Annotated in this window: 105 protein-coding genes, 6 pseudogenes and 2 riboswitches (1 of these 113 only partly in view); of the genes and pseudogenes, 94 read left to right on the plus strand and 17 right to left on the minus strand. The window is 44.2% G+C overall.

Annotated elements, in window-relative coordinates; translation table 11 throughout:
• On the minus strand, positions 1–800 hold the 5' portion of the coding sequence (locus tag LPY66_RS08055; RefSeq protein WP_337987563.1) for a helix-turn-helix transcriptional regulator. 88 nt of this gene lie to the left of the window's left edge; 800 of the gene's 888 nt are visible here — the first part of the coding sequence; its start codon is at positions 798–800; its stop codon lies off the left edge, out of view.
• Positions 801–1,171: 371 nt separating this feature from the next.
• Here LPY66_RS08055 and LPY66_RS08060 point away from each other — a divergent pair, with 371 nt between their 5' ends.
• The 8 genes from LPY66_RS08060 (at position 1,172) to LPY66_RS08095 (ending at position 9,909) form a co-directional block, all read left to right on the plus strand.
• Positions 1,172–2,365 (plus strand): 2-hydroxyacyl-CoA dehydratase subunit D, encoded by a 1,194-nt coding sequence (locus tag LPY66_RS08060; protein ID WP_337987564.1) that lies wholly within the window; start codon positions 1,172–1,174, stop codon positions 2,363–2,365.
• Positions 2,366–2,435: 70 nt separating this feature from the next.
• On the plus strand, positions 2,436–3,854 hold the full coding sequence (locus tag LPY66_RS08065; protein ID WP_337987565.1) for a 2-hydroxyacyl-CoA dehydratase family protein: 1,419 nt from the start codon (positions 2,436–2,438) through the stop codon (positions 3,852–3,854).
• Positions 3,855–3,894: 40 nt separating this feature from the next.
• The gene (locus tag LPY66_RS08070) at positions 3,895–4,665 is read left to right on the plus strand and encodes an acyl-CoA dehydratase activase (protein WP_337987566.1); all 771 of its coding nucleotides are present in this window, start codon (positions 3,895–3,897) and stop codon (positions 4,663–4,665) included.
• Complete coding sequence (locus tag LPY66_RS08075) at positions 4,662–5,459, plus strand: acyl-CoA dehydratase activase (protein WP_337987567.1); 798 nt, start codon at positions 4,662–4,664, stop codon at positions 5,457–5,459. Before LPY66_RS08070 ends, LPY66_RS08075 begins: the two co-directional genes overlap by 4 nt.
• Positions 5,460–5,497: 38 nt before the next feature.
• Positions 5,498–6,256, plus strand: coding sequence for a nucleotide-binding protein (locus tag LPY66_RS08080; protein ID WP_337987568.1), 759 nt, complete (start codon positions 5,498–5,500; stop codon positions 6,254–6,256).
• Positions 6,257–6,451: 195 nt separating this feature from the next.
• A complete protein-coding gene (locus LPY66_RS08085) occupies positions 6,452–7,597 on the plus strand; it encodes a 2-hydroxyacyl-CoA dehydratase subunit D (protein WP_337987569.1) in 1,146 nt (381 codons plus the stop codon).
• Positions 7,598–7,599: 2 nt separating this feature from the next.
• A complete protein-coding gene (locus LPY66_RS08090; RefSeq protein WP_337987570.1) occupies positions 7,600–9,003 on the plus strand; it encodes a 2-hydroxyacyl-CoA dehydratase family protein in 1,404 nt (467 codons plus the stop codon).
• Positions 9,004–9,096: 93 nt separating this feature from the next.
• Positions 9,097–9,909, plus strand: a complete 813-nt coding sequence (locus LPY66_RS08095) for an acyl-CoA dehydratase activase (RefSeq protein ID WP_337987571.1) — start codon at positions 9,097–9,099, stop codon at positions 9,907–9,909.
• Between the two features lie 120 nt (positions 9,910–10,029).
• Here LPY66_RS08095 and LPY66_RS08100 read toward each other — a convergent pair whose 3' ends face one another.
• Positions 10,030–10,941 (minus strand): helix-turn-helix domain-containing protein, encoded by a 912-nt coding sequence (locus tag LPY66_RS08100; protein WP_337987572.1) that lies wholly within the window; start codon positions 10,939–10,941, stop codon positions 10,030–10,032.
• Between the two features lie 292 nt (positions 10,942–11,233).
• Between LPY66_RS08100 and LPY66_RS08105 the strand changes: the two genes are divergently transcribed.
• From LPY66_RS08105 to LPY66_RS08165, 13 genes are all read left to right on the plus strand, one after another.
• Positions 11,234–12,409, plus strand: coding sequence for a 2-hydroxyacyl-CoA dehydratase subunit D (locus tag LPY66_RS08105; protein WP_337987573.1), 1,176 nt, complete (start codon positions 11,234–11,236; stop codon positions 12,407–12,409).
• Between the two features lie 67 nt (positions 12,410–12,476).
• On the plus strand, positions 12,477–13,922 hold the full coding sequence (locus tag LPY66_RS08110) for a 2-hydroxyacyl-CoA dehydratase family protein (protein ID WP_337987574.1): 1,446 nt from the start codon (positions 12,477–12,479) through the stop codon (positions 13,920–13,922).
• A gap of 138 nt (positions 13,923–14,060) precedes the next feature.
• Positions 14,061–14,894, plus strand: coding sequence for an acyl-CoA dehydratase activase (locus tag LPY66_RS08115; protein WP_337987575.1), 834 nt, complete (start codon positions 14,061–14,063; stop codon positions 14,892–14,894).
• 12 nt (positions 14,895–14,906) lie between these two features.
• Complete coding sequence (locus LPY66_RS08120; RefSeq protein ID WP_337987576.1) at positions 14,907–15,986, plus strand: (Fe-S)-binding protein; 1,080 nt, start codon at positions 14,907–14,909, stop codon at positions 15,984–15,986.
• A gap of 21 nt (positions 15,987–16,007) precedes the next feature.
• A complete protein-coding gene (locus LPY66_RS08125; protein WP_337987577.1) occupies positions 16,008–16,271 on the plus strand; it encodes a hypothetical protein in 264 nt (87 codons plus the stop codon).
• A gap of 1 nt (position 16,272) precedes the next feature.
• Entirely contained in the window at positions 16,273–16,461 is a 189-nt protein-coding gene (locus LPY66_RS08130) for a DUF7479 domain-containing protein (RefSeq protein WP_337987578.1), read from the plus strand.
• Positions 16,462–16,595: 134 nt separating this feature from the next.
• The gene (gene trsS, locus LPY66_RS08135; RefSeq protein ID WP_337987579.1) at positions 16,596–17,939 is read left to right on the plus strand and encodes a radical SAM (seleno)protein TrsS; all 1,344 of its coding nucleotides are present in this window, start codon (positions 16,596–16,598) and stop codon (positions 17,937–17,939) included.
• A 125-nt stretch (positions 17,940–18,064) separates the two neighbouring features.
• Positions 18,065–19,408 (plus strand): DVU_1553 family AMP-dependent CoA ligase, encoded by a 1,344-nt coding sequence (locus LPY66_RS08140; protein WP_337987580.1) that lies wholly within the window; start codon positions 18,065–18,067, stop codon positions 19,406–19,408.
• A complete protein-coding gene (locus tag LPY66_RS08145) occupies positions 19,401–19,853 on the plus strand; it encodes a hypothetical protein (protein WP_337987581.1) in 453 nt (150 codons plus the stop codon). Before LPY66_RS08140 ends, LPY66_RS08145 begins: the two co-directional genes overlap by 8 nt.
• Positions 19,850–20,587, plus strand: a complete 738-nt coding sequence (gene arsM, locus LPY66_RS08150) for an arsenite methyltransferase (protein WP_337987582.1) — start codon at positions 19,850–19,852, stop codon at positions 20,585–20,587. The genes LPY66_RS08145 and arsM overlap by 4 nt, the downstream gene beginning before the upstream one ends.
• Positions 20,575–20,997: a hypothetical protein gene (locus tag LPY66_RS08155; protein ID WP_337987583.1), complete on the plus strand. Its 423-nt coding sequence runs from the start codon at positions 20,575–20,577 to the stop codon at positions 20,995–20,997. Before arsM ends, LPY66_RS08155 begins: the two co-directional genes overlap by 13 nt.
• 65 nt (positions 20,998–21,062) lie before the next feature.
• Entirely contained in the window at positions 21,063–23,060 is a 1,998-nt protein-coding gene (locus tag LPY66_RS08160; protein WP_337987584.1) for a B12-binding domain-containing radical SAM protein, read from the plus strand.
• Between the two features lie 362 nt (positions 23,061–23,422).
• On the plus strand, positions 23,423–23,725 hold the full coding sequence (locus tag LPY66_RS08165) for a hypothetical protein (RefSeq protein WP_337987585.1): 303 nt from the start codon (positions 23,423–23,425) through the stop codon (positions 23,723–23,725).
• A 95-nt stretch (positions 23,726–23,820) separates the two neighbouring features.
• Here the strand turns inward: LPY66_RS08165 and LPY66_RS08170 are convergent, their stop codons facing one another.
• Positions 23,821–24,687: a helix-turn-helix transcriptional regulator gene (locus tag LPY66_RS08170; RefSeq protein ID WP_337987586.1), complete on the minus strand. Its 867-nt coding sequence runs from the start codon at positions 24,685–24,687 to the stop codon at positions 23,821–23,823.
• A 436-nt stretch (positions 24,688–25,123) separates the two neighbouring features.
• Here LPY66_RS08170 and LPY66_RS08175 point away from each other — a divergent pair, with 436 nt between their 5' ends.
• The 20 genes from LPY66_RS08175 to LPY66_RS08270 all read left to right on the plus strand — a co-directional run bounded on the left by LPY66_RS08175 (position 25,124) and on the right by LPY66_RS08270 (position 47,825).
• Positions 25,124–26,722 carry a class I adenylate-forming enzyme family protein gene (locus LPY66_RS08175; RefSeq protein WP_337987587.1) on the plus strand — a complete coding sequence of 533 codons (1,599 nt, stop codon included), beginning with the start codon at positions 25,124–25,126 and terminating at the stop codon, positions 26,720–26,722.
• Between the two features lie 252 nt (positions 26,723–26,974).
• Entirely contained in the window at positions 26,975–28,864 is a 1,890-nt protein-coding gene (locus LPY66_RS08180; protein ID WP_337987588.1) for an NADH-quinone oxidoreductase subunit 5 family protein, read from the plus strand.
• Positions 28,861–29,745 (plus strand): respiratory chain complex I subunit 1 family protein, encoded by an 885-nt coding sequence (locus tag LPY66_RS08185; RefSeq protein ID WP_337987589.1) that lies wholly within the window; start codon positions 28,861–28,863, stop codon positions 29,743–29,745. The genes LPY66_RS08180 and LPY66_RS08185 overlap by 4 nt, the downstream gene beginning before the upstream one ends.
• A gap of 56 nt (positions 29,746–29,801) precedes the next feature.
• Positions 29,802–30,239, plus strand: coding sequence for an NADH-quinone oxidoreductase subunit B family protein (locus LPY66_RS08190; RefSeq protein WP_337987590.1), 438 nt, complete (start codon positions 29,802–29,804; stop codon positions 30,237–30,239).
• Positions 30,240–30,602, plus strand: coding sequence for an NADH-quinone oxidoreductase subunit C (locus LPY66_RS08195; RefSeq protein ID WP_337987591.1), 363 nt, complete (start codon positions 30,240–30,242; stop codon positions 30,600–30,602).
• A gap of 15 nt (positions 30,603–30,617) precedes the next feature.
• Entirely contained in the window at positions 30,618–31,697 is a 1,080-nt protein-coding gene (locus LPY66_RS08200; protein WP_337987592.1) for a hydrogenase large subunit, read from the plus strand.
• Between the two features lie 37 nt (positions 31,698–31,734).
• Positions 31,735–32,070 carry a 4Fe-4S binding protein gene (locus LPY66_RS08205; RefSeq protein ID WP_337987593.1) on the plus strand — a complete coding sequence of 112 codons (336 nt, stop codon included), beginning with the start codon at positions 31,735–31,737 and terminating at the stop codon, positions 32,068–32,070.
• 267 nt (positions 32,071–32,337) lie between these two features.
• Positions 32,338–32,694: an ArsR/SmtB family transcription factor gene (locus LPY66_RS08210; protein ID WP_337987594.1), complete on the plus strand. Its 357-nt coding sequence runs from the start codon at positions 32,338–32,340 to the stop codon at positions 32,692–32,694.
• 151 nt (positions 32,695–32,845) lie between these two features.
• The gene (locus LPY66_RS08215) at positions 32,846–34,039 is read left to right on the plus strand and encodes an NAD(P)-binding protein (RefSeq protein ID WP_337987595.1); all 1,194 of its coding nucleotides are present in this window, start codon (positions 32,846–32,848) and stop codon (positions 34,037–34,039) included.
• 182 nt (positions 34,040–34,221) lie between these two features.
• A complete protein-coding gene (locus LPY66_RS08220) occupies positions 34,222–34,971 on the plus strand; it encodes a hypothetical protein (RefSeq protein ID WP_337987596.1) in 750 nt (249 codons plus the stop codon).
• A 50-nt stretch (positions 34,972–35,021) separates the two neighbouring features.
• Entirely contained in the window at positions 35,022–35,924 is a 903-nt protein-coding gene (locus LPY66_RS08225) for a 4Fe-4S binding protein (RefSeq protein ID WP_337987597.1), read from the plus strand.
• Between the two features lie 23 nt (positions 35,925–35,947).
• On the plus strand, positions 35,948–36,124 hold the full coding sequence (locus LPY66_RS08230; RefSeq protein ID WP_337987598.1) for a hypothetical protein: 177 nt from the start codon (positions 35,948–35,950) through the stop codon (positions 36,122–36,124).
• 10 nt (positions 36,125–36,134) lie between these two features.
• Complete coding sequence (locus tag LPY66_RS08235; protein WP_337987599.1) at positions 36,135–36,494, plus strand: hydrogenase maturation nickel metallochaperone HypA/HybF; 360 nt, start codon at positions 36,135–36,137, stop codon at positions 36,492–36,494.
• A gap of 227 nt (positions 36,495–36,721) precedes the next feature.
• On the plus strand, positions 36,722–39,418 hold the full coding sequence (locus tag LPY66_RS08240; protein ID WP_337987600.1) for a LuxR C-terminal-related transcriptional regulator: 2,697 nt from the start codon (positions 36,722–36,724) through the stop codon (positions 39,416–39,418).
• Between the two features lie 317 nt (positions 39,419–39,735).
• Positions 39,736–40,650 (plus strand): hypothetical protein, encoded by a 915-nt coding sequence (locus LPY66_RS08245; RefSeq protein WP_337987601.1) that lies wholly within the window; start codon positions 39,736–39,738, stop codon positions 40,648–40,650.
• Positions 40,651–40,729: 79 nt separating this feature from the next.
• Complete coding sequence (locus LPY66_RS08250) at positions 40,730–42,325, plus strand: phytoene desaturase family protein (protein ID WP_337987602.1); 1,596 nt, start codon at positions 40,730–40,732, stop codon at positions 42,323–42,325.
• Positions 42,326–42,423: 98 nt separating this feature from the next.
• Positions 42,424–43,008, plus strand: a complete 585-nt coding sequence (locus LPY66_RS08255; protein WP_337987603.1) for a hypothetical protein — start codon at positions 42,424–42,426, stop codon at positions 43,006–43,008.
• Between the two features lie 21 nt (positions 43,009–43,029).
• Positions 43,030–45,723: an ATP-dependent Clp protease ATP-binding subunit gene (locus tag LPY66_RS08260; RefSeq protein WP_337987604.1), complete on the plus strand. Its 2,694-nt coding sequence runs from the start codon at positions 43,030–43,032 to the stop codon at positions 45,721–45,723.
• Between the two features lie 342 nt (positions 45,724–46,065).
• The gene (locus tag LPY66_RS08265) at positions 46,066–46,557 is read left to right on the plus strand and encodes a CoA-binding protein (RefSeq protein WP_337987605.1); all 492 of its coding nucleotides are present in this window, start codon (positions 46,066–46,068) and stop codon (positions 46,555–46,557) included.
• Positions 46,558–46,655: 98 nt separating this feature from the next.
• Entirely contained in the window at positions 46,656–47,825 is a 1,170-nt protein-coding gene (locus LPY66_RS08270) for a D-alanyl-D-alanine carboxypeptidase family protein (protein WP_337987606.1), read from the plus strand.
• Here the strand turns inward: LPY66_RS08270 and sigF are convergent.
• Genes sigF through LPY66_RS08285 form a run of 3 tightly spaced genes read right to left on the minus strand, consistent with a single transcriptional unit; the run spans position 47,822 to position 49,405 of the window.
• The gene (gene sigF / locus LPY66_RS08275) at positions 47,822–48,607 is read right to left on the minus strand and encodes an RNA polymerase sporulation sigma factor SigF (RefSeq protein WP_337988047.1); all 786 of its coding nucleotides are present in this window, start codon (positions 48,605–48,607) and stop codon (positions 47,822–47,824) included. The genes LPY66_RS08270 and sigF overlap by 4 nt on opposite strands.
• A 14-nt stretch (positions 48,608–48,621) precedes the next feature.
• Positions 48,622–49,059 (minus strand): anti-sigma F factor, encoded by a 438-nt coding sequence (gene spoIIAB, locus LPY66_RS08280; RefSeq protein WP_337987607.1) that lies wholly within the window; start codon positions 49,057–49,059, stop codon positions 48,622–48,624.
• Positions 49,060–49,087: 28 nt separating this feature from the next.
• Positions 49,088–49,405 (minus strand): STAS domain-containing protein, encoded by a 318-nt coding sequence (locus tag LPY66_RS08285; protein WP_337987608.1) that lies wholly within the window; start codon positions 49,403–49,405, stop codon positions 49,088–49,090.
• A gap of 330 nt (positions 49,406–49,735) precedes the next feature.
• Between LPY66_RS08285 and spoVAC the strand changes: the two genes are divergently transcribed.
• The 4 genes from spoVAC to LPY66_RS08305 are packed head-to-tail and all read left to right on the plus strand — an operon-like array spanning position 49,736 to position 53,151.
• Positions 49,736–50,206, plus strand: a complete 471-nt coding sequence (spoVAC, locus tag LPY66_RS08290) for a stage V sporulation protein AC (protein WP_337987609.1) — start codon at positions 49,736–49,738, stop codon at positions 50,204–50,206.
• Between the two features lie 51 nt (positions 50,207–50,257).
• Positions 50,258–51,265, plus strand: a complete 1,008-nt coding sequence (gene spoVAD, locus LPY66_RS08295) for a stage V sporulation protein AD (protein WP_337987610.1) — start codon at positions 50,258–50,260, stop codon at positions 51,263–51,265.
• Between the two features lie 21 nt (positions 51,266–51,286).
• Positions 51,287–51,649, plus strand: a complete 363-nt coding sequence (spoVAE, locus tag LPY66_RS08300) for a stage V sporulation protein AE (RefSeq protein WP_337987611.1) — start codon at positions 51,287–51,289, stop codon at positions 51,647–51,649.
• Positions 51,650–51,654: 5 nt separating this feature from the next.
• On the plus strand, positions 51,655–53,151 hold the full coding sequence (locus tag LPY66_RS08305) for a spore germination protein (protein WP_337987612.1): 1,497 nt from the start codon (positions 51,655–51,657) through the stop codon (positions 53,149–53,151).
• Positions 53,152–53,155: 4 nt separating this feature from the next.
• On the opposite strand, the gene LPY66_RS08310 is transcribed toward LPY66_RS08305, so the two are convergent.
• Positions 53,156–53,620, minus strand: coding sequence for a hypothetical protein (locus LPY66_RS08310; RefSeq protein ID WP_337987613.1), 465 nt, complete (start codon positions 53,618–53,620; stop codon positions 53,156–53,158).
• A 115-nt stretch (positions 53,621–53,735) separates the two neighbouring features.
• Between LPY66_RS08310 and LPY66_RS08315 the strand changes: the two genes are divergently transcribed.
• The 8 genes and pseudogenes from LPY66_RS08315 (at position 53,736) to lysA (ending at position 62,445) form a co-directional block, all read left to right on the plus strand.
• Positions 53,736–54,029 (plus strand): hypothetical protein, encoded by a 294-nt coding sequence (locus tag LPY66_RS08315; RefSeq protein WP_337987614.1) that lies wholly within the window; start codon positions 53,736–53,738, stop codon positions 54,027–54,029.
• A 75-nt stretch (positions 54,030–54,104) separates the two neighbouring features.
• Positions 54,105–54,452: a hypothetical protein gene (locus LPY66_RS08320; RefSeq protein ID WP_337987615.1), complete on the plus strand. Its 348-nt coding sequence runs from the start codon at positions 54,105–54,107 to the stop codon at positions 54,450–54,452.
• 274 nt (positions 54,453–54,726) lie between these two features.
• On the plus strand, positions 54,727–57,288 hold the full coding sequence (locus LPY66_RS08325; protein ID WP_337987616.1) for a CBS domain-containing protein: 2,562 nt from the start codon (positions 54,727–54,729) through the stop codon (positions 57,286–57,288).
• A 126-nt stretch (positions 57,289–57,414) separates the two neighbouring features.
• Entirely contained in the window at positions 57,415–58,389 is a 975-nt protein-coding gene (gene trpS, locus LPY66_RS08330) for a tryptophan--tRNA ligase (RefSeq protein ID WP_337987617.1), read from the plus strand.
• Complete coding sequence (locus LPY66_RS08335; RefSeq protein ID WP_337987618.1) at positions 58,389–59,162, plus strand: segregation and condensation protein A; 774 nt, start codon at positions 58,389–58,391, stop codon at positions 59,160–59,162. Before trpS ends, LPY66_RS08335 begins: the two co-directional genes overlap by 1 nt.
• Positions 59,159–59,686 (plus strand): annotated as a pseudogene (scpB, locus tag LPY66_RS08340) (SMC-Scp complex subunit ScpB); the annotation flags it as partial. The gene LPY66_RS08335 and the pseudogene scpB, both read left to right, overlap by 4 nt.
• A 219-nt stretch (positions 59,687–59,905) precedes the next feature.
• Positions 59,906–60,475: a flavodoxin family protein gene (locus LPY66_RS08345; protein WP_337987619.1), complete on the plus strand. Its 570-nt coding sequence runs from the start codon at positions 59,906–59,908 to the stop codon at positions 60,473–60,475.
• 401 nt (positions 60,476–60,876) lie between these two features.
• A riboswitch (Lysine riboswitch) is annotated at positions 60,877–61,048 on the plus strand.
• 143 nt (positions 61,049–61,191) lie between these two features.
• The gene (gene lysA / locus LPY66_RS08350; protein ID WP_337987620.1) at positions 61,192–62,445 is read left to right on the plus strand and encodes a diaminopimelate decarboxylase; all 1,254 of its coding nucleotides are present in this window, start codon (positions 61,192–61,194) and stop codon (positions 62,443–62,445) included.
• 94 nt (positions 62,446–62,539) lie between these two features.
• On the opposite strand, the pseudogene LPY66_RS08355 reads toward lysA, so the two are convergent.
• The 4 genes and pseudogenes from LPY66_RS08355 to LPY66_RS08370 form a co-directional block, all read right to left on the minus strand.
• A pseudogene (locus LPY66_RS08355) lies at positions 62,540–62,650 on the minus strand (hypothetical protein); the annotation flags it as partial.
• 58 nt (positions 62,651–62,708) lie between these two features.
• Positions 62,709–63,647, minus strand: coding sequence for a YihY/virulence factor BrkB family protein (locus LPY66_RS08360; protein ID WP_337987621.1), 939 nt, complete (start codon positions 63,645–63,647; stop codon positions 62,709–62,711).
• 25 nt (positions 63,648–63,672) lie between these two features.
• The gene (locus LPY66_RS08365) at positions 63,673–64,053 is read right to left on the minus strand and encodes a DUF4363 family protein (RefSeq protein ID WP_337987622.1); all 381 of its coding nucleotides are present in this window, start codon (positions 64,051–64,053) and stop codon (positions 63,673–63,675) included.
• A gap of 67 nt (positions 64,054–64,120) precedes the next feature.
• Positions 64,121–64,798: a DUF421 domain-containing protein gene (locus LPY66_RS08370; protein ID WP_337988048.1), complete on the minus strand. Its 678-nt coding sequence runs from the start codon at positions 64,796–64,798 to the stop codon at positions 64,121–64,123.
• 209 nt (positions 64,799–65,007) lie between these two features.
• On the opposite strand from LPY66_RS08370, the gene LPY66_RS08375 reads away from it, so the two are divergent.
• The 5 genes and pseudogenes from LPY66_RS08375 (at position 65,008) to ltrA (ending at position 68,762) form a co-directional block, all read left to right on the plus strand.
• The gene (locus tag LPY66_RS08375) at positions 65,008–66,114 is read left to right on the plus strand and encodes a ParM/StbA family protein (protein WP_337987623.1); all 1,107 of its coding nucleotides are present in this window, start codon (positions 65,008–65,010) and stop codon (positions 66,112–66,114) included.
• The gene (locus LPY66_RS08380; protein ID WP_337987624.1) at positions 66,114–66,650 is read left to right on the plus strand and encodes a hypothetical protein; all 537 of its coding nucleotides are present in this window, start codon (positions 66,114–66,116) and stop codon (positions 66,648–66,650) included. Before LPY66_RS08375 ends, LPY66_RS08380 begins: the two co-directional genes overlap by 1 nt.
• 220 nt (positions 66,651–66,870) lie before the next feature.
• Positions 66,871–66,966, plus strand: a pseudogene (locus LPY66_RS08385) (transposase); the annotation flags it as partial.
• 167 nt (positions 66,967–67,133) lie between these two features.
• A complete protein-coding gene (locus LPY66_RS08390) occupies positions 67,134–67,364 on the plus strand; it encodes a hypothetical protein (protein ID WP_337987625.1) in 231 nt (76 codons plus the stop codon).
• 96 nt (positions 67,365–67,460) lie between these two features.
• Positions 67,461–68,762 (plus strand): group II intron reverse transcriptase/maturase, encoded by a 1,302-nt coding sequence (gene ltrA / locus LPY66_RS08395; protein ID WP_337988049.1) that lies wholly within the window; start codon positions 67,461–67,463, stop codon positions 68,760–68,762.
• A 144-nt stretch (positions 68,763–68,906) separates the two neighbouring features.
• On the opposite strand, the gene LPY66_RS08400 is transcribed toward ltrA, so the two are convergent.
• On the minus strand, positions 68,907–70,283 hold the full coding sequence (locus tag LPY66_RS08400; RefSeq protein WP_337987626.1) for an IS4 family transposase: 1,377 nt from the start codon (positions 70,281–70,283) through the stop codon (positions 68,907–68,909).
• Positions 70,284–70,424: 141 nt separating this feature from the next.
• Here LPY66_RS08400 and tnpA point away from each other — a divergent pair.
• Positions 70,425–70,766: pseudogene (gene tnpA / locus LPY66_RS08405) on the plus strand (IS200/IS605 family transposase); the annotation flags it as partial.
• Between the two features lie 125 nt (positions 70,767–70,891).
• Here tnpA and LPY66_RS08410 read toward each other — a convergent pair.
• Positions 70,892–71,023 (minus strand): annotated as a pseudogene (locus LPY66_RS08410) (DUF3102 domain-containing protein); the annotation flags it as partial.
• Between the two features lie 377 nt (positions 71,024–71,400).
• On the opposite strand from LPY66_RS08410, the gene LPY66_RS08415 reads away from it, so the two are divergent.
• The 31 genes and pseudogenes from LPY66_RS08415 to LPY66_RS20990 all read left to right on the plus strand — a co-directional run.
• Positions 71,401–72,078, plus strand: coding sequence for a response regulator transcription factor (locus tag LPY66_RS08415; RefSeq protein ID WP_337987627.1), 678 nt, complete (start codon positions 71,401–71,403; stop codon positions 72,076–72,078).
• Positions 72,071–73,114, plus strand: coding sequence for a HAMP domain-containing sensor histidine kinase (locus LPY66_RS08420; protein ID WP_337987628.1), 1,044 nt, complete (start codon positions 72,071–72,073; stop codon positions 73,112–73,114). Before LPY66_RS08415 ends, LPY66_RS08420 begins: the two co-directional genes overlap by 8 nt.
• A 261-nt stretch (positions 73,115–73,375) precedes the next feature.
• Positions 73,376–74,851, plus strand: coding sequence for a B12-binding domain-containing radical SAM protein (locus LPY66_RS08425; RefSeq protein ID WP_337987629.1), 1,476 nt, complete (start codon positions 73,376–73,378; stop codon positions 74,849–74,851).
• Between the two features lie 68 nt (positions 74,852–74,919).
• Positions 74,920–75,750 (plus strand): DegV family protein, encoded by an 831-nt coding sequence (locus LPY66_RS08430; protein WP_337987630.1) that lies wholly within the window; start codon positions 74,920–74,922, stop codon positions 75,748–75,750.
• A 14-nt stretch (positions 75,751–75,764) separates the two neighbouring features.
• The gene (locus LPY66_RS08435) at positions 75,765–76,586 is read left to right on the plus strand and encodes a glycosyltransferase family 8 protein (RefSeq protein ID WP_337987631.1); all 822 of its coding nucleotides are present in this window, start codon (positions 75,765–75,767) and stop codon (positions 76,584–76,586) included.
• A gap of 271 nt (positions 76,587–76,857) precedes the next feature.
• Positions 76,858–77,901 (plus strand): hypothetical protein, encoded by a 1,044-nt coding sequence (locus LPY66_RS08440; RefSeq protein WP_337987632.1) that lies wholly within the window; start codon positions 76,858–76,860, stop codon positions 77,899–77,901.
• A gap of 10 nt (positions 77,902–77,911) precedes the next feature.
• A complete protein-coding gene (locus LPY66_RS08445) occupies positions 77,912–78,598 on the plus strand; it encodes a DUF6320 domain-containing protein (RefSeq protein WP_337987633.1) in 687 nt (228 codons plus the stop codon).
• 232 nt (positions 78,599–78,830) lie between these two features.
• Positions 78,831–80,759 (plus strand): sigma-54 interaction domain-containing protein, encoded by a 1,929-nt coding sequence (locus LPY66_RS08450; RefSeq protein WP_337987634.1) that lies wholly within the window; start codon positions 78,831–78,833, stop codon positions 80,757–80,759.
• 433 nt (positions 80,760–81,192) lie between these two features.
• Positions 81,193–81,408: a hypothetical protein gene (locus tag LPY66_RS08455; RefSeq protein ID WP_337987635.1), complete on the plus strand. Its 216-nt coding sequence runs from the start codon at positions 81,193–81,195 to the stop codon at positions 81,406–81,408.
• A 651-nt stretch (positions 81,409–82,059) separates the two neighbouring features.
• A complete protein-coding gene (locus tag LPY66_RS08460) occupies positions 82,060–84,657 on the plus strand; it encodes a molybdopterin-dependent oxidoreductase (RefSeq protein ID WP_337987636.1) in 2,598 nt (865 codons plus the stop codon).
• A 12-nt stretch (positions 84,658–84,669) separates the two neighbouring features.
• Positions 84,670–85,257: a 4Fe-4S dicluster domain-containing protein gene (locus LPY66_RS08465; RefSeq protein ID WP_337987637.1), complete on the plus strand. Its 588-nt coding sequence runs from the start codon at positions 84,670–84,672 to the stop codon at positions 85,255–85,257.
• A 34-nt stretch (positions 85,258–85,291) separates the two neighbouring features.
• A complete protein-coding gene (locus LPY66_RS08470; protein WP_337987638.1) occupies positions 85,292–86,305 on the plus strand; it encodes a zinc-dependent alcohol dehydrogenase in 1,014 nt (337 codons plus the stop codon).
• A 190-nt stretch (positions 86,306–86,495) separates the two neighbouring features.
• Positions 86,496–86,780 carry a hypothetical protein gene (locus LPY66_RS08475; RefSeq protein WP_337987639.1) on the plus strand — a complete coding sequence of 95 codons (285 nt, stop codon included), beginning with the start codon at positions 86,496–86,498 and terminating at the stop codon, positions 86,778–86,780.
• Positions 86,781–86,805: 25 nt separating this feature from the next.
• Positions 86,806–87,081 carry a phage holin family protein gene (locus LPY66_RS08480; protein WP_337987640.1) on the plus strand — a complete coding sequence of 92 codons (276 nt, stop codon included), beginning with the start codon at positions 86,806–86,808 and terminating at the stop codon, positions 87,079–87,081.
• Positions 87,082–87,180: 99 nt separating this feature from the next.
• On the plus strand, positions 87,181–88,053 hold the full coding sequence (gene nrfD, locus LPY66_RS08485; protein ID WP_337987641.1) for an NrfD/PsrC family molybdoenzyme membrane anchor subunit: 873 nt from the start codon (positions 87,181–87,183) through the stop codon (positions 88,051–88,053).
• A gap of 355 nt (positions 88,054–88,408) precedes the next feature.
• The gene (locus tag LPY66_RS08490; RefSeq protein ID WP_337987642.1) at positions 88,409–88,588 is read left to right on the plus strand and encodes a hypothetical protein; all 180 of its coding nucleotides are present in this window, start codon (positions 88,409–88,411) and stop codon (positions 88,586–88,588) included.
• A 63-nt stretch (positions 88,589–88,651) separates the two neighbouring features.
• Positions 88,652–89,221: a 4Fe-4S dicluster domain-containing protein gene (locus LPY66_RS08495; RefSeq protein ID WP_337987643.1), complete on the plus strand. Its 570-nt coding sequence runs from the start codon at positions 88,652–88,654 to the stop codon at positions 89,219–89,221.
• Positions 89,218–90,099, plus strand: coding sequence for a CoB--CoM heterodisulfide reductase iron-sulfur subunit B family protein (locus LPY66_RS08500; RefSeq protein ID WP_337987644.1), 882 nt, complete (start codon positions 89,218–89,220; stop codon positions 90,097–90,099). Before LPY66_RS08495 ends, LPY66_RS08500 begins: the two co-directional genes overlap by 4 nt.
• On the plus strand, positions 90,096–92,078 hold the full coding sequence (locus tag LPY66_RS08505; protein ID WP_337987645.1) for a CoB--CoM heterodisulfide reductase iron-sulfur subunit A family protein: 1,983 nt from the start codon (positions 90,096–90,098) through the stop codon (positions 92,076–92,078). The genes LPY66_RS08500 and LPY66_RS08505 overlap by 4 nt, the downstream gene beginning before the upstream one ends.
• Positions 92,075–92,515: a hydrogenase iron-sulfur subunit gene (locus LPY66_RS08510; RefSeq protein ID WP_337987646.1), complete on the plus strand. Its 441-nt coding sequence runs from the start codon at positions 92,075–92,077 to the stop codon at positions 92,513–92,515. Before LPY66_RS08505 ends, LPY66_RS08510 begins: the two co-directional genes overlap by 4 nt.
• Positions 92,503–93,390 (plus strand): 4Fe-4S dicluster domain-containing protein, encoded by an 888-nt coding sequence (locus tag LPY66_RS08515; protein ID WP_337987647.1) that lies wholly within the window; start codon positions 92,503–92,505, stop codon positions 93,388–93,390. Before LPY66_RS08510 ends, LPY66_RS08515 begins: the two co-directional genes overlap by 13 nt.
• 11 nt (positions 93,391–93,401) lie before the next feature.
• Positions 93,402–94,394, plus strand: coding sequence for a 4Fe-4S dicluster domain-containing protein (locus LPY66_RS08520; protein WP_337987648.1), 993 nt, complete (start codon positions 93,402–93,404; stop codon positions 94,392–94,394).
• Positions 94,395–95,336 (plus strand): FAD/NAD(P)-binding protein, encoded by a 942-nt coding sequence (locus LPY66_RS08525; protein WP_337987649.1) that lies wholly within the window; start codon positions 94,395–94,397, stop codon positions 95,334–95,336.
• 161 nt (positions 95,337–95,497) lie between these two features.
• Positions 95,498–96,361 carry a formate dehydrogenase accessory sulfurtransferase FdhD gene (gene fdhD / locus LPY66_RS08530; protein WP_337987650.1) on the plus strand — a complete coding sequence of 288 codons (864 nt, stop codon included), beginning with the start codon at positions 95,498–95,500 and terminating at the stop codon, positions 96,359–96,361.
• A 56-nt stretch (positions 96,362–96,417) separates the two neighbouring features.
• Positions 96,418–97,569 (plus strand): aminotransferase class V-fold PLP-dependent enzyme, encoded by a 1,152-nt coding sequence (locus tag LPY66_RS08535; protein WP_337987651.1) that lies wholly within the window; start codon positions 96,418–96,420, stop codon positions 97,567–97,569.
• A 24-nt stretch (positions 97,570–97,593) separates the two neighbouring features.
• The gene (locus LPY66_RS08540; RefSeq protein ID WP_337987652.1) at positions 97,594–97,809 is read left to right on the plus strand and encodes a hypothetical protein; all 216 of its coding nucleotides are present in this window, start codon (positions 97,594–97,596) and stop codon (positions 97,807–97,809) included.
• A gap of 312 nt (positions 97,810–98,121) precedes the next feature.
• On the plus strand, positions 98,122–98,793 hold the full coding sequence (locus tag LPY66_RS08545) for a redox-sensing transcriptional repressor Rex (protein WP_337988050.1): 672 nt from the start codon (positions 98,122–98,124) through the stop codon (positions 98,791–98,793).
• 36 nt (positions 98,794–98,829) lie between these two features.
• A complete protein-coding gene (locus LPY66_RS08550; protein WP_337987653.1) occupies positions 98,830–99,918 on the plus strand; it encodes a sigma-54 interaction domain-containing protein in 1,089 nt (362 codons plus the stop codon).
• A 170-nt stretch (positions 99,919–100,088) separates the two neighbouring features.
• A complete protein-coding gene (locus LPY66_RS08555) occupies positions 100,089–100,619 on the plus strand; it encodes a hypothetical protein (RefSeq protein ID WP_337987654.1) in 531 nt (176 codons plus the stop codon).
• Between the two features lie 388 nt (positions 100,620–101,007).
• A complete protein-coding gene (locus LPY66_RS08560) occupies positions 101,008–102,468 on the plus strand; it encodes a methyl-accepting chemotaxis protein (RefSeq protein WP_337987655.1) in 1,461 nt (486 codons plus the stop codon).
• A gap of 77 nt (positions 102,469–102,545) precedes the next feature.
• Positions 102,546–102,710 (plus strand): annotated as a pseudogene (locus tag LPY66_RS20990) (methylenetetrahydrofolate reductase); the annotation flags it as partial.
• A 22-nt stretch (positions 102,711–102,732) separates the two neighbouring features.
• Here the strand turns inward: LPY66_RS20990 and LPY66_RS08565 are convergent.
• From LPY66_RS08565 to asnB, 4 genes are all read right to left on the minus strand, one after another.
• Complete coding sequence (locus LPY66_RS08565) at positions 102,733–104,760, minus strand: sigma-54 interaction domain-containing protein (protein WP_337987656.1); 2,028 nt, start codon at positions 104,758–104,760, stop codon at positions 102,733–102,735.
• A gap of 169 nt (positions 104,761–104,929) precedes the next feature.
• Positions 104,930–105,730, minus strand: coding sequence for a 4Fe-4S dicluster domain-containing protein (locus LPY66_RS08570; RefSeq protein ID WP_337987657.1), 801 nt, complete (start codon positions 105,728–105,730; stop codon positions 104,930–104,932).
• A 12-nt stretch (positions 105,731–105,742) separates the two neighbouring features.
• On the minus strand, positions 105,743–108,319 hold the full coding sequence (locus LPY66_RS08575) for a molybdopterin-dependent oxidoreductase (protein WP_337987658.1): 2,577 nt from the start codon (positions 108,317–108,319) through the stop codon (positions 105,743–105,745).
• A 284-nt stretch (positions 108,320–108,603) separates the two neighbouring features.
• Positions 108,604–110,439, minus strand: a complete 1,836-nt coding sequence (gene asnB, locus LPY66_RS08580; protein ID WP_337987659.1) for an asparagine synthase (glutamine-hydrolyzing) — start codon at positions 110,437–110,439, stop codon at positions 108,604–108,606.
• Positions 110,440–110,661: 222 nt separating this feature from the next.
• Positions 110,662–110,841, plus strand: a riboswitch (cobalamin riboswitch).
• 201 nt (positions 110,842–111,042) lie between these two features.
• On the opposite strand from asnB, the gene LPY66_RS08585 reads away from it, so the two are divergent.
• The 4 genes from LPY66_RS08585 to LPY66_RS08600 all read left to right on the plus strand — a co-directional run bounded on the left by LPY66_RS08585 (position 111,043) and on the right by LPY66_RS08600 (position 115,319).
• Positions 111,043–112,578 carry an ABC transporter ATP-binding protein gene (locus LPY66_RS08585; RefSeq protein WP_337987660.1) on the plus strand — a complete coding sequence of 512 codons (1,536 nt, stop codon included), beginning with the start codon at positions 111,043–111,045 and terminating at the stop codon, positions 112,576–112,578.
• A complete protein-coding gene (locus LPY66_RS08590) occupies positions 112,575–113,297 on the plus strand; it encodes an energy-coupling factor transporter transmembrane component T family protein (protein WP_337987661.1) in 723 nt (240 codons plus the stop codon). The genes LPY66_RS08585 and LPY66_RS08590 overlap by 4 nt, the downstream gene beginning before the upstream one ends.
• Before the next feature lie 74 nt (positions 113,298–113,371).
• The gene (locus LPY66_RS08595; RefSeq protein ID WP_337987662.1) at positions 113,372–113,908 is read left to right on the plus strand and encodes a hypothetical protein; all 537 of its coding nucleotides are present in this window, start codon (positions 113,372–113,374) and stop codon (positions 113,906–113,908) included.
• A gap of 43 nt (positions 113,909–113,951) precedes the next feature.
• Complete coding sequence (locus LPY66_RS08600) at positions 113,952–115,319, plus strand: UbiD family decarboxylase (protein ID WP_337987663.1); 1,368 nt, start codon at positions 113,952–113,954, stop codon at positions 115,317–115,319.
• Positions 115,320–115,343: the final 24 nt, after the last annotated feature.

Consider the following 115,343-nt stretch of genomic DNA (forward strand, 5'->3'; position numbering starts at 1 on the left):
ATCGTTCTGGTCGATAAACAAAGAATATCGGCAATTTCCTTGGTGGTTTTTCCTAAGCGAATAAATTGAGCAATTTGGATTTCCCTTTGGGTCAAACCGTTGCTTTCAATATTAAGCATTTGAGTGTAAGGCTGGGTCATGGATTTAAGATTCTGTTCCAAAATGTCCAGCGTAGCGGCTTGCCTTTCATCCAGCCTGGTCGTCTTTAGAATATCCAGCATAGGATAAATCATTTCCTCTAAATTACGATAATAATCTTTTTCAAGAGTACACTTTTTCTCATTGATCTGTTTCAGAAGAACATCGAGGGTGGTTTTCATATTATTGTATTCCTGAGCCAGTTCTGCGAGCGTTCGCTCTTGCCGGTTATACAAATCATAAAACGTTTTCTGACTGGTTATATCTGTACCCACTACGAAGGTCATACTTTCCTGTCTGGAAATCTTAAGCTTGACGAAGATAGAATCTTTATTCACCGGTGCTTTAACATTATAGTCTTCGGACATATAGATGTCTTTCTCATGAGGAGAATTAATATAGTAATCGTAAGCCCCAGGTTCTTTTAACTCCGGAACAAAGAAGAAGATATCCAGACCCAACAGCTGGGTTTTGGGCAGACTTTCATCTTTGAGTGTTTTAGAACAGGCGTTACTGAGGTTGATCAGCCGCATACTGTCATTAAAAATAAGAATGTAATCATTGGATAAATCAATACTTCGAATACAAGGATTCTGGCAATGCAGCATATCGCAAATGTTTGCATCAGTCGGACAGAATAAGCGCAGCCGAGAGTTGTCCATGGTTTGTTTACCACCTTTCAAGATCAACAAAACTTATACTGAATAGCCTTCGATGCAGTCCCTATGGAATACCTATGAATTGAGAAGATTAGTAAAAAGCAGAGTAGTGAGAATATTTTGTTAATCTAAACTTACTACTGGAAGAATCTGCAGTCAATATGGGTTGATTGCTAGATAATATCCTAGTAATAACTGGTATCAAATGTCTGTAATTAACAAATTAACCTGATATACCAGTCTACTGCTGGGTTTATTTTATAGATTAAACCAGTATTGTTTACCCATGTTACTTAAACTATTCTCTAAAATAGGAAATCAAATATCATTTCCTAAAAAAACGTAATGCGTTTATTGGAAAGGAAGGAGAAAAAATGTCCGTACAAGATGTTTTGACGGTTGAAAAATCCGGTCCACTGGAGGAACTGTTGAACCTGCCGCTCCGCGGGGATAACCCTTACATTAGCCAATGGAAAAAGGACGGGGGGTTAGTTTATGGGTTTCTATGCGCCTATGTTCCGGAGGAAATTCTCTATGCCCACGGCGGAAACTGGAATATATTACCTGTTCGTGTTGGTGCTAAGGGTTGTACGACTACCGAAGACGCCGATATTTACATGGGCAAATTTCTATGCAGTTTTCCCCGCTGTTTGCTGCAGGTAGGCTTGGAAGGGCAATATGATTTTCTGGATGGACTTGTTTTTACCAGCTGCTGCGAGCATGCCAGAAGGGTTTATGAGCCCTGGCGGGACCATGTCAAAGCAGGGCACCTGTCCATGATTTCAGTTCCTCATGATCCCACGGGGCCCAACCGTTATCAGTGGTATTTTGACGAAGTTGTCAATGTCACCAGTGATATCGACCGGGTGTACGGGAATAAGACGACAGCGGAATCCCTGCGTCATGCAATTACTGTATACAATGAATACAGAACTCTGATGCAGGAACTATACAGCCTGCGTGCCTTAGAATATCCTTTGCTTACCGGTTCGGAAGCGATGAAGATTTCTATGGCCGGAGCTAATATGCCAAAAGAAATATTCAACGAGAAACTGAAAGCCGCTATTGCCGAAATCAAAAAACGTCCCGGAATTAAAGATTATAAAGCCAGGATCATGCTGGGGGGAAGCTTTATCGATGACACCTATCTGATTGACATTATTGAGAGCACTGGCGCTATTGTTGTTGCCGATACGCTCTGCACCGGACGCAAATATGTGGAAGGCCTTGTGGAAATGCCCGAGAACGATAATGACTTGGATGCTCTTACCCATGCTGTGGTCAAAAGGCATTTAAATAAAATAGCCTGCCCGCGGATGATCGAAGGTTATCCGGAGCGGATAAGTTTCGCCAAGCGTATGGTTCAGGAAGCCAAAGTTGACGGTGTCATTTACGAGAAAATGTCTTTCTGCGACAATCACGGGGTTGAAAACGTTATGGAAGCCAGAGATATGGAAAAAGACGGGATACCGGTCATGCAAATGGAGAGAGAGTATCTTTCAGCAGATACTGGGCGGTACAAGACACGTGTCCAAGCCTTCGTGGAGAAAATCACTAAAGGGAAATAATCAGAAAAATAATCAGAATTTTTTTTGGTTTTATAAATTGTTTGAAAAATAATAAGGGGTGATTTGACAAATGAGACAAAAAGCATTTGAAAAGTATAACTATCTCCACCGGTTGGATTGCGTCACGGACTTTGTTAATTTGGCCTGTAATGTTGTTAAGGCTGATACTTTAGATGGACTGATGGAGGGCGCTTTGCCCTTGTTGGCTACGGCTCCGCCATATCTGTTTGAGGAAGTGCCGAAGATTCATGAACCGGTTGTTGCTGCTGCGATTAAGCCGAAGAACCGTGCAGGTGTGGGTGCGCATTTTGCAGCTGTGAAAAAATATTTATCGGACCTGGCAGATGACCTTGATTCAGGCAAACCTGTTGTTTCCCATTTTCCTTCCATGGGGCCGGAGCCCTTTCTTGCCATGGGTGTTGTTCCACTTTGCGCGGAAGCGTTGACCTTGTACCTTACGGGTTCCTATGAGAACGGTGTCGAGGAAGAAATTGACGAGGCGGAAGCGGAAGGTATTCCCAACCATTCCTGCTCTTTCCAAAAGGCGCCGTTCAAGGCGATGGACAAAGGGCTCCTTCCCTTGCCGGATGCTTTTTTAGTAACCACAGCACCGTGCAATTCCAGCAATATGCTCTATCAAAATATGATGGATAAACACAACAAACCGGTATTCGTAGTGGATTCACCGTATTATTGGAATAAACGCTCATTCAAATATTTTGCCGAAGAGTATAAGCAAGCTATTTTGGGTGTGGCCAAGCATTTAGGCACGGAGATTGATGTCGCTACCCTACGCAAGCACGTCGAGTGGAGCAATGAGCAGTACGAGTGGTGGTTCAAACTGCAAAAACTCAGGAGAATCAAGCCCAATCCCGATCCCGGGATGCACCGCGCGTTTGACTTGGCAGCTTGGCTGTTGTCCGGTTCCAATGAACTGTGGATTAACTATTTTAAGGTGTTATATGAAGAGGCGAAGGAAAGGGCGGACAACGGATTAGGCGTAGTACCGGAGGGCATGGAAGAAATCCGGACCCTGCATACGTACGGTTGGACGGCCCACACCATTTATCTGCCGGATTGGATGGAAGATAACTTAGGCAGTTCTATGGCGGAATGCGGTCTTTCCATTTACCCAGGTGATCTGATTGGATTTGTGGATACCACAAACCTTGATACCATGCTGGAAGGTCTCGCTTGGCGGTCCTTTAACGGGGTCATGCACCGGACGGTGATGACGTTTGCCGACCTGCATATCAATGATATGGTCAGCGTGGCTAAAGAATATCAGGTTGACGCGGCGGTCTTTGCCGGGAACAACACTTGCAAATGGGGCTGGACCTATCCAAAAATGCTGTCAGACGCCTTACAAGAAAATATGGGTATTCCTTGTTTATCATTTGAAACCGATATTATGGATAAACGTTTTACACCAAGGGAAGTTACTTTTTCTATGCTTACTGAGTTCTTTAATAATCTAAGAGCAAGGTAAAAATGTAGAAGAAGGTCAAGGATGAAAGGAAGAAAAAGAAATGATTCTAGGCATAGACATCGGGACAGGTCTTACAAAAGGTGCGCTTGTCCAAGACGGAAAATTTATTTGGGGTACAAAAGTCCCAACTGAAGCTAACCCGACGAGTGCAGTTCAAAAAATCATGGATGTAGTAAAGAATGAAAAAGGGCTGGAAGAAAGTGATCTGGATGGCATCATTCTGACCGGCTGGGGACAGGTCAAAGTTCCCAACCGGCAAGGAACTGAATTGATGAGTTCTATTGCCCGCGCAGCCTTGTGGGATTGCCCTTCCGCTAAGGCGGTATTGTGCATGGGCGCTCAGGAGAGCCTGGTGATAAAGCTCAATGATGCCGGGAAGGTTGCCGGATATGCCCGCAACGACAAATGTGCTTCCGGGGCCGGCAGGTTTCTGGAAATTATTTGTGAAGCATTGGAATGTACAGTTGATGATTTAGCAGCTCTGGCTGCAAAAGCAGACAAAGAAATACGGATCAGCAACCAATGCGCTGTCTTTACCGAGAGCGAAGTCGTTAGTTTGGTGAATGACGGAGAGTCGATCGAAAATATTGTCGCGGCTATTCTTACAGCTTTGACCGTCAATATTGCCAGCCTGTGCAAAAGGACGATCAAGAAGGAAAAACTGGTTCTTGGCGGCGGATTGGCCAAAAATGAAAAAATATGCCGCCTGCTGCAGGAAGCTCTGGGAGTAGAAATACACGTATTCCAGCCTGAGGCGGATTATATCGCAGCGGTAGGCGCGGCCTTGAGTGCGGACGGAGGGAGAAAATGATTTTTGCAGGTGTTGATGTAGGATCTTTAAGTGCTGAAGCAGTTTTAATGGAAAACGACAAGCTCCTGGCTTCGTATATCATCACAGTCAAACCAAATCCGGTTACCTCGGCGACATTGGTTATGGAAGAAGTTCTAAAACTAACGGGTTTAAAACAAAGTGATATCGCTTATTGTGTCAGTACGGGTTATGGACGGGAAAGGATACCCTTTTCCCAACATGATGTTTCAGAAATATCCTGCCATGGCAAAGGTGCGTTCTGGGCCAATAATAATGTCAGAACCATCATTGATGTCGGAGGCCAGGATTCCAAATTGATACGAATTGATGAAAACGGCGACCTGGACGACTTCATGATGAATGATAAGTGTGCTGCCGGGACGGGGCGCTTCTTGGAGGGGATCGCCAAAACTTTTGGCATTCATGTCTCTGAACTGGGGCCGCTGGCGTTGAACGGAAAAAACTCGGTACCAATCAGCAGTATCTGTACGGTCTATACTCAGTTTGATGTCATGGGGCTTCTGGCCGATGGGCGTTCACGGGAAGATATTGCTTTAGGGGTAGCCGATTCCTTGGCCATAAGGCTCAACAGGATGGTAACTCAAATCAAGATTAAAGATGAATTATGCTGCACTGGTGGCGTAGCCAAAAATGCTGCAGTCGTTAAGTCTATTGAAAAAGTAACAGGTAAAAAGGTCACTTCCTTAGGAGATACCGATCCGCAGATTATTGGGGCGCTGGGAGCGGCGATTTATGCCAAAGAGCGTTATTTGAAAGAAAACGCAGCAAAGTAAGCACCAGCGGATGAGAAAAGGCTGCAAGGGGGGACGTCATGAATAAAGGAAAAATAATTGTCATCGGGGGAAAAGGCGGGGTCGGCAAGACAGCCCTATCTGCTATCCTGGTAAAACTTCTGCTCCAACGGAACGAAAAACTTCTCCTGATTGATGCTGACCCTGTGATCAGTGTAACCTATGCTGTTGGCGTACAGCCGCAGCGTACCATCGGGGAATTCAGAGAAAGGATCATCGAGAACATCGAGGTGGCCCGAGAAGTAAGGAAACAGGCTACAAAAGATACAATCCGTGAATTGACCATCCAAACCGGAAATAATTTTGATATTCTTGTGATGGGTCGGTCTGAAGGAAAAGGCTGTTTTTGCGGAATCAATGATCTGCTGCGATATGGCATAGAATCGCTCTGCAGCGAATATGATACAATTTTGATTGATTGTGAAGCCGGAATTGAGCAGGTTAACCGAAGGGCGGTACACCGAATCGATCACCTGATTCTGATCACGGACACTTCCCGGAGAGGAATGGAAACGGTATCCCAAGTGAAGGAAGTTGCCGGCAAATACTTTGAGGATAATCCTTTTGAGGTCTCCTTGCTTGTGAATCGGGTTCGGAGTGAAGAAGATGAGGCTGATGCCCGTGCGTTGGCTGAAAAATTTGGTTTTGCTGTAGCCGGGTTTATTCCTGAGGATCCCCAGGTACTCAAGAATAATGCCAGGGGTAATCCCTTGCTTCATTTGCCGGATAATGCCCCGAGTGTGTCTGCAATACGCCGATTTCTCGACCAAATACTCTGAGTTTGGGTACTAGCAGAATACGGGTATTGCTTATTCAATCAACAAGTATTGTCACACCATTGCTTTGAAATTAACATTTATAACAAAAGGAGTCTGTATTGCGGGAAGGAGGCTTACTTTTGGAACCAACAGAATGATTGTTATAATGATGATTTTTCATGATTATAGTTTTCTGAAAAGATAAGGAGGAAAAGAATGGATGCATTTACCAGATTAGAAAAGCATGCAAAAGAGAGACCTGCCGAGTTACTGAAAATGAAAAAGGCCGGACAGAAGTTCGTCGGTTATGTGCCGGAGGGATTTCTTCCTGAAGAGCTTGTGTACGCCAGCGGAGCGATCCCGATCGGGTTAGCTAAGGGCGGAGACGCCGAGACGTTAATGGAAAGCCTGAAATATGTTCCCCGATTTATCTGTACCTGGTGTCGCTCGCAGATCGGTTACAAAATGAGCGGAGACCTTTTATACCAGGTTCCTCATCTGATGGTAGTTCCGGCCACGGACTGCAATGCCAGATCAATAGGGGATCTTTGGAATTATTGGACAGATACGCCGGCCTTCCTCTATGGAGTTCCCCATAACAAACAGCCGGAAGCCGTTGATTATTTTTCTCTTGGCCTGAATAAGCTCAAAACCAAGCTGGAAGAACTGACAGGCAATAAGATCACCGACGAAAAAATATCCGATGCAGTTGTGAAACAGAATCAAATTCGTACGCTTCTGAAAGACATTAGCGATTTGCGTAAAAAACCGGGAAAACCGGTTATCAGCAGCTTCGATTATGTAAGATTGCATCACTATTCGTTTTGCGCGGATCAGGATTTTCTGATTGACTGCCTCACGGAGATTTACAATGACTTGAAGAACAAAGAGTCCGAGCAAGTCGACTGTATCCGGCTGTTTTTCACCGGAGGCACTTTAGCGCACGGTGATTACCGCGTATATGAACTGCTAGACCAGATCGGCGGCGAGATTGTATACGAAGATTTCGCCGGCTGTCTGCGCCCCTATGAAAATAACGTCAAGCTGGACGGAACAGACCCGTTGGCGGCCCTGACGGATGCATATTTCACCCAAAGAATGGACCCTGCCTGGAACAGACCTTCCAATCACAGAGTATATCCAATGATCGATAATATTAAGGCTTTCGGAGCCCAAGCTGTTATCTGGTACCAGCTCCTGTACCGCGAAGCGTACGACATGCAGGCTTTTTTCTTCGACAAAATTATTGAAAAAGAAACCGGTGTGCCGATGCTGAAGATTGAGTCCGATTATGACGCATCGGAAAAAGGTAACGTAAAAACCAGGCTCGAGAGCCTTATTGAAATGGTACAAGGAGGTTAATGATGTATACAAACTTATTTAAATTGTGCGGCTGGTCGGACGAAGAAATTAACGCCAATCGCTCACGGATTGAATTCATGCTGGAGAAAATCAACTGCACAGATGAAAAAAGCCTGAAGCATGCAGAAGAACACGTTTCCTCCTGTTTCGATTTGAGCATCTCTGCTCCGATACTAAGAATCTATCTTCATGAATTTTTGGATATTGTTAATGTTCGCAATGAATATGATACCTATGTTACAATCAATTTTCCGATTACACCGACACTGTTTCTCGGTATGCTTTACGCTCAAATGAGAACCGGAAAAAGCGTGTATGTCAAAAGTACGACCCAGACGTCCATCGTCTGTCTTGGGATGATCTTTGACAAGTATACCCGTGTTCTGGAGGAAGGCGAGCGGATGGGGCAGGGGGCCGGCAAGGCGCATTGCGGCCAGTACCAGGCTGAAGCGGGGCTTTTGTCGCTCGGTATTCTGCCTAAGCCTGATTTGGTGGTAGGTTCCGGGTGGTTCTGTGATCAGGCTGCGGAGGCTGATCACCAGATGTCGCAGATCTTTGGCTTTGAGTCTGTTTATTTTGACGGCTGCATGGATTGGCCGTGGGATGTCGAACTGCCGCGAGAGAATTTCGAATATTCAGCCAAGACCGTGGAAAGGGCGATGAAACGGGTTTATGAGGTGACCGGGCTGGAGATTACGCCTGAAGATAATCAACAAGCTTGGGCAGCGTTTTATCAACTCTCCTTTGCCTTTTTGAATCTTTGCGGTACAGTGGGACATTCCGACCCGCAAGTCATCTCCCATGCCGACCTCACCCCTCCTTATCTTTTCGCCCTAGTTTGTCCGCATCCTAAGAGAGTTGGAGAAACTCTGCAGGCGATTGGCGCGATGACCGAGGAGGTCAATAGAAGAATTGAACAAGGGATCGGTATACTTCCGAAAGGAGCCCCCAAGGTGTATGTGGGGATGAAGACCGGCTGCGACGTCAGGATGATTAAAGTTATTGAAGAAGTTGGTCTCTCGATTACCAATATATTCCTCGACGGTATGACACGGGCTGAAAAATTGCCGTTGATGTTCCCGGAAAACGACCCGTTTATGCAGGCGACGGAGTATATGCTCAAGCGGCCGGGACTGAATACTCCCTGCTACCAGCAGCAGTACCATGAAGATATGCTGGAGGAATTTGGTTGCGACGGATCGGTACTTTCCTATCTGTACAATTGCCGTCCGTGGACCTCTCCGGCTCTGATGAACCGGGATAACCTGGAAAAGAAAACCGGTCTGCCGATTCTGCTGCTGGAAACGGACTATTATGATAGCAGGCTTTATAGCCCGCAGCAGATCAAGACCCGTCTTGAAGCATATGCGGAAATGCTTAAATTAAACAAAGAACTGAAGGCATAGCCCTAGAGCGAATATTGATTCGGGTGAGGGGGAAACCTCTCACCTGAAATATACATCATGAATCGCAAAACGGATAGACAAGGGGAGTTTATTATGCTCGTAGCAGGAGTCGACGTCGGTGCGGCAACCGCCAAGACAGCCATTGTCAAAGACGGTCATTTTATCGCCTTTGCGGTTATGCCCACAGGAGATATCGTTACCAAAGCCGCCGAGGATGTTACAATTAAGGCCTTGAAAAAAGCGGGATACAGCATGAAGGATCTTGATTACGTGGTCTCAACAGGCTATGCCCGCCACCATGTCAAATTTACGGATAAAGCCGTAACCGAAATCATTTGTCACGCCCGCGGCGCCAACTATATGATGCCGCAGGTGCGAACTATCATTGATATTGGCGGTCAGGATAGCAAGGTTATTCATGTCAATGAAGTTGGGAGAGTTGTCGACTTCGTCATGAACGACAAGTGTGCGGCCGGTACCGGACGCTTTCTGGAAGTTATGGCCCAGGTTCTGAACACGACGATTGATCAAATGGGTCCTTTATCTTTGAAAGCTAAGAATGTGCCCGATATTACCAGTACCTGTACCATATTTGCTGAAACAGAATTGATTTCGCTGCGTGCAGAAATGACGCCAAGGGAGGACATGATTGCCGGATTGCACCGTGCGGTTGCTCGCCGGGTTGTGCTCATGGGCCAAGTGGTCGGATACCGCGAGCAGGTCGCCTTCACCGGCGGAGTGGCTATGAATCAGGGCATCAAATTTTTTCTGGAGGAAACTCTCAAAATGCCGATTGTTGTTCCGGAACAACCGCAGATTATGGGCGCCTTGGGCGCAGCATTGCTGGCCACCGAAACCCGAGTCGGAAAAGTGTACGAGAGGTCGCGGGCGGCTTTAAACGGGTAAAAAATGCGATAAGCGAAAAACAATGCGTGATTCTAAAATTGACGCAATGTTTAGTGCCAGGATACAAAAAAACAGTCTATTTGACTGTTTTTCTGTATCGCTTTTTTTTTTCGAAGATATCTACGTTAACCGAAAAGTACTCTTGTAATTATTGTTAATGCCTAACTGCACCAAGTGCTTTTGCAGGTCATTCTTCAGATTTTTGATATCGAGTTTCTTGCGTATATTTGCTCTATGGAAATCAACCGTTCTAGGTGACAGTATGAGTAAAGCAGCTATCTCCTTGGTTGTCTTACCCTGACGGACGAGGTTGGCTATCTGCAATTCTTTTTTGGTCAAATTACTTTCGGTGTTGATCATTTTGACGAAGGGATCCATCATGGTGCTGAGGTTTTCGGAAATGACGTCAAGAATGCCCAGCTGATGGCTGTTCAGGTTGGTGTTTCGGAGGGCGTCTAATAGAGGAAAAAGCATCTGCTCAATATTGCAATAGAAAACATTTTGTAGGGAAGAGTTTTGCGCTGCCGTCAGACTCATCATTGTATTGATCGTCACTTTTAATTCTGAACAGCATTTTTCCAGATGACGGATGTACTCCGCCTGTGAACTCAGTCTATGATCATTCTTGACTTGTTCGGTAATATCGGTGTGAACGATGTAGACAAGCTCGTTATTGCTGAATACACACATTCTGTCATAAACAGGCTTTATCTCCTCTGTGATGGTTTCATAACAGTCGATGTTAAAAGAGCCGCCGTAACGTGCTACCTTCCTAAACCGGTCGATCTCCCCCAACTCTTCAAAATTGGGAGCATAGAATAAGATACTTTTTCCAAATAAAGACTTATGAATATGCTCCGGATCATAAAAAAACCGAAGAAAATCAGGTGTGTAATTCACGGTATTCAAGTCTTTGTCTAAAATCAGGACTCGGTTGTCCTGAATATCACAGGAATCGGGCTGAATGCCACTTTCAACAAGAAAATCGTTCTTGTCTAAGGTGCAGAAACCACCATTCAACGGGCTGCTCATTCTTACAATCTCCCCTTAAAACGTGGTATATGTTTGAAAATAGTCATTATTTATCGTTAATTGTAAATTCTGAAAACACCTAATTCAATACTGGTTTTATCCTAGTCTTGAATGAAAATATTGAATAGATTACGGCTATCTAAATAATAAGCAAGATACCTGGTTTATACCTGATTTAACGGGTATTTAACTAGCATTGTCGCTGAGTGATATCCGGACTTAAAATAGTTCATGTCAGAGGTATTTTATTATATTAACCTCATGAAAAAGTAAAGGAAACGGAGGTTTTACTATGGAAGCAATGATTAGGCTGAACAAACATTTGCGTGAAAGGCCCAGCGAGTTGATGAACTTGAAAAAATCGGGGACGAAGATTGTGGGCTACGCTGCCGGAGGGTTTGCTCCCTTGGAAATGATCTATGCCGCCGGCGCTGTGCCTGTTTGTCTGGGAATGGGCGGTGACCCGGAAGTGGTTACGGAATCCATGACGTATACGCCAATCTTTCTGTGTACCTACTGCCGGAGCCAGATTGCTTACTACAAGCTTGGCGAGGCTCCCTACTATCAAATCACGGACCTGTTTGTGATTCCGATCGTTGACGCCAATAATAAGCTGATTGCGGATTCTTTCTGCTACTTCACCGATGTCAACGTATTTCGATTCGGTGTTCCCCACGATAAGCGCCCAATAGATGTGGACTATTATAAGTATGGCCTAACGAACCTTAAGAAGAAACTTGAAGAGTTAACGGGCAACACGATTACAGATGAAAAGCTGAAAAAAGAGATCGAGATAGAAAATAAGCGCCGCAGTCTGCTTAAGGCCATCAGCGACCTGCGAATCGGCGCTGACCCGGTCATCAGCAGCAAAGATTACGTCGCTTTGCACCATGCGGCGTTCTATGCGGACAGAGAGATTTATCTGGAAGTACTTCAGGAAATCTATGATGAGCTTAAGGCGAAACGTGTAACGATGACTGAGAAGAAGTACTCAGGCCCCCGCATTATGTTTATCGGAAACACACTGGCTCACGGGGATGTCAGAATCCACGAAATTGTGGATACCACCAATGCTGAGATCGTGTATGAAGAATTCGCCGAAGGTATTGTTCCGTATTTGAATAACGTTGACACCTCTATAGATCCCCTGGACGGACTTGCTGACTGTTATTTTACGAAACGAATCAGAAATCCTTGGGACAGGCCTTGGGGCGACAGATTCGATTGCCTGCTGGCAAAGGCAAAGGAATTTGATTGCCAAGTCGTCATCTGGTATCAGACTCTTTATCGCGACGGTTCGGATCTCCAGTCCTGGACATATGGTAAGAAATTTAAGGAAGCCGGTCTCAATTTTGTTAAAATTGAGACGAACTATAACGCCGCTGAGAAGGGCCCCATGAGGACTCGAATCGAAACTGCCATCGAAATGCTGGGGCAGAGCGAACTTGAGGCCGCAGCGACTCTCTAAACAGTATAATAACTTGGCAAATACCCGTATTCGCCCCGGATCGAATTATGAAAGGAGACCAGTGGAAATGAATTATAATGAATTGTTTAACATGTGCGGTCTTGATGATGAATGGCAGGCACAGAACAAGGAGAGAATTGAGAAGTTCCTTTACCAAATGTATATCCGCTCTGATCAGGATATCGCCGATTCAGTTGCTTGGACCAAAAAGCAGTATGATACATCCCTCCCCAGTACCCGCCAGTTCCTGGCCGTATTAATGAAAGAGGCAATGGACTATGCGCTGGCCAGAGACGAACGGGAGATCATTATCAACTATACCCGTCCGACCATGGCCTCGCTATCCCAGGGCTTCCATGTTTGGGAGAATAGAATTAACGCTGAGCTGGGCTACAATAAGTTTTACGCCCGCGGCACTTCCATTGTTTATTTAATGATCGTTTTAGGGACCATCTTTAACAAAGCTAACTGGTGTATCGAACTGTCGGAAGATCTGGGGCAAACTGCAGGCAAAGGACATTGCTCCGAATACCAGATATGGGAAGGTGCCCTTTTCAAGGGTATGATCCCGGCACCGGATGTTGAAGTGTCCTGCGGTCTTTTCTGTGACCAGGCGCCTGAAGTTGAAGCAAAGATGGCTGTGGACTACAACTTTGATGTTGTCTTTACGGATCTGCCGGAGGACCATCCTTGGGATACCTGGCCTCATATGGATATAAACGCCATTAAATATTTATCCAAAAATACTGAAGCGGTCTACGACTATCTGCGGGAGAAGTACGGCTTCACTATGTCGGAAGACGATAAGAGCCAAGGCGTCCTGGAAGCCAACCAGTTTATCACGGCACATATGGCGATTGTCAATCTGGTTGCCACCACGGACGGTTTGCCGGTCAGCCATGCCGATATGTTTTTATCCTTCATCAGCGCAGCCATCGGTTCCGTTTATAAGGATGAGGTTCTCGCAGCTATGAAACAGATGCAGAAGGATATTCGTAAGCGGATCAGAGAGGAAAGCTTTATCGTTCCGCCCGGAGCACCGCGCGCGTATGGGACTTTCGTTGCCGTAGCGGATATGCGCTTCTATCATCAGGTTGAGGAAGCAGGAATTCACCTGACGCACGTCTGGTTTGAACCTATACCACCTGAAGTATTCAGCACTCCCCCTGCCTCCGATATTCCGCGTGAACAGGGTTATGAGATGATTTTCCGTTTCCAAGGCCTGGGCGACCTCTGCGGCTCCTCAATAAAGCAAGCGCGATTCGCTGTCGAAAATTTCAACCTGGACGGATTGATGATTTTTGAGACGATGTTCTGCCGCCCTCTGTGTCTGCCGTCAGTCCAGATTAAGGACTATGTCCAGAAACACTGCAACAATATTCCCGTTATGCGTCTTGAACTGGATGCTTACGACAGCCGCAACTATACGCCGGAACAATACCGTACGCGTCTGGAATCCTTTGCTGAGGTTATGAGAATGCGGAAGGCCATGAAAGAAATATCCGCCATATAATCGGACTGTCTGCTTGAGTGACTGATAAATAGGCTGCCTGCCTGATGCTAGGCCTGCAGCTGCAATGAAAAATCCATGTCATGGGACAGTTCCGGCTGTGCCGGGTCTGTCCCAGACAAAACAGAGGTGAATTATATAATGTTAGTAGCAGGTGTTGATGTTGGCGCCGCGACTGCGAAAACTGCCATTGTCTTGGATGGCAAGCTTATTTCGTGGGCAGTTCAGCCTACCGGCGACTATGTTGAAAAAGCAGCAATGGAAGTAACTCAAACTGCGCTGGCGAAAGCCGGGTACACGATGAACGATATTGACCAATGCTGCTCCACCGGATATGGCCGCCGTGCGGTGTATTTTTCCCAGAAAGCGATTTCAGAGATTATCTGTCACGCGAAAGGCGTCAACTACTCTTATCCCAACGTTCGCACCATTATTGATATCGGCGGCCAGGACTCCAAGGTTATCTCTGTTAACAGTAACGGTACTGTTGCCGACTTTGTAATGAACGATAAATGTGCTGCCGGTACCGGCCGTTTCCTTGAAGTTATGGCCGACGTTATGCGCCTCTGCATTGACCAAATGGGGCCTGAGGCTAAAAAAAGCAATAAACCGGCTCTGATCAACAGTACCTGCACCATCTTTGCCGAATCCGAAATGGTCTCTCTGCGGGCTCAGAAGACTCCCCGTGAGGATATTATCGCCGGCCTGCATCGTGCCGTCTCCCGCCGCGTAGGCATTCTCGGCAGACAGGTTGGATATAAGGAAGACATCGCGTTTACTGGCGGTGTGGCGCTCAATACCGGGATTATCCATTTTCTTGAAGAGTTTTTGAAAACAAAGCTGGTCATTCCGAACCCGCCGCAAATCATGGGAGCCATCGGGGCGGCGCTGCTGGCCAACTCTAATGTGGGTACCTCAAATTTTGATCATGAAGAAAAGCCGGTGGAAGACCTTAATGCCAGTGCCTATGTTTAGAGGAGGTAAACGATGTCAAATTTGAAAGTTACTCAAAATATCGCGGATATGTGCCTAGAGTGCGGCTTGTGCATGGATGCCTGTGCATTTTTGCCCAAGGTGTGCGATAATCCGAAAGTACTGGCTGAAGAGATGCTGGCCGGTCGTTATGTTGCCAAGACTGAAGTACCCTATTTGTGCAATATGTGCAGTAAATGCGCTACGGTCTGTCCTGAAAGCTTAGATATCGGCAACATGATCCAGGAGATCCGTATTCAGTTCTTTGCGGAAGATCTGCCGTTGCCCGGTAATATTAAGTATGTAAAAAACCAGCAGAAATTTGTTTCTTCGGAACAATTCTTTCTGGCTAAGCCGGCACCTTCCGGCAATACGAAAAGGATGTTTTTCCCCGGCTGCCATTTAGCCGGTTACTCCGCGGAATTGGTGGACGCAGCCTGGAGATGGCTGAATCAGCACGATCAGGATTGCGGCTTGTTGCTGACCTGCTGCGGCGCACCAAGCTATGATACGGGTGATAAAGAAACGTATGAAAAGATAGTTGCGCAAGTTAAAGACGCCATGGCTTCTTTCCGCGCCGAAAAATTAATTACAGCTTGTTCTAACTGCACAGTTCACTTCCGCGATTTTACCGATGTGTCAACCGTTAGTATTTACGAGGTAATGGACGAGAATTGGGATAACCCTGCCAGAGATGCCGGAAATTGGGTCATGCACGATCCCTGCAAATCGCGGACTTTTCCAGAAATGCAGCAGGCTGTCCGTTCGTTACTGGCCAAAGCCGGGTGTCAAGTCCAAGAACCAGCGGACAGCGGTGCGGATGCCAAATGCTGCGGTATGGGCGGACTGGTTGCCTACACCGATGCGGACTGGGCGTGTAAATTAGCCAAGGAGCGGGCTGACGAACTGGGAGGCGACCTGGTTACTTACTGCGCCAGCTGCCGGCAGGCCATGCGCCCCTATGATCGCTACGGTTTGCACGTACTGGATCTGCTGTTTACTGCGGATTTGGACGATGCAAAAAAAGCTGAAGCGCATGGGGCTGCCGATGCGAAGAAGAGTCAATTAAAGACACGTGAATTACTATCTAACTAATTGTTTTTAGGAGGAATATGGATGAGCTACGATAATATTGTGCTTTATATCGGAGATGACGTTAAGTCGGTAATGGAACAGAACGGCGTCCGCGAAGATGAAGTGAAAATGGTAGTGGGTGCTGCCGAGGAGAGCGGCCTTAAACTTAAGGAAGAGGAAGGAAACCGTTTTCTGGCCAAGCTCAAAATTGCCGATGTCTATTATTACGCCGAATATGAGCCGGAAGGCGACGGCTTTAGAATTATTGATGCCTACTGGCATAAAACATTTGTAACGGGGTGGTAACATGAAGAAATATATATGCAATAAATGCGGGGCTACACTTGAGATTCTTGATTTAGACACAAAGTATCTGGAATTTGACGGTATGCAGGAAGGTTATGCCTGCGATACCTGCAATGAATGGTGGTTTAGTTCTAAGATTTCTAAAGTCATCGTCAAGGGTGAAGGCGACTGCGAGGCTAAGATGGAATAATAGCAGTCCATAAAGAGAACATAATGGCCGGCAAGAGGGACCCCCTCTTACCGGCCATATTACCCATTCTATGCTGGGCACCGATCTCACCAAGATGCATTCATTAGACACGCCGAAACATAAAGGAGAAGCTTATGACGAATCAGATACTTGCCGGCAGACGCAGCCTTTGTCCCATCTGTTTAACACAACTGGATGCAGCGGTCGTGCAACGTGGGGAAGATGTTTTTCTTGAAAAAACCTGTCCGGAACATGGTTTCTTTTCAACGATTATCTGGCGCGGAGATACCCCGTCCTGGACGAACTGGAATTCACCAGACGAGCCGCACAGCCCACCCAAGCATCACACCCAAAAAGAGAAGGGATGCCCGCTGGACTGCGGTCTCTGTCCTGATCATACCGCACATACCTGCACGATACTCTTCGAGGTTACGGAACGCTGTAATCTCGGCTGTCCGGTTTGTTTTGCCCATTCAGGGGAATTATCCGTCCCGGATATCGCGTTGGGTCAAGTAAAAAAGGTTTTTCAAGGGATTATTGCAGCCGGAGGACCTTATCCGCTGCAGCTGTCAGGCGGCGAGCCCACAGTCCGAGATGATCTTCCGAAGATTGTAGCACTGGCCAAAGAGCTGGGTTTCCCGCATGTTCAGATCAATACCAACGGTCTGAGAATCGCTGAAAATATTAGCTATCTTCATTCCTTGAAGGAGGCTGGCACCGATCTCATCTATTTACAGATGGACGGCACGGATGATGGTGTTTACCGGCAGATACGCGGACGAGCATTAGCCGATGTTAAGCGGAAGGCGTTGGAAAACTGCACTGCTGTCCGTATCGGTGTTCAGCTGGTTCCCACAATGATCCGCGGCGTCAATGACCATCAACTGGGAGCAATTGTCGAGCTGGCCAAAGAGTTTATGCCCACGGTCAAGGGAATCCATTTTCAGCCGGTAAGTTATTTCGGCCGTTTTTTACCCATGCCTTCCAATGAGACTCGTATGACTATACCGGATGTTCTGCATGGTCTGGAGGTCCAGACCGGCGGTGAACTTAAGGCCGAACACTATCTGCCTCGGCGTAAGCATGATGCGCATTGCGGATTTTCTGCTTTCTATATCTTGGGGGAAGACGGTGTTCTTCGTTCCGCCACCCATTTCTACCCTGCCAAGCCGGCATCCAAACGATCGGAGATGACCCCGGCTGAGCATGTAAGGAAATTCATCACCAGCCACAGCCGTTTTATCGAAGACGATCCCAGTGAATGTGAATGTATGCGGACAGCACGGTTGAATAAGGCTTTGGCCCGTGCTCAGAAGTATAGTTTGTCCATTTCCGGCATGCCCTTTATGGATGCCTGGACTATCGACTTGGAACGCCTAAAAAACTGCTGTGTCCATGTCGCGCGTCCTGACGGACGGATCATACCTTTCTGCGCCAATTATCTTACGAATAGGGAGGGTGTAAAACTCTATGATTAATGACGAAATAAGAATCGACGTAGCTATGCAGTTAAACTGTCTCAATTGCACGGTGTAGCCTGATCGCAGATCCTTCCTTATCCTATACTGAAGCTGCAGAATATCAACAACAGGAGGCTGCTATCATGAATAGTATAGAGGCTGAAGTCCTTCGGAACATCGGCAATATGACTTTGGAAGACTATCAACTGAAGTGTTTGCGCGAGATGATCCATTATGCCAAAGAAAACTCCCTATTTTACCGTACGTTGCTTGCGGACGCACCAGAACTAAATACGCTGGCTGATTTGCAGAAAATACCGTTTACTACCCATACCGATTTACGCAGCGTTCCTTATAAGATGCTTTGTGTTTCCCTCTCCGGTGTAGCCCGGGTATTTGCCCACTTTACCACCGGAACCTTAGGGGAACCTAAGAAAATATTCTTTTCCGAAAACGACGTTGAATGCATCGTACGCTCGATGGCTGCCATCACCGCGAACGTGATTGAAGGCGCGGGTATGGCTATTCCCGGTGCTAAGGTGGCTATTTACCTGCCCAACGTCGGACAGCCGCTGTCCATGGCGGAAATGATCGCTCGGGGTACTACCCTGATTGGCGGCGTACCTTTTATCGGTTCCTGCAAAGATAGAACCGAAAACCAGATTAATGAAATCGTGGAAAACCGTCCTCAGGTATTAATGGGTTCCGCTTTCCGCATTTGGCGCATTACACAGGTGGGAAGGGAAAGCTGTGATCTGCGCCAGGCTGGTGTGAAAGCGGTATTTATCACTTCCGAGTATCTTTCTTCGACCATGCGGACCCGATTGGAGAAGGCCTGGGGAGCCGAGGTGTTCCATCATTATGGTATGACGGAGCCGGGCTTTGCCATTGCCATCGAATGCGGCTGCCATACCGGTTTTCACTATAACGAAAGCGACTTGTATTTCGAGGTTGTTGATCCGGAAACCGGTACGCCGCTGGGTGACGGCGAAGAAGGGGAACTGGTCTTTACCTCTCTTCGCCGGGAGGCTATGCCGCTGATCCGATACCGAACCGGTGATATCGCCTCAATCACTCGGAAACCCTGCTCTTGCGGAACGACACTTTCACGGATAGGGACGTTGACCAAGAAGATAGGACTGACCTATCGTCTGGAATCCGGCGAGGAAATCTATTCCTCATTGTTTGACGAAGCTCTTTATGAATTGGATGAATTGATCGATTACCGGCTTTGGCTAAACAGTGAGAACGGCCGGGACCATCTGCACTGCGTTACCGAGATGCTCGGCAGCGACCCTTCGTATAGCGACCGGGTGCGTCGGCAGCTGCTAACCGTTCCAGCCGTCGCCAATGCAATACAAGCGCGCTTGATGTCCGAGCCCTCGGTAGAAATCGCTCCGCGGGAGACACTGCGGCGGGGCGGACGCGGCATGAAAAGGAAGATTGTCGATACACGATTTGAAGAAGGGGCGGAAGCAAATGGTTGAAATCTTAATCATCGGAGTAAATCCTCCCTGCCCACGCTGCGACTTGATAAGCCAACGCGTGGAGGAAATTTTATCCGAAAACAACTTTGATGAAATCGAGGTCACCCATCTGTCCTACGACCAGGCGGAAGCAATCGCTTTTGCGGCGAAGAAAGGACTTAAGGTGGGAACTGCCAAACACGTCGCAACCGAAGCCGGTCTGACTATTGATAGCGTAGCAGTAAATAGTTGCTGCAATGCGAAAAAAAGGGAAGAGGGTGAAAACACCCGGCCTGCGGAACTATGGACGCCGGAACTGGATCAACTATTAGCTGTTTACGAATATGAGGCTGAAAATGTTGGGTACCTGATGACTCCCGTATTAGCCGTTAACGGACAAGTCAAGCATCATGGCAGCGTACCCTGCAAATGCAAGATTGAAGGGTGGATCAAAGAAGCGCAATGAACGAACAAGAGATACATCAATTAGTAAGCGAACGCTACGGAGCCCACGCTAAAGGTGATGCCCCGGCTAAAACCGGGAACCTGCTGGACATGGAGGGGCGTACCCAAGCGAAAGCCATTGGCTATACGGAGGAGGACCTGGCCGGAGTTCCGGAAGGCGCGGATCTGTGTCTGGGGTGCGGCGCCCCCTTGTTTTTTTTGTCACTGAAAGAGGGAGATACCGTGCTTGATTTGGGCAGTGGCGGCGGCATTGATTGTTTTGTCGCAGCCAGGAGGGTTGGGAAAAGCGGCAAGGTTATTGGGATTGACCTGACGCCAGAGATGGTGAAGAAAGCCCGTAAGAACGCAGGAGAAGGCGGTTATACCAATGTGGAGTTTATCCTGGGCGAGGTGGAAAATCTGCCTTTAGCGGATAAAAGCGTCGACGCCATTATATCCAATTGCGTCCTCAATCTGGTTCCGGATAAAGCAAAAGCATACGCCGAAGCGGTCCGGGTACTTCGTTTGGGCGGAAGCATCTGTCTGTCCGACATCGTAACAGTGGGCAGAACCTCCCGCAAGCTGCGTTCTTTGCCCAAAGCATATGCCGCCTGCTTGTCCGGAGCCATTCCCAAACAGGAATATCTCTCTTTGATGGAGCAGGCTGGTTTTACGGATATTACGGTGGCGCAGGAGAAGAAATGGCCTTTCTTCAATAATTTCGCCTCGATTCAGGTGACAGCATGCTTAAAATAGACATGATCGTACCCGAGCCGCTCTGCCCGTCCTCTGACCTGCTCAAGCGCAGGATAAACGATATTATCGCCCTTAATTTTGCCGCTGAGGAAATTGACTTCGCCATCACTGTCTGTGACAATGTCAGCGTCTGTACTCCGGAAAAGGTAGCGGAACTGGCAGGGCATGAATCTGAGCTTGAAGTCGTAAGCAGAATACTGCAGCGCAGACGCGATACCTTAGAAGAGGTTTTCCATGCGGCTGAACTTTGGAGTCAGGAACTTGAAACAGCAAGGGAACCTTTACGCGAGGCCGCGGAAGGGCTGTCTTTGCTGATGACGCCGGTACTTAAAATGCGTGAGGAACTAAAGTGTCACGGCAAGTGTCCTAAACCCTGTGAATTAAACAATTGGATTAAGGCCAGTTTATAAAAACATGGCTCGGATAACAAAGAAAAAATGAAAAAAGGAACTTGGCCAATGAAAAAAGTACTGAAATGAAGAGAATACTGATCTGCAATATGAATCCGGCCAGCGAAGGTTTTTTTGTACCGCTGATCCACGGCATGTTGAAAAGCTTCTGTGACCAATATGAAGAGCTGCGTCAGAATCTTGTCTGGATGGATCCGGTAATGCTTCCCCTTGCACTCTCTGATCTTGACGCCCAATATGATCTTCGCTCCGTTGATGTGCTTGGTCTGAGTTGCTATCAATGGAATTATGCCTACCAGTATGAGCTGGCTGCCAGGGTTAAAACAGTTAATCCTTCCTGTACGGTAGTCGCCGGCGGGCCGCAGGTGGAATGGCGCGACCCCGACTATTTTACAAGGCACCCGTTTATTGATTTTGCCGTACCTGCCGAAGGAGAAGCGCCTTTTCGGGATATCCTTTGTGCTCTACTGCAGGACTTCAAGGAGCTGGACGGTATTCAAGGCACCTTGGTCAATCCGGCGCTGGGCCGGTATCCCTATCGGGTGGCGGTGTCTCTGAATCTGGAAACAAAACCCAGTCCGTGGCTGTCCATGAAAGACTTCTGGCGCCGTTATTTCAAAAAAAATGCCTACTATCATCTTGCGGCGGCGATTGAAACGTCCCGGGGCTGCCCGTATACCTGCGCCTACTGTGACTGGGGCAGCAAGACCAACCTGTGGATGCGCAAGGTCCCGGATGAGGTCGCCAAGGCGGAAATAGCCTTCATTTTGGGTGAGTTGAAACCGTGGTTTATGTTTTGGACTGATTCCAATCTGGGAATTTTTAAGCGTGATAAGCAACTGGCCAATTTATTTGCCGAGACAAAAAAAACCAGCGGTTTTCCAAAGTGGCTTTATTACAACAACAATAAGAACAGCTGGCAGATAAATCGGGATATTGCTGTGGCCTTTCGTCAGGCAGGTCTCCTGACAAAATATGTTCTCTCCCTGCAGCATCTGGACAAGGAAGTGCTGGCGGCAATCGGACGCAAGAATCTGCCTGATGATCAGCTGAAAGAGCTCGTCAAGGAACTCTACCGCATCGATTATCCGATTTTTACCCAGCTCATCACCGGCTGTCCCGGGGATACCTTTGCGAAATGGCTGGAGTGTTTTGCCAAGCTGATGGAGATGGGAGTTCACGCCGAGTATCGGGCATATCCCTTCAGCCTGCTGCCCAATTCCCGGGCAGGAAGTCCGGAATACCTGGAGGAATGGGGGATTAGGTGGATTGAACGCCCGGATTTTGTCGCCTATTATTTCTTAAAGGACAGTTCGCTTAATTGGGCGCTTTCCTCTAGCCGCTATGTGGTGGAGACTTCTTCCTATAACCGGGAGGAATATAAAAAAATGTGGCTGTTGTGCTGGATGATTCAAGCACTGCATGATCATGGGATTACCCGGCTCATCGCCATTGCGCTGCATCATGGGGGGCGGATGAGTTACCGGGATTTCTACCGGCTGCTCTACGGCTGGTTTTATGAAACAGAAACCATGCGCTTCTTCTCCCAACGTGTTATTGACCATATCGAGACCTGGCTGACAGCCCCGAAGGCCTCTTTACTTAAGTACAATGAAGCGTTGGACGGCATGACTGAGCCCGAGGAGGACTTGGTGCTTCACATCCTGGAGCACGTAGATTTGTTTTTTCTTGAATTGGGGAAGGTGCTGCAAGATATCTGTCCGCCCGATTTGTTGGCTTATCAGCGGGATATCCTCTTCAAACAGGATTTTTCTCCGGATACGGACTGTGAACTGGAGCTGCCCCGCCGCTGGACGGAGTATTTTGAGCGCTTTGAGAAAGACTCTTTTACTGCTCTGGGCTGGCCTGAAGAAGACGATCTAAGGATTCGCTGCCAGATAGATCTCTCTGTTTTGTCTTTCCCGGTCCCGGTTTGGTACAAGTCAACGGACGGCAAGCGCCGTGTTAAAGCATATTATGACCAGATCGTTCAGCATAACGTACCGGGACGCCGGAGAACGATCTTTAAGATAACAAGGCTTGTTCTCAGAGAACAAGGCTAAGTCAGATGTAGTCTGGTCAGGGTCAGCAATATGCCTTTGTCTGATTCCTGTTCTTGTAACAATCCATTAATCGGTTATTCCGACCATATCTTGCAGGTCTTCATTAGTTAAAATATGCCCAGACAGATAATCACCTATGCCAATAATTCTTGTGTTGATGCGCTGTCTTTCAATTAATCTATCGCTCCTCACATTATTCTTAGAAAAAAACATAAACAATATAGGCTGTTCGTTAGGCCTTTATTGAGCATGATATAAATACCTATTACTGCCTGGTATTTAACAGGCATTGCATAATGTTGTTCAATAATTTATTTTTTAAACAGGTTTAAGTGTTCATTAAATAAAGGGAGGTAAAAATAATGGGAGTAGACGGGTCTTACTATGCTGATATCAAAACTCCGATTGGAGTGAAGTCAGGTACGCTGACTCTGATTACAAACGGAGAAAAACTGGACGGTAATATGACCGATACAGACGGACATGTGGCTAATTTCCATGAAGGTGCTTGGGTCAAAGGAAACGAATTCAGCTGCGAGTTTAAAATGAAAGTACCTTTCAGCAGTGTTTTGGTTGTACTTAATTGCAGGATTGAAGGCGACAAATGTCTTGGCACAGCGAAGACGCCCTTTGGTCTCCTGGATGTTGATGGGACAAGAGTATAAGAATAAAATAAAGACAAGTAACAATAAAGGCCTGCAAAAAAAGCAGGCCTTTGTTGTTACTTGTTTTTTCTTCACGCGCCATATTATTTTCTTACTTATTTTGTTAAGAGTGAGGACCTTAAATTATTAGAGGTATTTTTAATATTGAGCTTCTTTCGGATATTCGATCGATGGAAATCGATGGTTTTACAGGATAAACAGAGAATATCGGAAATCTCCTTGGTTGTTTTTCCCATTCGTATAAATTCGGCAATTTGAATTTCTCTATGAGTCAGATTACAGTTATCGGTTTCTAGCCACGTACAAATAGGTTTCATAATTGATTTTAGATTCGATTCCAAAACATTCATTGTCTTGAGCTGACGTTCAGTGAGGTGACTGCATTTTAGTAAATCTAATAAGGGGAAGACCATTTCTTCCATGTTGAGGTAATAAAATTTTTGGACCTCCTCCGATTTTTCATTTATTTTGTTTAAAAGCACGTCCAGTGTTACTTTTAGATTATTATAATCTTCAGTCAGCTGATTCAATTTTTTCTCTTGATTATCATAAATTTCCTTGATTTCCACAAGATTAGTGATATCCGTTCCCACAAGAACCGTATGAGTTTCAAAGCGTTTAATTCTTAAGTTGACAAAAATGGAATCCTTATTGACGGGAGACTTAACTAAATATTCATCACATCTGAAAATTTCAACGGGTGCAGAAAAATTTATCATGCGGTCATATGTCATTGGTTCTTTTAATTCCGGGATATAAAAAAAAATGTCTTTTCCAAGCAGCTTGTTTTTATAAACAGAATGATCCTTAAGAGTTTTGATACAGGCACTGTTGATATCTGTTAAGCGAAGGTCATTGTTAAAAATTAAAAAATAGTCGCTGGATAACTCCATACTGCGTCCGCAAGGGTTCTCACAATGCAGGATATCACATTGTCCGGTTTGCTGAAATTGGCAATTCATAATCGTATGATACCTCCTTCGTGGACAAGCGTATTATAAATAGTATGAATAATTAAATTATACACGGATTATTCTTCAAATAAAACAATTAGTAGGATTTTGACCAATTATTGAAATAGATCATAGTATGTTACTTCAAAATATAAATTACGAACCACTGGTATTCAATACGAGTTTTATACTAGGATAGCATTCTATTAATCCCTTCACAATGACCAAATAATAGGTCTGGGTGGCTCAGTTTCAGCGCCGAGCAACGCTATTTATTACTGGGATAATAACAGGAATTACACGTGAATTAACAGGTATTGCTGCCTTAACAACTCCCTTTTAAAATTTTATTAAAATCAGGGCTATTATCGAAAGGTGCCCGAAAAAACCAAATAACTATATTGTTTTATTTGGAATAAATGCGTTATTTGAAGGGAGATAAGGTATGTTGATGAAACAGAGGAAGAATCGTCTGGAGGACGCATTGCCAAAATTCTCAGATTATCTCAGAAAATGGGCGAAAGAAAGGCCTGAACATACGGCGTTCATTTACAGAGATTCCGCAATAACCTATCACGAATTCATGAAAAAATCAGAGACGATGGCTAAATATCTCCTGAAAATTGGCGTTGGCCATGGGGATAGGCTGGCTTACATCATGACGGGGCGGCCGGAATTTTTTGTTTTTTACATGGCAGCGTCTATGGTGGGAGCGATTGTTGTGGGGTTAAGCACCCGCAATCCCGTCCAGGAAATGCTATATATTTTGGAAAATGCGCAGCCGAGTCATATTTTATGTCTGGATTCATTAGGAGAGGATAGATATCAGGAAAGGTTAGCCAAAGTTTTCGCACAATATCCCTTTTACGGCCAGATTTGGCTTGTGGAGGGATGTCGGGAATTACCGCAAGCGCATTCGTTTGAAGACATTATGAGTCAAAACTATGATGATTTTGCAGACGCTTTGGCTGAGAGGGAAAAGCAGGTTGGGTCTGACGACGGGCTCATTATCGTCTATACATCCGGCAGCACCGGCCGCTCGAAGGGGGCGCTGCTCACCCATCGTAATGTGATCAGTTCAGCATTGGTTCAGCTCCAGGAATTTGGAGCGCCTACGGGCTGTACACCGGCGGATATTTTCCAGCATCAGGTTCCGGTGAATCATGTCAGCGGGGCAATAGAATGGGGAGCAACCCCCATCATCGGAGGCTGTACTCAGGTGTTGACCGACGGATTCAAGGCGAAAGAGGTTCTGGAAAATACAGAAAAATATAAGGCTACCATCTTGGCTGGAGTACCTACGATGTGGACGATGATGTTTAACCTACCTGACTTTATGGAGTATGACCTTTCTTCCGTCCGTTTCTGCTTGGTTTCAGGGGCGATGGTTTCCAAAAAAATTGTTCAGGGAATGAAAGAGATTTCTCCTTATTGTTGTAACGGTTTGGGAATGACCGAAACATCCGGTTTTATGACGTATTCGGATGTGGGAGCAAGTGCTGAGAATATATGTCAGACTGTAGGCAAATGTGCCCCGGAATTTGAGATGAAGATTGTCGATAAAGACGGTCAACCGCTTGCTGACGGTCTTCCGGGCGAGATTCTCTATAGAGGACCGACCGTGATGAAAGAATATTATCATGAACCTGAGCTGACGGCAGCAGCCATTGATAAGGATGGCTGGCTTTACTCGGGGGATATTGGCTTTATTGATCAGAACGGGGATTTGCGTCTGTTGGGGCGGACCAAGGATATGTACATCTGCGGAGGCTATAATGTCTATCCTGCTGAGGTGGAAGAACAAATTGCGCGATACCCGGGAGTATCCCTGGTGGCCGTGCTTCCGGTTTCTCATGAAATCATGGGAGAGGTCGGGTGTGCTTATATTGTACCCAAGCCGGGATATTCACTGGATGGGAAGGGCATTAGGGAGTATTTGAAAGACTTGCTCGCTGATTATAAAATCCCCAGAAAATATGAATTCAGGGAGTGTCTGCCGCTTACTCCTCTTGGGAAGATTGACAAAAAGAATATTATCCGGTAAGGAATTATCACGGCGTTATACCAGTATGATACGGGGATTTTCTAACAGACTAACAAGCATTGTTGTGATACCTCTTATCCGCTAGCATAGATTATGGTGATAAGGAGAGCAATGCTTGGTGGTCGATCTAAGAAATAAAAGAAAAATTTAAGTCTAAGGAGATGAGAGTTAGTACCCTGTTGAAAGACAAAGTATTTTTCCGGCATAATTTTTTGTTTTTTGCTAGACTTTTGAGAGGAAAGAGGATGTCAAATGAACACTGTGCAATTTCTTGTGTTATTTCCGGTAATTGTAGCGATTCTCTTGTTGGTTATACGGCAACAGACCTTCAGAAAACTGCTGGTAGCGGCCTCAACCGTTATCTTAACGGGCGCTTCCATCTACCTGATTGTTCAATATTTTAATAGCGGCGCTGTTTACTTTGCGTTCGGAAGCCATTTATTGGACTTGGGTATTTTCATATTGGAAGTTGTTCTGGCCGTCGTGATCGCGCTTCTCTCCCTGAAGCACAGGCAATACCTGGCTGTGTTGCTGATGCTGATTGGCGCCGCATTGACCGTCTGGTTTGAACTGACTTACGGCAATCAAATTCACACCACCTATAACTTATTTGTTGATAATCTTTCACTGATTATGGCACTGATCATCGGAATTATCGGCAGTCTGATCGCCTTATTCGCCGTAGGCTATATGAAAGATTATCATCACCATCATGAAAATATCAAAAACAGAAGTTCGTTTTTCTTTTTTATTGTGTATGTTTTCCTCGGAGCTATGTATGGTTTGGTTTTTGCCAATAATCTGATGTGGCTCTATTTCTTCTGGGAAATCACAACGTTTTGTTCTTTTTTCCTGATTGGCTACAGCAAAGATGAAACAGCCATAAAGAATGCTTTTAAAGCGTTGAAAATGAATCTTTTGGGCGGGGTAGGCTTTTCCGGCGCGATCATTTTGCTGTTTACGCAGGCGCATACCGTTGAATTAAATCAACTTTCCGGTTTGGCCTCAACCGTTGTCTTATTGCCGGTAGCGCTGTTGGCCTTCGCCGGCCTTACCAAATCAGCCCAAATGCCGTTTTCTTCCTGGCTCCTAGGCGCCATGGTTGCTCCGACGCCGGTGTCGGCCTTGCTGCATTCCAGTACCATGGTGAAAGCCGGTGTCTATCTGATCATCAGACTGTCTCCCGTCTTCGCTTTTGTGGATGGCGGTTCAATGGTAGGTCTGTTTGTAGCTCTGGTCGGAGCAGTGACCTTCCTCCTGACGTCGTGTATGGCCATATCCCAGGTGGATGCGAAGCGCGTTTTGGCGTATTCGACCATCGCCAATTTAGGGTTAATTGTTGTTTGTGCCGGGATCGGAACGTATGAACTTGTTTGGGCTGCAATTATGCTTGTTATTTTCCATGCCATCGCCAAATCACTGCTTTTCTTGTCTGTGGGTACGGTCGAGCATCATCTCGGTGGCCGCGTTATCGAATTAATGGATGGTCTGATTACCAAGATGCCAAAAGTTGCAATTGGGATGGTGATCGGCATTGCGGGAATGTTCCTGGCGCCTTTTGGTATGCTGATCAGCAAATGGGCAGCCATTGAAGGGCTCGTTGCAGCCAATCCGATCTTGACAGTTTTTGTCGCTTTTGGCAGTGCAGCAACACTTTTCTTCTGGACCAAATGGCTGGGCAAACTGATTATGATTAAAGAAAAACCCGCAGATTTTACAGCCAAAGTCCCTGGGACGGAAGCCTTTACTTTAGGGTCCTTGGCTATCCTGACGGTTGCTATCTGCCTGTTGTTTCCACTCATCTCCAAATATTCCCTGGAACCTTTTATTGCTTCTGTTTACGGTCAAACCTACCTGCTCAGCCAAAGCAATGTTGCTATTCTTCTCATGATGATGGTCCTTGTACTTGTGCTGCCGCTGCGATTGCTGACCTATCGGGGCTTGAATTATAAACCGCAATATTTAGCAGGAACGAACGTAAAAGAAAAAGAAAAATTTTATGGCTCACTGGGCGTAACCCAGGAAGTGAGCATGAAGAGCTTATATTTGAACACTATTTTTGGAGAAGCTAAACTCTTTCCTCTCGGTGTTGCTGCCTGCATTATTTTGATTGTCGTCATGATTGGAGTGGTAATGTTATGAGTGAATTGAGTACCTGGATTACTGTCAATGGGTTGAGTACCTGGATTGCAGTCATTCTCTATATTGTGCTTGCCCCGGTTCTGGGAGGGTTGATTGCCGGAATTGACCGCATTATCAGCGCCAGAATGCAGGGGAGGGTCGGACCCCCACTGCTTCAGCCTTTTTATGATGTATTCAAGTTAAGAAATAAACAAAACATGGTTGTCAATAAACACCAAAAATTCTACATTTTATGCTTCTTAATCTTTGTCATCATTACGGGGTCTATATTCTTTGCAGGCGGAGACCTGCTCCTGGCGATCTTTGCCTTGACTCTGGCCAGCATCTTCCTGATCATCGCCGCCTATTCCACCAATTCTCCGTATGCCTATATCGGTGCGGAACGGGAAATGCTGCAAATGATGGCGTATGAGCCGATGGTGATTCTGAGTGTCGTCGGGATGTATATGGTTACGAAGAGCTTTAACTCTCTGGATATTGCACTTTATGATCAACCGCTGCTTTTCAGCCTGCCGGGAATTTTTCTAGGATTTCTATTTATATTGACGATCAAATTCAGAAAATCGCCTTTTGATATTTCCATGTCGCATCACGCGCATCAGGAAATCGTCCGCGGTGTGATTACGGAGTTTTCGGGAAGTGAACTGGCTATGGTGGAAATCGCGCATTGGTATGAAAATGTGTTTTTGCTCGGAATGGTCTGTCTGTTCTTTGCTTCCAGCCCGGTAATAGGCATCGTCTTGGCGTTGGTAGTATACTTTCTGGAAATCTTCATTGATAACAACAGTTCCCGCCTAAAGTGGCAGTTCACTCTGGGAAGTGCCTGGATTGTTGCTTTAGTCCTGGGAGTGGGTAATATTGCTTATCTGGCGTTCAGATAGCAGGTAAGCTGACTTAAATCTCTTCGGATGTGAATTTTGCAATAGGGGTGGAATCTATGTCTTATTTGCCTAAGTCTCCTTGGCTGGTGCATTACGATGCGTCCAGCTGTAACGGCTGCGATATTGAAGTACTGGCGTGTTTGACACCGCTTTATGATGTAGAACGATTTGGTGTCTTGAATATTGGCAATCCCAAACATGCCGACATCTTTGTGGTAACCGGTTCTGTTAATGAACAGAATAAATCCGTGATTCAAAACATCTACGACCAAATGGCAGACCCTAAAGTCGTCGTAGCCGTCGGTGCCTGTGCCGCTTCGGGAGGAATATTCCGGGAATGTTACAATGTTTCCGGCGGGATTGATAAAATAATCCCTGTCGATGTCTATGTTCCCGGATGCGCGGCCCGGCCTGAAGCGATTATTGACGGGGTTGTCCAGGCATTAGACGTTCTAGAAAAAAAATATCAACAGATGAGGAAGGTGGGGAGTTAAATGGCTGAATATACGTATTTTCCAGCGTTACCGGCGGATATTGTCGACCAGGCTGCCGGGTATGCCAGAAAGGGGTACCGCCTGATTCAGATTCATTGTACCAATACACCGCAGGAAATGTTTATTATTTACACCTTTGAAAAAGAAGATTTAACCTGTGAGAGCCTAAGAATGGAGGTTCAGGTGGGGGATACCGTTCCCAGTATCAGCGGTGATTTCTTTGGCGCATTTCTCTATGAGAATGAAATACATGACCTTTACGGCGTAAATTTCAGTGGAATGGCTGTGGACTTCAAAGGAACTTTCTATGAAACAGCTGTTAAACAGGCTTTTAGCATGACAAATACGGAAAACAACATTTAGGAGAGGGTTGGTCATATGGGCGAACGTACAATTATACCTTTTGGTCCCCAGCATCCGGTACTGCCTGAACCGCTGCATCTGGACCTGATCATGGAAGATGAGAAAGTCGTTGGGGCAGTCCCTTCGATTGGTTTTGTGCATAGGGGTTTAGAGAAACTGGTCGAAAAAAGAGATTTTCATGAAATGATGTATGTTATAGAGCGGATTTGCGGGATATGCAGTTTTATCCATGGACAAGGATATTGCCAGACTATTGAGGCGATAATGGGAGTGGAAATCCCGGACCGCGCAAAATACCTGCGAACCATTTGGGCAGAACTTTCCCGTGTTCACAGTCATCTTCTCTGGCTGGGACTAATGGCAGATGCCTTTGGTTTTGAAAGTCTTTTCATGCATTGCTGGCGGGTGAGGGAGAAAATACTCGATATATTTGAAGAGACGACAGGTGGTCGCGTAATCTTCAGTGTCTGCAAAGTGGGGGGCGTCTGGAAAGATATTAATAATGCCACTTTGACAAGAATCGTCAGTACGCTGCACGTTGTAGAAAAGGAAACCAAAGAATTGGCTAAGGTTTTTATCAAAGATTACACGGTGCAAAAACGTACGCGAGGTGTAGGCGTTCTTACTTACAAGGAAGCGTTTGATTTAGGTGCTGTCGGACCGACCTTAAGGGGCAGCGGTGTTCGGCAGGATTTGCGTCAATTGGGTTATGCCGCATACGGTGAATTGGATTTCGAGCCTGTCGTGGAGATAGACGGCGATTGCTACGCCCGTACAGTGGTCCGTGTCCGGGAAGTATTTCAATCTTTTGATTTGATTTATCAGGCTGTAGGAAAGATTCCCGACGGTGATATTGAGGTCAAAGTAAAAGGAAACCCTAACGGCGAATATCTGTCCAGGCTCGAACAGCCAAGGGGTCAGGTTATTTACTACGGCAAAGCAAACGGAACCAAGTATTTGGATAGATTTCGGGTCCGGACACCGACCTTTGCTAATATTGCACCTTTACTAAAGATGCTTCCTGGTGCCGACCTAGCAGATGTTCCCATTCTGGCGCTGACAATTGATCCCTGTATTAGCTGTACGGAAAGGTAGGGTAAACATGGCTTTAAACTTAATGGCAAAAACTGTTATGAAGAGTTTATTTAGTAAACCGGCAACAGCGATGTATCCAGTCATAAAAAATGATTTTTTTCCCAATACGCGTGGTAACATTCAACTAGATACTAATCTTTGCATATTCTGCGGAATCTGCAGCAAACGGTGTCCGACAGGAGCCATTGAAGTCAACAAATCAGATTTAAAATGGGAAATTGACCGGACTCGCTGTATTGTGTGTAATTTTTGTGTTGAAGTCTGTCCGAAAAAGTGTCTGACAACACAGCAACAGTATACTGCACCAATGACGGATATAGCTGGTAGAATAGCGACTTCCTATAAACGCGATGTTAATTTGGGAAGGTCATAAAAACAATTTACTTTTTGACGGCCTTTGCAGCTTGAGAGTCATAAAGTATCTCTCTCTCAAAGAAAGAGGGATACCATAGTGTCGGGTTATAATTCTTGCTGTTGGGCTTCAATGATGCTAGCGTTTTTTTGCTCTTTGTAAATTGAATTTGGAGGGATTTCACCTGGCACTATGGTCATTTTAAATGTCATAAAAATTTTTTATTGACAAGAGATATATAATGATATTATTATAAGCATATAAAATAATTAAATAACTGAGGATTAAATGCGAAAAAAAGGACTAGTTGAAAGAGTTTGTACTTATAATAAAGCAATATCAGAGCCGCAGCGGATGAAAATGATAAAAATCATTGGCTCTAAACCAAAACATACCATGACGGTCAGCGATATTGCCGCTATTCTTGGCATTTCGCAGCCGGCCGCAACCAACCATCTGAAAATACTGCATGCTGCAGATCTGGTAGAAAGAACACGTATTGGTACAAGTGTCTTTTATTCCCTGAACAACGACGCTGTTGCAGATTATAAACAGCTCATGGAACATGCATTTATCAAAGCTTACACGCCTTGTCCCAATAATTTTCAATGCAACGAATGTGAATATGCCGAAACCTGTTATTAACTGCGTCAGATAGTATTCATAGTGCCTTAGGTTTACAAAAAAGTGGGTAAACCAATTTTTTTAATCCCAATTATAACCATATTGTTATACTTTTATAAGTGGTAATTTTTATGCAATTATATCAAAAAAATATCAAGGAGGTTAGGTTGTTATGAGTAACTTTGACACAGAAACCATCATCGTTGGCGGCGGCGCTGCGGGGATGTCCTGCGCTTATGGGCTACGAAAGGAGAACAGTGCATATACCCTGATTTGCGACCGCATGGGCGGGCGGATCATGTATGATCCTAAGCTTGACATGAATTATGGCGCTGTTTTTTATTTTGGGAACTACCATCATATGTTGGGCTCGGGGATTTTGACACCCGGACCCGATGTTCTTCCGAGTTTGCGCCAGGGATGCTGCCATCCGGATGATCACACGCAATTCGCGGCACTCTCAGCGCACACCCTGGGGCATGCTGGCAGTCTGTTGAAGTTTCAGCGCTATATGAAGAAGAAATTCTTACCTCATTATGAAAAGTTCAAGAAAGAGTGTGAAACCCGGGAAGTCGCATCTGTTCTCAAGGACGATCCCTTCATGAGCGATCTGTTTTACAAAACAGCGGATAAGATGATTGCGGAGGTCGGTTTTCAGAAAATTGCCGATGACCTTGTGAGCCAATTTGCCCATGGGTGCACAGGTACACCAATTAAGAAGCTTTCCGCACTGGATTACCTGAATTGTGTCCAGGCGTTGGTTATGGATTTGAAGCGTTTTCGTTTTGAAGCGGATCGCATAACCCGTGAACTGTCCGAGAAAAATGGCAAAGTTGTTTTTGATATGGTGAACACCGTTGAGAAGATCGAGGGCGGCTGGCGTGTCTCTACAGCCAATGGCAACTCTTTCACAGCAAAGTATCTTGTGATGGCTACTCCCGCCGATGTAACCAGAGACTTGCTCGGCACTGTTAAGGAAGTAGAACCCTTGAAAATTAGAAATGCATCCGTATTGCATGCTTATCTAATTAAAGGGGAAATGAAAGCGCGCTACAGGAAGCACATCGTGCATATCTTTAATGATGCGATCCCCATTATTTTTACCGCGCGAAAACGTCCGGGCATCTACGAAATATTTACCGAAATACCTTTCGAGAAGCACTTTGACACGTATTTCGATGGATGGGAAGTATTGGGACATAAGTATTTTGAGCATGCGCTGTTTACAAACCCGAACTTGGTACTTCCTCAAAACCTGGCGCCCGGGTTGATCATGGCAGGCGATCATAATGGCCTGGGAATGGAGCCTGCAGCGATCAGCGGTGTGTATGCCGCCAACAAAATACTTGGCAAAACCCTGGACTAAAGCTGTATTACAGAAATCTAAACTATGAAAAAGGAGTACAGCAAAAGGAATTTATTTGCCGACAGAATCACCCGACGACTAATGGTTAGGTCTGGAACCGACGAAATAAATCAATCAGAAAATAATAATGCTCATGAAGAAATATAAGTTAAATATAATCACGGCAATGGAGGAGAAATTTAATGCGTTCAATACTCTCTTTTATCGATATTCATACGGGATGGTTTGTCTTGATTTGCATCGTTATTCTTGGGATTTTGATTGTAGCAGGTTTATGGAAATATGGTTTAGGACTTCCCTTGACAGAGAAAGAAAAAAAGATGCATTTACCCGGAGATGAATTACTGGGTGATAAAAAAGATCCAAGTATGCGGCTTCAATTAGCGATCACGATTAATGCACCCCGTGAAAAAGTTTGGCCTTATTTAGCCCAGCTTGGTCAGCGCCGGGCCGGATTCTACAGTTTCGGCGTTCTGGAAAGGCTCTTTACCTTCCATATTTATAATACCTATTCCGTTGTCGATGAGTGGCAGAATATGTATCCCGGAGAGTTTATGTTTTATCACCAGGACGGAATCGGTTCCGAGATACAGCAGGTTAAACAGGGAGAATACTTCACCTCGATTTCTGATTCCCGTAATCCGTCCAAGTTTCAAGGTGCTATTGGTTTTATTCCGCCGTTTGCGATGAAATATTTTGCCTGGACCTGGAATTTTCATCTGCTTGATGCCGGGGAAGGCAAAACCCGTTTTATCACGCGCTGTGATTGCAGCTTTGCTCCTTTTAAGGGGTGGCGTAAGTTCTTGACCATCTTCATATTAGGAACACCATCTTTCGTGATGTCCAGAAGAATGATGGAAGTTATCAAAAATTGTGCCGAAGGAAAAATAAAGGACAAACGATTTTTCAGCAGATTTGGTACATCAGCATAAAATTGTTAGCTTAATTAGATATGTTTGTATAGGAGAGAGGCGGTAAGAAGATGGCGCAAAAGCCTGTTTTCGTGCCAAAGCCAAAGGGTCTGGGGCTCAGGAACTGGATTGTCGATAAAATTGCAGCGACGCCACGCAAGTGGAATGTGATTTTAAAGTTATTCAAACTGATTGTGATTGGTAGCAAACTAACAGAGAAGCCAATAATCGGCCCACTCTACAAAAGAATCATGATGTTCAGTCCGGTCGATAAAACGTATACCTTTGGCACGGTATTAAACCTGAATGTCGATGTCAGTGATGCTACTGAATCTGTGACCGTTCCAGCGGATTTGATGAAAAAGCTTATTCGAGAAGCGACAACCATCGTCTCTGCGAATAGCTGCCTATGCAAAGATGCAATGGGCTGTGAAACCTATCCACATGATGTCTGCTGCTTGTTTTTAGGCAAAGGTTCGCTTAGTATGGTCAAACATGACGTGGGTCATGTCGTCTCCGTAGAAGAAGCCTTGGCACGGGTCGATAAGGCAGCCGAGCTGGGGCTAATTGGCCAGGCCTTATGGGTGGAACTTGAACAGTATGTCTGGGGTGTAAATTGTGAGGACCTGGACAAATTTATTGAAGTGTGTTTTTGCTGTCCTTGCTGTTGCGTCGGCTTGAATGTAGCCAAGAATGCTTCCAGGGAAATTAAGGAGCGGTTTCGTTCTTCCGGTTGGCAGGCGCAGGTACAGGATCATTGCATTGGCTGCGGGTTTTGCGTCGAAAGTTGTGTACAGTCCGCAATCACAATTAAAAACGGCAAAGCGGTAGTTAACGAGACTTACTGTATGGGCTGCGGTATTTGCAAAACACATTGCCAACAGGGGGCAATAAAGATCGAACAGGTAAAACCGATGCGAGCGAGCGTTCAGGAATATTTCCTAGAAGAAGGACGCCTAGATATAAAACCATAAAGAAAAACTAATTTAGCAGCAAGGTGTTCACAGTTAACGCTTCTTACCTTGCTGCTCTTTTGCTCAAAGTAATAGCTGTAAAAATAATTGAAGTAACAATGATGAATCATTTGGTTGGGACAGTTGATGAAGTCAATGATTTAGCTAAACTGTCCTCGGAGATGATGGCGCTGGTGAACCGTTTTAAAATAATCAATTAGGTGAATTGACATGCATGAATATGGGGTTGTAAGACAGATAATTAATATTGTTAGTGAAAAAGCATTGCAGGCCAATGCGAAAAGCGTTGAGGAAATCACGGTGGTAGTTGGAGAGCTCACGGGATATGTTGGGGAATCCTTACAAAGGTACTTTGGCTACTTTACAGAAAATACACTCTGTGCGAATGCAGAACTTATTATCGAAAAGGTGCCTGCCCAATGGGAATGCTCGAATTGTCACAAGAATTTCATTATTAGTTCAGCTGGCTCTTTCGCTTGTCCGGTTTGCGGGAGGGATGGAAAACCTACAGAAATTGGCAGAGAGTTTTATATTAAGAGTACACGAATCTCTGTAAAATCGAGACAGTGATCAAACACATAACTGTAAATATAGAGGAATTTTCATTAAAAAGTAGAAATACCTATTAATATTGGAGAGATACATAAATGATAATAATCGTTAATGTGAAGTAATTCTTGAAATTAATCCAATTATATGAAAGGTTGTATGGTATGGGCAGAACAGATAAACCAAAACCGACTGTAAGTCCAGCAACAACCCGGCCTTTGACTAAATTGATAATACCCAATATACCGATGAGTTACTTGACCCGTCCCCGTTTAATAAAAAGCTTTCAGGACGCAGTTAAACATAAGGTTATACTCGTGACGGCTCCTGCGGGTTACGGTAAAACGACGTTTCTTAGTGAAGTTTTGAAAAAAACCGAATCTCCGGTTGCCTGGATTTCATTGGAGAAAAGGGATGACCATCTGTTTGAATTCTGGAACAATATCATTATGGCAATTCAAAAAATTTATCCGATTGGGATCGAGTCACAGTCTGTTCAACAAAAAAGCAAGAAATCGATAGAACATGCTCTTACAGAATTAATCAACGGCGTAAGTGAATTTGTTCCTAATCTCGTTATTGTTTTCGATGATTTTCACTATATTGAATCAAAAACGGTTCATGATTCAATTGAGTATTTCATAAATTATCTTCCTCCCCAAACCCATCTCATTATTTCTTCAAGAGTGAATCCGCCTTTAGCACTCAGTCGACTGCGCGGTCAAGGCCATGTGGCTGAGATCACAGCGGTGGATTTAAAATTTACATTGAAAGAGACCTATGGATTTTTGAATGATGTAATGAATTTTGCATTAAAGCAACCCATGGTCCAACACATTCATAACCGTATTGAGGGATGGATTGCCGGGTTGCAGATGATTGTCATTGCAATGCACGGAAACCCGGATATCAATGCCCTATTGGCAGCATTTCGCGGATCAAGCAAAAATATTATGGAATATCTGACCAGCGAGGTTTTAGATCAACAAGAACAACCTATCCGTAGGTTCCTGTTGGAAACCAGTATTCTGGATTGCTTTAACGGTGAAATCTGTGACTATATTTTTGAAAGAAATGATAGCCGAAATATTCTTGATACACTGGTTGAACGAAATCTATTTCTTCAATCCGTTGATAATGAAGATAAGTGGTTCAGTTATCATTCCCTTTTTAGACATTCTCTGAACAAAAAAATATCTATGCTGCATTCCGATATACTTCCTCACTTGCACAAGAGGGCCAGTCACTGGTTTGAACAAAAAGGAATGATTGAAAATGCCATTGAGCATGCTTTAGAAGCCTGTGAATATGAGCGGGCGGTAGAGCTATTTGATAAGATTACCGTCGTCATTATGGGACAGGATAAATGCAAAAAGTTCTGGGTTTGGTTTAACAAATTACCGGAAGAATTTACATCCAAAAGCTTATGGGCGAATATCGGCTGTGCCGTTGCCTGTGAAATGACCAGGGAAGTGGAACATGAAAAAAGGTATATGAAGACAGCACTTTCCCTCAGCAAGACAACCGATATTTCGGAATATCGAAACTCACCCTATTATGCGCAGCTTCTGGGCTCTCTCTATGTTATGAAAACAATGTACGCATACCATAATGGCGACATCTTACAAGCACTAAAATATTCCGAAGAAGGTTTAGCCGCTTTGCCCAAAGACGAAATTAAGGGACGAAGCGCCATACTGTGCGCAAGGGGGTTTGCTCTTTGGATGCACGGTGAACTTTACCAGTCATATCGCTGCTGCGAAGAAGCTGCAAATTTATGCAAGGAAGTTGAATACACTTACTCCGCAATATTAAATTTAACAGGTGTTGCTCATGCCAGATTTGCGATGGGGCATTTAAACAGTGCTGTTGCTGCGTGCCATGAAATCAGCAGATGGAGTATGCTTCACGGAAAAGAGATTTCATCTTCTTGTTATTCATATCTTCTCCTGGCCAGGATCCTCTATCAACGAAACTTACTGGATGAAGCGGAAGAACAAATTAACCGCGCCATATCGTTAAGCGAAAATGGTCAGGAAATGGTATTATGGTTAAACAGCCAAATGGCTTTAGCCAGGATTAATATTGTCCGCGGCAGGGTGGATGTAGCTATAGAGATTGCCAGCCAAGCAAAGACAGCCTATCAAATCGCGTTACCAAATAATCGATTTGCCGATATGTTAATGTCCCGTTTATGGCTGATGGTTTGTGATGAATCAACAGCGGCGGATTGTATTGACACTTGGACTGATTTGTTTTTCTCTCAAACTGCAGGATTTTCTAAAGAAAAGGCAATGGCAATAATATTAGAACAAGGTGTATATGAAAACGACTACCGCAATGTATGGCCGGAAATACCGCTGCTCAACTATGTCCGTGTAAAATTGGCTCAGGGTAAATTGGAAGGGCTGGTTGAATTATTGGAGAGCGTGCACCGGGATGTCGAAGCCAAACAATGGCGAAGTATCCTGCTTGAGACGATCATTTTAGAGTCATTGGTGTTTAATGCTACAGGCGACTTTAAGGCTGCCGTGACATTGTTGAGGGACGCTCTTGTTCTGGCTGAAAAGGAGAATTATCTTCGCGTCTTTACTGATGAAGGGGAACCGATGCTGCAGCTACTTCAGCAGGCTAAAAGAAGAGGAATAACCTCAAAATATATTTCTGAGATTCTCTCAGTATTTAAGATTTCCGCTGACATGCAACCAAACCAAATGACTGATAAACTAAACTCAATATATCAACCCCTTACTAAACGGGAAACTCAAATACTTCAACTGATTTGCGGTGGCGCATCCAATCAGGAAATCTCACAGAGGTTATTCATCAGTCTTTCCACAGTGAAAAACCACATCCATTGTATTTATAATAAATTAGATACGGACAATCGTGCACAGGCAGTTATTTTAGCCAAGGAACTTGGGCTTATAAAGGCAAGCGGTTAATGTTGTCTGCCAATACCCGTTAGTACCTCTAAAACATTTGTTTAAGCAAAGAATTCTCCTAATATCAAGCTGACTTCTAAGTCGGCTTTTTTTATTTCCAATACTATAACCAGCTTCCGTATTTAAAACAGTACTTATGGCAGTACTAAAAACAGTACTTGACCCGGTACTGAAGTTCATGTAACCAATGGAATTGTTTGATATATTGAATTTACAGATTGTTTGAATAATCAGAAAGGAGGCAATCGTCGTCGTATAGTCTTATCTTATCTTGTGAAACAGTTCTTAATCTAATTTATAAAGGAGGCTTGTTTCCTATGCTTGGATCTCCATACCATGTTACCCCTATCGACCTCAGTGATATCGGGAATTTACCTCTCAAGGAAGTTTTACCTGATCCAGCAACGTGGCTACCGGCATATCTTCAATTTGGCAGGCCACTGCTTACCATGCCGAAAGGCCCTGAGTTGTTTGTAACGATCTTGTTTGGGCTTGGAAGCCTTGCTACGCTTTGCTACGGCATATACCTTATTAAAAAGAGCAAATCCTTATGGCCGTTATGGTTGATGCTGGGCGGCATTCTATGTACTTTTTACGAATTCTTCGATTCGCAGACACTGCACTTCATGTATCCACAAGTAGGAGACTGGACGGCGTTGGTCGTGTGGGGATTTAGTATTCCGGTGTTTTTGGTTTTGATTTACCCATTTTATGTCACGTTCTTAGTGCTTTTCAATTTCCATCAGATGGAAATGGGTAAGTTAACGGTAAAAAGGCTTTGGCTTATCTACGCTATTTCATTCGTTGGGGCAATGTGTTTTGAACCACTGGCAATTCACAATGGTCTGTGGTACTACTATGGTCCAAATCAACCCTTCGCGCCCATGGACTTCCCGATAATTTGGTGGTTTGCTAATCCGGCGATGATCATTCTTGTTGGCCCGATCGTCCACTTCATCTGGAATAAAGTGCTGAACCGGCGTTTTGGGTGGGTTATGATTCCAATGGTTCCGTTTTTCCTGTTTGCTCTTCATAATTCAATCGCCTTACCTTTAACATTCACGATTAACAGCACGTTAAGTTTGTTGGCAACAAACCTCGGTCAGTTGGGTGCAATCGCCCTGTCCTTCGGTACCGTGGCGGTTGGCGCTTTGTTTACAGATAAATACAGAGTTAAAGACAAGGAAGAGGTGAAGGTTGCTGTTAATGCCAGCAATAGTCAAATGGGATAAAATGTCTTGGTCCTAATCAACGAGTGAGTGTAACACAGACCTTGTATACAAACGGGTTTAGTTTATAGGAGGAAAAATCATGGGTGATAATAATCAATTTGATGTAATTGTAATTGGTGCGGGGCAAAATGGGTTAACTGCGGCTGCGTATATGGCTAAAGCGGGACTTGATGTTGCTGTCTTGGAAGATAAGGGTTGGATCGGCGGAAGCGCGATCACAAAGGAAATAACTTTACCGGGTTTCAAACATGATCTGGCATCAACTGGGTTTGCTTTTGCGCTCAACAATCCGGCAGTCGTCAATGATGAACTTGGGCTGTTCAGCAAGTATGGGTTGGAGTTATGTTACCCGAAATTTAATGTGGTCAATCTATATGATGATGGCACAGCCCTTCCGATCTTCGAGGATCTTGACGAAATGTGCCAGGCGATTGCCGCATATTCTGAAGAAGATGCTGAGGCTTACAGGAAGTTTACGCTTTATTTGCAGTCGATGCTGCCGCTTCTGGCTACGGGTATGTTTAACGCTCCGCCAAAGATGGGCATGCTCTTCAATCAATTGGATATGACTCCGCTGGGACAGGAATTCATGCGTATTTTGTTCATGAGCGCTTGGGATCTCAGTCGTCAATGGTTCAAACATCCAAAAACAATTAATATGATGCTCAATTACGCTTCTGAGGCTATGGTTGATGTTGAACAAAGCGGCTCAGCTTTATACGTTGTCGCGATGGTTGCACCCGCCCATGTCCATGGAAGGCATATGGCGTATCTGCGCGGAGGCATGCAAAGCCTTCCGGATTCCCTCGCCCGCTGCATTGAGGCTAATGGGGGGAAAGTTCTTGTCGATCATGAAGTTGTAAAAATTAATACCCGGGGCGGAAAGGTAGTTGGTGTTACAACAGCCAACGGTCAGGAATTTACAGCCCGCAAAGCGGTTATCTCCAATGTCGATCCCCGCTTAACGCTTAATAAGTGGCTTGATAATCCGCTGGAAGCAAACCTGCGCCAAAAGATAGATAATATTGCCGAACCGGCATTTTCAGGAATGGGAATTCATCTTGCCTTGGACGTAGATCCTACCTTTAAAGCACCGGAATACCAAGAAGCTTCAAAGAACGCCGTTATGGCAGTAACACTCACTTCCAGTTTGGAAGAATTCCGTCAATATTTCATTGATATGCGTACGGGTAAAGTACCTAAACCCGCTAAGTTAATGAATCTCCTCCAGCACAGATGCGATCCGACAAGATGTCCTGACGGAAAAGCCGCTCTCTATATTTGGCAATTCCTCCCATACTTTATCAATGAGGGACCGGACCAATGGGATAACATCAAAGAACAAGTCAGTAATGAGGCGATTGAAAAATTCTTCAGCTATACCTCCAACTTGTCAGAGAAAAACATCCTAAAGAAAGTTTCTATTTCTCCTTTGGATTTCGAACGGACCAATCAAAACCGGATTCATGGCTCAATTCTGGGACCGTCGCCCGCTTTGTACCAATATATGTCCTACCGCCCAATACCGGAACTCGGTCAATATCGTACCCCTGTTGAGGGCCTGTACCTATCAGGGCAATCCTGCCATCCCGGCGGCGGCGTCACGCTTGGGGGCAGGGCAACAGCTCAGATCGTTATGCAGGATTTGGGCATCGATTTTGAGGACGTTATTTAACTCGCCTGATTAATCTATCTATCCCTTCCCGGCTTATCGCCGGGAAGGGAGGATCTTTCCAGAAAAGACGTCAATAAATACAAGTGAGGAGAATGATTGTGACAAAACTTTTAAATTATCTCATTATAGTCATTGCCGGCTGGTTGATTATTTCCCGCTTTATTCTTGGATTTCATAGTTATTTCGGTATTGCAGTCAATGTTATCGTTGGCCTGGCAGTAATCGGACTTGCCTTTTTGAGCATTAAGAGTAAAGTTGTTCAGTGGCCGTCAATGATAATTGTAGTATTGGGCATTTTTCTCTTCCTTTGGGGAATAGTCGGCAGGTTCTTAGGTGCAAGCGCTGGCAGTAATGAATCAGTTGCAGGTATTTTATTAATTATTTTAGGCGTGCTCGTACTTCCATTCCAAATCGCTGTTACCAAGTGTTCGATGGTAAACAGGACAGGAGGGGGACTTGCAGAAATGACCCAGATTAGGATGAAAGACGGTAATATTATTGCCAAATCAATCTTACTAGGGTCTATGCCTGAGACGATTTATATTAAGCCGGAGGAAATCTGCAAAGCGGTAGCATTGGTTGATCTGGATGTCATTCTGGCACTTCCCGGGCTCCTCTACCGAGGTTGGAAAATCAACAGGGCACAGGCTGAAGCAAAGAACGGAAAACAGGTTACGGGATAACCGGGTTAGAGGTTAATGTCCATGGAAAGAGAGCAACAATCAACAAAATTAATGGCTGGGATTTGGACAAAGATAAGGCTGATGATAAAGAGGCTCAAAGAACGGTTTAGCAAGCGGTCAAAGAACATGTTCAGACGTGCATTGAAGCATAGCTTTAATCTGCTGCCAGAGAAATTTACGCTGCGGGCGCAGGAGGTTATCCAGGAAGCCCAAAGCTATGCTTCGGAGCACGCCGCGGAGGAGGTTGAACCGGGACATCTGCTGCTGGCGCTCCTCAAACAAGAGGACAGCGCCGTGACTTCAATTTTAGCCAAAGTCGGAATCAAGAGTTCGCAGATCGATGCTTTAGTATTTAAAGAAATCGCTATAAAAAACGGGATTAGGACCCGGGGCCGTACGAACCCCAAACATGTGTCGCCGGTCCTGGTCTATATCTTAAATGACGCGCATAAGAAAGCGGAAAGAATGGGGGACCCGTTTACTTCTTGTGAGCATCTCTTTCTCGCATTGGCATCCGACAATGGGGTTGCGGGGACGATCCTTCGGAAGGCGGGCCTGACGCCGCCGCGGCTAAATGCTGCTATTATAGAGCACCGCCGCAGCAATAAGTTTGACAGCCAGGCAGAAGAAATGAGTTTCGAGTCCTTGAATAAGTTTGGCAAGAACTTGACCGAAGCGGCAAAGAAAGGTGAACTTGATCCGGTCATCGGCAGGGATGATGAAATCCGGCGAACCGTCCAGGTCCTTTCGCGTCGGACCAAGAACAATCCCGTTCTAATCGGGGAACCAGGAACAGGGAAAACAGCCATTGTCGAGGGACTGGCCCAGCGGATCGTTTCGGGCGATGTGCCTTCAACACTCTTGGACCGGCAGCTGGTTATTCTCGATCTGAGTTCGCTCATTGCCGGGGCACAGTTCCGCGGGAATTTTGAAGAACGACTTAAGGCTGTCGTCAAAGAAGTGGAGGACGCCGATGGACGGGTAATTCTTTTTATCGACGAACTGCATACGGTTATTGGCGCAGGCAACAGTGCGGGGTCGCTGGATGCGAGCAATATCCTGAAACCGGCATTAGCACGTGGAAAGCTGCATGCCATCGGGGCGACGACACTGGATGAATACCAGAGGCATGTCGAGAAGGATGCGGCGCTTGAACGCAGGTTTCAGCCGATTTTTGTCAGTGAATCGACCGTTGAGCAGACCATAACCATTCTGCGCGGACTCAAAGAAAAGTACGATGTCTACCACGGCGTGCATATTACCGACGAAGCGCTGGTGGCTGCCGCCAGATTATCCAACCGGTATATCGCGGACCGGTACCTGCCGGACAAGGCCATTGACCTCGTGGACGAAGCAGCAAGCCTATTGCGGATTGAGATTGACTCCATGCCGGTAGAGATCGATAGCATTCACCGCCAGCTGACCCAGCTTAAGATAGAAGAGAAGGCCCAGAGCGGCGAAACAGGATTAGCGGGGGTTGAACGGTTGGAATCCTTGCGATGCCGGATCGGGGAGCTGGAAGCCCTGCTCGCGCTAAAAAAGGCTGGATGGGATCGGGAACGGGATGGCATCGAAGCGGTAAGATGGCTTAAAGGCGAATTGGATTGGGCTCGGGTTGACACCGAAAGGTTAACCCGCGAAGGCAAATTGGAGGAAGCGGCTGAGGCATGCTACAGCCAGATTCCCCGTCTGGAAACCGAGCTTGCTGCAGCCGAACAAAACTTAGCCGAGATTCGTGCCGGCGGTGCCATCTTCCATGAAGAAGTAACCGCTGAAGAAATCGCTTCTGTCGTCTCCGCCTGGACTGGCATCCCCTTAAGCCGCCTCATGCAAAGTGAGAAGGATAGGCTAGCCCGGTTGGAAGAGGAAATCTCAGCCCGCGTCATTGGGCAAAAAAAAGCAATATCAGCTGTGGCAAACGCGATCCGCCGTTCCCGCGCCGGATTCTCAGATCCGGACCGTCCTATCGGAAGTTTTCTTTTTGTGGGGCCGAGTGGGGTTGGAAAAACGGAGCTGGGGTGCGTTCTCGCCGGCTACCTGTTTGATGATGAGAATTCTGTCATCCATTTGGATATGAGCGAATACACGGATAAATCCAGCGTCCATCGGTTAATCGGTGCGCCTCCGGGATACGTTGGCTATGAAGAGGGAGGACAGTTGACAGATGTCATCCGGCGCCGGCCGTATGCCGTCATTCTCATTGACGCGATTGAGAAGGCCCACTCGGATGTCATCGCGACCTATCTCCAGGTATTGGACAAGGGGCATCTGACTGACGGGCACGGACGAGTAGTAAGCTTCAGGAATACAATCCTGATTTTTACCTGCCGCGCGGAGCTGTCGGAAACTTCTCAAGCGGCTACTGATGAAATAAAGAAACTGCCGCCCGAGTTTATCGATCGAGTGGACGATGTCATCCAGTTCGATCCGCTTAATCGGGAGGATGTTTCAGCCATTCTGAATAATCAGTTGGAAGAGACGAAAAAACATCTTGTTGAATGCGGATATCGCTTATCCATCACGCCGGCGGCGGCTCATCGTTTAGTTGAAAATGGATACGACAGAAAGTCTGGCGCCCGTAAGATCAAGCGTTTGGTACAGCGGGAGGTAGTCGACAGGGTGGCCTTGGCCGTTGTTGACGGCCGTATAAATGGGGAATATGCCGTAGTGCTTGATATTGATAATCTGGACGGTTTTGTATTGGAAGTTGAATGATGCGTTTGTTAAACATTTAAAGTCGTTGCTTGAAACAACAACATTTTTTAACTAATTTCAACTTGTTACGATATAGGGAATGGTGTCACATGAATCGTTTAGTGTCGCCTGTTATCCAATTATATACATGATGTTAATTAGAAGTTTATTCCTTCAATTCCTTTGGAGTGATCGAACAATTAACATTTTTGAGGCTTTTAAAAAGATTTTCATAAGATCCAGTGGAAATGCATAGAAATATTTTAGTCACCTATGAATATATTTTTAATTGGAATTCTAAATTTAATAATTGTTCTAATGAAACAGAGTCTTCGACTTTTTGTATTGTTGAGGTGGATTTCATTGAAGGATAAAAAGAAAATTTTTGAATTAGCTGGGAATTTGAATACCGCTATGTCCTATGCCGTCATCGGTTTGCCGGATCGTTTTTTAAAGCACAGGCATGCCTGGCAAGCCGCGCACGTGCTCAAAGACTTTGGCTGCCGGGTTTTCCTGGTATCCCCTCAACTAAAAATTTTTGAGGGCAGCCGGGTATATCCGGATTTAGCTGCCCTAAAGGGAAAGGTCGATGTGATTGTGCCTTGTTTACGTCCGCATTTAATTAAAGACATCGTTCAGGATACTGTGGACTGTGAAGCGAAGTATATCTGGTTTCAGGAACAGAACTGGACGCCCGATTTTGAGGCTGCATGTCAGGAAAATAATATCGGGGTTGTGAGAGGATGTATTCTGAAACATAAACTATTCAGTAAACCTTTGGCCTTTCTGAATCCATGCTATTGGCACGGAAGAAATGAAAAAAAGGTACCCGGCAAGTACCAAAGAATTCGTTAAAAATTTGTTTATAGAATAAAAATATATTCGTTTTTTCTTATAAAATGCAACTTAAGGGCATACTAAACATCAATTAACGACAGTTTGGAGGTTTTAGTATGCCGAAATATTTCTGGCGTCTATTGACAACACTTGTCATCACGGTAAGCTTTTTAGCAGGAAACGCATTACCTGCCAAAGCAGCCAACATTCAGACCACAGCGGAAAGTGCCATACTCATGGATGCGGGAACCGGCAAGATACTCTATGAAAAAAACGCACATAAAGAACTTGCCCCGGCCAGCGTCACCAAGCTGATGACACTTCTCGTTGCAGCGGAAGCTGTTGAATGCGGAAAAGTTAAGTTGACCGATAAGGTAACCGCAAGTGAACAAGCGAGTTCACTCGGAGGATCGCAAATTTATTTGGAGCCGGGTGAAACATTTTCCCTCAAGGAAATGATGATCTCTATCGCTGTAGGTTCAGCCAATGATGCCTGCGTTGCGGTAGCGGAGCATATTTATGGTACGCATGAAGAGTTTGTGGACAGGATGAACCAGAAAGCCAAGGATTTGGGATTAAAGAATACCCATTTCGTCAATGCCTACGGACTCCCTGCCGATGCCCATTATACCAGTGCTTATGATTTGGCTCTCATCGGTATGGAAGCGTTGAAACACCCCTTGGTCACGGAACTGACGGCAATGAAAGAATACAACCTGCGTAATGGTGAATTCAAGCTGTGGAATACCAATAAACTCTTATGGTGGTATGAAGGTGCCGATGGATTTAAGACGGGATGGACCCAAGAAGCCAAATATTGCCTGGCTTCCACAGTTAAGAGGGATGGCTTGCGTCTTATTTGTGTTGTCATGGGTATTCCCGAGGTCAGAGGTCATTTTCATGAGTCAATTAAGATATACAACTATGGATTCGCCAACTATACCTACAAAGAATTTGCGGCAGCAGGCACCAAACAGGGTGAAATAACGGTTAACAAGGGTAACACGTCCACTGTAGAGCTTATCAGTGACAGGGCAATTGGGTTGTGTATAGAAAAAGGCAAAGAAAACGCGTGCCGTATTGAAACCCATTATTTCAAAAATACCGAGTCAGCACCGATCCATAAAGGGCAACAGCTGGGTGAAGTGATCCTCTATTGCGGAGAAAAAGAAGAAGGACGCATTAAACTTGTTGCCAAGGAAGAGGTAAAACGGGCAGGGCTTTTGGATATGGTTAAACGTACGGTGGTCACATCCTATGGTATGGCCCCGAACTATGCCAACTAAATTATCGTACTGTCGTCATTCATGATCTGTTTGATTCGAAGCAGTGCCGCACGTTCAATCCGGGATATCTGTACCTGTGAGAGATGCATTGTCTTTGCTATTTCACTTTGCGTTTTATCTTCAAAAAAGCGTTTTATTAGAACATCCTTTTCTCTGGCAGGCAATTTGTCCAGTACTTCGTTCAATGCTATCTTTTCAAACCACACCGGGCTGATATCCCGATCCTCCGGTAGTTGGTCCAGGATATAGATCGGATCAGAGTCGTCCTGATACAGGGTGTCGTGAATCGAGGCGGGGGTTTGTACGGCTTCAAGTGCTTGAATGATATCTTCGCTTTCGATATCCATGTCTTTCGCGATTTCATTGATCGTCGGCTCTCGCTTCAATTCGAGGGAAAGCTTTTCGCGTGAACGGTTGATTTTATACGCCAGTTCTTTATAGGAACGCGGTACTTTGATAGGATGGTCATCTCTTAAAAATCGTCTGATCTCGCCAATGATCATGGGAACAGCATACGTCGAGAATTTAACGCCATAAGAAAAATCAAATTTATCGATGGCTTTGATTAAACCAATGGTACCGATCTGGAAAAGATCTTCAAGCTCATAACCACGGTGGGCAAAACGCTGAATAACATTAAAAATTAATTTCAAATTGCAGTTGACAAGTCTTTCCCGCGCGTCAATATCCCCAGTCTGAGCTTGATGCAGCAGCTGCATCATTTCTTCTTCCGACAGTAGCGGAAAGCGGGGCAGGTTCATATCGGATAGTCGCTGAATCATCATACCACCCCTTCTCAATGAGAGGATGGATGGTTTTGATTCAAGTACTTCACCATATACACCCGCGTCCCTTTATCGATTTCAGAGTCCACCTTCAACTCATCCATAAAGGACTGCATAAAGACAAAACCCAGTCCCATTCTTTCCGGATCGGTAGTATACGAGGCCTGCATGGCCTGTTGAATATCCGGGATGCCGCAGCCGTTATCCGTGACAATGATGACGATTTTTGCTGAATCCGCTTCCAGTTCCAAGGTGACGAATTGATCCGGCCGGTTGCGGTATCCATGAATGATCGCATTCGACACAGCTTCCGAAACAGCGACTTTTAATTCTTCAAGTTCGTTCAGCGGTAAATCCAACTGTGTTCCGAGTGTTGAGGTTAGCATTCTGGCGACAGTTACATTCTCAGGCAGGCTGGTAAAGGTCAGAATCAATTTGTTTACTTCCATGGATTTTTCTCCCTCCAAAATTTAAAGATTACATCGCTGTTTTGTCAGGTAAGAATTCGATGATTTTGGGAAGTCCGGACAACTCCATAATACGATAGATATGAGGCGGGACATTGGCTATTTTTATTTTCCCGCCAAGGGGAAGCAGCTTTTTATATCGTCCCAAAATGACGCCTAAGCCGGAGCTGTCGATGAATTCCAGGTTTTCCAGATCCAAGACAATGGTCCGAATACCTTTTTTTTCAATATCCAAATCAATTGAATTTTTGAGGTCTTGGGCGTTTCTCATATCAAGCTCGCCTTCCAGGTATATGTGCAGGGTTTGACGTACAATCTTTTTTCTCATATGATCTTCGCTCCTTGATTTCGTAAGCTTATGGTTATTCAGCTTAATCCAGTACAGCGCAGCCTGAGGGCAGATTTTCTTAATACTGCATTGTTTAAAAAGAAATCTGCTTCCCAGTATATATAATTTTAGGGCCTGCAAGGTACTGATAATATTTCGCCATGTGGCTAATTTATCCTCTGTCCGGAATTTTAGAACATTTGTCACATACTGGTGCTTATTCGGACTCTTGTAAGAAGACTTAATAAACGTGGAATTTCATTAGAAAAAGTGGGAATCCTATGGCAAGGAAACGTAACAATACATAACGAAAGTGGTGAACTATACGCGATGCCAAAACAGAATCTTCGTACGCCAACGATTGCGGTCACTCCCGAGGAGTATAAACAGCTTACGCAAAATGCAATGCCGAAACCAACAGTCTTAAAAAACACATTAATGGCCTTTTTCGTCGGTGGACTCATATGCAGTATCGGGCAAATTCTTAACAATGTGTATATACGTTATTTGGGACTCAGTGCGATTTCAGCGCCAATGGCTGTTACAGCGACGCTTATTTTACTTGGTGCCCTTCTTACAGGCTTCGGCATATACGACACGATAGTCAAATATGGCGGAGCCGGAGGGATTATACCGGTTAGCGGTTTCGCGAATTCCATGGTCTCACCCGCACTTGAATATAAAAGAGAAGGCTATGTGCTGGGAACCGGAGGAAAGCTTTTTACCGTAGCCGGTCCGATTTTGGTATTCGGCATCGCAAGCTCAATTATCGTCGGGTTAATCTATTTATTAATCCGATAACACCTGATTTGGAAAATCCGGAGTAATCCCAATACCAAGGAGGCATAAGCCATGAGCATAAAAAGGAGAGGAAATCAAACCGTGGTCTTTCAAAATCCGCCGGTTATTCTGGCAGGATACAATGTCGTTGGCCCGAAAGAGGGATTGGGTCCTCTTAAAGATTCGTTTGATATGATTCTTGCGGATACCTATAACGGGGAAAAGTCCTGGGAAAAGACAGAAATGAAAATGCTTGAAATGACCATGACGAAAGTAGCTGAAAAAGCGAAGGTCCCCTTGGAAAGCATTGATTATAATCTGGCAGGCGATCTTCTGAATCAAATTATTTCTTCGAATTATGCCGCGCGGCAAGTTGGATTGCCTTTCATCGGTCTTTACGGAGCGTGTTCCACCATGGGGCTGTCTACTGCTTTGGGAGCAATGTTAATTGACGGTGGCTTCGCATCAAAAGTATTATGCAGTGCTTCAAGCCATCACGATACCGCTGAAAGACAATACCGATTGCCGACAGAGCAGGGAAGCCAGCGTCCTATGTCTGCCCAATGGACGGTGACCGGAGCAGGAACGATCCTCTTAGCGGATAGCGGAACAGGACCTAAAGTCACCAGCGCGACCATCGGCAGGATACTTGATTACGGTGAAACGGATGCTAATAATATGGGGGCTGCCATGGCGCCGGCGGTGGCAGACACGATCCTCAATCATTGCCATGACCTGCAGCGCACCCCTGATTATTATGATTTGATCATCAGCGGGGATTTGGGTATGATCGGGCTGCAGCTGTTACTGGAGGTTCTCAAACGAAGCGGGCTTAAATTGACCAATAACGTTACGGACTGCGGTGTTTTAATTTATGACACGAAGCAAGACGTTCATGCAGGCGGCAGCGGCTGCGGCTGTTCCGCGGTTGTTTTGACAGGACATATTCTAAAGAAACTTCAAACCAAGGAAATTAATAAGGTTCTTTTGATTGGCAGCGGCAGTCTTCACAGCACCGTTGCCACACAACAAGGTGAATCCATTCCGGCAATCGGCCACGCTGTTGCTATCGAGAATTGATCTGGACAGGAGGTATTTACGGTGTTTAACAATATTATTCCCGCTTTTATCGTCGGCGGATTGATTTGTGTTATTGGACAACTCATTATGGATTTAACAAAAGCCAAAGTGACACCGACACATGTTTTAGTTGGTTTTGTTACCGGCGGCGTCATCCTGGGCGGGCTGGGACTATACGAGCCTTTAGTCAAGTTTGCCGGAGCCGGAGCTACCGTCCCTCTATCGGGATTCGGGTATACTCTGGCTAAAGGCGCAATCGAAGGAGCTCGGGAGAGCGGAATGCTGGGTGCCATGAGCGGTGGATTGGAAAGTGCTGCGCTTGGGATCGCTGCAGCTTTATTGTTTGGGTATCTAACAGCGGTCGTATTTAATCCGAAAGGGTGATGGGTATGAGTCAAACAGCAGAAACGAATGTCCCGATCTCAAAAAATTACCAGGAAAACGTTGATTATTTAAATAAGAAGCTTGGACTTCCGGAAAGTTTTGATATTGTTTTAAGAGAAATGACGATAGGCGGCAAAAAAATGGCCATCTATTCCGTTAACGGGATGGTCAGTCGCCCAGCAACCAATTTAATCCTCGAGATATTCACAGAATTACAGCGTGTCGATTTGGCCATTAACGCGGTCGATAAACTCGTCAAGTCAAAAATTGCTGACCTTCAAGTCTCTGAAGTGGAAGCCATGGATGAAGTTATATATTTTCTTCTGTCGGGGACAATGGTCATTCTGATTGAAGGCTCCAACCAAGCGATCATCGTTGATCTCAGAAGCTATCCCGCACGGATGCCGCAAGAACCAGATATAGAACGGGTGACCCGGGGCTCACGTGACGGATTTACAGAAACGCTGGTTTTTAATACCATTTTGATCCGCCGGCGCTTACGTGATCCGGGCTTAAGAATGAAGCTGGTCAAAGCAGGCAGCCGTTCCAAAACGGACGTGTGTATTGCCTATATTGAAGATATCACCAATCCTAAAATGGTGGACTACATCGAAAAAGAAATCAAGAATATTCGCATAGATGGCATCCCGATGGCGGAAAAATCCGTTGAGGAGTTTATTCTCGGGAGCAAAGTATGGAATCCGTTCCCCCGGGTGCGCTATACGGAAAGGCCCGATGTGGCTGCGATCCATTTGCTGGAAGGCAACGTCCTTATTATGGTCGATACCTCACCCAGTATCATGATTGCCCCATGTACGTTTTGGCACCATGTTCAGCATGCGGAAGAATACCGGCAGGAACCGGTGGTGGGTATGTATTTGCGTTGGGTACGCTTTATCGGGATTTTTCTTTCCGTGTTTCTCTTGCCGTTATGGCTCGCTGCAGCAATGAATCCTCACCTGTTGCCGGATTGGCTGCAGTTTATCGGAGTGGACAAACCGGCAACGATCCCGCTGGTCTTACAAGTACTTCTTGCCGAAATTGCCATCGATTTGCTGCGTATGGCAGCGATTCATACGCCGTCACCCTTGGCAACGGCGCTTGGTTTAATCGCCGTATTCATGATGGGGGACGTCGCCATCGAAGTGGGTATCTTTACATCTGAGGTCGTCATGTACATTGCCATCGCGGCGGTTGGAACTTTCGCCACGCCAAGTTATGAATTGGCCCAGGCCAACCGGCTCGTCCGGCTGTTTCTTGTCCTGTGTGCCGCTGCGTACAATTTCTGGGGATTGGCAGCAGGGGCATTACTCGTCTTTATTCTGCTGCTTCGGACTAACTCATTTGGGGTACCCTATCTATGGCCATTGATCCCCATGGATTTTGATGCATTGAAAACAATCCTCGTGCGTCATCCGGTGCCGATCCATAATTTACGACCCAGTATTTTTAAGCCCAAAGATCGCATACGGCAGCCCAAGGAACGGCCCAACCCAAGCTGATCCGTTAATTGGCTTTCTTTGTCGGGCGAACGAACAGCAAGTCCAAAGAAACCAACAACAGAATGGCAATCAGTATTTTTTCCACACTATAATTGGAATGACCTGACGAATCCAGCGATAAAGGCGAAACAGGCCATGCTGAAGCCCCTTGGGTCACTGGCAGTGGCAATGTTGCTGTGAGCACAGCAGGCCCCAGTTTTTGGGGTTGAGCAGGAATAACCGGAATTGGTTTAGAAGAATTTAGTGGAATCCCCGAAAAATATGATGGGCTGATCGCACCGGGATACGTATTTAGCCTGTATCCGGTATCCGCACCGGATCTATATCCGCTATACGAATAAGGCTTGTAAAAAGATGGATGCGTTATATACGGAGAATAAATTGGATAGCTCAGCGCTGTATGGTTTATTCTCCGTTGGTTTATCAACGTAAAATCATACTGTTTTTTTGAAAAAAGGTTGTTACTCATTGATAATCTCCTGTTAGAATAACGATAACATATGATAAGATAAGAATGGGTACATGATAATATATTGCTTTAAATGCCATGTTGACACATTAATGGGAATAAAAGGAGTAATATCATGATTATTGGTTTTGGCTTTGGTAGTCCATTGATGGCCTTATTAATGCTGATTATAACCGCTTCACTTTCTTACTTCATTTTTAAGGCCATTCGGGGCCGGCAGGTTAACCACGATGGCCGCTTTCACGGAGATTATATCGATGTTTATCCGGAGCAAAACACGGAAGAAGTGAAAGCCCAAATGCGGGATTACTACCAGGAACAAAGAAGACACGCCCGTGAAATGATGCGGGAATATGATCTTACGGACGAAGAAATAGAAAAAAGGATCGAACAGGAAATGAAAAAATAAAGTTTATACATATTTCTTTTTTTAGCGCGAGTTTTGCGATACAATAGTTGAGGATATTTCCAACAGGAGGAAGAAATGGACGAAAAATTAGCAAAACTAATGGAATATCTTCAAATGGAGACAGAAATCCCCTTTGAAGAATTCAAATCGTATTATTCCGGCGTGATCGAGCTTCTAAACAAGGAATACAATGAAATGGATCAGAGCACATTGCTCAAGGCCAAGTATATTTGTTCGATCGTACAGGCGAATGCGGAGTCGCGTTCCCATCGGAGCAAGATCAACGGGAAGCATTTTAAAAAGATGGCGTCAAAGTGTGGTTTCTGGTCTGATGCTATCGATTTTCGGCTAAAAAAAGAAGGATTGAGTCAGGATGAAATCGATGCGGCCATGAGCCAGTTTAATAAGCAATCTGAAGAGTAATGCGCTGTCCTATCCAAGATAAGACATGGCTTTACTTTTGTTCTTGAGATATCCTGTCATGCACGGCACAGCAGGATATTTTTTTAAGTAAAACAAAGGTCGTGCTTGGATACAATTGGTGTATCCTCACGGATTGAAGTGCAATGATTTGGATGGAAGAAATATGGGTCTTGGCGGTGAACCGTGGCAGATCGAACGCGCTATGGCTTGGTTGCTCAGGGGTATTTAAAGATGATATAATTTTCGAAAAGGGTTAGTGATAGAGGAATTATTGATGAAAATCATTCTTTCACACCAGTTTCTTGATTTTGACGCGCTGGCCTCAATGGTGGCTGCACAAAAATTATATCCGGATGCCATCTTGGTTATTGACGGAAAACAGGGTTCTTACGTCCAGGAGTTTTTTGCTTTGGCTAAAGAACATTTGCCCTGCTATCGTCTCAAGGATATTCCAATTGAACAGATTGATAAGATCATCCTGGTGGATACGCAGGATATCCACCGGAGTGTGCCCAATAAAGGCATTGTACAGCAGCTCAAGGATATTCCCTTGGAGGTTATTGATCATCATCCCGTGATCGAATCCAGTCATGAGAATTGGACGATCGATATGGTTGGAGCGTGCACTACAATTCTGGTGGAACGCATACGAAAGCAGGGCATTGCCATTACGCATTTCGAAGCGACGCTGATGGCGTTAGGAATATATGACGATACCGGCAGCCTCCTTTTTGAAAATACCACACCGAGGGATTTACAGGCAGCTGCTTTTTTGCTGGAAAACGGGGCTCAATTAACTGTCATCACGGAATATTTGTATAAACCCTTAACCGTGGAGCAACGGGAGTTATTTCAACAACTGCTGGATAATGGCACTATTGAAAAATACAATGGCATTTCTGTCTATATCACGTATGCCGAATGCGAAGAGTATTTTTCCGGTCTGGCCCAGCTGGCTGAACGGATACGTAAAATCGAGAACGCGGATGTATTTTTTCTTGTGGTCAAAATGGTTGATAGGGTCTATATTGTATCCAGGGTTATGGGTGTTGCGCTGCCAGTCAATATCATCCTGAAGCCTTTCAACGGCGGCGGCCACGAAAAAGCGGCTTCGGCTGTGATCAAAGATGCCGAAGTACCCACAGTCATTCGACTTCTTCAAGAGGAAATACGACTTCGGGCGGATAGGCCAAATACGGTCAGGGATATCATGAGCTACCCAGTGAAAACAGTCCATCCCGAAACGTCCATCGAAGAAGTCAGCGAGATGCTACTAAAGTATGGACATACGGGGCTGCCGGTGGTTCAGGAGCAGAAGTTGGTAGGCATTATCTCTCGCCGGGACGTGGACAAGGCATATAAACATGGATTACTGCATGCTCCCGTTAAGGGGTTTATGACCCGGGAGGTCATCACGGTTAATCCGGACATGGGCTGGGATGAAGTGCAGCGGCTGATGATTCTGCATGATATCGGCAGGATTCCTGTCATCGAAAACGAGAACCTCGTCGGGATCGTCTCCCGATCGGATATGATGCGGCTGGTATTTGGAAGTGTTGTACCCACAACCCTTGAACTCGCCAGAGACAGAAGCATTGCGCGCAGGGAAGAAAACCTCAAGCTGATTGAAACGCTGCCGCAGGATATCCAGAATTACCTGAAACTAAGCAGAGAAATCGCTGGTCAGCTGGGATGCAACGTATTTTTAGTCGGAGGATTTGTCAGAGATCTGCTCTTGCATACACCGAGCAATGATTTGGATATTGTCGTCGAGGGGAATGGTATCGCCTTTGCGCGAGGGCTGAGTAAGCGGCTGGACTATTTCCGTTTGATCCTACATGAATCATTTGGTACAGCGAGCTTGATTTTCAGAAATGGAACACATATCGACATCGCCGGTACCCGTAGGGAGGATTATGAGTTCCCTGGCGCGCTTCCGGTTGTTGAGGAATCAAAACTTAAGGACGATTTATTCCGCCGTGATTTTACGATCAATGCCATGGCATTAAGTTTGAATGAAGGTTTTTTTGGAGACATTATCGATTATTACGGGGGTTACCGCGATCTACAGCAAAGGGAGATCCGATTTTTACACAATCTCAGTTTCATCGATGATCCAACCCGGATCCTCAGAGCGATCCGTTTTGCCGGGCGTTATGGTTTTAAACTCGCCAAAGTGACCCAAGATGCCATACCAATTGCTTTGAAGGAAAATGTCTTGGCGAATGTAAGTGCCGATCGTTTCAGCGAAGAATTTCTGCTTATATTTAAAGAACAGCACTTCACGCAAATGGTTAGGGACCTGAATCGTTATGGTGTGCTCAAAGCCTGGTTTCAGAAAGATTATCTCTGGAATGATGATGTCTGGAATGATAACGAAATGGAAAATGCCCAGGATCAGTCCCTGGCTGTAAGATGGCTGATGAGCATTAAAAATGTTGACCTCACCGGGATCAAGGAAATTCTAAATAAGCTTAATCTTCCAAAATCGCTGCAGAGAATTACAGTACGCTACGGCATGTTACGAGAGGAACTTCACCAGAAAAATCTGCAGGATATGGTCGGTGTTGATGAGATCCTTAGCGGAACGCCGGAGTTACTGTTAGCGGTTTTGAAGCAGCATGACGAATTTGCAGACATCCTGAATAAATATGAAGCACTCCTCCAGGGGATACAGATACAGGTAACCGGCAAAGATCTCATCCAGCGTGGCGTCAGGGAGGGACCGGAAATAGGATGCATTCTAAAGCAAATCCGTGCCGGTTGGCTTACCGGGAAAATACACAATACGGCCGACGAGGAGATTTTTTTAAACGATTTGCTGAAAAATCGATAATCGTAATTGAAAAATTGTGTGTTATACTAATAAATGGTTATAGTGTATTAATTGAGGAAAGAAGATACACGTTGTTTTAAATAGAAATGACAAATTACTATGAAGTCTGAAGGGAGTTATTTAAAATTGAAAAACAGGATCTTTAGCGGTATGCGGCCAACGGGTTCGCTCCATATTGGACATTTGAGTGTCTTACAGAACTGGGCAGCGCTCCAGGATGAATATGATTGCTTTTATGGCATTGTGGACTGGCATGCCTTAACAACAGGATACGAAGACAAATTGAATCTTAAGGCGTTAATAAAAGAGATCGCCTTGGATTGGCTGAGCGTTGGTATCGATCCTGAGAAAAGCGCTGTATTTGTGCAGTCTCATGTCAAAGAGCATGCGGAGCTGCATCTGCTCTTCTCGATGTTCACACCGATGTCATGGCTGGAGAGGGTACCGACATATAAAGATCAGATCCAACAGTTGGGCGCCGACGGAAAAGATCTGCATACGTATGGCTTTTTAGGCTACCCTTTGCTGCAGGCAGCAGACATCCTTGTCTATAAAGCGAAGGCAGTTCCGGTGGGCGAAGATCAAATCCCCCACATCGAACTGTGTCGTGAGGTCGGGCGCCGTTTCAACTTCTTGTATGGCAATGTCTTTCCTGAACCCCAGGCGCTCATTGGTAAGGTGCCGCTTTTACCGGGTGTTGACGGACGAAAAATGAGCAAAAGCTATAATAATGCCATATCGCTGACGGCGTCTACAGAAGAGGTGAACGCCCGAGTAAAACAGATGATCACGGACCCGGCACGCCTGCGTAAGGATGATCCAGGCCATCCGGAGGTTTGTGTGGTGGCAAAATTCCATCACATCTATACACCGGATGCAGAACGGATCACAGAGGAATGCACCGCCGGTAAAGTCGGCTGTGTTGCCTGTAAGAAATATCTTGCGGAAAACCTGAATAACGTACTTGAACCTTACAGAGTACGACGGAATTTCTGGGATGAAGACGGAAAAGTCGAACGGGTCCTGCTTGAGGGTGCTGAAAAGGCCAGAGCGACTGCAGCTGAAACGCTGAAAGAAGTTCGGCAAGCTATTGGTGTCTGATGGAAGCCAAAAATACTGCGCCCTATGTTGAAGTCCCGTCCTTTCAAGGCCCTCTTGATTTACTGCTGCATTTGATTCAAGAGCATAAGGTCGATATCTATGATATTCCGATCGCACTGATTGCCGATCAGTTCATTGCTACCGTCCGTAAAATGGAAGCATTGGATATGGAGGTTACGACGGAATTTCTAGTACTCGCCGCGCAGCTGCTTTACCTTAAATCCAGGCAATTGCTGCCAAAACCACAGAAAACAGAGGAAGAGCTGCTGCTGGAAGAGGAAATGAAACACGACTTGGTCGAAAGACTTGTGACGTATCGGGCTTTTAAAAGCCTTGCTTCCTATTTGGGATCGAAAGAAGCAACCCTAGGCAACCGGTATTTTCGGGAAATCGATATGGATGAGATCATGTCAAAGATCCCCCACCCAGACCCGTTGAACGGCGTTGAGATGTCGGATTTGATCCGGGCTTTTGAAAATATCTTGAGCCGAATTGAAAAAGGCGAAGATATACAGTACATGCAGGTTGAAGAAATTCCCGTGGAGATGATGACGAATGATATCCTGCGCCGCATGATCATCCATCCGCAGGGGATGCGATTCAGTCAGCTCTTAAGATATGCGACACGGGTAGAGATTGTCGTTGCTTTCATGGCTATACTGGAGTTGTTGAAAGACGGAAAAATCCGAGCGGAACAAAGCGAGGAAAAGAACGAAATATTCATAGTCCCGACAGAAAAAGCGTGGGATATTCGGAATGAGGAGTCGGTATGATACTGTTTCAGGATACGGAGATTGCGGCACTGGAAGCGCTGTTGTTTGTGGCTAAAGAACCACTGAGTATACAGCGGCTTGCAGAAATATTGGAGATACCTGCGGAAGACGTCCCCGAGTTGATTCAGGTTTTAAAGGAACGCTATGAGACACCCGCCAGCGGATTTACCATGATAGAGCTGGAGGATGGATTTCGTTTGGGTACAAAGCCGGAATTAGCCGGTTATATCGAGGTCTTATACAAACAGCCATCTCAGACGCTTTCCAATGCAGCCTTGGAAGTGCTTTCGATTATTGCCTACAAACAACCGGTCACACGAGGGGAAATCGATTTTATCCGAGGCGTTCAATCTGACCGGGCACTGGCAACATTAGTGGAAAAAGGGTTAGCCAAGGAAATCGGACGTAAAGATGGTCCGGGAAGGCCGATTCTTTTCGGAACCACAGAGGATTTTCTTCTGCACTTTGGTTTGAGATCACTCCAGGAGCTTCCGACCCTCACACGACCTGAGGAAGACGAAGCGGAAGAGGATAACGATAACGATAAAGCTGTCACAGACACAGCAGGGGAGCCGTTCGTACACGCTGAAATCGGCGAGAAAACAGAACCACTCGAAGTAGATGATCATGAAGCACAAGAAAAAGTACCTCAACACAGTGAGGATGAGATAGAACCTGGAGATACATTCGTAGAATCGCGGAAGAATTAACTAATACGTGATTCTTATGTTGGAGGGATAGTAATGTTTATACTTGGAATTGCAGGCAGCCCGCGCAAGGGCGGGAATACCGAAACGTTGCTTGATGAAGCGTTAGCTTCAGCACAGGCCCAGGGTGCCCGCACAGAGAAGGTGTTACTCTCTTCCACGAGAATTGCTCCCTGTATGGGCTGCGGTGCCTGTGAAAGAACGGGCGAGTGCATCCAAAAGGATGGTATGCAGAAGCTGTACGACACGATTTTATCTGCAGATGTTATTCTTTTCGCATCACCGATTTACTTCTATTCCGTTTCAGGTACGGCAAAATGCGCGATTGACCGCACCCAAGCCCTGTGGTCCCGTAAATATAAACTAAAGGATGAACGGTACTACCAAAAGAAAAAAGGGTATTTCATCAGTGTGTCCGCGTCAAAAGGGGAACGCGTTTTTGAAGGCGCGCAATTAGTGATGAAATACTTCTTTGATGCAGCGGGTTATGAGCTTACCGGTGAATTGTTAATTAAAGGGATTGACAGTAACGGTGAAATCAAAAAGCACCCGGCATATTTGCAGGCCGCGCGCGAACTTGGGGAAGAGGCTGCAGGTCGAACCTGACGGTGAAATAGCGTATAGCGTCGACGGATATTTGCGTATCCCTAGTATCCCTAGTACAACGTTCTCTAAATACCATGACAGAAGGATGTAATAATCTGGGCTGATCTGCATGCCACATTCCGCTTTCGGCTCTTGCGCCATCCTTGGCGCAAAGAGCCGCGCTACGCAATCCGTGCTCCGCTTGTCGCCGGAACTGTGGCACGCAGACCTGATTTGGGGTGTAAAGAAAATTATAGAATGCTGTACTAGTATCCCTAGTATCCCTAGTACCCTTAGTATCCTTAGTATCCATATGGATATTTAGGGATAACGTACAGGACTCAAGTATCATGGATACACGGAGACCGTGTGTTGTTTTTTATCGTTGGATGTGTTAAAATAGCACGATGCTAATTTCATATTATTTGGGTAGAGGTGCGGGTATCAAGAGTAATTTTTCGGAGACGGCCGTCAATGAGGAATAATGAAAGGGATAACTGCCGAAGCTGAGTTCATAGCCAGTGAATTCAGCTGGGCTTGCATTTAATAAATGCAAGACTGTCATTCCGTTGGGAATGAAGCGCTATCCCGGACCATGAACAAGCCGGTATTATGCCGGCAGGATAGGAAATTTCTGGTTTGCGGATAGTATCTGCAAACCTTTTTAGTATCTCAGAATAAGTCTACGGACGCTGTTATCATACTTTTTGCTTCAATCTGAAGGAGGATATAAAAAAATGACACAAAAAACATTGCCTTTTTCCAATCAGGAAATCGAAAAAATCGCACAAGAATACGGGACACCATTTCATATCTATGATGAAAAAGCTATCAGAAATAATGTGCGCCGATTACAAACTGCATTTCAATGGAATCCGGGATTCAAAGAATATTTTGCAGTAAAGGCCACACCCAATCCCCACATTTTAAAACTATTGGCTGAAGAGGGAGCGGGTGCCGATTGCAGCTCGCTAGCCGAATTGCTATTGGCGGAAAAAGTGGGTTTAAGGGGAGAGCGTATTGTCTTTTCGTCCAACGATACACCCGGAGTCGAATACCGTAAAGCCAGGGAATTAGGCGCAATCATTAACCTTGACGATATTACACATATCGATTTTTTAGCCAAAGAAGCCGGTATGCCGGAAATGATTTCGTTCCGCTTTAATCCGGGACCGTTGCGCAAAGGCGGCAATGACATTATCGGTAACCCGGAGGATGCTAAGTACGGGTTGACACGGGATCAAATGTTTGAAGCCTATAAGAAAGTCAAGGATTTAGGCGTGAAGCGATTTGGTCTTCACACCATGGTGATTTCCAATGAATTGAATCCGGATTTCTTTGTAGAAACTGCCCGTATGATGTTTGATCTGGCATTGGATGTTAAAAAGATGCTGAATATTAATATCGAGATCATTAACCTTGGCGGAGGCATCGGCATACCTTACCGTCCGGAACAAAAAGCCGTCGATTTGGAATATGTCGGATACCGGATTAAGGAAGTCTATGAGGAGATTATCATCCCGGCAGGAATTGCCCCGGTACGTGTGGTGATGGAATGCGGACGGATGATCACAGGCCCCTATGGCTACCTTGTGACACGGGCGTTGCATAAAAAAGAGACCTATAAGAACTATATCGGTCTGGATGCCTGCATGGCTGATCTGATGCGGCCTGCATTATACGGCGCTTACCACCATATTACTGTCGTCGGCAAAGAAGAACAGCCGCTGGACTATAAATATGATGTTACCGGCAGTTTGTGTGAGAACAATGATAAATTTGCGATTGACCGCATGCTGCCGAAAATCGATATCGGTGACCTGATTGTCATTCATGATGCCGGGGCTCACGGCCATGCCATGGGATTTAACTATAATGGAAAGCTGCGGTCCAAAGAACTGCTTCTGAAACCAGACGGTCGTGTTGACATAATCCGCAGAGCGGAGACCATCGACGATTACTTTGCAACACTGGATTTCTCCAAAATCTAAGTTGTGACCGAAACGGGGAGACAATGGGGACGTAGACCTTTGTCTCCTTTTTGGGGACAAAGGGCTCCCGTCCCATTGTCTCCTCATAGCGAAGCTTCCTAAGCTGATCCTCCATGATTTGCTCCTTGTTGATCAGAATCGTCGGCGTCCCGCAGATAATCCCGCGGGCCTTTTCACTTTTTAAGGCTATCTCTGAAATTGCCAATCCTAAAAGGGGGACAATGGGGACGTAGACCTTTGTCTCCTTTTAAGGAGACAAAGGTCTACGTCCCCATTGTCCCCCCGTCCCCATTGTCTCCCGTCCCCTTGTCTCCCCCCCGGTCCCTCGAGTTCCCCGTGTCCCCGGAGTTCCCCGTGTCCGGCGTTGCTTTTTTCCTTACAGCATCCCCATTGATGGCGGCGATCAAGGCGGCGTTCATGGCGCAGCCTAAGAGCAGTATCTCGCAGATCCAGTACAGCCATAGAAGCAGGAGCATGATGCCGGCCAAACTGCCGTATGCCAGTGTGTAATTGTTAAAATGATTGACGTAGTACGAAAAAGCCAAAGACAGCAGGACCCAACCCGCAGAAGCAAACAGCGATCCGGGGAAATAGCGTTTCAGGCCATACATGCGTTTTGTGGCAATTCTGTTGAGAAAGACGAAGGTGGCTGTCAAAAACAAAAATTGGATGATCAGCCGCAGTTCCTGCCACAGGTACATTAAAACACCTGTCGTGCCAAGGAGATTCATAAAAGCATCTGCCAAAGCATCCCCGATCACCAGAATAATAAATGAAAAAATCATAGCCAGGACAATAACAATAAGAAAGACCAATGCTGTATATTTAAGATGGAAGAAAGAACGGCTTTCTTCCATGCCGTAGGCTTTGACGATGCCTCTGATCAAGGCATTAATACCATTCAGTGATGCCCAGAGTGCAGCCAGCATGCCAAAAGACAATAACGCCGGGGTGCTGCGGGTACCGAATATTTCGTCCACGATGCCTTTAACCATTACGTAGGTTCCTTCCGGCAGGAGGAACTTCAGACTGTTGAAAAAATGATCATTGGTCATGTCCAGGGAACTGATCAGGGTCAGTAGAAAAATGATCGTCGGAAAGAAGGAGAGAATCATATAATAGGTGACCTGTCCGCCAAGAGCCATTAACTCATTTCTATTGACGATTTTCCAGTATTCCCGGAAGAAGAAGTGCCATTTCATCGCAGTTTCTCTCTTTGATTTATGGTCATAAAATATTCGTAAACCTCAATGTTTCCGATTCCGGCACCTGATGTAATAAGAACATCAATGTATTGAGCTCAGCCATGGCATCGCCCTTCTCATGATACTGGATATATTCCTCCAGTTTTTTGTAGGAAATTTCGATATTGTTCAATATACTGTGGTTAAGGAAGATTTTCCACCAATCATGAAGCTGGGTCCAACTGCTGTAGGATTGTTCCAGCGAGACTAAGGATTCTTCCCATTGATTGTCTTCCATCAGAGTTTCGGTCTGTTTCAGTTGGTCTTCAATAACCCTTGCGGTGGTATCAATGCGGTGAGTAATCAAAACAGTTGACGATATGATAATAATAAACCCCAGAATGATTGTTATAACCGAGCGCATATTTTTGAAATACCTCCTGGCACCAAAAAGAGTCACATAACGGGTGTAAAGACAATTTAGAAATGGGCTATTTGGCATTTTTTTTCTGAATATAGAGTTTTTGCTGTGAATCGATACTGGCGAAAAATACCTGCTTGATATTGGAAATATTTGCTTTTTTGATTTCTTTCTCCAACCATATAATGTCCACACCGGATTTCTCCAGATTCTTTTTCTGAATTTCCCCGTCCATGATCAAAGCAAGGGGCATCCCGTCACCGGCGATCTGCAGTTTAAGATCATGGGGGGTAGCCGGGCGTTTATCTGATTTGGGAATAACACTGAGCTGACCGTTTGTTTCGAGTATGGCATAGTCCACATCCGCTATATTGAACATATTTTTGGCCCGAAGCTGCTCAAGAAGATCGCTTAAGTTATAGCGAAGCTTCCTAAGCTGATCCTCCATGATTTGGCCCTTATTGATCAGGATCGTCGGCGTCCCGCAGATAATTCCGCGGGCTTTTTCACTTTTTAAAGCTAGCTCTGAAATTGCCAAACCTAAGAGAAGCAGCATGATAACAGGAAATAGACCCGCTATCAGCGGGATGCCCGAATCCTGGCTGGGTATGACCGCCAATTCGGATATCATAAGGATGATAACGAGCTCAAATGGCTGGAGCTGGCCAATCTGTCTTTTTCCCATGACTCGCAGAACCAAAACAATGATTAAATAGAGGATAATTGTCCGCACGATACCAATAAGCAAACGAAGAGCCCCTTTCAGATGTTCGAGTTGACTGTTTTTCGTGTGGTGCACATTTGTTTTATTTTTTACAAGAGAGGGCTGCTTTATTCCCAGCGGTCGCTCTAATGGCAAAAAGAATCTTCCCAAGAAATATGTTTTGATATACAATAAATGAAATGATAGAATAGTATTGGATATTGATACTTTTTGTAATATAAGGAGGAAAGCACGTGTTCGAAAACGACATTTTGGTGGCCGGTGCGGATCCTGGGTTTGGCGCCATTAAGCTCGATATTGGCGATACAAAGATATTATTCCCCGCTGTCATTTGTAATGGCAATGAGCGGATTTTTTCTATTTTAGGAAGAACTGATCCGGAAAAAGGATCTGACATTGATAAACAAATCGCCTCCTTGGATGTTATTGTGAAAAATAACTCCAGCGGTGTTGAACGTCATTATTTTATGGGAAGCCTTGCGGAAAGCCTGAATCCGAAAGATGCCCATTATTGCTGGGATGAAGATAAATCCACAGACGAAGAAGCCATGGCGTTGCTCATCGTCGGCCTGGCGTTGGCGCAGCCGTATCCTAAAACCAATATTTATCTGGGTACCGGCGTTCCGGTCAAATTTTATGCCGCACTTAAAGATAAGTATGAAGCTGAACTCAAAGGGTCGTTCTCCGTGACTTTTCTATCCGGGCCTTTTAAAGGGCAGACGCGCAGTATGAATATCCTCCGATCCCGTGTATTGCCGCAAAGTTACGGGGTGTTTATCAAAGAGACACTGACGGAAGACGGTAAACCCACTAATAATAAATTGTTTGGCGGGTATGTTGTCGTGATCGATCCGGGCTTTAGAACGGCTGATATCGCGACCTTCTACGACGGTGTGATGCTTGATCCTCCGAACTCTTTCAGTATAGAAAAAGGACTGCAGTGGTGCTATCAGGGGGTTGCCGAGAAGCTGAAAGAAATGACGATGGATCACACCAACCCTATCGAGACGGATGATAAGGAATTGGATAAAATCTTCAGGGTAAATAAGGGACTCTATCCGTGGAACAACGGTGCCATCGACCTCAATCCCATCATGAAGAGGATGCTTTCCCAGCTTGCTTCAGATATTTCCAGAGAAGTCATGAAAACATTAAAACCGATGGCCGGCCGAATCCATACCGTTCTCGTTGCCGGTAAAGTCGGGGAGATGTTATTTGATTATCTTAATTTAGATAATAAAGTTCTAATCGATGATCCGCAATTTGGTAATGCATCCGGTTTTCGGATCATGGCCGCGAACCTGGTAAATAATCTGACCCGGAAAGTAAATGTTGACTGATGAAGACGACAGGTCATCTGGTATTCTACATTTCTGAAAATGAAGATTTCGAACTCTGGCGGGCCCTATCCCAGATTCCGTCCGAGGAGAGGTCCGCTTTTGTCAAGGAAGCATTGCGCTCGGCTATCCTCCAGCCCAACGACGCCCAAACTGATATGCGAACGAGCATTCATCGTCAGCCGGTCAATGGGAATAGACCGAACACTCTTTTACGGTTCGACCGCAGTGCCGGAAGCAGGGATGGTGGAAGCAGCGGAAGCCAGTATACGCCGGTCAGTGATTTGGCCATGGATGAACTTGGCTATGACGCGATTACGGAAGCCGACGATAAAGTACTTCTGAACATCCATCGGCCGATCGAAGACGACCTGGAGGACACCCGCATCGAGGAACTGATCCATGTCAGTGAATCACGATCCAAAAACACGCTTCCCGGACTGGATTTTCTGCTGACCAATGTGATTGGGGAAGAGGACGATGAAAATGTCATCGAATTCTTCCGAAAGAACCAAACGGCGGCCGGAGAAGAGGAATAACATAACATAACTTAACTTAACTTAATTAGGATAGTAATGAGTGAAAGACGCCATTGGCGTCTTTTCTATATTATGGGCTTTGGCCTGTTGAGTACACGAAGTGTACGAAACAATAAACCACCCGCTATGCGGGTGGGGACCAAAAAGTTATACAAAAAAATCACCAATGAGTTAAAGTAGAGTTGTTCAAGCTACTAAATTAACTAGAAAGGTGATTTTAATGGCCAACAAGGAATACAGTTTAGCCCATACGAAGTGGATGTGTAAATATCACATCGTGTTCACACCTAAGTATAGAAGAAAAATAATCAATAACTCAACTTTCCGTGCGACCGGGCAAGGTCGTGTGATTTAGCGGGTGAAAATCCCGTCCGATAAGGACTAGCCAATCCAATCGGTAGCGAGTCATGAACATAAAAAGGTAACTTAATATGTTAAGCGTTGACAGTCAGGCAGTAGGCCTGAAAGCGATTGAGCCTCGAAATGAGTAGAAGTGAGAAGGCTGACGGCGTCGAAACGGCCGGAAAGCAATATGGTTATATCCGAATTGGCGAGGATATAACTACTTCTCCGGGGTCGAAGAGCCAGGCATGCTGTACAATGATCACACCGCAACCCGGGAGACCCTGCCAACTCTTCTTTAAGGAAGTATGGCAAACAACTTTAACAAAGAAGAATGCCAAACGGTTGGCAGGGAGTCGGATGGCTGAATAGTACCGATGAAGCCGGGTAACGCCGACGGAGGGAAGGCAGCCACATACAACCGCTCTTACTAAAGACACATTATCTACGCACAGGAGTAGGGAAATGATGGAAACAAAATTAGTAAGAATAGCAGAGATAGCGAGGGCTAATCCAGAAACAAAGTTCACATCCTTGTATCATTATATGAACAAGGAGCTTTTGCAGGAGTGTCACAGAGAACTACAAGGAAACAAAGCTATCGGTATTGACGGTGTGACGAAAAAGGAATATGAAGAGAATCTGGAGCAGAAACTTGATGACCTTGTTGAAAGACTCAAGAAAAAGAGTTATCGACCGTTACCAGCCAAGAGGGTCTATATCCCGAAAGGAGACGGCAAGGAAAAGAGACCGCTAGGGATTGCCTGCTATGAAGATAAAATTGTCCAACAGGGGCTTAATAAAATATTGCAGGCAGTGTTTGAACCAATATTCCTGGAGTGTTCGTTTGGTTTCCGGCCTCAGCTCGGATGTCATGATGCCTTGAAGAAGCTTAACAGCGTTATAGAAAAAGGCAAGATTAGCTATATCGTGGATGCAGATATAAAAGGATTCTTTAACAATGTATCGCACGAATGGCTGATAAAATTTATGGAACACACCATAGCAGATACGAACATGATCAGGCTAATTAAAAGGTGTCTAAAGGCAGGAATAGTGGAGGGCGGAAACTGGGAAGAAACTGAAGCCGGCACACCGCAGGGGTCTATCATATCCCCAGTTCTTGGAAACCTATACCTGCATTACACACTTGATCTGTGGTTTACCAAGGTGGTCACCAAGAAAAGCAGAGGACAAGCCTCCATGGTAAGATACGCGGACGATAGCGTATTCTGTTTTCAATACAAAGATGATGCAGAAAGGTTCTACGTAGAGTTGAAATCAAGGCTAGCAAAGTTTGGTTTAGAAATAGCGGAGAATAAAACAAAGATAATTGAATTTGGAAGATTTGCCGAAGAAAATCGAGCCAGAAGGGGTATGGGCAAAACGGAAACATTTGATTTCCTTGGATTTACACACTACTGTGGCAAAAGCAGACAAGGTAAATTTCGCGTAAAACGCAAAACAAGCAGGAAGAAATATAGAGCAAAGGTGAAAGAGTTCACTCAATGGATGAAAACGAATAGACATAGCAGCATACACGAAATCTTCAAACAGGTAAAAGCGAAACTTGAGGGGCACTACAGATATTATGGAATTACGGACAACAGCAGGATGCTGGGTAAGTATCGCTATGAGGTAACGAAGACGATTTTCAAATGGATGAACAGAAGAAGTCAGAAGCGGAGCTTTGATTATGACAGATTCAATAAATATTTGAAAGTAAATCCGTTACCGATACCTAAAATCTATGTGAATATTTATGGATAAGCCAGCGCTAAGAAAGAAAGGAAGTATGAGGAGCCGTATGCCTTAATTGGGCTCGTACGGATCTGTGAGGGGCAGGCGCTGCGAAGCGACCTGTCTACTCGACCACCATTAAATAATGGTTAAAGGCATGATTCTTCTGACGCATCAGGCTGCAAACAACAATCGTTCTTTGAAAGACCGTGGAATAGTGCTAAGAAAAGAATCCATAATCGTATTAGCTAATTCCTGGCTTATTACTGGAAAATTGTTTAGAACACGCCTGAGAGTATCGATTAACAATACTAATGCTTGAGAAAGTTTGAGATCTTCCATTTCATCACTGTAATAGTAAAATAATTCTCCAATGGTCCTATCATCCTGAGTATTCCTGCTTTCAACTGCCAACATGATGTAGCGCAGAAATACGATGGATGTTGCGGCTACCTGAGCATCATAGCTTCGTCCTTGGTATTCTTTAGCCAGAGCCAAGTAGGTCTTGCATACTTTAAAGAATACCTCGATGTCCCAGCGTTTACCGTAAATACGGACAATCTCTTCTTCAGATAGCTCTAAATCCGTACTCAGGAGAGCCAGCCAATTTTTCGATCGTCTGTCTTGAACAAAAACAATTTTCACATCGGTTAAGTCTTGAATATTTTTTGCCTCACGTATTTGAACTGTTATTGAACCGATGATCCCCGTTTTAGCATCAGCAATATCACCTGCCAATTTACGAAGTTCCTGAAGGGGTTGCCATTTGCCGTTATGGTGGTAATGAATCTTCTCTGTAATCTTCAACATGCAGATAACATCACGTTTTTCTTGCTTGACTCTTAAGATTGTCTTAGGATGGGCAAACCAGCTGTCAAAAAGAACGTACTTAGCTGAAATATGAGCAGCTGAATGGAGAAGATTGATCAGAGCATCGGTTGTACTTCTCATCGCCTCGGTTCTTCTTTTGTAAGCGATTGTTCGCTTATCCAAAGGCTTAGCCGGATTCAAGATCTTCTCCGGTTTCTGGGAACTTAAGAGTGAAAAACCAATAGGCAGGAATGTATTTCCATCGGACCAGCCCAAAGTCAACATTCGGAAGCCTTTCACAAATTTATGGGTTGTGTGGTCAAAGACCCGGGTCATCAGTTCAACTTTCTTACTTCGACTTCTGCTGTAAAGAGAATCATCAACAATGAGTACCGATTTCCGATCATCACTAGTCAAACTGTTAACAAAATCAATAACCTTGGATGCCATTAACAATAGAAGCTTTGACCAATTATAATGACCGGCGTTTAAGAAGCGATAGGCTGTATTTTTACGGAAAGATAATTCTTCGGGTTTCATTTCAAGTGTTCTAAAGAGATTCTTTCCGGTAAAAACAAGGGTAAAAAGTTCTTTTAAGATAGTGACACACGGGATTCCTGATTCTTTATAAAAATTACAACGCTTGAGGAGTTTGGAAAATGAATTCTGGATAAAATATTGATCGATTCTTGAGGAAACAGCATTTTCGTTACTTGTTAAATCTGGTATAATACTGGTCATAGGAAACCTCCAAAGTACTGGTATTACTGGGTTTGTGGTTATTCTCATTATACCAGATTTGGCGGTTTTCTTGTTTTATTTAACCATATTTTCAAGGATTTTGAAGGTTTAACCTACCCCCGAAGGGGGTGGGAAAGTTGAGTCAATAATCAATACCGCGAAAGTATAGCAGAAATATTAAAACAGTTATGCGGGTATAAGGGAGTGGAAGTTATTGAGGGGCACCTGATGTTGGATCACGTCCATATGTTAGTAAGTATTCCGCCCAAGATCAGCGTATCGAGTTTTATGGGATATCTGAAAGGGAAAAGCGCATTAATGATATTTGACAAGCATACAAACTTGAAGTATAAGTTTGGGAATCGTCATTTTTGGGCGGAAGGTTATTATGTGAGTACAGTTGGGCTTAATGAAGCAACAATAAAGAAATATATCGAGGAACAAGAGAAACACGACATAGCACTGGATAAGCTGAGTTTATAAGAGTATGAAGACCCCTTCAAGGGGTAGCAAGTAGTACAAACGCCCCTTTAGGGGCGGCAAAATTGGCAACGGCATAGTGGCTTGAACGAAAGTGAAAGCCAGCGTCTTTAGGCGCTGGCCGGTAACTAAGGCTTATAGCCGTAGAGCAAACTACCCGTTTGACGGGTAGTGATGATTTCAACATCGTGACAGGCCATAAATTCTTCCCGCTCCTCCACCGGTATCCCCAGGAGGATGACCGCCCGGGAGAAACTAAGATAGGAATCCGGATTCGATAATAGAAGAGGATGTTCCCACGGTTACGGGAGCAAAATTGCATGAAGAAAGTGTCAGGGATGTTTTGAAAAATGAAAAATACAAAGGCGATGTTATGCTCCAAAAAACATTTATAGAGAACCACTTAAGTTGATTAAGGAAATAATTATTTATGACACAAAATTGGTAGTGAGCCTGCTCAGAAGCGGCTGAAATAGAGTGTGAAATATTAAAGTAATTAAATCATCATATACTTTCCAATTGTTGTAAGAATGTAGTTTTGACATTGAAACCTTAATTGAATATAGTATTTGTTGAACTTTCGTTGAAAAAAATATACTATACTTAGGTTAAATTTAAACTTGGAGATGATATCTATATGTTCAATATATTAGTGGTTGAGGATGATCAGTCGTTAAGAACACTATTTTGCACTGTATTATCGAAGAATGGTTTTTCATATTTTGAAGCAGAAGATGGAATGGAAGCATGGGATATTCTTGAAAAGCAGTATATTGACCTTATGATTTGTGATATTATGATGCCGAATGTCGATGGCTATGAATTGGTCAAGAGCGTGCGGGAGAATGGATATAATATGCCGGTGTTGATGATAACGGCCAAAGATACTTTTGAAGATATGCAAATGGGATTTCGTTTAGGCACTGATGATTATATGGTAAAGCCAGTTAATGTGAATGAAATGATATTGAGAGTCAACGCTCTTCTGAGAAGAGCACAAATCGTCAATGCAAAGAAAATACTATTTGGTTCTATAGAACTTTACTATGATGATTTGACAATTTTTCTGAACGGAGAAAGTTTGATTATTCCACAGAAAGAGTTTTATATACTTTATAAGCTTCTCTCAAATCCAAATAAGGTTTTTACAAAGCAGCAGCTTATGGATGAAATATGGGGCATGGATACAGAGAGCGACCCGCATACGTTGGATGTTCATATCAGCAGGATCAGGGAACGGTTTAAGGAAAGGTCTTCTTTCGAGATTATAACCATCAGGGGACTAGGATATAAAGCGGTGAAGTCAAATGCGTAAGATAAAAGATAGGCTGACAATTTCTCATATATTTGCACTGATTATGGCGGTTATAATGACAGTATCCATGGTACTCACATATACAATAATTTATATCTTATTGCGGTTAAGCGTTAGCCCAATAACAGGAGCATTAACATCTTCTTCGTTTATCGCCATTTTGAGCATTGTGGTAGGAACAGTAATTTCTACGTATGTTTCAAAGAAAATGCTTCGTCCTATTTTAAAAATTAATGATGCTGCCAAAAAAGTGGCTATGGGGGACTTTTCCGTTCGGCTGGAAGAAAAAAGTATAGCAAAAGAAATTAAGGAAATAGCAGAAAGCTTCAATGTGATGGTACGGGAACTGTCCAATACTGAGACGTTAAGGAATGATTTTGTCAGTAATGTTTCGCATGAATTCAAAACGCCGCTCTCTGCAATTGATGGATATGCAACATTATTACAGGATGACACGCTCTCAAGGAAAGAGGAAGATAAATATATCGGATATATTTTAGAAAACACAGGGCGATTGTCCAAACTCACGCAAAACATTCTCTCACTTTCACGTCTTGAAAATCAGGAGATTGTTCTCCAGCAGGAACGATTTTCACTGGATGAACAGATACGACGCGTTTTACTAAGCTATGAAAACAAATGGGAGGAAAAGAATCTAATCATAGATTTAAATCTTGAAAGTATCATGTTTTATGGCAACCAGTCCCTCCTAGCGCAGGTTTGGAGTAATCTGATTGAAAATGCTATCAAGTTTTCTAATAAGGGTGGAATGTTATCTCTAGACTGTTTATTAAAAGGAGCAAATGTTGTTGTAAACGTTAGGGATAACGGTATTGGCATGGGAGATGAGGTGAAAAAGCACGCCTTTGATAAATTCTATCAAGGAGAGCGTTCACATAATGTAAAGGGAAATGGCCTTGGACTTGCATTAGTAAAACATATTGTAACGTTATATGGGGGTACTGTGTCTCTGGAAAGTAAAAATGGGGTCGGAACGGAAGTTACAGTAACATTAAAAGCTGAAGAATTACAATAGATCAAATTCCTAATTTATTTGCATAAGCTCTTTTTAATAGTGGAGAGCTTTTTTTAATGTTTTGCAAAGTTGAAGTTTAGTTGAGGAGTATTTGAGGTTGATTTGAATTTTGCTTGATAGACTATAAATATAAGAGCGAATTGGAAGGTTCTTTTCCCTTTGAAGCTTGCTATGGACGATTTTCGAAAGCTGATACAATTTCCTGGCTGAAAACCAAACAGCGCAGGGGAAATTAACTTTTTTTCACGAAAGGCAATGGCCATGAAAATACTTCTAGTCTATCCTGCGTCCCCAAACTCATTCTGGAGTTTCAATTATGCCCTGCAGTTTATTTCGAAGAAGTCCTGTTTTCCGCCTCTCGGGCTTCTTACTATTGCCGCCATGCTTCCAGGCTCATGGGAGAAGAAGTTAATCGACATGAGTATAACGCCCCTGACGGATAATGACGTCCAATGGGCGGATTTCGTATTTATAAGCGCGATGGTTATACAAAAGGATTCAGCCAGAGAGATCATCGATAGATGTAAGGTTCTAGGTGTTAAAACGGTAGCCGGCGGCCCGTTGTTTACCTGTGAGTATTCGGATTACGATAATGTTGATCACTTGCTTCTGGGTGAAGGAGAATTGACAATTCCTGATTTTATAGATGATTTTAAAAAGGGCAGTTTAAAGCATACTTATCGCTCAGAGAGATGGGCGGATTTATCACAAACACCAGTTCCAGCCTGGGAGCTTATCGATTTGCGAAAATACGCGACTCTTAATATCCAGTATTCCCGTGGATGTCCTTTCAACTGTGAATTTTGCAATGTGACTACTCTTTTTGGTCATACGCCCAGAACAAAATCAATAGAACAGCTTCTAAAGGAATTAGATACCATCTATGACAGAGGATGGAGAGGCAGTATTTTTTTCGTAGATGATAATTTTATCGGAAATCGTAGAAAGCTTAAGGAATACATACTGCCGGCTCTGATCCAATGGATGGAAATAAAGAAATATCCGTTTACTTTTCTTACCGAGGTATCAATCAATCTTGCCGATGATGAAAAATTAATGGAGCTAATGGCAAAAGCCGCGTTTAAGTCTGTCTTTGTCGGCATTGAAACAGTTTGTGAAGATAGTTTGGCGGAATGTAATAAACTCCAAAATAAAAACCGCAACATGGTCGATTCCGTTAAGAAGATGCAGCGTTTTGGACTTCAAGTGCAGGGCGGATTTATCGTCGGGTTTGACAGTGATAAGTCTACAATTTTTGATAGGATGATTAATTTTATTCAGGAGAGCGGAGTTGTTACTGCCATGGTAGGATTATTGAATGCCCCTAAAGGAACCATGCTCTATGATCGTCTTGAGCGTGAAGGCAGGATATCTTCCGACTTTAAGGGTGACAATACGAATTATTCTACTAATTTTAACCCTAAGATGAATTCAGTTGTCTTAATGAACGGATATAAGCATATTATCAACACGATTTATTCACCAAAGCAGTATTATGAACGGATTATGAATTTTTTGAAGGAGTATAGACCTGTAAAACTAGGTAAGCCCCATTTTGGTATTTATGAATGTTTAGCGTTCTTCAAGGCCAATTATTTTCTTGGAATAAAGGGAAAAGAGCGAAAGTATTATTGGAAACTATTTATATGGTCGGTAATTAAGCGTCCGGATGTGTTTCCGCTAGCCATAACATTATCAATATATGGTTATCATTTTCGGAAAATATTTGATGTGTAAGATTAACGGCTCAAGACTTGTTATGACAATAACTATTATAGATAATCTAATCATATGAGGTGAAATTATTGAACTACAGAATAATTGCAGATAGCTGCTGTGACTTAACGCAGGAGCTCAGAAAAAAGTGGGGAGTAACCACTGTCCCTCTAACCATGACTTTGGGTGAAGCATGCTTTGTTGATGATGACGCTCTTGACCTTTCGGGTTTTATGGAAGAAATGAAAAACTGTGAGGATAGGGTTGGCTCAGCTTCTCCGTCGCCTATGCTGTATAAGGAGGCGTTTCAAGGTTCACATACCTCTTTTGCTGTCACCTTATCAAGTAATCTGTCCGGCTCATATACGAGCGCAATGTTAGGGAAAGCTATGGCGGAAGAAGAGAACGCGGATGTTCATGTTTTTGATTCCAAGAGCGCGACGGCAGGAGAGGTATTAGTTGTTTGGAAAATCCTAAAACTGATCCAAGACGGGATTCCAAAGTCAGGGATCATTTCTTCGATAGAAAGCTTTATTGCCGAGATGAAAACCTATTTTGTTTTAGATAACATTGATAATCTGTTAAAAAACGGACGGCTTAACAAAATTACCGGGAAGTTGATTTCTGTGCTAAATCTCAAGCCGATTATGGGATCAGACGGACATGGGAATATCACGCTGTTTTCGCATGCGCGTGGGCAGAAACAAATCATAGAAAAGCTGGCAGATACAATAGAGGCAAGCGGCAGAAAAACCGATGGAGAAGATATTGTTATCACTCACTGCAACAATGCCGGACTTGCTGAAAGGTTGAAGGACACGATTAAAGCCAGATACCATTTCAAGGAAATACTCATTTTGCCAACGAGAGGATTAAGTTCTGTCTATACCAATGACAAAGGGATTGTTATGGCATTTTGAAGGAGATTAGAAAAATGAACATACTCGTTAGCATCAATTATAATTATGCAGAGCAATTTATTATTTTGATACGTTCCATATTGGAAAGTAATCCCCAGGCTAATATCACAATTTATCTGCTCCATTCTTCATTATCGAATGAAAACATTACTTATTTTAAATATTACATTGAAACCCCGCGCTGTACCATCAAGGCTATTCATGTTGATGACGAAGAATTTACGAACGCCCCTGTCAGATTTCACTGGTCACGCGAAATATATTATCGCTTGCTTGCACCATGGGTTTTGCCGGAGGAAGTAAATCGCATTTTGTATCTTGATGCTGATATTGTAGTGATAAATTCACTTCGTGAGCTATATGATTTAGATCTCGGAGATTACTGTCTCGCTGCTGCTTCTCATGTTTCGGGAAGTTCATATTTTATTCACAGTATTCGATTACAATTACCGAAAGGAAGTTATTATATTAATTCAGGTGTCATGTTGATGGATCTAAAAAAAATGCGAAGCTTATACGATAAGGATGTTATCCTGAACTTTATCGAAAAAAGAATGCATACGCTTTGGATGCCGGACCAGGATGTCATAAGCGTATTATATGGCCGCCATGTGCTGCCGCTCGATACGCTTCTTTACAATTTAGACGATTGGCATTTTGCCATTAGTGGCAGGGCAATTCCGAAATCCCGACGAATCAATGCTATATGGGTTCGAAACAATACGAAAATCATCCATTACAGTGGCAGAAATAAGCCTTGGAACAGCAAAAGCCACAGTGAGCTGCACCAGTTTTATAATGATGTTAAGCAAAACCTAAAGCAAATGACACATTAAAGTATATTCATTGAGGAGCAAAACAATGGATGACATTTTTATGGATGAATCCAAGTGGTACACGTTGGATAATACGGCGAAGTTATATCCCATTATTACCAGCGCAAAAAGCAGCTATGTTTTCAGAATAGCTGTAAAACTTAAGCAGGATGTCATCCCTTCTGTTCTGCAGCAGGCGGTAACCGATTGCAAATCACGGTTTCCGACTTTTTATGTCAAGCTTAGAAAAGGATTATTCTGGTATTACTATGAGGCCAATGAAAAAACGCCGATGATTAAACCGGAATCCTCCTATATTTGTCAGGCGATTGATTCTCATAATAATAACGGATATTTATTTACATTTTTTCATTATCAAAACCGTATAAGTCTAGAAATATTTCATGGCATTTGCGATGGAAGGGGCGCTTTAGAGTTTTTAAAAACAGTTGTATATCATTATTTTGAATTGCTTGGATTTCAAGTGGAGAGTGAGAACCTGGTATTAACACTGGACCAAGAGCCGACATCTGTTGAAATTGAGGACAGTTACCTAAAAAACTTTTCGCTGACGGGAAGGAAACTGGACAAGATGGTGAGGGCTTATCATACATCTGGCACCCGTTTTCCTCAAGAAGGTCTTGGCGTTATTAACGGAAAAGTACGAACGGAGCAACTGCGAAAATTGGTAAAGGAGAATAAAGCTACGATAAGTCAATACATGGTCGCCCTTCTAACCCATAGCATTATTCAAACGGGTGATATAAAGAGACTATGCAATATGCCTGTAAACATTTGTGTCCCGATAGATATGCGTGGGTATTATCATTCAAAAACACTTCGTAACTTTTTTTTGTTTTTTCGCACGTCCATTCTTTGTAAAGAATATAAACCAAGCTTTGAAGAAATACTGACCAAAATCAAAAATCAGTTTTCATCTGAACTTGACAGGGAAAGGCTACAAAAAAATTTAAATTTAAATGTATCCTTAGGAAAAAGTACTGCTACCAAGTGCTGTCCATTAATAATAAAATGGGCGTTAATAAGGCTTGGTCACATTATTGGTTCGGGTATAATGACATCCACGATGTCAAACCTCGGAAACGTTGTTTTGCCTTCCTCGATGAATGGGCTTCTAGAGAATTTTGAAATGAACTTTGATGTTGCGGATCAATATACGCATAATTTGGGGATTATTTCATGTAACGGAATAACAACGATTGGCTTTACACGATGCGTTTATGAAACTGAGCTTGAAAAAACGTTTTTTTCATACTTGACCGATCAGGGGTTGGAGGTTGAGATACAAAGCAATTTTTGGGAAGGGGTTGTTTGAGGAGAAAACAATGCTATACTGTGTAGATTGTAAGATCACGATATCCGCAAAAACAAATCACTGCCCATTGTGTCACAGAGAACTGGAGGCTATCTGTAGCGAGGATTTAGAAAAGACATATCCTGTTTTTGAGCGGTTAAAAAAGAAGGACAGCAAACTGACCAAGACCATATCATTTGTGTCCGTTTTTTTGATTGCTTCCTCAGTGGTAGCTAACAAGGTAACATGGAGTGGAAATTTATGGAGTGTTATTTTTTCTTCCTGTGTGCTATATGCCTGGCTATTGGGATTATTCACATTTGCGAAGCGTGTACATCTCGGGCTGAAGCTTATCGGCCATGCCATAGCAATACCTCTTTTACTTGTTGTCGTCAACGCTTTTGCCTATGACACGCAAACCATCAATCGCGTATCATGGGCTCTTTCTTATGCCATGCCGTTTATTTTTATCTGCTTTATTATAGCGATTAACATCATCATGTTCAGTAGTCAGAAAAATTGGCGTGATTTCCTGATATATCAGTTGTCCTTATGTGTGCTTGGTTTTATCCCTTTAATTTTAGTGCTTAGTGGCATAGCACAGCCCATGACGCCCAGCATTATAGCCGCAATTTTTTCCTATTTGACCATTATCTGCATGGCTATTTTGGCAAAGAAAATAGTCAGGGAGGAGTTAATAAGGAAGTTTCATTTATAGATGAGTTTTTTAAATACGCCATAATGGTGTATAGAATATTAAAACCGAGGGAGGGTAATTTCAGTGGGCTTTAGTATATACGAGGCAGTGGTAAGGCCTTAAAATAAATATTTATTATAGAAGTTTATCAATAAAAAGGTGTTATGATAAAACATTTGAATATTATGAAAATATCAAGTAATATGTACTTAAGATAAAATCATCTTGTTATTTTGGGGGGAGGTCAAAATATATGGCGGTTGATTTTTTTCAGTTTTTGAATCCGGAGGCTGAACAAAAATCTTTTAATGAAAACCAAAAATGGTATGACAAACTTTCTAAAAAAGATGAATTTTGGACAAAAATAAATTTTGATTTAGGTGAAATATCAGAAAGGAAATTAAAGGAGTTCGAGCTTCCTTTTATGATGGATAGTACTCAGTACTCAAATACCTATAGAACTATGAACGAGATAATTAAACCCGCCTTTAAAGATTATTTAGGTTTAAGTAAAGAGGGACTTAGAATATATCTTGTTGTGAAAGAGCGCATTACATTTTCTAATGATGAAACTAAAATCGGTTATAAATCTGTGGAACATAAGGAAAGTTATTTCTCGACCATGAATAATGCCCTTAGTAAAGGTGAATTTGTGAATTTTCATACAAAATACAAATTAGAAAATCAGGGTCATTTTTGGGACGGTATTTTAATTCCTTTCAGTTACAATGGGAGCATTTTTAGTTCAGTATCGATTGTTTTAAACGATAATGAGATAGTACCTGAAATAAAAGAAAGCTTTTATTTTGATTGTCGATTTATTCAATCTAAATTGCAAGATAATCATAGATTTAGTGTTTATTTAGATTCTATTCTAAATGGACTTTCTGAGCCAGCACTTGTTTTAAATGAGTTTGGTGCGATTATTGCTGCCAATGATTTATGTTTAAAGCTGATTAATCTTGCTCAAAATTCAGCAGATAACCTGAATAGTACATTAAAAGAATATATTCAGGCCCGATTTCCCAAGTTGGACACTGGAGATAATTTTATTATAATGACTAATTCGGGGAGCTTTATTTGTTCAATAAAGAAAAGAATGCCGATATCTTCATATAGAGATAATAGTCATACGCTAATCGTGCTTAATGCAAATAGAGAATCTAATTCAATTTACTCAACACAAAAATCCAAAAGTTCTATTAAAAATCGGAATCCGATTGAATTTTTTGACCGCATTATTGGTGCTACACCTGAGATTATCGAAATTAAGAAAACATGTATGAGAATTGCCGATTCGTCTGTTAGTATTCTTATCGAAGGTGAAACTGGTACCGGAAAAGAGCTTATAGCTGAAGCCCTGCACCAGGCAAGTGGGCGGAAGGGTCCATTTATAGCAATAAACTGTGGTGCTTTACCCAGAGAATTATTGAACAGTGAACTATTTGGGTATGATAGCGGTTCATTTACGGGAGGATTAAAAGAGGGTAAAGCCGGCAAGATGGAATTAGCCGACGGAGGCACTGTCTTTTTGGACGAGATTGGAGAAATGCCGCTTGATTTGCAAGTAGCATTGCTGCGTTTTCTACAAGACAAAACAGTAAGCCGTATTGGTAGCAGTAAATCGAAAAAGGTTGATGTCAGGATCATCTCGGCTACAAACAGATGTCTGCAAGAAGAAGTAAATAAGAGAACTTTCAGGGAAGATTTATTTTATAGGTTGAATGTTATTAATATTAGAGTACCATCTCTTAAAGAGAGGAGAAACGATATTCCAATAATTATTGACCACTTCATAAAACAATTATGTGAAGCACACGGGTTTCCGTCAACTACAATAGACCAGAGTGCAATGCAAGCTTTGATGTCTTATGGATGGCCAGGTAATGTTAGGGAATTGCATAATATTATTGAGAGAATCTTGATCTTGAACGGACACGACATTATTACTTTTGATGACTTACCCGCAGATTATAAAATAAATAAGTTGACTATTGGCGTTAATGATGCGATTAAGAAAGAGAACAATTCCTATGTATTGAAGAATATGGAGAAAGAGCTAGTAGCTGCTGCCCTTAAAAAGCATGACTGGAATATAACTAAAGCAGCATATGAACTGGGAATAAACAGAAGTACTCTTTATAGTAAGATGCAAATTTATCAGTTTACACGGCCCCGCTAAAATAAGTCTTTATAATTTATTAACGATTTATTTCTGCATTAGTACATTCTCTTGAAAAATGGAATATTTAAAGAGTTACTGCCGGATATTGAATAGATAAATAAAAACAACACTGTTGTTGGATATAACAACAGTGTTGTTTTTTTCAACGTTTATCTCTAAATCGAGATAGGCTTTTATCCGCAATCTTAGCGTTTGTTATTGTTGGCACAAATGATGCAATTATTTAAGAGTGTAGTGAGTAGTATGTTGATTAACTTACTTAGCTCACCGTGTTATACAAATATATGCATAGTGAGGTGATTTGAGTTTTTAGATTTTAGAATCCAGAATAAATGGAATACCCCCTATCCAAGTCTACTGGTTTCTAATTAATACTGGTTTCTAGTTAAATTTATTTAATATTTTATTTATCAAATGGAGGGAATTTATTATGGCAAAATTTGACGAAGATTCAACAATGCGTGAGCTTATTGAGGACGCTGCTGCAGCCGCAGTAATGGAAAAGCATCTCCCGGGAATTACTACAAATCCTGATCTTGAACAGGGATTAGGTTATTCCTTGGGTGTCGTAGCTGGTTTTCCTGAAGCTGGTATTTCTGAAGAAATGCTGGCAGCGATTCTTAATGACTTATCACAACTCGGATAAGTATAAGAAATAATCAGACCTGTAACACCCAAAATTCATATAGAAATTCTCTAATCTTGAATAATCATTCACAGGTCAGATAGTAGCATGTATCAAAGCCAAGCGGATATGAAATTAGAGACATGCAATTTATTTGTTTAGGGGGAACTCAATGACATAGAAAGCATGGCTTTGATACATAGGCTATTACAGTAATTAATCGTTGTTTTTAGAATAGTAACGAAGCTGATCACAATTATCATTGATTTACTTTCTCCAGATAACAATTACGCTTAAAAATGAGCTGACACCTTTTAACAGTCTCAGAAATGTGGTGTTCTCGACTATAAAATAGAAGACTTAAACTTAATGGGAAAAAATTACAATTATTGATATAACAATGCAATTTTCTAAGACGTGATATTGGACCGGTTTACTAGCCGATCCTTAGCAAAACAATACTCAAAAAGTCTGCAGTGAGGTGATTTGGTTTTTAGAATGGCTGTTAATACGAAAGTCATCGAAAGAGGGTATAGAGAAAATATTCTGGTTTGTTTTGCATTGTACAGGCGTTTATTTCCCGGCAAAATGATTGCAATATGATTTTAAGATAGGTTTTATCTATAAATCACATTGAAAGTTAAAGAAAAGAATAAGGAGAGATGGAAAAACATGGCAGTAAAACACAAGAAAGAAGATGTATGGATTCCAACCGCGTGTAATCAGTGCTTTAATAACTGCGCAATTAAAGTGCATAGGGTTGACGGCATCGTTGTGGGCATTGAGGGCAATCCTGACAGCCCTGTCGGCATGGGGCATATTTGCGGAAAGGCGGCTAACGCGATCATGCAGCTGTATGATCCGAACCGCAAGACCAAACCTATGAAGAGAACCAATCCGAAAAAAGGTCTTAACGAAGATCCGGGCTGGGTAGAAATCAGCTGGGATGAGGCTTATGACCTTGCTGCCGAAAAGATCAAAAAAGCAAGGGCAAATAGTCCCAAGAGTATCCTGGGCTATTCCTCGATTACTAATGCTCCGGGTTTGCTTCCAGGATTTGTTAATTGGCAAACAATCACACTAGGCGGTAACTTCTATACCGCAGGCATTTGCGGTGCCGCCATCCATACGGTTCTCAACCGGTATTGCGGAAACGGCAATGCGGCTCCTGACTATGAACTTTGCAAATATGTCATCCAGTTCGGCACCCAGGCAGGCACGGTTACCCGTCACGGAACCAATATGACGGCAAACCGCTTTGCTACTGCCCGTGACAATGGCTGCAAATTCGTGGAGGTTGACCCCCATATGAGCGCCGGTGCGGAAAAAGCCGATGTCTGGCTGCCGATCCGTCCGGGTACAGACGGTGCTTTGGCGATGGCCTTTGGCTATGTCATTATACACGAACTAGGCAAATATGATGTCGAATATATTAAGAAGTACACTAACGGCTGTGACCTTGTCGATGTTAAAACCGGACTTATTGTCCGCGAAAATGAAACAAGGAAACCCTATTGTTGGGATCTTGCCGAAAACAAGGCTAAAACAATTGACGACGAGACTATCCAAGACAAGGCCCTTCTCGGAACCTACACTGTTAACGGCATCACATGCAAACCAGGTTTCCAATTCTATTACGATCATGTCAAGACATATACCCCAGAATATGCGGAGAAAATTACCACGATTCCAGCAGCGCAGATCCGCCAAATTGCTAAGGAATTGTTGGAAGCTGCCTGTATCGGCCAGACTATCACTATTGAAGGGAAGGTCTATCCCTTCCGTCCGGCTGCAGTAGACACTTTCTCAGGTACGACTCGCCACAAAAATTCTTATCTTTCTTCCTGGGCCATCATTTACCTGAATATTTTGATCGGATCCTTAAATGTTCCGGGTGGCTATATACCCTATGCTCCGACGAGCTTTGGCTACCCGGGGACCGGCAAACCCGTATGGTCGCCGGGAACCTATAAGCCGGACATGTTAATGGAACACAATGCGATGATGTATCCCGGTAATGAATCCGATTACAAAAAATGGGAAAGACCGGTTAAACTGGGAGGAGATTATGACCACGGCCGTGTAAGCCTCCAGCCCTTGAATATGATCCCCGATAATCATCTTGTCCCGGCTTTGCAGATAGAAAATGAAAAGTACAAAATTAAAAGAGCTGATTTATTCATCGTCTACGCTGGCAACCCGTTAAAGAACTGGGGCAGGCATGATCAAATGGAACAATTCCTGAGAACCTTTGAGTATATTATTCTATTTGACATGTTTTTATCGGATACATCTTATTTTGCCGATCTATTCATTCCGGAAGCGCAAGCTTTGGAAAGATATGATTTCTTCCCCAATCTTTCCGGCAATCACCTCACCCCCGGCAGCCTGACAACTCCGTGGTCTATGGGTATACGCCAGCCTGTCGTGGAACCCAGGGACGGATGCCCCAATGCTGTAACAAGCTTTATGGAAATCGCCGAACGCCTTGGACTTAGAGGTGCGTATAATACTACTCTAAATTCTACTTTCATGCTGAAAGAGTATAAAGTAAGCTCCAAAGAAAAATATACTTTCGAGGAAATGCTGGACCGGTGCTATAAAGAATGGTTCGGCCCGGATAAGGGCCTGGAATGGTTTAAGAAGAACGGCGTATTGACTTGGCCCCGCAAACCTGAAGAAGTTTACCTGATTCCGCACCATGGAGCGAGAGTTCCCGTTTACCTGGAAGGACCTGTCATAGTAAAACCGCAGGTAGAAGCCCTTGTTAAGGAAAATGGGATTCCCTGGGGGCCGCTCGATAACTTCCAGCCGCTGCCAGGATGGGTTCCTTGCAAGCACTTTGCAGTAACCAACCCGGAATATGATCTGATGCCGATCTACTATACCAATGCGCTTAATGTTGACAGCTGGGGCCACCGGAGTCCTTGGGCCGATGAAATCAACCGGAATGATCCCTATGGTTATACCGTGGAAATCAACCGGGCTACGGCTGAAGCCAAGGGGCTTAAGACCGGTGACGAGGTCATTTTCCAAACTGAGCAAGGCATATCTGTAGAAGGACGCTTGATGCTAGTCGAAGGCATCCATCCGGAGGTTATCTCCGTTATCGGCGGCAGCTGGGGCACCAAGTCCAAATATGAAACCATATCCCAAAACAAAGGGACTGCGATCTGTCATTTGATGGATTGCGTAGATATTGATTATTTTGACCTTGCCAGCGGAGCTTGGGATCAATGTGTAAGAGTTAAGGTGACTAAAAAATCTTAAGGAGAGATAAAGATGAGCTACTGTATGGTTATAAACTTAAAGAAGTGCGTCGGATGCGGTGCCTGTGCCACAACCTGTAAAATGGAGAATGGGACGCCTCCGGGAGTAACCCGTTCGAAAGTAATGAAGAAAGAGTTTGGGCACTTTCCGCATGTAAGAAGACTGAGTCTTCCGATGTTATGCATGCACTGTGATGATCCAGCCTGCGTCAAAGTCTGTCCAAGTGGGGCTACTGTAAAAGGCGAAAACGGGATCGTATCAGTGGATAAAAATAAATGTCTTGGCTGCAAAGCGTGTATGACAGCTTGCCCGTACGGTGCCCGTTATTTCCGCGAAGACGAGCATGGATATTTCGGCTCTCAATTGACTCCTTTCGAGGCTGTAAAATATCAGGCTATGCCCAAAGGCGTCATCGACAAGTGCGATTTCTGTAAAGACCGTTTGGCAAAGGGCTTAGAGCCAACATGCGTCAAAGCCTGTCCCGTCGAAGCCAGAACCTTCGGAGAAAAAGAAGAACTTATGGATTTGATTAACCAGAGAAAAGGGTACCAGCTCAGACCTGAAATGGGTACGGATCCTCACGTATATTATCTACAATAATGGCTATTCACCAGAAAATGAAGGGAGAAAAACTATGAAAGCAACCATTTTTCGTAATGTGGGCGAAATTGCAATCGAAGAAATCCCAACCCCTGTCGCAGGGCCTACCGATGTCGTGGTTAAAACCAAAAGAGCGGCTATCTGCGGCAGCGACCTTACCGCTTATGCTCATGACAATAAAGTTGTGGGGATTGGCCAGGGCAGCGAGTTTGGACATGAGTTTGTGGGCGAAGTCGTTGAAGTGGGCAGCGAAGTTAACGGTATCATACCGGGCATGCGCGTATTTGTCAATCCCACCAGAGCCAAAAAAGGATTTGACCTAAAATGTAATACGTGCGGTGCTTTTTCGGAATATGTATTGATTGAAAATGCCGCGCTCGGCTTCAATCTTTACGAACTGGCCGAAAATCTGAGCTATGACGACGCGGTTCTGACGGAGCCTTTCTGCGTGAGTACCCATGGGGCTGATTCGGTTAACCCTCAAAAAGGTGAAAAAGCCGTGATCTTCGGGGCAGGCCCGATCGGCCTGTGCGCTTTGGCCGCTCTGAAATCATTCGGCGTCGAGGATGTAGTGGTCTCCGATATGATCCCTTTAAGGCTGCAAAAGGTTAAGGATATGGGCGGAACTCCGCATAACTTTACCGAAGCAAAACTTTCAGGTTTCATTAAAGAACATTTTGGCACTGTCAGTTCAACCTTTGGCAAGTATGCCGATTGTGACATCTTTATTGACTGCGCCGGCGTTGAAAAAGTCATTTCTGATTTTTATACTTTTGCCAAAGTTGGTGCAAGACTGTCAATTGTTGCCGTTCATAAAAAGCCAATTGTGCTTGATCAAATGAACTTCTTCACCAAACAGCTGCATATTGTCGGTTCCTGCGCTTACGGCGATACCCAAATCAAACGCGTACTGGGGATTTTGGAAAAAGACAAATCAGTGCCTAAGAATTTGATTACCCATCGCTTTAAGTTTGCGGACATCAACCAAGCTTTCGAAGCAGCTAAAAACCAACAAGAGGCGATCAAGGTAGTCATTGATTACGAATAAGCACGATAACTCAGATGGATAGTATTAGTTCCAGTCGCTTAAATCATGTCTTAATTGGCAGATGAATAACCCGAATGATGATATATGATCTTAGGACACGCAGGAGGGCTCTACCCTCCTACGTGCTCAGATGTCGTTCGGGGCGGTTTCATAATCTGAACCCTATACCTATCTTACGAGGGAGGAAAAAATGAGTACGCAAAATGGTATTCCCAATGAAAATCTGAAAGCTCTTGATTTGTCAGGGCTGAAAGCTGCTCTTGGTCTGATAATCGAACAAGGGTGCGAAGTATTGCGTGAAGTTTCACAAAAGCCCCTTGAAAAGGGAACCGAAATCGTTCAAAAAGTAAGCGAAAACGGCAAAATCATTGTAGATAAAGGGGTCGAAACTGTCAAAAAAAATCCGGTGGCATCACTTCTGGTCGCTCTTGGGCTTGGATTTTTAGTAGTGTTGATTTTTAAGAAAAAGAAGTAATATGACGGATTAGGGGTGCTATGTCATGGAAAATTTGTCTGAAAGCATTAGTACGCTGGTCAATTTCTTGGAAGTGCAATTTACGCAATTCCGCGAAAAAATGTGGAAAATATTAGTAGCAATAGGTCTGCTCCTAGTGACCGGCGTTTTGTTTTTGGTGGGTTTTGCCATGACCGCATGGGGAATTTATCTCGGACTCAGCCTGTTAGTACCGCCGTTTGTAGCGGCAATAATCGATGCGGGCCTTGCTTTTGGTTCGGGAGTATGCATGCTTTTAATCGCAAAAAGGAAGATATTATAGCTCCCAAGTTTTTAGGCCTCATATAATTCTCAAAAAGCCTAGGTGATTTCGAGTAATAATGTTATTGGCTAAGAGCCAAATTTGAAAGGAGATATAAAAATGAATAATTACGGATTAAGTTTAGATTATAAAGAACAAAAAGAGTGGAGCAAGCCTCAAATGTGGCTGGAAATGGCAATCGGAGCAATCGCAGGAGGGCTTTTTATAACCTCTCTAATCTTTAAGTTTTCTTTGGGGGCGATAATCGCTGTACTTCTTATGTTATTAGGGAAAGGATTACTCCTATTATCAGATCTTGGAAGGCCGGAACGGATGCTTAATATATTTTCCCGGCCAAAAGATTCCTGGATCAGCAAGGGGGCGTGGGGATTAATACTCTTTGGAGTAACATCGGCAGTGAGTGTGGCACCGCTCGTCTTGCCAGGTCTATCTTGGCTGCCATGGGGAGGAGGTGGGAAAATACTCGGGATAATTGCGGGGGTGCTAGCCGCCTTCATGATGACATACGATGCCTACTTCCTATCCGAATCGAAGGGGGTGGAATTCTGGAATAATGGCGGTCTCCCCATGGTCTTCTTAACAAGTGCAGCGGTAGGAGGGATAGGCGCGTTCATGGTCTTGGCTCCGTTTAGCGGACTTGCCGTTGGAACAGGAACATTAGCCTTTATCAATACCGCTATTTTGGCTGCAACGGGGATTAGTCTTTATTCTTATCTGCGGTCGGCTGCTAGTGGTTCCGAAGGATCACAGGTTTCTATGCAATTGTTGATGAAGGGAAGAATATCTCCTGTATTCAAGACTGGTGTGGTTGGTGCAGGGATCGTAGTACCACTTTGCGTATCCATAGCGGCCGCATTGTTTGGCTGGATGCCATCCATGGCTTGGCAAATCATCGGGATCCTGGAAATTGTAGGTGTTGTCTTCTTACGCTACAGTATCCTGAATGCAGGTGTCTATTCTCCGCAGGCATAAAAAAATCATTGCATATCAATATATAGGGCGCCTGAGCCACCAAAAAAGGTGGTTCAGGCACAGCCTAAAATTGCAATTAAAGGCAAGGATAATCTGAAATCAAGCAAATATCTCCATTTATACTAGGTTTTCTTAGTGCTTAAAACAGATTACATCGGGAATATGCTTCCGGGGACTATATGATTTTCTCTTTATTATAATACTCTACAATGCATCAAGATAATTTTCTTCAGTTGGTTTTATTATATTTCATCAAATGAATGATAATATTTCAAACATTACAGACGGACAAGAATCGATAACGATTTGAACATTTAAACAATAATACTGGGAGGAGAGAATCAGGATGATTTCCATGAATGATATATTTCGATATAGAAGAGATCCACAAAAGCTAGCTGAAATCTATCATGACAATGCTGAAGAATTTGAAAAACTAAAGAAAAAATATCCCAAATGGAAGGAAATAATTTCCAACTACGACCCCGATATATTGTCAAAATTGGAAGCAATGGGGGTACCGGTCAATAACTGATAAACTAGGTTGCTATCAATAGATGGTATATCGAAAGCAAGCTTAAATAAGGAGAAAGAGAGAATGAGCAATTATAAAGTAGCATTCTTATCGGACCAGGCAGACCCTGATCTGGTAGAACGGTTAGAAGGCTGCAGAGCCGAGGCAAAAAAATGTTACCAATGCGGCAAATGCAGTGCTGGCTGCCCAGTTGCTTTTGCTATGGATAAGACGCCCAGGGAAATCATGCGGTACCTTCAGAACAATATGCTCGAAGAAGCATTGAACTCGCACACCATTTGGCTCTGTGCCACCTGTCTGACCTGTTCTGAGCGCTGCCCTCAAGAAGTCAACATTGCAGAGGTTATGGAAAGCTTAAGAATATTAGCCGGTGAAAACAGAATCGTTGCCGAAAGAAGAATCGATATTTTTCATCAAATGTTCCTGAAGTATGTCGAGGAATTTGGAAGGGTATACGAGCTTGGCCTAATTCTCGGTTCCAATTTAGTAGGGCTTCAGCCTTTCAAAGATGTTCAATTTGGCCTTCCAATATTTACAAGGGGAAAAATCGATCCATTTCCTCCTCGGATAGAATCTAATACTGAAGTCAAAAAGATATTCGAAAATGTCCGAAGAAGAGGTGGAAACGTATGAGATATGCATATTATCCGGGGTGTTCTCTAAGTTCAACAGGGCAGGAATATGATATGTCGACGAAAGAAATAGCCGAGATTCTAGATATTGAACTTTGGGAGATCCCGGGATGGAATTGCTGCGGCGCATCAAGCGCCCACCTGACCGATCACTTGCTCTCTTTGGCCCTTCCGGCCAGAAACATGGCCATAGCTGAAAAAGAAGGATTGGATGTGCTCATCCCTTGCGCAGCCTGTTATGCACGCAGTAAAGCGGCAGAACTGGCAGTCAAAGAATCGAAAGAAATGAGAACCGCCATTGAAGAGACTATTGAGCGTCCATATGAAGGTAGAGCAAAAGCAAAATCTATTCTTGACGTTCTGGCCAATGACATTGACATCGAAAAAATTAAAGAGAATATTGATACGCCGTTAAAAGGAATCAAAGCGGCATGTTATTATGGTTGCTTGCTGGTTCGTCCGAAAGCAGTTAGATTTGACGATCCTGAAGATCCGCAATCGATGGATAAAGTCATCCAAACTTTGGGCGGCGAGAGCGTGGACTGGGCGTTCAAAACAGAATGCTGCGGTGCTTCGCATGCAACGACCAAAGGAATAGTCGGGCTGCCGATGATCGAAAGAATACTTATCGCGGCTAAAGAAGCCGGCGCCAATTGTGTCGTTACAGCATGCCCGATGTGTATGAACAATCTGGATATGCGGCAGGAACAAATCGAAAAAGAAAAAAATTATCTATTGGATCTTCCCGTCTTCTACATCACCGAGCTAATGGGACTGGCCTTTGGGGTCGAACCGAAAGAACTGGGTATAGACAGACACTTTAAAGATGCCCTGACACTTGTTAATGATATCTTAGAAGAAGGGGGGAGAACACTATGAAACGTGTCGGTGTATTCGTATGTCACTGTGGTACCAATATCGCGGGAGTCGTGGATGTTGCGCGAGTCGCCGAAGAATCAAGGGATTTTCCGGGAGTCGAATATGCAGCAGATTATAAATATATGTGTTCGGAACCCGGACAGGACCTGATCATTAAGGCCATCAAAGAACACAAACTGGATCGGATTGTTGTGGCCGCCTGTTCCCCGCGGATGCATGAGAATACATTTCGTAAATGCATAGAAAAAGCCGGAATCAACGGATATTTTGTAGAAATTGCCAATATTCGGGAACATTGTTCCTGGGTGCATACCACTGAAAAAGAAAAAGCAACCGAAAAAGCCATAGATTTGGTCAGAATGGCTGTAGCCAAAGCGATTAAGGACGCGCCTCTGCAAAAAGCCACTATCCCTGTTACGGACAGGGCGCTCATTATCGGCGGCGGCATCGCCGGTATCCAGGCGGCTATAGACTTAGCCAATGCTGGGCATGTAGTGGACATCGTCGAGAAAGGACCCTCCATCGGCGGTAAAATGGCGCAGATCGATAAAACATTCCCGACCTTGGACTGCTCAGCCTGTATTCTGACACCCAAAATGGTGGAAGCCTCCGGCCATCCAAATATTAATTTGCTGACTTACTCCGAAATTGAGAAAGTTGAAGGCTATGTCGGCAACTTTAATGTCACGATCAAAAAGAAAGCCAGGTCAGTCCGGATGGATGTTTGTACAGGCTGCGGCATCTGCACGGAAAAATGCCCGATCAAAACAGAAAGCGAATTTGAACTGGGGATGTCGCAAAGAAGAGTGATATATACGCCGTTCCCGCAGGCGATCCCGAATAAACCGGTTATCGACAGGACAAAATGCACCTTTTTCAAGAACGGTAAATGCGGAATCTGCAGCAGAGTATGCGCGGCAAACGCCATTGATTTTGAGCAGCAGGATGAATTTTTAGTCGAAAAGTATGGTGCCATCATCGTGGCCACAGGTTTTGAACTCTTTGATTATTCCGTATACGGCGAATATGGTTACGGAAAATACCCGGATGTCATCACCGGACTACAATTTGAAAGACTTGTGAACGCATCAGGCCCTACAGCAGGAAAAATTAAAAGGCCTTCGGATCATCAGGAACCGAAAAACGTGGTCTTTATTAAATGCGTCGGCTCCAGAGATATAGCAAAAGGAAAGAGCTACTGTTCCAAAACGTGCTGCATGTACACCGCAAAACATGCCACCCTGGTCAGTGAAAAAATCAAAGATGCGAAAGTCTATATCTTCTATATGGATGTACGCACAGCAGGAAAAGGATATGATGAGTTCTACAATCGCACCAGGGAGAATTATAATGCCAACTATATCCGCGGCCGGGTATCCAAAATATATCAAAGCGGAGATAAGCTGATTGTCCGCGGTGAAGATACATTGATATCGCAGCCGGTTGAAATTGAAGCCGATCTCGTAGTTCTGGCTACAGCAATGGTGCCCCAGTTGGATGCTGCAGCGCTGGCCCAAAGAATTGGTATCGGTTATGACAAGGATCTATGGTATACGGAAGCGCACCCCAAACTGGCTCCGGTGGAAACCCACTCTCAGGGTATCTATCTGGCAGGCACCTGCCAGGGCCCCAAAGATATACCGGAGACTGTGGCTCAAGCTAGTGCAGCGGCAGCAAAGGCCTGTGGATTGTTATCCAAAACAGAGATGCTCACCGAACCCATTGTATCAGCCGTGGATGAAAAGACCTGTGCCGGCTGCGGATTGTGCGTGCCGATCTGTCCCTATAAAGCGATTGACATGAAGGCGATTCAGGAGCGCGTCCAAGGAATAACTATTGAGAGAAAAGTTGCCGACGTTAACAGCAGCCTGTGCCAGGGATGCGGAGCATGTACCGTAGCCTGCCGTTCGGCGTCAATTGGCTTAAAACACTTTACTGATGAACAAATCCTGGCGGAGGTGAATGCGCTGTGTCTATGAAACAAGAAGAAAAAGAATGGGAACCAAAAATCCTGGTATTTGCCTGCAATTGGTGCACCTATGCCGGTGCGGACCTGACAGGCCTCTCGCGGCTGCAGTACCCGCCTAATGTCAGGATCTTAAGAGTACCTTGTTCAGGTCGTGTTAACCCGCAATTTGTGATCAAAGCCTTTCAGAACGGTGTCGACGGCGTTTTAGTTGCCGGATGCCATCCTGGCGATTGCCATTATCATACGGGAAATTATTTTACCCGGCGCCGCTTCCTGCTGATGAGACGGCTAATGGCGTTTATCGGAATGGAACCGGAAAGATTCCAGAACCGTTGGATTTCCGCAGCGGAAGCTCCCAAATTTAAACAGACCATGACAGACATCACGGAAGAGATCCGGGCCCTCGGACCGAACAGAAAGTTGAGGAATACGCAATGGAACAGTTAAACACGAAGATGAGAGAACTTGCCGGAGAGCTTTTGGAAAAGCAAGAAGCCAAATTGGTCATCGGCTGGGAAAAAGGCAACCATAGCTATATCTCGACCCCCGCGTTTATCTCGGATACCAAAGATGTGGATCGTCTGGTCTGGGATGAATACTGTTCAGCCAATTTGGCAAAATACCTCATTGACTATCGGGATCAGGAGGGGAAAGTGGCCGTTTTTGTTAAAGGCTGTGATGCCAGGGGCATGAACAGACTACTTCAGGACAACCAAATCAAAAGGGAAAAGATTATTTTGATCGGTCTGTCCTGTCCGGGGATGAAAGATGATAAAGCAGCGGAGAAAGACGGAGATAACGCGGAAATTCCTATGCTCAAGAAATGCAGGGAATGCCGTTACCCGACAGCGGTGGTTTATGATCAATTCTTGGGTGAAAATACCGTACAGAAGGAAATCCCGCCCAAAGCCTTCGCTGATGTCCAAGCTGTCGAGAATTTAAATCCGGATCAAAAATACGAATACTTTACCTCCAATTATGAAAAATGCCTGCGTTGCAATGCCTGCCGCAATGTTTGCCCGGCCTGCAACTGCAGGGACTGCATCTTCGATCACAGCTCGAAAGGCTGGCTGGGAAAAGCCAACGACATTTCCGACAATATGTTTTTTGCACTGACAAGGGCCATGCATGTGGCCGGAAGATGTATCGACTGCGGCGAGTGTGAAAGAGTGTGCCCGGCGGATATCCCTATCATGCTCTTAAACAGGAAACTCATTCAGGATATTGACAATCTCTTTGGTGAAAACGAAGCAGGTCTCGATCCGGAGAAACGCCTCCCGCTCGGTGCGTTCGAATATACGGATCCTGAAGAATTTATGTAGGAGGTGGAAAGATGCTGGCGATTGAAAAAAATAAACTGAAAGACTTGCTGGAGATCCTAGCCAGAGAGTATCAGGTGATGGTACCGGCAAAAACAAAAGATGCGTCAGGCTTTATTCCTTATGAGAAAACGGCTGAAATCATGCTCGAGGAAAACACCTTCTGTTCTCCAAAGCAGCTCTTCTTCCCGCAAACGGAAAAAATGTACGCAATTACAGCCAATAGGGATAGCATGGAAATCGTGAGTGCCTCTGTCAGCAATGAAAAACGCTTGCTTTTTGGGGTTAGGTCATGCGATTTGAAAAGCCTGGAGTGTTTGGATAAAGTCTTTTTAGAAAAAGGGTATGTGGACGAATTTTATAAGGCGCGCCGGGAGAACACGGCCATCATCGCATTGAATTGTACCCGAACAATGCCGAATTGTTTCTGTTATGCTATGGATGTCGATCCTCAAAATGGTAAGGGAGCTGATATTCAGGCTTACCAGTCGGCTGAACTGATTGGATTTGAAGCTGTAACGGAAAAAGGGAAGAAAATCCTTGAAACAATAAAAAGCCTTTTGTCCGAAAACGAGATTCAAGAACCGGCGTCCCTGGAATTCAAACTGAAAGCAGATGCAGAAGGGCTTTCTGAGAAACTTAAAAGCATGTTTGATTCCCTGGTATGGGAAGAAGTATCCAGAAAATGTCTAAACTGCGGAGCATGCTCGTATACCTGTCCAACCTGCCACTGCTTTGATATCTCCCAGGATACTAAAGGAGAAACGATTAATAAATTTCGCTGCTGGGATTCCTGCATGTTTGGCGAATATACGATGATGGCAGGCGGGCATAATCCCAGACCCGGAAAAAAAGAAAGAGTCCGCAACCGATTTCTGCATAAATTGAACTATTTCCCAGAACGGTACGGTATGCTGCAGTGTACCGGCTGTGGGAGATGTATTGGCGTTTGTCCGGTAGGTATGGATATAACCTCCGTCATGCGGATGATTAAGGAGGCAGAATAGATGTCACAACGCGAAAATAATAACAACAAAAGCAAAAAAATGGATCAAACTCCGATCCAAACTGAAGTCCAGGTTCAAGTCGAAGAACAGAGCCAATGCACGTGCAGTGACTCGCATAACCATAATCATCAAGGCAATGCGCTGATTCCGGTTTGTGCCAAAATTATTAAGATCGTGCAGGAAACTTCGGATGTCAAGACCTTTTATATCAGCACCCTGGATGATAAGAAGCCTTTTGACCCGCAGCCTGGGCAGCTGGGGATGCTATCCTTTGGCCAGTACGGTGAAGCCATGTTTTCAGTGACCAATAAGGGCGAAAACCATATTGAAATGGCCATTAAGGCCGTGGGGGAACTGACCTTTGCGCTGCACGAAGCAGAAGTCGGCCAATTGGTCGGAATCCGGGGGCCTTATGGCAACGGATTCCCTCTGGAATACTGCAAAGGTAAGGATATCCTGATTATCGGGGGTGGCATCGGGCTGGCCCCGGTTCGGAGCTTGGTCATGCATTGTCTAAAAAACCGTGCGGATTATGGTAAGCTCACTATCTTGTACGGGGCAAGATCCAAAGACGATCTGTGCTTCAAAGAAGACTTGTTTACGAACTGGCGGGATCTGTCCAATACGGATTTATTCGTAACCATCGACAAAGCAGAAGAAGGGTGGGACGGTCACGTTGGTTTTGTTCCTTCCTATGTCGAAGAACTGGCGTTTAAACCACAGGTTGCGGTCGTCTGCGGGCCGCCGGTGATGATAAAGTTTACCCTGCCGACGCTGCAAAAGCTTGGTTTCCCGGATAAGGATATTATTACAACGCTTGAAATGCGTATGAAATGCGGAATCGGTAAGTGCGGCCGTTGTAATATCGGTTCCAAATATGTCTGTCTTGACGGACCGGTATTCACAATGGAACAAATGAAAGAGCTGCCGCCGGAGTATTAGTGGAGGTACTTTGTAAGAAGAATACTATTTGCAGTGAAAAATACTATTGAGAGTCTAAGTAAAACTTATGCGGCGCCTCCTCATGCAGAGCCGTAGATATAAGATATATATTAACATTTGTAGCTTTTAAACATATGGACAGTTATTAAAGGGGTTGCAAAATGCATAATGAACTTGATTTGGATAATCAAAACAAAGATGTTAATCATTCACAAGACAATAATTCAGAGGTTACCGTAACTGAAGTCCTCAAAATCGATGGGCCTGAGATGCAGGTCAAAGCCGAACAGGTTGTGGTAGAAGCAGCACTTACTGTCTATCTGAATAACAAGGAATTTGTGACGCTTGTTTGTACCCCCAGCCAGGTTGAAGAATTGGTTGTCGGTTTTTTGTGTTCCGAAGGGATTATCAGCCATTTCGACGAGCTAAAAAAAGTTACTGTAGATTCTCACCTGGGTCTTGTCTGGGTTGAAACTAAAAAAGAGAACACTCTTAGCGAAAATTTGTTTTTGAAACGGTATATCACTTCCTGCTGTGGCAAAGGTCGGACTTCCTTCTACTATGCTAATGATGCCAGGATGACCAAAAAACTGGATAGCCGTTTGCAAGTGACTTCCAGTGATATCAGTCAGTATATTAACTTTTTGGAAGAGAAATCCGATCTATTCCACCAAACCGGAGGGGTGCACGGCGGAGGGATCATATCCAATGGCAAACTTGAAATTTATGCAATGGACATTGGACGGCATAATGTACTTGATAAACTAAGTGGATGGGCCTTGATAGAAGGAATCAAACTATTAGAGAAAGTTATTGTATTCAGTGGCCGTATTTCGTCCGAAATCTTGATAAAGACGGGGAAAATGGGATGCCCAATTTTGATAGGTGTTTCCGCCCCGACAAATTTGGCGCTTGAGTTGGCTGAAGAACTTGGAATTACAGTGGTCGGATTTGCCCGGCAAAACCGGATGAATATTTATACCCATCCTGAACGCGTCATTATCTCAGAAAGATTGTCTTTTTGAAAGCAGGGAGCTAAATTCGACCATGATTGTTTACTGTAAAGGAAGGGGTATGCAATTTGATCTATTTAGATAATGCCGCCACATCCTGGCCAAAGCCTGAGGCTGTATACCAAGCTGTTAACGATTGCATGAGGGAAAAAGGCGGGAATCCTAATCGTTCCGGTCATCGAATGGCGATGCTTGCGGACCGGATCGTTTTTGAAACGCGGGAGCTTGTCGCCAAATTATTTAATGCCCCGGAACCTTCTCAAGTCATATTCACGCTGAATGCTACTGAAGCTCTAAATTTAGGTATCAAAGGGTTGTTACAAACCGCAGATCATGTCATTACGAGTTCCTTTGAGCATAACGCAGTGATTCGTCCTCTGGCGGCAATTAGGAAAAAAGGTGTTTGGGTTACGAAGATTCTAACTGAATCGGATGAGGGTGTGTTACCCCAAGAGGTTGAAAATTCTATTCAAAAAAATACCAAAATGATTATTCTGCAACATGCCTCCAATGTTACCGGGACACTTAATCCGATTGAGAAAATTGGTGAAATAGCTCATAAAAATGGAATACTCTTCATGGTAGATGCGGCTCAAACGGCAGGGATATTTCCTATTGATGTTCAAAAAATGCATATTGATATACTATCCTTTACAGGGCATAAAAGCTTGCTAGGTATTCAGGGGGTTGGGGGGCTCTATTTAAGGGATGGGATTCTACCTGTACCGTTAAAAGAAGGAGGCACTGGTGCAAATTCTGAGTCCTTGTTTCAACCGTCCCAATTGCCGGAACGCTATGAGAGCGGAACACTCAATACGCCAGGGATTGCCGGTCTAGGAGCCGGTATTGGATTCTTGCTTCAAACAGGTATTGAGAATATCAGAAAAAAAGAAAGAGATTTGACAGAAAAACTTTTGGAAGGGTTACAAAAAATACCCGGCGTTATTGTCTATGGGCCAAAGAGTGATGTTGAGAGAGCTCCAGTAATTTCTTTCAATATAAAAGGAATGGAACCTGCAGATGTTTCCTTTATGTTGGACCGAGTATTTGATATTGCTTCCAGACCTGGGCTGCATTGTGCACCTGATGCGCATAGAACATTGGGGACTTTCAATTATGGAACGGTACGTTTAAGTCTAAGCGTTTTTAATACAATTAAGGAAATCAATGCCTGCCTTGAAGCAATTGAAGATATTGCTGGTCAAAAGCTGAGTGAATAGATTGAAGAAAGGAGGATCATGAAAATGGCAATATCAATTAAAAGTAAAGTAAAGGACATCATTGTAAATGAAAAAGCGTGTGCGATTCTCGATAAATATATTCCGGGTGCTTCTACAAATAGTCAACTGAAAGCGGCTTACAATGTATCGCTGAAGCTTTTATGTGGTATCCCTCAAACAGGGATGACGAAAGAAACAACTGCTGCAATGGCTGCTGAATTAGAAGCACTTGGTGAATAGTTGTCTATAGAAGTTCTACAACTATGATCGTATCCCTAAACTTATTTGATATAATTCTCGCACTTCATAAAAATACTATTCACATTTGAAAGAGAGCAATTGAGTGGCCACTCGCTTAAACAAATGCATTCGACTCTTAAATATTATTACTGGAGCGGTTGTGATAAACAATCCCTCCAGTAATAATAAGCAAGATTATCATGTTTTGATCAGATTGCCATATCTGACGCCCTGGATCTCGCTTAAGTTATTTTTGTTGAATTTCACAGATACTGAATTTCGGCATCAAACCTATTAGGAGTGAAAAATATGCTGAAGGATATAAGAATTCCTGAAGTAACGATTAAGCGTCTTTCTAGCTATTCACGTTACTTAAACGAATTATCACAGAAAGAAATAACAACCGTAACGTCCAAGCAGTTGGCTGAAGAATTCGGGGTGAAATGTACGCAGATACGTAAAGATATTAACTTTTTCGGACAATTTGGTATACGCGGTATCGGGTATAATGTTGATGATCTTCACAAGCATATTCTTAAAACTCTTGGATTAAGAACTGTGTGGAGTATTGCTATCGTGGGTTTTGGAGATTTGGGGTCCGCATTATGCAATTATATAGGCTTTAAAGAACATGGGTTTTCAATAGATAGTATTTTTGATATCGATCCCAAAAAAATCGGAACCGTCGTTAATGGAATAGAAATAAGGCCGATAGACCAGATTGAGAAAATAATGGAGATAAAGCAATCTAAAATAGGAATAATCTCTGTTCCAACTGCTTCTGCTCAAAGAACTGCCGATCTCTTAGTCAGGTCAGGAATACAAGCAATCATGAACTTTGCGCCAATAGCTTTAAAAATCCCCCCACAAATAGAGATCAGAAACATTGATTTAACAAACAACTTAGAGGTTTTAACCTATAATCTCAACAAGAATGCTCCGAAGCGGAAAATTCAAAAGCAAAATATAGACAGTTTTAATTAAAAAATAATTTGCACTAGTCGAAAGGAAAGTGATCTCTTGGATGAAGCCAGCATAATTAATGTGATAGCAGAAGAAGCACAGTCGCAGAACATGGAATCTATATCAGAAAAGTATCAAGAAATGAGTAAAACACACTTAAGGCTTTCCAACCCTTGGAGAATTACTGAATTTGACGACGGAAGAGATAAAAAGGGAAGTTATGATTTTGAGGATATTATCGGTGAAAGTAGTTCAATGAGGCAGACAATTAGCATCGCAAAAAAAATAGCCAGATCGCACGTTACTATTCTATTAAATGGAGAAAGTGGTACCGGTAAGGAATTGCTTGCACAGGCTATCCATCAAAGCTACTGTCCGAAGGGACCATTTATCGCTATTAATTGTGCGTCAATACCTCGAAACTTAATCGAAAGCGAATTATTCGGCTATGAAGGTGGAGCTTTTACCGGTGCAGAAAAAAAAGGACGTCAAGGTAAATTTGAATTGGCTGATGGTGGGACAATTTTTCTTGATGAAATCGGGGATATGCCGTTAGAGATACAGCCCGTTTTGTTAAGGGTTCTCGAAGAAAATGGGATTGTAAGAATAGGCGGTATAAAAAAAATACCAATTGATGTAAGGGTGATTGCTGCAACACATAATAATCTTTATCAGAAGGTGAAGGAAAATAAATTCAGAGAGGATTTATATTATCGGCTGTCTGTCTTTAAAATTGAGTTGCCACCTTTAAGGGACAGGTATAACGATTCTTTACTGTTAGCGAGATATTTTATTCAAAAAATATGCGAAAAAGAGTGCCTTGATGTACCCGAGCTAAGTGACAATGTATGCAAGATCATTCTTAAATATAATTGGCCAGGCAATGTCAGACAGTTAGAAAATGCAATGATTTATGCTGTATATATAGCACAGAATGGCCATATTAGAGTAAGTGATTTACCTAATGAAATTCTAAGTGAGGTCAACATTAAGAGTAATAATGGAACTCTTTGCGAGATTGAGAAACAGGCGATTGAAGAAACACTGTGCAGGAATGAATTCAGAGTACTAGAGGCTGCAAAAACCTTGGGGATCAATCCAAGTACGTTATATCGAAAGATAAAAAAATATGGTATAAGGATGTAATTTGCAACATAAAGCTCAATGTTTGTCATGTATCTACATTGAAAAGACTGTTGGCAACTTCGAATTCAACATAGACGGGTGAAGGAGATAATTAACTAACGTATTTTCTTATAATAATGCTAGGTTTGTAATGGGGGTCTTCTGGAGAACTAAAGAAAGGGAGGCTTATCATGGCTGAAAAAAAAGGACCGTCTTTCATTAAAGCGGTACTCATGGCAGTAGGAATTTTAGCTGTAGGTATTGCGATCACAATTGGTTTATCAATGGTTGGTTTTGGTTCCTGGCTTCTAATATTGACTCTTGTCTATTTCTTATCGGTTGAGCAGTTAAATTATACCATGGTGCCACATGTTGTTGTAGGAAGCTTCGTAGGCATTACGTATGGTTTTGGAATCAATTTGGCAACGATGGCTTTAGGATTCGTTGGCGTAGGCGCAAATGCATCAACTATCGGATTAGTGGTTTACCTTGTGTTAGTAGTTTTTGCAATTGCTTGTAATGTCGCCAACAAATTGCCTGTATTGGTAAATAAGTGTATGTGGTTTATTATGATTGCTTTTATGATTCCAGGAGCAAATGACATGAAATATTTAGTACCAGACTATGCTGTTTGGCTTATTACTTCCGTAATTGTGATTATACTAGGGATGGTTATTAAGAAAGCAGCATCAAGATCAAATAAACTGAATACGCCGGCTTAATAAATTCTTATAATTAATTGATTAAAAATTCCGAGTCTCCAGATTCCCCATTGCTTTTTTTATGATCTGCAGTAGTGTCTCATCGATCAGTTTATAATAGGCACCTGCGGCGGATTATTATTTCTCAACACGTTGATGTTTGACGACGATTTCGGATGGTGGTGTTCCCGAGAGCATCGTAACGGCATTAATGTCATGATTAAATAAATACCTATCGGCCTCACGATTCATTGTAAGGTGATGCAGAAAAGACTATACTTAGATTTTTGAAAATATGTCTTGACACCGGGGTGCGGTATATTTGATGAGGATTGCACTATCTCGATATAAAAATAATAGGTGCCAGTCAATGTTTAAATTTCAATTATAAAGTTGTGGAGGAAGTAATATGAATAGTATTCTCATTGACTACACTGTCAAAATCAATAAGTATATTTTTGTTTTTGGCTGGCTTGGGTTGGTGTCATCATTTGTTACGATTTTTTTGGGCAATTCAAATGCAAATCTTTGGCTCGTGATTTTAGCCCTAATTGGCAACTCAGTATGCGGGTTTTTAATTTATAGAAAAATATATTTTAGGGCTACCTCCTATATTTTAATTATTGATGCCGTTTTATCTCTGATATCTGCGATTAACGATACATCTATGATGGGAATGGGAATAATAATAACCCTTTGTATTTCAGCAATTTACCTTAATAAAACATTACTTGCTTCGGTTGGCTGTGTTTACAACGTATTATTAATTCTTATGTACTTCGTTAACAGTGATATACAGAAAGTTTTTATTAAATATATTTTTAGTATTGATTTGGCATTTATATTCTTATTTGTTATTTGTAAAGGCGGATCTGATTTAATCCAGAAAGCTACGGATAAGGAATATGAAGCAAAAAAATTATTAGAATCTTTAGAAGCTACATCTGTAGTTATACGGGATAATACGGTATCTTTAAATAAGGACATAACGTGTTGTAATGAAAATATTGGGGCTATAAAAGAAATTAGCAGCGCAATGACTTCTGCTGTACAGGAAATAACAAAAGGGGTTGTAAGTCAGGCTGAAAGCATTAGCGACATCAGCGATATGATAAATATTGCAGATGAAAAGGTATCAGAGATTAATAGTTACTCTAGAAATTTAGCAGAGGCTTCAGTATACACAAATCATAAAGTATACGAAGGCTCCGATAAAATGCATCAGATGGAAGAACAGATAATGATAATAAACACGGCGATTAATCAATCACTTACGACTGTACAAGATTTAAATAGAAGTATGGATGATATCAATAGTTTCCTTTCAGGGATAGATGACATAGCCGTACAGACAAACTTATTAGCCCTAAATGCAGCAATTGAAGCAGCCAGGGCAGGTGAATCAGGAAGAGGATTTGCCGTAGTAGCAGAAGAGGTGCGAAAACTGGCAGAACAAAGTGCAGATACCGTAAAAAAGATAAATGCAATTATTGGAGAAATAAATGAAAAAACAAAACTTGCTTTGGAAGAAGTACATAATGGAAGCATTGCGGTCAAGCAAGGAGATGTGGTTACAATCGAGGTAAAGGACCTATTTGAGGAAATCAGATCATCATTTAATCATAATGATACATATATAGCCAACGAGTTACAGATGATTGAAAATATCAGTTCAATTTTTACTCAAATACGTGAACAAGCTGAAAATATAGCCAGCATCTCGGAAGAACATTCTGCAGCTAGTGAAGAAATGCTGGCCACAACAGAAGAGCAGAATTCAGGAATAGAAAATATTTATGTGTTAATGAATCATATTAGTGATTCGAGTATGAAGCTTCAAAAATTAAGTTTAAAGGAAACAAAATGCTGAGTGGCTATCAAAAAGGAGGTTCTGGCATTCGAATTAAGAACCAGCAATTTTTACGCACAGCAAATATATGATCAGGCATTGAGTTTTTAATAACGCAGCTATTTCTTGATACTGAACAATTCTTGAGATTCCCAAAAAAACTAGCAAGAAACAGTGTATTTGTTCCAATTCAAGCAGGCATCATGCCGATAGCCGACCTGCGATTTGTTGAGAAAATGGTGAAGCTTTCCAACACGCGAGTACCTAAAAAACTTGGTTTAATATTTACGATCTGCGATTGCTATCAAACGGCAATGGGATGTTATACCGTTTCAAACGTTTATACAATGTTGATCTGCCGATTCCCAATAATTCCGCTGCTTTCTCCACGTGATAATTTGTTTCGTCCAGGGCACTTTTCGTTGCTTCAATCTCCAAAAGACTTAAATTAAGTGGTTGCTGTCCTGGAGACACTGGTGAAATTTCAGCTTCGAGCGAGTGTATTTCCTTGGGCAGATTCTCAATTTCTATCATGCTGCCCTTTGCTGTACTGGCAGCATATATCATGGCTTTCTCCAACTGGCGTACATTCCCCGGCCAAGCATAACGCAGCATCGCGTTCGTGGCAGCTTTGCTGATCCCGGGGCGATTCCAGCCCATTTTCATACAATATTCTGTTAAGAAATGGGTGGCAAACAGCATAATATCGGAGCCGCGCTCTCGTAGGGGAGGAATATCGATTTTTAACGTCGATAAGCGGAAAAACAAGTCAGCCCGGAAAAGATGCTCTTGGACAAGTGTAGCCAGGCTTTGATTTGTGGCCGCAATCAAACGGAAATTAACTGGGCGCAGCTCATTGCCGCCGATCCGTACCACGTATTTATCTTCGAGTACTCGGAGCAGAACAGCCTGTAATTCCAGGGGCATATCACCGATCTCGTCCAGAAAAAGTGTGCCGCCGTTAGCCATTTCTATTTTACCGATGCGGCCCTTTTTCTCGGCCCCGGTAAAGCTGCCGCCTTCATAGCCAAAAAGTTCGCTTTCAACTAATGTTCGCGGCATTGCTGCACAATTCAAGGCGATAAAAGGGCCATTCGGATAACAGGCATTATGGATAGCCTGGGCAAATAATTCTTTGCCGGTACCGCTTTCACCGGTCAAGAGGATATTTTCTTCCGAAAATGCAAATTGCATCGCTAATTCCTTGACACTTTCAAAGACAGTGCTTTTGCCGACCATGCTGTCAAACGTAAATTTAGCAGCAGTACTGTTCTGACGAGCGACATAATCACTCATGTCTTTGATGCTGCTGATCCTGATAACAGCACCTTTGGGAATGGTGCTGCTGCTTTCAAACACCGGACGGGAACTGAAGAGGAAATGGCGTTTACCCTTCAGCGTTTGAATGGAATCTTCTATATAATCCAATCTTTTTCCTTGAAGTGCCTGCTTGAGCCAGCGGCTATTGGCTGTATAATGGTGGATATTTTTGTTTCCGGTTTGTTCTTGATCTAAGTCAAGGTAATGCTGTGCTTTCAAATTGGCCCGTACAATTTCGCCGGATTTGTCAACGGTAATAATGCCCTCATCCAGGAAGTTAAGCGTAGTCTCCAATATATCGCTGTTGGCTGTCAGACGCTCATTTTTGTTTTTCAGGGTCATCTGCTGCCCGATAGCCAGGGCGATGGAAGTAACCCAGCCCAAAGAATGCGCTTGAATTGCATGAAAACCTTTATCCAAAATAATATCGGATTGGGGCAAAAGCAAAAGAAGACAACCAATCAGGTCACCGTTTTCGTCAAGGATTGGCGCGGCGGAACTGATATTCATACTGGCTTCATAGATATAATTCTCGGCTCCGATCAGTTGGACCGGTGTCTTATGTTTCAGTGCCAGGACATGGGCCATCGTTCCATAAGTATCTTCGGAAAAAAGGGTGGAGGATTCACCGGATTCCAGTTTTCTTCCTTCCCGGATAAGTTCTGCACCATTCTTGTCATACAAATAGAAAAGGCATTTCGATATCGACACAAGCGGTTTATAGGTTTGGATTAGCGGTATCGTCGTATCAATCAACACCTGGTTCTGGGTGAGTATCTTTTTAAATTCGTGAGGGTCTAAATTAGGTACATTGATTTTATGGGGGTCAATACCCTTATTATTTGAACGTATCCATGATTCGGCAACTTCTGTGCGCATATAGGAATTGTTTAGCGGGGTAAGACCATCGTTAAAAAAGCGCTCTTTACACGCAATGATCGCGGCCCATTTTTCCTCGGTGATCAAGTTAGGTTGACTGATATCCTGAATCATGTTTTTTCCTCCCGAACACGAAAAACCATTAATCAAACATAATAATAAACCGCCAAATACGGTATTGCATTGACATCACTGCCATTATACCATATCTGGCGGTTTTTCTAACTTATTTGGATATGCTTATCTACTGCCATCGATAAACAAGTATCAAAGACTCTAGATGTTATTTGTTCAGTGGGATATCGCCGATATTCAAGCTATCGGTTAAGGCGATGGCCTCTTTGACGACAGGTTGAAAACCTGGGGCCTCAATTTTTAACGTATAGGTGCCGGCATTGAGTTGGCGGAACCAGAAATCACCGAAATCATCGCTTAAGGTTTCGGCAGTGAAGCCATTCGGCCCCGTCAGAGTCACTTTGGCGCCTTCAACGATGTCATCGGCAATGGGATCCCACACCTCGCCGCCAATAAACAGTTTCGGCAGATTCAGATAATAAACGTTTGGACGTGTGCCCTGTTCCGGCAGCATCACTTCCGCTTGGGCAATTTCTGCGGCAAATTCTTCGGCTTCGCCAAAACGCAATGCTCCGGTGGCGCAAAAATCAACACAGTGCGGCAGTTGGCCTTCGTCAACCAAATGGGCACAACCCGTGCATTTCTGAGCGATATTTAAGCTCTCATTCCAGTAAATGACGCCATAGGGGCAGGCATCAACAAGCTCTTTTTTGCCTTCAGCCTTGAGGGGATCTAGAATGACCAGACCGTCTTCCCGTTTATAAAAGGCATCGCTCTTTTTTACACAGGCGGGGTCAGCGCAGTGCATGCAGGTATAGGGTGTATATTCTAATTTGACCTTGGGTACCTGGCCGTGGGTTTTTTCATTGAGTTTCATCCAAAAATGACCGGTATCCGGCTGCGGCTTGGCATAGGGCATCCAGTCATTATTGACATGCTCATCTTTGCAGGCCAGCTGGCAACCATAACAACCATTGCATTTGGCGATATCGATTACGAATACTTTCATCGTTTTGCCTCCTTACAGTTTAAACCGATTTTCCTGACTGACACCGACGCCTTTAATATATTTTCTGCCAAAGGCTTCCGGATACTGCTTCGCCAATTCGAAGACGTCGACCTTCTCAACATTCACCAGATAGCCGCTGGTGACTTCTCCGGCGACATTTTTAGAAATAATATTCGTCGGAGCGATGAGGTTATTGGCTCCTGAACGGTCGCTGACGCCGGCTTCGATGGGGTCGATACGGGTTCCATGGTCCTGTAGAACGACACCGGGTATAATGCGTTCGGTAACGATAACGCCGCCCAGCACCCAACCCCGGTCATTAAAGATTTTCACGACATCGCCGTCTTTAACGCCTAATTTTTCCGCATCTTTAGGATTAAGCCATACCGGTTCATATTGGTAACCATCCGGTCCGACGACTTTACAGGTGGGGATTTCACGCAGCCACGACACATCATCCAGATTGGCATGAACGCGCCAGCGGGGATGGTTGGAGACGATCAGGTACGGGAATTCTTCACTGCGGGGATGGAGGAAGCTCTCCTGATGGCTTTCACCATAGGGGACAAACTTCGGATAAGGTCCGCGTTCTTGATCGTCGGGGAAGTATTCTGCCAATGTTTCTGAGTAGAATTCGATTTTACCCGTCGGTGTTTTCAGCGGATAGGTTTCCGGATCTCTATAGAATTCTTCGAATCCCATGGGGTCATCCTGCCAACCTTCGGCAGCAGGCATAGCAAAATACTTATTTTCTTTAAATTGTTCATACGTGATATAATCCTTGGCGTCCGTACATTCAAAGCCGATTTTGATCCAATCCTCAATGCTGTTGCCTTTCGTGTATTCTTCGTAAACGCCAAGTTTCTTGGCAACCAGGCCGACAGCTTCATAGTCGCTGACGGACTCACCCAGCGGTTCGATGCAGCGTTCTTCATGATAAACCATTTGGAAAGTGCCGCTGTAGACATCGTTGCCGATATCTTCTTCTTCAAATTTCGTATTGATTGGAAGCAAAAGGTCAGCCATAAGACAGTCATTTTCCAGCCAGGGGTGCTGGGCGATGACCGTCTGGATCTTTTCACTGCGCAGTGCTTGGATCATGCTGTTGCCGCCGTTCCAACACGTCGTCCAGCATGGGGTGTCTGTCCAAACCATGTGGATCTCTTTCGAACCAGGAATAGGATATTGGTACATAACTAATTGGTCTTCCCGCGGCATGCCGGCGAGTGTTGCTCCATACCAGGTCAACGGGTGATCTTCGTCATAATCGCCAAGAATAGCCTTGGGAATCAACGTTTTTGGAATAATGGATTCGGGCGGGATGAATTCCGTGCCGCGGTATGCTTTGTCAATAAAAGCAATCCCTGCGGAGCGAGGACCGGAATTTGTATGCGGATCGCCAAAAGTTCCCCATTCAATAAACTTGAACTGGTTGCGACCGGGAGCACCCAAGCCCTGCATGCTCAAACAGGCAACCTCAAGGCGGGCAGGTTCATGGGAATAAGTGGAGCGGATCATGGAACCGCCGTTGCAATGCGCGATTGAAGTCGCTTCTTTGGCCCATTTTCTGGCTAAGGCTTTTATGGTTCTGGCCGGGATACCGGTAATTGGTTCAGCCCACTTCGGAGTTTTCGGTATCCCGTCTTCTTCACCCAGTACATAATTTTTGAAAATATCGAAGCCTACGGCATGGGTAGCGATAAAATCTTTGTCCCAGGTATCCTCCTGCAGCCAGGTATACATGACCGCCAGCTGCAGTGCGCTGTCGGTATTGGGCAGGATCGGGATCCATTTGTCCGCATGGACGGCACAGCCATAGTTGACATCCGGGCAGATGTAGACTTGTTTGATGCCCAGCTTGGTCAGGTAGAAACAATAATTACTGGCTAATTGTCCACCCCAGCCCCAGGGTGTGGTTTCCATATCACATCCCCAAAAGAGGATCATATTCGTATATTTGGCCATTCCGAGAAGCAGGTTGCCGGTGTAACCTTCGCCGACGGAGTCACAGCCCCACATATGCTTGGCGCCCCAATACCAGCCTTCCCAACTGTCTGGATTACGGGTCTGGAAGGTATACGCGCCGAGAACTGCGAAGAGTTTGGTATGACAGCCATGAGAAGCATGGATCATTTTGGTCTCGCCATGACCATCACCCTCAAGCAGAATGGAGTTCAGTCCATATTCTTTTTCAATCCGGCGGATTTCGGAAGCGATAATATCCGTAGCCTCATCCCAACTGATCCGCACAAACTTGCTTTTGCCCCGGTTCTGTGGATTTCTTTCGCCATTGGGATCCCAGTCTTCTCTTTTCATAGGATACAAAATACGATTGGGCGAATAAGCACGTTTTTTGTAAACGAGACTGAACGGGGGAATGGCAGATTTAAGAGGAACCTCAAAGGTTTCCCCCCTGGCTTCGATTTTCCAGGCATTCAGTTCTTCCTTTGAATACAGCTTATCATACTGCATGGGTCGTATTCTTAAGATTTTGTCGTCTTTTACGTCGATCTCCGCAGTATTGGCACCGGCACCGAAGCCACAAAAACCAAGCCCTTTGTAATATGTTTTGATTTTGTCGCCGTTCATAATTTCTCCTCCTTATTAATTTTTCGCATCGTACGGTCCACAGCGCATACGAATACCTCAGAGTTTATTGCATAATTTATGCCAGGAAAATAAAGCGGAGGAAATAAGGCGTTCTGTTGAGGTGGTGCCTTTTAGTCTCTTTTAGAGACATTGCGATGGAACGTAGGGCTTTGCTTTCTAGAATATCGCTCTTTATCAGAATGTCTCTAAAAGAGACAAAGTCTCCGTTGGAGACATTGTCTTTAGTGCCGCATTTTGTTGCGGCCGGCGGCGATTCTTTCTGATTAGATGATTTTAATCTTATTTTTCTTCAGCCAATACTCCATTTGCAGCAAATAGGCAAAGAGACGAGGCAAATCCATCAATTGGCCGAACCAGGGTTTATTGGCATTCGTGGAGGCAGCGGCTGTCATGGTCAGCAATTTCTTCCTGTCCACCAAATCCAGTAAGGGTGATGCAGCGTCATTTAACCTCTGCTCCAGTTTAGCCGCCACTGCTTGCAGGAACGCCGGGTCATGCGTTTTGGGATAGGGGCTTTTTCGGCGCCAAAGGATATCTTCCGGGAGTACCCCCTCAAAAGCAGCCCGAAGCAAGCCTTTTTCCCTGCCACGGTAATTTTTTATATCCGAGGGAATATTCCAGACATATTCCACGATCCGATGATCACAGAACGGGACGCGGACTTCCAGCCCTGTAGCCATCGTCATCCGGTCTTTACGGTCAAGCAATGTGGGCATGAAGCGCGTCAGGGTCAAGTAACTGATTCGTTTATAGGAAGATGTGTCGCCATCCTCTTCGGCCGGTATTTCCCAAAGTGCTTCCGCATAACGCTCACGGACATAATCAACGGGTTTTATCCGATCGATTAAATCTGGCGAGAGGATCTCCAGACGCGTATCCAAAGCGGCAGCCCAGGGGAAGGTATCCGCTGAGCGCAGATCTTCCCGATGAAACCAAGGATATCCGCCAAAGACCTCGTCAGCACATTCTCCGGAAAGACCTACAGTCACCGTGTCTTTGATTTTTCGGCTGAACAAAAGCAGTGAAGAGTCAATATCGGCCATACCCGGCAGGTCTCTCGCGTGGGTCGCGTCATCCAAAGCATCGATCAGTTCGGAGGGGTCTAAGAAAAGACCATGGTGATCGGTTTGCATGTAACCCACCATCTTTTCCACCCATGGCGCGTCCGGGTCCGGTTGAAAATCGTTCGCTTTAAAAAAGCGTTGATTGCCGGTATAATCGATTGAAAATGTGGGCAGGGATCGTCCTTGATCACGGTATGTCTTCGCGGCAATCGCTGTAATAATGCTGGAATCCAGCCCGCCGGACAGTAAGGTGCCCAACGGAACATCGGAGACCAATTGGCGGGAGACGGCATCCGAAACAAGATGACGGACCTTCACGATTGTGGTCGCCAAATCGTCGGTGTGCGGTTCGTTTTTTAACGACCAATAGGCCCAGGAGGATACGTTGCCCCGTTCAAGCTTCATCGCGCAGCCCGGTTTGACTTCGTTGATATTTCGAATGACCCCATGTCCGGGAGTCCGGGCCGGTCCGATCATAAAAAGTTCGGCCAGGCCTTCGTTATCAAGTTCGGCGGGAATATCAGGATGAGCCAGGAGGGCCTTCAGCTCGGAGGCAAATAGGAAGGAATTGTTTTTCTGAAAGTAAAATAGGGGTTTGACTCCCATTCTATCCCTGGCGATGAAGAGAGTTTCTCTCCGGCTGTCCCATATACCAAAGGCAAAAATGCCATTGAGTTTATCAACACAGGCTTCCCCCCATTCCATATAAGACAAAAGAAGGATCTCTGTATCCGAATGCCCTTGCGGTGAATAGCCTTTAAGTACAAGCTCCCGCCGAATTTCCTCTGTATTATACAGCTCTCCGTTATATGTGATGACATATTCCCAGCCATCCCGAAAACGGACCATGGGCTGCTGACCGCCGATGATGTCGACTACGGCCAATCGGCTGTGCCCAAATGCGATAGGGGTCCTTAAGTACATTCCCCTGGCGTCAGGACCTCGGGGAACTAGCGTATCCACCATGGCATTAATAATTACTCCGGACTCGGACAGATCACGATCCCAGTCCAGCCACCCAACAATACCGCACATTACTGTCATCTCCTCATTCTTTTAAGCTTTATTGATAATGTTTATCATCTATAGTAATGTATGATGATACGCTGCCGGTTTGGAACCGAAAATTTGTATGTATATTGTATTTCGAACGCCATATGTTGCAGCAGGAACCATAATGATTGAAAGGATGAAAAAAACCATTTTAAATCTGCCTAATGTCTTGACTTTTATTCAATTTCCTATAAAATAAATCTATCATTAATATCTTTTACCGGTGTCTCTTATAGAGAAGAATAGGGAATCAGGTGCAAATCCTGGACGGACCCACCGCTGTGAATAGTTGTGATCACTGCAATAGGCCACTGAGAAATTGGGAAGGCGCAGTCATCGGTTAAAACTATGAGTCAGAAGACCTGCCGTTAAAGTTGATTAATTTGAAACGATGGTAAAGTTTCAGTTTTAGGGTAGACCCTTAAAGCTGGAACTTTTTTTATTTGTCCATGGAGGGACTTATGCCGTGAAGCCACGGATGGCTAGGAGCGGCGATTGTCCATGGAGGGACTTATGCCGCGAAGCCACGGATGGCTAGGAGCGGCGATTGTCGGTACTCACAGTAGACAGTGGAGGTTAAATGTCATGGAACCTGCAGTACAGCTAAAAATCAAAGCGTTGACTTTTCCGCCGGCAACGAAGATTGTTCTGAAAGATATTGATCTTACGATCCAGAAAGGAGACTTTGTTGCCATTACCGGTGAAGTCGCCTCAGGCAAATCCATGTTGCTTCATTGCATCACGGGGGCTGCAGTTAAGTTTTTCAACGGGGAAATAAACGGTTCCAGCAGGGTAATGGGACGAGACACCCAAGAGATCCCATTATCGGGGATGTGCGATTATATCGGTTATATGATGCAGGAACCTCAAAATCAAATGATCAGCATCAGTGTGGGGGAAGAGGTCGCTTTCGGTATTGCCAATATGAATCTTTCCTGGGAAGAGATAACCAGGAGAACGCATCATTACCTTGAATTTGTAGGGTTAACGGATTTTCATGATCGTAAGACGGATGAATTGTCCGGCGGGCAAGCCCAACGCGTCGTATTCGCCAGCGTTCTGGCAATGGAAACTCCTATTCTTGTTTTAGATCAACCGACGGCAGAACTTGATAGTCAGGGGAAGAAGGATCTTTATGCGTATCTTGGCTATTTAAACAAGGAAAAAGGTGTCACGGTGATCATGGTAATGGATCGGGCCCGCGATATTCTCCCCTATGCCAATCGTGTTCTGATCGTGGCCGACGGGACAGTCAAGGCGGAATACAAACCGCATGAATACCTGCAGCAGCTGCAAAATAAGGCGGTCTGGAAAACGACAAACCGTTTGGTATCGCAGTTTAAACCTCAAAACAATCTATCGGAAGAAAAGATAATCGAGGTCAAGGACCTATCCTTTACCTATAAAGGAGTCTTTCTTGGCTGTGAAAACATTAATTTAGCCGTCTCCCGCGGGGATTTTATTGGGTTAGTGGGCCTGAATGGGTCAGGCAAAACGACATTGCTCAAGTTGATGGAAGGCTTGCTCATGCCGGATAAAGGGTCAATCGTGATGTTCAACCAGGCTTTGACCAAGAAGAATTTAGCCGCCTTACGCAGTAAAATTGGTTTCTTGTTTCAAAATCCTGATTTTCAGATATTCGCCAACACGGTTAAAGACGAGGTCGGTTTCATTTTAAAAACAAGGAGGCTGCCGCAAAAAGAAATTGAAGCAAAGGTGGACAGGATATTAGCGGTTACCGGTCTGGCTGAGTATGCCGATTGTCATCCGCATCAGCTTAGCCGCAGTCAGCGTCAGAAATTGGCAATTGCCTCGATTATTGTTGGCGACCCGGAGATAATCATCGCAGATGAACCAACATCCAGCTTAGATGAGGAACAAAGCGCCCTGATTATGGAATTGCTCTCCCACTTGCATGAGCAGGGCAAAACGATCATTCTCGTAACCCATGATCTCAGTGCAGTGCAAAAATATACCAATCGAATCATTGTGATGCGGAAGCACCACGTTGTACTGGATGTTCCGAGCAAAGATATGGATTCCTGCAAAGAAGACTTGATGGACTTGGGGCTCGATGTGCACCAGAGTGTTTATTTTCCAGAGGATGGTATTGCCTTATGAGCGTCATCGAAAAAATTGATCCGCGTTTGAAATTCGTCTGGTGCGTTACGCTGATCCTTACCGCGTTAACCGCACGGAATATGCTCATGGCAATCGGAATTATTGCCTTAATTATTCTGACGGATTGCGCTTTCACTCAGAATCTGAAAAAATACAAAATCCTGTTGCCGGTGATCGTGATTGTCGCCTCTCAAATCCTGGTGATTCAGCTCTTGTTCTGCCGGGAAGGACAGCTTGTATGGCAATGGGGAGTTCTTTCGGTTTATTCGGGAGCCTTGCCATATGCCGCTTTAGGGATTTTTCGTACGGCGGCTGTCACTTTGGCGGCTGTTCAGTTTATGACTTGGACGTCGGCTGTAGATGTGACATTGATGCTTATCGCTTGGCGCGTGCCCTATCGCTATGCGATGCTGACTGTCATAGCTGCCCGCTTTTTGCCGCTGATGAAAAAGGAATACCAAGCTATTTCGGAAAGCCAGTCTGTGCGAGGAGTTCCTTCTGAGGGCATCGTGAATAAAATCAAGAACCTTCCGCTAACATTGATGCCGCTGCTGTATCGTGCCATTCAGCATGCTTCAGACATTGCGCTTTCGATGGAATTAAAAGGCTATAGCCGAAACCCACAGCGGACATTTAGGAAACAACTGCATTTAAGAAGTTGGGAAGCCATCAGTATGAGCGTTTTGGGACTATGCGTTGCGGCCTTTATCTTTATCTAGTATCCCCGTATCTCATATCTCGTGTGTATCATCCATACCATAAAAATTTATTTACAATATCAAGGAGGAAAATCATGAAAAACACATTTTTTAGAACAGACACCAAAGCACTCGTAGGATCCGTATTACTGGGTATTGTCTTTGTCATTGCCTGCCAGGCCACCGGATTCCTGGATAACCTTTTGCCTACAGGAAAGGCAGGGATGTATTTAATTAATGGTACGGTCTGGGCATCCTTTACGGCACTCATTGTTCTGCTTTATAAACAGCCGGCCGGTATCATTGCCGGAGAGGTTGAAGCCGTGATTTCCATATGGTACAGTCCGCTCTGGATCGCCTTTATTTTCGCCAATGCAATTGGGTCGCTCGCCGTATCGTTTGTCGCAGCGAGATGTTCGATGGAAAAATGGTGGCATCATATTCTTGCCATGTTTCTCTGCAATGTTCTAGGGAACATCTGTGTTGGCATTGGCTTGGTAATCATATTCGGCGTGCCGGTCAAGGTTGCTGTCGTGGAATCCCTGATCGTAATTGCTGTTTGCTGGCCGTTGTCAACGATCATCACGAAAGTGGTTTATGACAGTATTAAAAAGTCAGGATTGGTTCGATAATTCAGACGATATAAACTAATTCAACAGAATACGAGGTATGCCTATGAGTCAGGACTTAAGAGATTTTCTTCAGCAGCTTGAACAGGCCGGTGAAGTCAAGTATATCCCCGAGGAAGTCAATCGAGAGTATGAAATCAGTACGCTCGTTATGGAATTGGAAAAACAGCACCGCTACCCGGTCATCGTTTTTAATAAAGTCGCAAACAGTACGTTTCCGGTAGTGACCAGTATTTTAAGTACCCGTGAGCGTTTAGCCAAAGGTCTCGGCGTCGAGGCTTCCAAAATATCGGAAACGTATGCCAAACGGATCAAAAACCGAATCGAAGAGGTCAGAGTCATCAATGAACCACCGTTTGCCGCCCATTGTCTCACCGGCGACGCCATCGATCTGTATAAGCTGCCGATCCCGGTACACTTTCCAATCGATGCCGGGCCCTACGTGACCTCCGGTCTGTGTGTCGCCAAAGATCCTGAGAGCGGAGTGGAAACGCTGGGCTTTCATCGCATGCAGTTAAAAAATAAAAATACATTGGGGATTTCACTACATTCCCGTCAAAGACTCTGGGAATATTTCCGAAGAAGCGAAGAAAAAGGGAAGAGTCTGGAAGCCGCCATCGTCATCGGCGTTCATCCCAATATCGCCCTGGGATCTATGGCGCTGGTTCCCTATGATCAGGGGAAATATGGGGCTATTGCCGGGCTTTTCGGCGAACCATTAGAAGTTGCCCCCTGCGCCACCGTCGATTTACAGGTCCCGGCCTATGCGGAAATCGTCCTGGAAGGTGAGATCCTAGCCGATGTACGGGAACAAGAAGGGCCTTTTGCTGAATTTACCAATTACGCCTGTTATCGGAGTACGGAGAATGTCTTTAAAGTAAAAGCCATTCGCTACCGTCAAAACGCCGTTTATCATGATCTGACACCCGGGATGAGCAGCGAACATATTAGCGTTGTCGCCATTCAACGCGAAGGCGATGTCTTAAACGCCCTGCATCAAACGTTGCCCAATATTAAAGCGGTTCATGCCCCATTTTCAGCGTGCGGACTCTTTCATTGCTATATTTCGATGAAAAAAATTGCTGAAGGGCAGCCTCAACAGGCTATTTTTGCAGCCTTTGCCGTCGATCACAATATCAAAATGGTCGTTGTGGTGGATGACGATGTGGATGTTTTTAACGAAGAGGAAGTGCTATGGGCACTGGCGACACGGCTGCAAGCGGACAAAGGCGTTTCGATTCTGCCTCAGCATTTGGGAATGGGCGTAACCCTTGACCCCTCAACCGATGAATTAAGCCGTACTTCCAAAATGGGGATTGATGCGACAAAGCCTCTCAGTGGCTTCGCCCCCAAAATCGAAATGGATGATGACGTCATCAAAGCGGTACAGCGGCTCTTACCCTATACACAATAAGAGTTAAATCAATAAAGCAAGGGA

This window comes from Dehalobacter sp. DCM, assembly GCF_024972775.1.
Taxonomy (GTDB): Bacteria; Bacillota; Desulfitobacteriia; order Desulfitobacteriales; family Syntrophobotulaceae; genus Dehalobacter.

Bases quoted from the DNA above. Each gene is read 5' to 3' on its own strand.
- LPY66_RS08060 (WP_337987564.1), top strand. From the start codon at position 1,172: ATGTCCGTACAAGATGTTTTGACGGTTGAAAAATCCGGTCCACTGGAG.
- LPY66_RS08065 (WP_337987565.1), top strand. From the start codon at position 2,436: ATGAGACAAAAAGCATTTGAAAAGTATAACTATCTCCACCGGTTGGAT.
- LPY66_RS08070 (WP_337987566.1), top strand. From the start codon at position 3,895: ATGATTCTAGGCATAGACATCGGGACAGGTCTTACAAAAGGTGCGCTT.
- LPY66_RS08075 (WP_337987567.1), top strand. From the start codon at position 4,662: ATGATTTTTGCAGGTGTTGATGTAGGATCTTTAAGTGCTGAAGCAGTT.
- LPY66_RS08080 (WP_337987568.1), top strand. From the start codon at position 5,498: ATGAATAAAGGAAAAATAATTGTCATCGGGGGAAAAGGCGGGGTCGGC.
- LPY66_RS08085 (WP_337987569.1), top strand. From the start codon at position 6,452: ATGGATGCATTTACCAGATTAGAAAAGCATGCAAAAGAGAGACCTGCC.
- LPY66_RS08090 (WP_337987570.1), top strand. From the start codon at position 7,600: ATGTATACAAACTTATTTAAATTGTGCGGCTGGTCGGACGAAGAAATT.
- LPY66_RS08095 (WP_337987571.1), top strand. From the start codon at position 9,097: ATGCTCGTAGCAGGAGTCGACGTCGGTGCGGCAACCGCCAAGACAGCC.
- LPY66_RS08100 (WP_337987572.1), bottom strand. From the start codon at position 10,941: ATGAGCAGCCCGTTGAATGGTGGTTTCTGCACCTTAGACAAGAACGAT.
- LPY66_RS08105 (WP_337987573.1), top strand. From the start codon at position 11,234: ATGGAAGCAATGATTAGGCTGAACAAACATTTGCGTGAAAGGCCCAGC.
- LPY66_RS08110 (WP_337987574.1), top strand. From the start codon at position 12,477: ATGAATTATAATGAATTGTTTAACATGTGCGGTCTTGATGATGAATGG.
- LPY66_RS08115 (WP_337987575.1), top strand. From the start codon at position 14,061: ATGTTAGTAGCAGGTGTTGATGTTGGCGCCGCGACTGCGAAAACTGCC.
- LPY66_RS08120 (WP_337987576.1), top strand. From the start codon at position 14,907: ATGTCAAATTTGAAAGTTACTCAAAATATCGCGGATATGTGCCTAGAG.
- LPY66_RS08125 (WP_337987577.1), top strand. From the start codon at position 16,008: ATGAGCTACGATAATATTGTGCTTTATATCGGAGATGACGTTAAGTCG.
- LPY66_RS08130 (WP_337987578.1), top strand. From the start codon at position 16,273: ATGAAGAAATATATATGCAATAAATGCGGGGCTACACTTGAGATTCTT.
- trsS (WP_337987579.1), top strand. From the start codon at position 16,596: ATGACGAATCAGATACTTGCCGGCAGACGCAGCCTTTGTCCCATCTGT.
- LPY66_RS08140 (WP_337987580.1), top strand. From the start codon at position 18,065: ATGAATAGTATAGAGGCTGAAGTCCTTCGGAACATCGGCAATATGACT.
- LPY66_RS08145 (WP_337987581.1), top strand. From the start codon at position 19,401: ATGGTTGAAATCTTAATCATCGGAGTAAATCCTCCCTGCCCACGCTGC.
- arsM (WP_337987582.1), top strand. From the start codon at position 19,850: ATGAACGAACAAGAGATACATCAATTAGTAAGCGAACGCTACGGAGCC.
- LPY66_RS08155 (WP_337987583.1), top strand. From the start codon at position 20,575: ATGCTTAAAATAGACATGATCGTACCCGAGCCGCTCTGCCCGTCCTCT.
- LPY66_RS08160 (WP_337987584.1), top strand. From the start codon at position 21,063: ATGAAGAGAATACTGATCTGCAATATGAATCCGGCCAGCGAAGGTTTT.
- LPY66_RS08165 (WP_337987585.1), top strand. From the start codon at position 23,423: ATGGGAGTAGACGGGTCTTACTATGCTGATATCAAAACTCCGATTGGA.
- LPY66_RS08170 (WP_337987586.1), bottom strand. From the start codon at position 24,687: ATGAATTGCCAATTTCAGCAAACCGGACAATGTGATATCCTGCATTGT.
- LPY66_RS08175 (WP_337987587.1), top strand. From the start codon at position 25,124: ATGTTGATGAAACAGAGGAAGAATCGTCTGGAGGACGCATTGCCAAAA.
- LPY66_RS08180 (WP_337987588.1), top strand. From the start codon at position 26,975: ATGAACACTGTGCAATTTCTTGTGTTATTTCCGGTAATTGTAGCGATT.
- LPY66_RS08185 (WP_337987589.1), top strand. From the start codon at position 28,861: ATGAGTGAATTGAGTACCTGGATTACTGTCAATGGGTTGAGTACCTGG.
- LPY66_RS08190 (WP_337987590.1), top strand. From the start codon at position 29,802: ATGTCTTATTTGCCTAAGTCTCCTTGGCTGGTGCATTACGATGCGTCC.
- LPY66_RS08195 (WP_337987591.1), top strand. From the start codon at position 30,240: ATGGCTGAATATACGTATTTTCCAGCGTTACCGGCGGATATTGTCGAC.
- LPY66_RS08200 (WP_337987592.1), top strand. From the start codon at position 30,618: ATGGGCGAACGTACAATTATACCTTTTGGTCCCCAGCATCCGGTACTG.
- LPY66_RS08205 (WP_337987593.1), top strand. From the start codon at position 31,735: ATGAAGAGTTTATTTAGTAAACCGGCAACAGCGATGTATCCAGTCATA.
- LPY66_RS08210 (WP_337987594.1), top strand. From the start codon at position 32,338: ATGCGAAAAAAAGGACTAGTTGAAAGAGTTTGTACTTATAATAAAGCA.
- LPY66_RS08215 (WP_337987595.1), top strand. From the start codon at position 32,846: ATGAGTAACTTTGACACAGAAACCATCATCGTTGGCGGCGGCGCTGCG.
- LPY66_RS08220 (WP_337987596.1), top strand. From the start codon at position 34,222: ATGCGTTCAATACTCTCTTTTATCGATATTCATACGGGATGGTTTGTC.
- LPY66_RS08225 (WP_337987597.1), top strand. From the start codon at position 35,022: ATGGCGCAAAAGCCTGTTTTCGTGCCAAAGCCAAAGGGTCTGGGGCTC.
- LPY66_RS08235 (WP_337987599.1), top strand. From the start codon at position 36,135: ATGCATGAATATGGGGTTGTAAGACAGATAATTAATATTGTTAGTGAA.
- LPY66_RS08240 (WP_337987600.1), top strand. From the start codon at position 36,722: ATGAGTTACTTGACCCGTCCCCGTTTAATAAAAAGCTTTCAGGACGCA.
- LPY66_RS08245 (WP_337987601.1), top strand. From the start codon at position 39,736: ATGCTTGGATCTCCATACCATGTTACCCCTATCGACCTCAGTGATATC.
- LPY66_RS08250 (WP_337987602.1), top strand. From the start codon at position 40,730: ATGGGTGATAATAATCAATTTGATGTAATTGTAATTGGTGCGGGGCAA.
- LPY66_RS08260 (WP_337987604.1), top strand. From the start codon at position 43,030: ATGGAAAGAGAGCAACAATCAACAAAATTAATGGCTGGGATTTGGACA.
- LPY66_RS08270 (WP_337987606.1), top strand. From the start codon at position 46,656: ATGCCGAAATATTTCTGGCGTCTATTGACAACACTTGTCATCACGGTA.
- sigF (WP_337988047.1), bottom strand. From the start codon at position 48,607: ATGATTCAGCGACTATCCGATATGAACCTGCCCCGCTTTCCGCTACTG.
- spoIIAB (WP_337987607.1), bottom strand. From the start codon at position 49,059: ATGGAAGTAAACAAATTGATTCTGACCTTTACCAGCCTGCCTGAGAAT.
- LPY66_RS08285 (WP_337987608.1), bottom strand. From the start codon at position 49,405: ATGAGAAAAAAGATTGTACGTCAAACCCTGCACATATACCTGGAAGGC.
- spoVAC (WP_337987609.1), top strand. From the start codon at position 49,736: ATGCCAAAACAGAATCTTCGTACGCCAACGATTGCGGTCACTCCCGAG.
- spoVAD (WP_337987610.1), top strand. From the start codon at position 50,258: ATGAGCATAAAAAGGAGAGGAAATCAAACCGTGGTCTTTCAAAATCCG.
- LPY66_RS08305 (WP_337987612.1), top strand. From the start codon at position 51,655: ATGAGTCAAACAGCAGAAACGAATGTCCCGATCTCAAAAAATTACCAG.
- LPY66_RS08310 (WP_337987613.1), bottom strand. From the start codon at position 53,620: ATGAGTAACAACCTTTTTTCAAAAAAACAGTATGATTTTACGTTGATA.
- LPY66_RS08315 (WP_337987614.1), top strand. From the start codon at position 53,736: ATGATTATTGGTTTTGGCTTTGGTAGTCCATTGATGGCCTTATTAATG.
- LPY66_RS08320 (WP_337987615.1), top strand. From the start codon at position 54,105: ATGGACGAAAAATTAGCAAAACTAATGGAATATCTTCAAATGGAGACA.
- LPY66_RS08325 (WP_337987616.1), top strand. From the start codon at position 54,727: ATGAAAATCATTCTTTCACACCAGTTTCTTGATTTTGACGCGCTGGCC.
- LPY66_RS08335 (WP_337987618.1), top strand. From the start codon at position 58,389: ATGGAAGCCAAAAATACTGCGCCCTATGTTGAAGTCCCGTCCTTTCAA.
- LPY66_RS08345 (WP_337987619.1), top strand. From the start codon at position 59,906: ATGTTTATACTTGGAATTGCAGGCAGCCCGCGCAAGGGCGGGAATACC.
- lysA (WP_337987620.1), top strand. From the start codon at position 61,192: ATGACACAAAAAACATTGCCTTTTTCCAATCAGGAAATCGAAAAAATC.
- LPY66_RS08360 (WP_337987621.1), bottom strand. From the start codon at position 63,647: ATGAAATGGCACTTCTTCTTCCGGGAATACTGGAAAATCGTCAATAGA.
- LPY66_RS08365 (WP_337987622.1), bottom strand. From the start codon at position 64,053: ATGCGCTCGGTTATAACAATCATTCTGGGGTTTATTATTATCATATCG.
- LPY66_RS08380 (WP_337987624.1), top strand. From the start codon at position 66,114: ATGAAGACGACAGGTCATCTGGTATTCTACATTTCTGAAAATGAAGAT.
- LPY66_RS08390 (WP_337987625.1), top strand. From the start codon at position 67,134: ATGAGTAGAAGTGAGAAGGCTGACGGCGTCGAAACGGCCGGAAAGCAA.
- ltrA (WP_337988049.1), top strand. From the start codon at position 67,461: ATGGAAACAAAATTAGTAAGAATAGCAGAGATAGCGAGGGCTAATCCA.
- LPY66_RS08400 (WP_337987626.1), bottom strand. From the start codon at position 70,283: ATGACCAGTATTATACCAGATTTAACAAGTAACGAAAATGCTGTTTCC.
- LPY66_RS08415 (WP_337987627.1), top strand. From the start codon at position 71,401: ATGTTCAATATATTAGTGGTTGAGGATGATCAGTCGTTAAGAACACTA.
- LPY66_RS08420 (WP_337987628.1), top strand. From the start codon at position 72,071: ATGCGTAAGATAAAAGATAGGCTGACAATTTCTCATATATTTGCACTG.
- LPY66_RS08425 (WP_337987629.1), top strand. From the start codon at position 73,376: ATGAAAATACTTCTAGTCTATCCTGCGTCCCCAAACTCATTCTGGAGT.
- LPY66_RS08435 (WP_337987631.1), top strand. From the start codon at position 75,765: ATGAACATACTCGTTAGCATCAATTATAATTATGCAGAGCAATTTATT.
- LPY66_RS08440 (WP_337987632.1), top strand. From the start codon at position 76,858: ATGATTAAACCGGAATCCTCCTATATTTGTCAGGCGATTGATTCTCAT.
- LPY66_RS08445 (WP_337987633.1), top strand. From the start codon at position 77,912: ATGCTATACTGTGTAGATTGTAAGATCACGATATCCGCAAAAACAAAT.
- LPY66_RS08450 (WP_337987634.1), top strand. From the start codon at position 78,831: ATGGCGGTTGATTTTTTTCAGTTTTTGAATCCGGAGGCTGAACAAAAA.
- LPY66_RS08455 (WP_337987635.1), top strand. From the start codon at position 81,193: ATGGCAAAATTTGACGAAGATTCAACAATGCGTGAGCTTATTGAGGAC.
- LPY66_RS08460 (WP_337987636.1), top strand. From the start codon at position 82,060: ATGGCAGTAAAACACAAGAAAGAAGATGTATGGATTCCAACCGCGTGT.
- LPY66_RS08465 (WP_337987637.1), top strand. From the start codon at position 84,670: ATGAGCTACTGTATGGTTATAAACTTAAAGAAGTGCGTCGGATGCGGT.
- LPY66_RS08470 (WP_337987638.1), top strand. From the start codon at position 85,292: ATGAAAGCAACCATTTTTCGTAATGTGGGCGAAATTGCAATCGAAGAA.
- LPY66_RS08475 (WP_337987639.1), top strand. From the start codon at position 86,496: ATGAGTACGCAAAATGGTATTCCCAATGAAAATCTGAAAGCTCTTGAT.
- LPY66_RS08480 (WP_337987640.1), top strand. From the start codon at position 86,806: ATGGAAAATTTGTCTGAAAGCATTAGTACGCTGGTCAATTTCTTGGAA.
- nrfD (WP_337987641.1), top strand. From the start codon at position 87,181: ATGAATAATTACGGATTAAGTTTAGATTATAAAGAACAAAAAGAGTGG.
- LPY66_RS08490 (WP_337987642.1), top strand. From the start codon at position 88,409: ATGAATGATATATTTCGATATAGAAGAGATCCACAAAAGCTAGCTGAA.
- LPY66_RS08495 (WP_337987643.1), top strand. From the start codon at position 88,652: ATGAGCAATTATAAAGTAGCATTCTTATCGGACCAGGCAGACCCTGAT.
- LPY66_RS08500 (WP_337987644.1), top strand. From the start codon at position 89,218: ATGAGATATGCATATTATCCGGGGTGTTCTCTAAGTTCAACAGGGCAG.
- LPY66_RS08505 (WP_337987645.1), top strand. From the start codon at position 90,096: ATGAAACGTGTCGGTGTATTCGTATGTCACTGTGGTACCAATATCGCG.
- LPY66_RS08510 (WP_337987646.1), top strand. From the start codon at position 92,075: ATGAAACAAGAAGAAAAAGAATGGGAACCAAAAATCCTGGTATTTGCC.
- LPY66_RS08515 (WP_337987647.1), top strand. From the start codon at position 92,503: ATGGAACAGTTAAACACGAAGATGAGAGAACTTGCCGGAGAGCTTTTG.
- LPY66_RS08520 (WP_337987648.1), top strand. From the start codon at position 93,402: ATGCTGGCGATTGAAAAAAATAAACTGAAAGACTTGCTGGAGATCCTA.
- LPY66_RS08525 (WP_337987649.1), top strand. From the start codon at position 94,395: ATGTCACAACGCGAAAATAATAACAACAAAAGCAAAAAAATGGATCAA.
- fdhD (WP_337987650.1), top strand. From the start codon at position 95,498: ATGCATAATGAACTTGATTTGGATAATCAAAACAAAGATGTTAATCAT.
- LPY66_RS08540 (WP_337987652.1), top strand. From the start codon at position 97,594: ATGGCAATATCAATTAAAAGTAAAGTAAAGGACATCATTGTAAATGAA.
- LPY66_RS08555 (WP_337987654.1), top strand. From the start codon at position 100,089: ATGGCTGAAAAAAAAGGACCGTCTTTCATTAAAGCGGTACTCATGGCA.
- LPY66_RS08560 (WP_337987655.1), top strand. From the start codon at position 101,008: ATGAATAGTATTCTCATTGACTACACTGTCAAAATCAATAAGTATATT.
- LPY66_RS08565 (WP_337987656.1), bottom strand. From the start codon at position 104,760: ATGATTCAGGATATCAGTCAACCTAACTTGATCACCGAGGAAAAATGG.
- LPY66_RS08570 (WP_337987657.1), bottom strand. From the start codon at position 105,730: ATGAAAGTATTCGTAATCGATATCGCCAAATGCAATGGTTGTTATGGT.
- LPY66_RS08575 (WP_337987658.1), bottom strand. From the start codon at position 108,319: ATGAACGGCGACAAAATCAAAACATATTACAAAGGGCTTGGTTTTTGT.
- asnB (WP_337987659.1), bottom strand. From the start codon at position 110,439: ATGTGCGGTATTGTTGGGTGGCTGGACTGGGATCGTGATCTGTCCGAG.
- LPY66_RS08585 (WP_337987660.1), top strand. From the start codon at position 111,043: ATGGAACCTGCAGTACAGCTAAAAATCAAAGCGTTGACTTTTCCGCCG.
- LPY66_RS08590 (WP_337987661.1), top strand. From the start codon at position 112,575: ATGAGCGTCATCGAAAAAATTGATCCGCGTTTGAAATTCGTCTGGTGC.
- LPY66_RS08595 (WP_337987662.1), top strand. From the start codon at position 113,372: ATGAAAAACACATTTTTTAGAACAGACACCAAAGCACTCGTAGGATCC.
- LPY66_RS08600 (WP_337987663.1), top strand. From the start codon at position 113,952: ATGAGTCAGGACTTAAGAGATTTTCTTCAGCAGCTTGAACAGGCCGGT.